This is a genomic window from Streptomyces sp. NBC_00654 (assembly GCF_026341775.1).
Classification (GTDB): Bacteria; Actinomycetota; Actinomycetes; order Streptomycetales; family Streptomycetaceae; genus Streptomyces.
This window is the reverse complement of sequence record NZ_JAPEOB010000002.1, coordinates 1,840,624-1,955,495: the sequence shown is the minus strand read 5'-3', so window position 1 is coordinate 1,955,495 and position 114,872 is coordinate 1,840,624. Positions and strand designations below refer to the sequence as shown.

The following is a 114,872-nucleotide window of genomic DNA, read 5'->3' as shown; positions in this document are numbered from 1 at the left end:
CGAAATCGACCCCCTCGACGACATCGCCGACCTCTGCACCACCCACGGCGCCGAACTCCACATCGACGCCGCATACGGCGGCCCACTCCTCTTCAGCCCCACCCACAAAAACCGCGTCCACGGCCTCGACCGCGCCCAAAGCGTCACCCTCGACCTGCACAAACTCGGCTGGCAACCCGCATCCGCAGGCATCCTCGCCGTCCCCGACCACCACCACCTCACCCCCCTCCAGCACCACGCCCCCTACCTCAACGCCGACGACGACACCGAAGCCGGCCTCCCCGACCTCCTCGGCCGCTCCCTCCGCACCACCCGACGCCCCGACGCCCTCAAGATCGCCGTCACCCTCCAGGCCCTCGGCCGCACCGGACTCGCCGACCTCATCGACCGCACCCTCGCCGCAGCCCACCAACTCGCCGACCTCATCACCAAAACCCCCACCCTCGACCTCTACGACCACCCCACCATCAGCACCGTCCTCTTCCGCCCCACCGACGCCGACGACCTCACCGTCGCCACCATCCGCCGCACCCTCCTCAACCGCGGCCACGCCGTCCTCGGCCGCGCCCACACCGGCGGCCGGCTCTGGCTCAAAGCCACCCTCCTCAACCCCCACACCACCCCCGAAGACCTCCACGCACTCCTCGACCTCGTCAACAACGTCACCACCGACCTCACCCACCCCCACAACCCCACCCCCCACACGGTGACCAACCCCACGACCCCCCGCACAGAAGGCGACACCCCCCGATGACCGACCGGCCCGCCCTCGACCCCGACCAGCCGCACGACCTCGTCGGCGTCGGCATCGGCCCCTTCAACCTCTCCCTCGCCGCCCTCGCCCACGGCATCCCCACCGCCCCCGGAAACCCCCGCCCCCTCGCCGCGACCTTCTACGAACAACGCCGCGCCTTCCACTGGCACCCCGGACTCCTCCTCGACGGCGCCAGCCTCCAAGTCCCCTTCCTCGCCGACCTCGTCACCCTCGCCGACCCCGCAAGCCCCTGGACCTTCCTCAACTACCTACGCACCCGCGACCGGCTCTTCCCCTTCTACTTCGCCGAGCGCTTCCACATCCAACGCGCCGAATACGACGCCTACTGCCGCTGGGTCAGCGAACAACTCCCCGGACTCCACTTCAGCCACCAGGTCGACGCCGTCCGCTGGAACCCCGACCGCACCCTCTTCGAAGTCGACTTCACCCAACTCGACACCGAAGGCGAAGCCGAAGCACTCGGCCGCGCCTACACCCGCCACATCGCCCTCGGCATCGGCACCGAACCCTTCGTCCCCGAACCCCTCAAACCCCTCGCCGAAGCCGAATCCGTCCCCGTCATCCACTCCGCCGAATACCTCCAGCACCGCGAACACCTGCTCAAAGCCGAACACATCACCGTCATCGGCTCAGGACAGTCAGGCGCCGAGATCTTCCTCGACCTCCTCCGCGCCCGCCCCACCGGAGCCGAAAAGATCCACTGGCTCGCCCGCACCGAAGCCTTCGCCCCCATGGAGTACTCCAAACTCGGCCTCGAACACTTCACCCCCGACTACAGCCGCTACTTCCACGCACTCCCCGAATCAGCCCGCGACGAACTCGTCCCCCGCCAATGGCAGCTCCACAAAGGCATCGACGCCGACACCATCGCCGCCATCCACGACGAGCTCTACCGACGCACCCTCCACGGCGGCTGGCCCGACGCCACCCTCACCCCCGGAGTCTCCGTACGCACCGCAGGCCGCGTCGCCACCACCCGCGTCGAACTCCACCTCGAACACACCCAGCAGGCCACCCGCACCCGCCTCACCACCGACGCCGTCATCCTCGCCACCGGCTACCGCGAACGCCCCCTCGACGGCCTCCTCGACAGCCTCGGCCCCTACCTGCGCCGCGACGCCTCCCACCGCCCCCGCATCGACGACCAGTACCGCCTGGTCCTCGACCCCACCGTGACCGGACACGTCTACGTACAGAACGCCGAACGCCACACCCACGGCGTCGGCGCCCCCGACCTCGGACTCGCCGCCTGGCGCAGCGCCACCATCCTCAACAACCTCACCGGCACCGACCCCTACCCCCTCCCACAACGCACCGCCTTCACCACCTTCGGCCTCACCCCCCAGCACAACCCCCGGATCCCCGCCCAGGGCCACGCACTCATCCCCCTCGCCCACGGCAACTGACCACCCGCACACAAAAAGGCGGCCGCCCCCGGCATCAACCGAGGGCGTCCGCCCCACACCCGAACCCACACCCGAACCCGGAACCCGAACCCGGAACCCGAACCCGGAACCCGAACCCGGAACCCGAACCCGGAACGCGGCCGCGGAACCGGACCTAGAACACCGGCACACCGTCCCGCGTCAGCCGCCACCCCACCGACGCGAACGAAGCCGGATCCACCGACCCCTTCGCCTGCACCCAGCCGATGATCGTGTTCCGTATCTCATCCGAATTCGCCCACAGCTGCTTCGCACCCGGCACATGCGGGAAATTACCCCCACCGCTCGCCCGATAATTGTTCACCGCGAACACAAACTGCGCAGCCGGATCGATCGCCTTCCCCTCGAAGGAAAGACCCACAATCCGAGAACCCACCGGCTTCGCGATGTCAACGTCATACGTCACACCCGACACCGCGTCATAATTATAATCCGGCGTGCCGTCCGCATTCGTCAGCTTCGACGTATCCACCGGAGCACCGGCCGCCGTCCGCACATAATACTTCGCCGAGTACTCCAGATAATCCTTCAGCTGCGCACCCGTCAGCAACCGCGCCTCAAGCGTGTTCTCGAACGGATACAACCCCGCCGCATCCCGGATCGTCACATCACCCGCGGGAATCGCCGCCGTCCGCGAGAAACACGACGCCTGCGACAACACCGGCAACGCCGCGTACTCACCACCCGCCAGAGCCGCCCGCACCGTCTCCGCCTGCACCACATTGATCAGATCGATGATCGGCTCGTCCTTCCACGCCGCCTCCGCCGTGGACATCGCCACCACCGACGTACCGATGACCTGATTCACATACGCCACCACCTTCCGGTGCTCGTCCCGCAACAGCGACGTCACCTTCCGGTCCTCCACCACCGTGTTCGAGTTCAGCACCTGCGCCCCGGCCCTCTCGACCGACCAGCGCCCCTTCTCCCACACCAGATCGAAGTCGAACAGCGTCAGCCGCTGCCCCCACTTCGCCGGCTCCGAAAGAACAACCTGCCTACCCGTCTCCTTGTTCGTCACAAAATGCTCAGGAATCTCCAGATGCGCATGCCCCACCAGAATCGCATCGATCCCCGGCACCTGCTCCGCCACCAGACCCGCCGCATTCTCCACATGCGGCAACTGATCCCCGTACGACGACGTACCCGACGAACCCGAATGCGCCGAAACAATCACCACATCCGCACCCATCGACCGAAGCTTCGGCACCCACTTCGCCGCCTGCTCCTCAAGACCCGGGAACACCATCTTCCCGCCCACATTCACCTTGTCCCAGATCGCGATACCAGGATTCGTCAACCCCAGCACCGCCACCCGCACATCACGACCGTGCGGAGTACGCAACCGCTTCATCACATACGGAGCGAACGCCGGCCGCAACGTCCGCGCATCCAACGCATTCGCACCGAGCAGCGGAAAATCACACTGCTCCTCGAACTTCCGCAGCACCGGAATACCGTAATTGAACTCATGATTCCCCAGCGCCGCCGCGTCGTACCCGATCGCGTTCATCGCCTGCGCCATCGGATGCACCGGACCACGCCGCGCCGTGATCGGATCGATCTTCGCGTAGTAGTACGACAACTGGGTGCCCTGAATCGTGTCACCCGCATCGATCAGCAGCGTATTCCGGCGGCCCTTCTCCTTCCGGACCTGATCCACCAACGTCGAGATCTTCGCCAGCCCCAAATCGTTGTGGGCCGGATCGTCGAACTCCTTGTCCGTGAAGTAGTCCCAGTTGAAGACATTGCCATGCAGATCCGTCGTGCCCATCACCGTGAACGAGTACCGCTTCACCGGACGGCCATGACCATGCCCGGAGTGACCCTTCGCCTCCGCGGCCCCGGCAGCCCCCACGACAGCCCCGCCCGCCATCGCCACACCCGCACCGGCAGCAGCCGAACGGCCTAGAAACGTCCTACGGTTCAACGGCATTCTTACTCCTCGTTCAGTCGGGCAACGCGCGTAGATTCTGGCCCAGCAACCACACCCCGCAACACCCCGCGCAGGTTTCGATCTGATGACCACCAACCCCCACACCCCCATGCCACAGTGAACACATGACCGACCACACCACCCCCCGCCCCTACGGCACCCCCCAAACCCCCCACCTCACCGTCCGCGGCGAAGCCCACCTCGAAGCCGACCCCGAGATCGCCCGCATCACCATCACCGTCACCGCCCGCGGCACCGACCGACGCACCGCCCTCGACGACCTCACCCGCCGCAACACCCAAGCCATCGACCTCATCAAGAGCTACGGCGACGCCGTCGAAAAACTCGAAACCGGCACCCTCTCCGTCAGCCCCGAACTCACCCGCCACGGCCGCGGCGAACGCATCCGCGCCTACCACGGACACGTACAACTCACCGCCACACTCACCGACTTCACCGCCCTCGGTGAACTCACCGCCCGCCTCGCCGACCACGAACTCACCCGCGTCGACGGCCCCTGGTGGGACCTGCGCCCTCACTCGCCCGTCCATGCCGCCGCCCGCCGCCAAGCCGTCCACGAAGCCCTCCAACGCGCCCGCGAATACGCCGAAGCCCTCAACACCCGACTCGGCGCCCTCCTCGAACTCACCGACACCGACACCGGACCCGGCCGACGCCCCGCCCGCGCCGGCTTCGCCCACCGCGCCGTCCCCTTCAGCGCCGCCGCATCCACCGAAATGGCCGACGCGGCCACCCCCATCGACCTCGAACCCGTACGCCAGAACATCGACGCACAGGTCGAAGCCTCCTTCACCCTCGACCCGCCCCCGCTCCACTGAAACGCTCATCGGAGCACCCCCGTGCACAATTCAACACTTGTCAATAACCCTTCATCCAAAGGTTGTTGAGGTGTCATACGGCGCCAATTACCTACCCGTAGGTAAGGTCTAGGCTCAAACCATGCGCCGAGCAAAAATCGTTTGTACCCTGGGCCCCGCAACCGACTCGTACGACCAGATCAAGGCACTCGTCGAAGCGGGAATGGACATCGCCCGCTTCAACCTCAGCCACGGCACCTACGCCGAACACGAAGAGCGCTACCACCGTGTACGCAAAGCATCCGAAGAGACCGGCCGCAGCGTAGGCATCCTCGCCGACCTTCAAGGCCCGAAGATCCGCCTCGGACGCTTCCGCGAAGGACCCGTACTCCTTGAACGCGGGGACACCTTCACCATCACCGTCGAACCGCACGAAGGCGACCGCAACACCTGCGGCACCACCTACGACGGCCTCGCCGCCGACGTCACCACCGGCGAACGCATCCTCGTCGACGACGGCCGCGTCACCCTCGAAGTCACCGAAGTCGACGGCCCCCGCGTCCGAACCACCGTCATCGAAGGCGGCATGGTCTCCGACCACAAGGGACTCAACCTCCCCGGCGTCGCCGTCTCCGTCCCCGCACTCTCCGAGAAGGACATCGACGACCTCCGCTGGGCCCTGCGCGTCGGCGCCGACATCATCGCCCTCTCCTTCGTGCGCAGCGGACGCGACATCGACGACGTCCACCGCATCATGGAAGAGGAAGGCCGCCGCCTCCCCGTCATCGCCAAGGTCGAGAAACCCCAGGCCGTCGACAACATCGACGACATCGTCGCCGCCTTCGACGGCATCATGGTCGCCCGGGGCGACCTCGGCGTCGAAATGCCCCTGGAACAGGTCCCGATCGTCCAGAAGCGCGCCATCAAACTCGCCCGGCGCAACGCCAAGCCGGTCATCGTCGCCACACAGATGCTCGACTCGATGATCGACAACTCCCGCCCCACCCGCGCCGAGGCCTCCGACGTCGCCAACGCGATCATCGACGGCACGGACGCGGTGATGCTCTCCGGCGAGACCAGCGTCGGCAAGTTCCCCGTCGAGACCGTCCGCACGATGTCCCGCATCGTCGAAGCGGCCGAGGAGGACATCCTCGCCAAGGGCCTCCCGCCCCTCACCGAACGCAACAAGCCCCGCACCCAGGGCGGCGCCGTCGCCCGCGCGGCAGCCGAGATGGGCGACTTCCTCGGCGCGAAGTTCCTGGTGGCCTTCACCCAGAGCGGCGACACGGTCAAGCGCCTCTCCCGCTACCGCTCGCCCATCCCGCTCCTCGCCTTCACCCCCGACGAGGCCACCCGCGCCCAGCTGAACCTCACCTGGGGCGTCGAGACCTTCCTCGGCCCGCACGTGGACTCCACGGACGCGATGGTGGCCCAGGTCGACGAGGAACTCCTGCGGATCGGCCGCTGCCGGAAGGGCGACGTGGTCGTCATCACGGCCGGCTCCCCGCCCGGCGTCGCGGGATCCACGAACCTGGTCCGCGTGCACCACATCGGCGAGGACGACAGCCCGAAGTAGGGCAGCTCAGTATTTCGGCCCGACGTGAGCATCCATGAGCGCTACGGATGCCCGTCGGGCGACGGAGATGTTGTACGCCTTCCCGCCGCGCGTGCAGTGCTTCCACTCGACGCCGAGCTTGTCGAGAGTGTCGGTGTAGAGCTGCCGGATGTCGTCGGAGACGTTGGTGAACCAGTACCTCGCATACTCGTACCGCTTCTGTTCGCCGCCGACCGTACGGGTCGTCCAGTTCATGTTGCGGCATCCGTCGGAGTGGATCAGACCTCGGATGAAGTCCCATGGGTGCGCGTCCACGATCTCCTGCTGCCAGGGTTCGAGGACGATGAGGCGCTCATGCTTCCGTCCCGGGCCGTGCTGAGGGAACAGACAGGGCAGGTGCTTGGAGTAGACCTTGATGTTGTGGCAACCCGTCTTGCGTACCCGGCAGGTCGCGTTGTCCGGGAACACCCTGCGCATTGCCGCCTCGGCCTCGCTCTGAATGCCGGGCCAGGAATCATCAAGAGTGATCATGAGGTTCGGTACCCGGTGCTGGGCGTACCTGCTTATGTGGCCATCACCCAGGTACAGGGCCAGGAGATACGAATAGGCGGATGCGTCAAGAGGGACACGGTCACACCGGTGGCACTGTGGTTTGTCTCCGCCTGGGCACTCACCTCGCTTGGAGCGATCCATGTGGAGCCAGTACGAGACGGTGCCGCGCGGCACATTGAGCTGCCGAGCCACTTCCGCACCCTTCGCGCCGGACCGGAGCAGGGAGAGCGCCCTCTGACGCACTTCGATGCCGTGGCAGTTCATGCCACTACCCTGCGTGATGAAATGTCGCCGCAGGTAGCAAAAAGCGGATGTTCACGAGAACGTGAACATCCGCTTCTCTGATCCGTGCCGAGTGCGGGATTCGAACCCGCAAGCTCTTTCGAGCAGATGTGTTTGAGACATCCGTGTATACCCTTCCACCAACCCGGCAAGGGTGCTGTCAGGAGTGTACCGGGTGACTTGCAGCTCCTGCCGCTAGGTAGGCTGATTCGAAGCAGCATCTGCCCTGAATCAAGGAGCCCCGTGACCACCCCCGAGTCGCCCCAGCCCGTAGACGCCGCCGACGACGACAAGTCGCACGTCCCGCCGCTGACGACCCGTGTCGTCATCGCCGAGGACGAGGCTCTGATTCGTCTGGACCTCAAGGAGATGCTGGAGGAGGAGGGCTACTCCGTCGTCGGTGAGGCCGGGGACGGCCAGCAGGCCGTGGAGCTGGCCCGGGAGCACAAGCCGGACCTGGTCATCCTTGATGTGAAGATGCCCGTGCTCGACGGGATCTCCGCGGCGGAGAAGATCGCCGAGGAGTCCATCGCGCCGGTCCTGATGCTCACCGCGTTCTCGCAGCGCGACCTCGTGGAGCGGGCCCGGGACGCCGGGGCGATGGCGTATCTGGTGAAGCCGTTCAGCAAGAGCGACGTGGTGCCGGCCATCGAGATGGCGGTGTCGCGGTTCGCGGAGCTGAAGGCGCTGGAGGGCGAGGTCGCGGACCTGGCGCAGCGGCTGGAGACCCGGAAGCTGGTGGACCGGGCGAAGAGCATTCTGCAGACGGATTACGGGTTGTCCGAGCCGGCGGCTTTCCGGTGGATCCAGAAGACGTCGATGGACCGGCGGCTGTCGATGCAGCAGCTGGCGGAGGCGCTGATCGAGGATGCCGAGGAGAAGAAGAAGGCGGCCGAGTAGCGGTTGCCGCGAGGGTTTGTACGCAGGAGGCCCGCACCCCGGATCGATCGGGGTGCGGGCCTCCTGTGTTGTTCGGGGGTGCTGGTGGGTCAGTCCTCGCCGAGGTAGGCCTTGCGGACGGATTCGTCGTGCAGGAGGTCCGGGCCGGTGCCGGAGAGGACGATCTTGCCGACCTCCATGACGTGGCCCTGGTCCGCGAGGGAGAGGGCGGCCTGGGCGTTCTGTTCGACGAGGAGGATCGTGGTGCCCGCGGCCTTGAGTTCGACGATGGTCTCCATGATCTTCTGCATCATGATCGGGGAGAGGCCCATGGAGGGTTCGTCGAGCATGAGCAGTTTGGGCTGGGACATGAGGGCGCGTCCCATGGCGAGCATCTGCTGTTCGCCGCCGGAGAGGGTTCCCGCGGCCTGCTTTCGGCGTTCTCCGAGGATGGGGAAGAGGCTGTAGGCGCGCTGGATGTCCTTCTCGATGCCTGCTTTGTCGTTGCGGAGGTAGGCGCCGAGGAGGAGGTTCTCGGTGATCGTCAGCCGGGGGAAGATGTGGCGTCCCTCGGGGGAGTGGGCGATGCCGAGGGAGACGATCTTGTGGGCGGGGATGTTGGTGAGGGGTTTGCCCTCGAAGAGGATGCTGCCGCCGAGTGGTTTGAGCAGTCCGGAGAGGGTGCGCAGGGTGGTGGTCTTGCCTGCGCCGTTGGTGCCGATGAGGGTGACGACCTGGCCGGCTTCGACGCTGAAGGAGATGCCTTTGACGGCTTCGATCTTGCCGTAGGCGACGCGGAGGTCCTTGACCTCTAGCAGTGCGGTCATCGGGTGTCCTCCTCCTCGGTGCGGGTGGTGTCGGGTGTGGTGTCGGTCTTGGCGGGTGTGGTCGGGGCTGTTCCGTGTGCTGCCGCTTCGGCTTCGGCCGCTTCGACTTCGGCGGCTTCTTCGGCGCCGGGGGCGCCTTCGAAGGGGGTGCCGAGGTAGGCGGCGACGACGCGTTCGTCGCTCTGGACGACGTCGGCGGTGCCTTCGACGAGTTTTTCGCCCTGGACGAGGACGGCGACGCGGTCGCAGAGGTTGAAGATGAACCGCATGTCGTGCTCGATGACGAGGATGGCGATGCCCTGGTCCCGGATGGCGAAGATGAGTTCTTCGGTGACGCGGGTTTCCTGGGGGTTCATGCCGGCGGTGGGCTCGTCCAGGAGGAGGAGGCCGGGGTCGCTGGCGAGGGCGCGGGCGATTTCCAGTTTGCGCTGGTCTCCGTAGGGGAGGTTGCGCGCGAGGTGGTCGGCCTTGTCCTGGAGTCCGATGAACTCCAGGAGTTCCATGGCGCGTTCGCGGCTGGCGTTCTCGGCCTTCTTGTAGCCGGGGAGGCGCAGGAGGGCGGACCAGAGTCCTTCTTTGGTTCTGGTGTGGCGTCCGACGAGCACGTTTTCCAGGACGGTCATGTTGGCGAAGAGCCGGATGTTCTGGAAGGTGCGGGCGATGCCTGCCTGGGTGACGAGGTGGGGCTTGGGGGGCAGGACGGTGCCTTTGTAGCTGACCTTGCCCTCGGTGGGGACGTAGAGGCCGGTGAGGCAGTTGAAGAAGGTGGTCTTGCCGGCGCCGTTGGGGCCGATGAGGCCGACGATCTCGCCGGTGTTGACGGTGAGGTCGACGTCGCGTACGGCGGTGAGGCCGCCGAAGCGCATGGTGACGCCGCTGGCGTCGAGCACGGTGGTGCTGGTTGTGGTGGTGGCTGTGGTGGTCATGGTGGTCACGTCCCCGCCTTCGTGGTGCCGGCGGCTGTGTCGGTGAGTGGTGTGTCGGGTGGCACGTCGAGTTGGCCGGTCTCGTGGAATTCGAGCTGCTTCCTGCGGTCGGCGACGAGGCCCTCGGGGCGGAAGCGCATCAGGAGGATGAGCGCGAGGCCGAAGAGGAGGAGCTGGTAGTCCTGCATGAACTGCAGCTTGGCCGGGATGAGGTAGAGCAGTGCGGCGCCGACGAGGGGTCCGCTGAGGGTTCCCATGCCGCCGAGGATGACGGCGGCGAGGAGGAAGGCGGAGTTGGGCGGTGCGGATCCGGCGAACTGGTACTGCTCGGGCGTCACGGTGTAGGACACGTGTGCCTGGACGGTTCCGGCGAGTCCGGCGAGGGTGGCGCCGAGGGCGAAGGCGAGCAGTTTGAGCCGGAAGGCGTTGATGCCCATGGCGGTGGCCGCGGTTTCGTCCTCGCGGATGGCGACCCAGGCGCGGCCGATGCGGGATTCGCCGGAGCGGCGGAAGACCATGACGACGACGGCGGTGAAGACGAGCATCAGCAGGTAGTAGTTGGCGGACCTGCCGAGGGTGAAGCCGCCGATGTCGTGGCTGATTCCGAAGTCGAACCCGAAGAGGTTGAGGTCGGGGATGCTCGGGATGCCCTGGGAGCCGTTGGTGAGGTCCGGGCCGCTGACGCCGTTGAGGGCGTTGACGGTGAGGCGGAAGATCTCTCCGAAGCCGAGGGTGACGATGGCGAGGTAGTCGCCGCGCAGTCGCAGGGTGGGGGCGCCGATGACGACGCCGAAGACGAGTGAGGCGGCGGCGCCGGTGAGGACGGCGGCCCAGAAGGGGAACTGGACGCCGATGGGGGAGAGCGGCGAGCCGGATACGAGGGCGGCGGCGTAGGCGCCGACGCCGAGGAAGGCGACGTATCCGAGGTCGAGGAGTCCGGCGAGGCCGACGACGACGTTGAGGCCGAGGGCGACGGTCGCGAAGATGAGGATGTTGGCGCCGATGAGGGCGTATTCCTCGTTCTGCTGGGTGAAGGGGAAGCAGAAGGCTGCGACGAGCGCGGCGGCGAGGGTGACGTTGCGGTGTTTTGTGGTGAGTGCGGTGATGCGGGCGATGAGGCCGGCGCGGTTGAGTGCGGTGAAGCCGAAGGCGACGCTGATCATGAAGCCGATGAAGAGTTCGGCGTATTCGGTGTCGATGCCGTACGTGAAGACGTAGAGGGCGGCGCCGAAGGCTCCGGCGATGATCAGGATTTCGGCCCAGGAGGGGAGTTCCTTGGCGCGCGCGGGTGTGGGGGCTCGCAGGCTGTTGCGGAACTGTTCCCAGGGGTTGGGGGTGGTGGTGTGGGTGATGTTCTGGTCGGCGGGGAGGCCGAAGGCGGCGATGACGGCGATGAGTGCGCCGATGCCGCTGACCCAGGCTCCGGGTTCGAGGTTGACGACGCCGCCGAGTTTCGCGGAGATGGCGCCGATGGTGTAGCCGGTGGTGCCGAGGACGCCGAGTGCGGCGAGTCGGACGGGGCTGTTGGCGCCGCCGGGGGTGAGCCAGCGGAGGCCTTTGATGCCGTACCCGGAGAGGGCGAGGAGCAGGGTGAGTGCCGCGCCGATGAGGGTGAGGACCTGGAGGCCGCCGGGGTAGCCGGTGACGGTGAGGTCGCCGGGGAATTCGTCGGTCCAGGTCCAGGCGAGGAAGGTGCCGATGAGGGCGACGGTGGCGCCGAGTGTGGTGAGGGCGCGGGCGGCGTTGGTGGGCAGTGGGAGGAGTGCGCCGGTGTGGGGCGTGGTGGTGGTGGTCATCCGTATCACGCCCGATCCGCGACGCGTTCGCCGAGTAGGCCTTGGGGTCGGACGAGGAGGACGATGATGAGGAGGGCGAAGGCCCATACGTCCTTCCAGGCGCCGCCGCCGAAGAGTTCCATGCCGGGGACCTCGCTCATGTAGCCGGTGGCGAGGGCTTCGGCTACGCCGAGTACGACGCCGCCGAGCATGGCGCCGTAGATGTTTCCGATGCCGCCGAGTACGGCTGCGGTGAAGGCTTTGAGGCCCATGATGAAGCCCATGCGGAAGCCGATCTGGCCGTTCTTGAGTCCGTAGGCGACGGCGGCGACGGCGGCGAACGCGGCACCGATGGCGAAGGCCATGACGATGATGCGGTCGGTGTTGATGCCCATGAGCTTGGCGGTGTCGGGGTCCTGCGAGGTGGCTTGCATGCCGCGGCCGGAGCGGGTCTTGGAGACGAAGAGGCCGAGGGCGAGCATGCAGACGGGGGCGGCGATGAGGACGAAGACGTCGCCGCGTTGGATGTTGGCGCCGAAGATCTCGAATGCTTCGCCCTTGAACTGGGGGAAGGAACGGTCCTTCGTGGCGTCGGGGTACCACATCCAGACTGCCTGCTGGAGGGCGAGGGAGAGTCCGATGGCGGTGATGAGGGGGGCGAGGCGTGGTGCGGTGCGCAGTGGCCGGTAGGCGAATCGTTCGGCGGCCATGCTGATGGCGACCGCGGCGATGATGCCGCCGATGATCATGAGGGGTATCGCAGCTATGAGGGAGAATCCGGACGGAAGCCCGAGGTAGACCGTGAGGGCACCGAAGCCTCCGATCATGAAGATCTCGCCGTGTGCGAAGTTGATGAGCTGGATGATTCCGTAGACCATCGTGTAACCGATCGCGATGAGACCGTACATCGCGCCGAGGATGAGTCCATTGGCCAGCTGTTGCGGCAGTTCGTTCACCGCAGGGCCTCCGTCGAGTGGTTCGGATATGGCACCGCGCGGGAGCGCTCGTAGCGCTCCCGCGCGGTCTGGTTGCTTCGGGGTGACCGGGAGGGGCCTGGCCGGTTAGTTGACTGCCTCGCTGAGCTTGGAGGCCCACTTGTCGCCGGTGACCTGGTAGGCGGTCATCATGGTGTTGGTGGTGTCGCCGTATTCGTCGAAGGAGACGGGGCCGGTGACGCCTTCGAACTTGACCTTGGCCATGGCGGCGAGGACCTTTTCGCGGGCGTCGGCGGGGAGCTTGCCGCCGTTGTCGGCGACGACGATCTTGACGGCTTCGATGATGGACCAGGTGGCGTCGTAGGTGCCGCCGCCGTAGGCCTCGTAGGCGTCCTTGTAGCCGGCCGTCTTGTAGTCCCCGATGAACTTCTTGGCGGAGTCGAGTTCTTCGACGGGCTTGCCGACGGAGGTGGCGATGTCGCCTTCGGCCTTCTTGTTGAGCTTGATGAAGTCGGCGCTGTACATGCCGTCGCCGCCCATGAGGGGGATCTTGACGCTGTCCTTGAGCTGCTGGCTCAGGGGTGCGCCGGCGGGGTATTCGCCGCCGTAGTAGACGGCCTTGGCGCTGGTGCCCTTGACCTTGGTGACGACGGAGTTGAAGTCGCGGTCGTCGGGGTTGACGTGGTCGGTGCCGACGATCTTGCCGCCGAGCTCGGTGAACGTCGTCTTGAAGGAGGCGGCGAGGCCGGCGCCGTAGGGCTTCTGGTCGTCGATGAGGTAGACGTCCTTGATCTTCGCGTTGTTGAAGAGGTACTTGGCCGCGAAGGCGCCCTGGATCTGGTCGGTGGTGGAGGTGCGGAAGTACGAGGCGTAGGGGCGCTTCTTGTCGCCGGTCTTCCAGTTGTTGCCCTGGGTCAGCTCGGTGCCGGTGTTGGCGGGGGAGACCTGGGTGAGCTTGGCGTCGTTGAGGGGCTTCTGCATCGACTGGGAGACGCCGGAGTTCAGCGGGCCGACGACGCCGAGGAGTTCTTTGTTGCCGATGAACTTCTGGGCGTTCTGCTGGCCGACGGAGGGCTGGGCCTGGTCGTCGAGCGGCTGGAGCTCGAAGGTGATGCCGGGGACCGTCTTGTCCTTGTTCGCCGTGTTGACGGCGAGGTCGGCGGAGTTCTTGATGCCGAGGCCGAGGGCGGAGAGATCGCCGGTCAGGGGCGCGTCGACGCCGATGACGACGGTCTGGGTGTCGCCGCTTCCGCTGCTCTTCTTGTCGTCGTCGCGCGACCCGCAGGCGGTGAGCGTCAGTGCTCCGGTGGTGAGCACTGCAGTGAGTATGAGCAAAGAACGGTGTCGCACGAAAGGTCCTTTCCCTGGCGCGGCCTCCTCTGCTTGAGGTGCCGTCCTCGATCGCCGGGCGGTACTGGGTGGTGCGGTGCGTGCAGCAGTTGCGCCCGGCGGCGCGGTGACTGGCGGTGACTCTAGGCGTAGGTGTGGAGGTCCGGGATGGGTCGAGTCAGGATGTGACTCTCTTGTTATGCCCTTGAGGAAGGCTTGAGGTGGCTGTGCTGACATGTGCTGTTTTTTCACTGGACGGCGAAGTGACCGCATCCTGAGAACGCGCAGCTCTGCTAAGGGGCTTGAACCGATCTTGGTGCTGTCGCGTGGTGTGTGGTGCGGAGGGCGCGAGGGGGTCGGCCGCTGCCGTGGGGGGTGGTGGGAGCGGCCTGTTTTCGCCTTGCCCGAATGTTACGGAGTGTGACATCGGGGGGGTGTGTGTCCGCGGGGCGCCATGGCGGTGGGCTGCTGAGTGGCTCATGGAACGGCCTTGAGGGTCAAGGGTGTTGACCGAGTGTGTTGGTCAACGGCCTTGAAAGGGTGGGGATATGGGTCTGCCCGGCCGGAATGCGAGGGTGCGTTCCGGTCGGGCAGTGGTGTGGTGCGGGGGTGGTCCGCGGTGCTGTGGGTCAGCCGGCGGTGGGCTGGGGGGCGTCGCGGAGCAGGCAGGTGAGGCGGGCGGTGCAGACCCGCTTGTCCTGTTCGTCGGTGATGACGATCTCGTAGGTGGCGGTGGTGCGGCCGCGGTGTACGGGGGTGGCGACGCCGGTGACGAGGCCGCTGCGGACGCCGCGGTGGTGGGTGCAGTTCAGGTCGACGCCGACGGCGACCTTGGCGGCGCCGCCGTGGAGCATGGTGCCGACGGAGCCGAGGGTTTCGGCGAGGACGGCGGAGGCGCCGCCGTGCAGGAGGCCGTAGGGCTGGGTGTTGCCCTCGACGGGCATGGTGCCGACGACGCGGTCCGCGGAGGCTTCGGTGATGGACACGCCCATGCGCTCGCCGAGGTGTCCGGCGGAGAACAGTGCGGGGAGGTCGACGCCGAGTGCGGCGTACTCGTCGATGACTTCCTGGGGGAACTTCGGGGTGGTCTGCTCGCCCATGGTTCCGGCTCCGATCGTCTGCGCTGGTTCATTGCTGTGTGCACTGTTCTTACCAGACGGCTGAGCGGACGCTTAGGGGGAGGGTGTTCGTGCTTGTCAGCGGGTGTTCTCGAAGCGGACGACGACGGATTTGCTGGCGGGGGTGTTGCTGGTGTCGGCGGTGGCGTCGAGCGGGACGAGCACGTTGGTCTCGGGGTAGTAGGCGGCGGCGCAGCCGCGTGCGGTGGGGTAGTGGACGATGCGGAAGCCTTCGGCGCGGCGTTCGGTGCCGTCCTTCCCTTCGCTGACGAGGTCGGTGTGGGCGCCGTCGGGGAGGCCGAGGGTGTGTGCGTCGTCGGGGTGGACCATGACGATGCGGCGGCCGCCCTTGATGCCCCGGTAGCGGTCGTCGAGGCCGTAGATCGTGGTGTTGTACTGGTCGTGGGAGCGCAGGGTCTGCAACAGCAGTCTGCCTTCGGGGAGTTCGGGGTATTCGACGGGGGCCGCGGTGAAGTTGGCCCGGCCGGTGGCGGTGGGGAAGCGGCGTTCGTCGCGGGGGGCGTGGGGGAGGGTGAAGCCGCCGGGGTGGGCGATGCGGGTGTTGAAGTCCTCGAAGCCGGGGACGACGCGGGAGATGTGGTCGCGGATGGTGCCGTAGTCGTTCTCGAAGGCTTCCCACCGGGTGCGGGATCCGGGGCCGAGGACGGCGCGGGCGAGGCGGGCGATGATGGCCGGTTCGGAGAGCAGGTGGGGGCCGGCGGGGGTGAGGTTGCCGCGGGAGGCGTGGACCTTGCCCATGGAGTCCTCGACGGTGACGAATTGTCTGCCGCCGGTCTGGGTGTCCTTGTCGGTGCGGCCGAGGGTGGGCAGGATCAGGGCGCGGGTGCCGGTGACGGTGTGCGAGCGGTTGAGTTTGGTGGAGACGTGGACGGTGAGCCGGGCGCGGCGCATGGCGGCTTCGGTGACGGTGGTGTCGGGGGTCGCCGCGACGAAGTTGCCGCCCATGGCGAAGAAGACCTTTGCCCTGCCGTCGCGGAGGGCCTGGATGGATCTGACGACGTCGTAGCCGTGGTGGCGGGGTGAGGTGATCCCGAATTCCTTGTCGAGGGCGTCGAGGAAGGCGGGTGCGGGGCGTTCGAAGATGCCCATGGTGCGGTCGCCCTGGACGTTGGAGTGGCCGCGGACGGGGCAGACTCCGGCGCCGGGGCGGCCGATGTTTCCGCGGAGCAGGAGGAAGTTGACGACTTCGCGGATGGTGGGTACGGAGTGTTTGTGCTGGGTGAGGCCCATGGCCCAGCAGACGATGGTGCGCTTCGAGGCGAGGGTCATGGCGAGGGCCTGCTCGATGGCGGTGCGGTCGAGGCCTGTGGCGGTGAGGGTGTCGTCCCAGTCGGCGGCGCGGGCGGCTTCGGCGAACTCCTCGTATCCGTGGGTGTGTTCGGCGATGAACGCGGTGTCGACGGCGCCTTCGGTCTCCAGGATCATTTTGTTGAGGAGGCGGAAGAGGGCCTGGTCGCCGCCTATCCGGATCTGGAGGAAGAGGTCGTTGAGGGCGACGCCCTTGATCATGCCGGTGGGGGTCTGGGGGTTCTTGAACCGTTCCATGCCGGCTTCCGGCAGCGGATTGACCGAGATGATCTTCGCTCCGGCGGATTTGGCCTTTTCGAGGGCGGAGAGCATCCGGGGGTGGTTGGTCCCGGGGTTCTGTCCGGCGACGATGATCAGGTCGGCCTGGTGGAGGTCTTCGAGGGAGACGCTGCCCTTGCCGACGCCGATGGTCTCCGTGAGTGCGGATCCGGAGGATTCGTGGCACATGTTGGAGCAGTCGGGCAGGTTGTTGGTGCCGAATTCGCGGGCGAGGAGCTGGAGGAGGAACGCGGCCTCGTTGCTGGTGCGGCCGGAGGTGTAGAAGAGGGCTTCGTCGGGGGAGGCGAGTGCCCGGAGTTCTTCGGCGATGACGGCGAAGGCGCGTTCCCAGGTGATGGCCTCGTAGCGGTCGGCGCCTTCGGGCAGGTACATGGGCTGGGTGATGCGGCCCTGCTGGCCGAGCCAGTAGCCGCTGCGGGTGGCGAGGTCGGCGACGGGGTGGGCGGCGAAGAAGCCGGGGGTGACGCGGCGCAGGGTCGCTTCCTCGGCGACGGCCTTCGCCCCGTTCTCGCAGAACTCGGCGGTGTGCCGTTTGTCGCCTTCGGGCCAGGCGCAGCCGGGGCAGTCGAAGCCGTCCTTCTGGTTGACCTTGAGGAGGGTCCGGGCGGTGCGTCGTACGCCCATCTGCTGCTGGGCGGCGCGGAGGGTGTGGGCGATGGCGGGCAGTCCGGCGGCGGAGTGCCGGGCCTCGGTCACGTGCGGGGCGTCCTGGACCGGGTCACCGGTCGGGGGCTTGCTGGCCATGGTGATCCCTTTCGAGCGCGTTGTTCCTCTTCCTCGATCCTGTCATGTACCGGGGAAGGGGCGCGTGGCCGAGGGCCGGGGGGCTTCGGGGAAGTTTCGGTGGGGGTGGGGGTGGGGGTGGGGCCGTGGCCGGTCCGGATTGTCAGTGGACCGTGGCAGGATCGGGGGCGTGGCTGAGACGGCATCGAAGAAGACGGCAGACAACCGACCGCGCCTGCTCCTGATGGACGGGCACTCCCTGGCGTACCGGGCGTTCTTTGCGCTGCCTGCGGAGAATTTCACGACGGGGGCGGGGCAGCCGACGAATGCCGTGTACGGCTTCGCGTCGATGCTGGCGAACACGTTGCGTGATGAGGCGCCCACGCATTTCGCGGTGGCGTTCGACGTGTCGCGCAAGACGTGGCGTTCGCAGGAGTTCCCGGAGTACAAGGCGAATCGTTCGAAGACGCCCGATGAGTTCAAGGGGCAGGTCGAGCTGATCGGTGAGCTGCTGGACGCGATGCGCGCGGACCGGTTCGCGGTGGACGGTTTCGAGGCGGACGATGTCATCGCGACGCTCGCCACGCAGGCCGAGGCGGCCGGTTTCGAGGTGCTGATCGTCACCGGTGACCGTGACTCGTTCCAGCTGATCACGGACAATGTGACGGTGCTGTATCCGACGAAGGGTGTGTCGGAGCTGACGCGGTTCACCCCGGAGAAGGTCGAGGAGAAGTACGGGCTCACTCCGCAGCAGTATCCGGACTTCGCGGCGCTGCGCGGCGATCCGTCGGACAATCTGCCGGGTATTCCGGGTGTGGGTGAGAAGACGGCCGCGAAGTGGATCAATCAGTTCGGTTCGTTCGCGGAGCTGGTGGAGCGGGCCGAGGAGGTCAAGGGGAAGGCCGGGCAGAATTTCCGGGACCATCTGGACGCGGTGCGGCTGAACCGCCGGCTGACCGAGATGGTGCGGGATGTGGAGCTGCCGAAGGCGCCGGCGGATCTGGAGCGTGCTCCGTACGACCGTACGGCGGTCACCGGGGTGCTGGATGTCCTGGAGATCCGTAATCCGAGTCTGCGTGAGCGGCTGCTGGCCGTCGATCCCGGTGCGGCCGAGGACGAGGGTCCGGCGCCGGCGGCGGGTGTCGAGCTGGACGGTGTGGTGCTGGGGCCGGGGGAGGTCGCCCCGTGGCTGGAGGCGCACGGTGGGCAGCCGCTGGGTGTCGCCACCGCCGATACGTGGGCGCTGGGCAGCGGTGCGGTGACCGAGATCGCGCTCGCGGCGGCGGACGGCGCGGCCGCGTGGCTGGATCCGGCGGAGCTCGACGAGGCCGATGAGCGGGCGTTCGCGGCGTGGATCGCTGATCCGGCGCGGCCGAAGGTCATGCACAACGCGAAGAGCGCCATGCGGGTCTTTCCCGAGCACGGCTGGCAGGTCGGGGGTGTCACGATGGACACCGCGCTGGCGGCGTATCTGGTGAAGCCCGGCCGTCGTTCCTTCGCGCTGGACGCGCTGGCGGTGGAGTATCTGGGGCGGGAGCTGGCCCCGGCCGCCGCGGGTGACGGTCAGCTGGCGTTCGGTGCCGACGACCGGGCGGAGGCCGATGCGCTGATGTCGCAGGCGCGGGCCGTTCTGGATCTCGGTGACGCGTTCGGGGTGCGGCTGAAGGAGGTGGGTGCGGCCGAGCTGCTGCATGACATGGAGCTGCCGACGTCGGTGCTGCTGGCCCGGCTGGAGCGGCACGGTATCGCCGCGGACCGGGCGCATCTGGAAGGTATGGAGCAGCAGTTCGCGGCTGCGGTGCAGCAGGCGGTGAAGGAAGCGCACGCGGCGGTGGGGCGCGAGTTCAATCTCGGTTCGCCCAAGCAGCTTCAGGAGGTCCTCTTCGGTGAGCTGGGCCTGCCGAAGACGAAGAAGACGAAGACGGGTTACACCACGGACGCGGACGCGCTGGCGTGGCTGGCGGGTCAGACCGAGCACGAGCTGCCGGTGATCATGCTGCGTCACCGTGAGCAGGCGAAGCTGCGGGTCACCGTCGAGGGTCTGATCAAGACGATCGCGGCGGACGGCCGTATCCACACCACGTTCAATCAGACGGTGGCGGCGACCGGCAGGCTTTCGTCGACCGATCCGAATCTGCAGAACATTCCCGTCCGTACGGACGAGGGGCGGGCGATCCGCCGCGGGTTCGTCGTCGGTGAGGGCTTCGAGACGCTGATGACGGCGGACTACAGCCAGATCGAGCTGCGGGTGATGGCGCATCTGTCGCGGGACGCCGGGCTGATCGAGGCGTTCACGTCGGGGGAGGACCTGCATACGACGGTCGCCTCGCAGGTGTTCGGCGTCGACAAGTCGGCCGTCGATCCGGAGATGCGCCGCAAGATCAAGGCGATGTCGTACGGGCTGGCGTACGGGCTCTCCGCGTTCGGTCTCTCGCAGCAGCTGAACATCGAGGCCGGTGAGGCCCGCGGTCTGATGGACACCTACTTCGAGCGGTTCGGCGGGGTGCGGGACTATCTGCACCGTGTGGTGGAGGAGGCCAGGGCCACGGGTTACACGGAGACGGTCTTCGGCCGCCGCCGTTATCTCCCCGATCTGAACAGTGACAACCGTCAGCGCCGCGAGATGGCCGAGCGCATGGCGCTCAACGCGCCGATCCAGGGGACGGCCGCCGACATCGTGAAGGTCGCGATGCTGCAGGTGGACCGGGCGCTGACCGAGGCGCGGCTGACGTCGCGGATGCTGCTCCAGGTCCATGACGAAATCGTGCTGGAGATCGCGAAGGGGGAGCGCGAGCGGGTCGAGGAGATCCTGCGCCATGAGATGTCCACGGCGGTGGAGCTGCGTGCGCCGCTGGATGTGTCGGTGGGTGTGGGCAGGGACTGGGAGTCCGCCGCGCACTGAGCGGGCGGGTGTCGGCCGGTGGGGGCGGGTCCGTTTCCGGCGGGCCCGCCCCGTTCAGTGGGTGCGCTCCGGGGTGTGCGGGGAGTCCGGGAGCGGTGTCCGAGGGACCTGGCCGGCCGGAGGGCGCCGGGTGCCGCGCTTCCGCAGCCGCATCCACACCCCGTACAGGAGCAGTCCGGCCGCCAGCCCGGCGCCGGCGCCGAAGCACGCGGTCGGGATGATGTCGAGGGGTGTCTCGACATGCCCGAAGTGGGCGTACCAGCGGGCGCACCGGTGGATGATGCCGAGCAGTGCGCAGAGGGCCAGCAGGCCACCGGCGTACCACCGTTCGCGGCGGCCGAGTACGGGGACGGATGCCGGCGCGGGGCCGGGCTCGGTGCGGCGCAGCGCGGTGACGGTGAACCAGGTGAGCACGGTGAGGGCCACGGCCGAACTGCCGTACTGGACGACCTGGAAGACGGGGTGGCCGCCGATGCTCCGGCTGAGTACGGGGACGAGTTCGGTGCCCCATCGGCTGTGATGGGTGAACGCGTCCCATACGACGTGGCTGCCCGCGCCGATCACCGCGGACACGGCGAACCACATCGCGGCCCGCGGTCCGAGGGTTTCGCGGCCCCGGCGCCGCCCGGTGACGAAGGTGTGGACGCGTGCCTGCCGGGCGGAGGGCAGGAGCGCCACCAGGGGTTCGCGCAGCAGCAGCCACACCGCGACCAGGATCGCGGTGATCAGTACGTCCACGGTGAACACGCCCAGGACGCCGTGTGTCACGTCGCCGAACTCCATCGCGCCCGGGATCGCCGTGTCCGCGTAATAGGTGATGTCGGGTGCGAACGAACCGGCGACGAGCGCGGAGGCGAACAGGGGTCCGCGGGCTGTCCCGTCGCGCCGGATTCCCGGGAGCACGGCGGCGGCATGACTGAGCGTGAACGGCATGCGGGAAAGTATGCGCGAAGCTTTCACACGGTCCCCGGCCGTGTCCGCGGCCTCCTGGACCACTTGTCGTCAGCAACGTGAGAAAACAGTAAGAACCGGTCAGTGCCCGGTGTTCGGGCGTCATGAGTTGCCGTAGGGTCGCCTGAGTCCTCGCGCTGGGGAGCGCGAGCAGCCGTCGACGGGGAGGGACCAGGACATATGGCAGCGCAATTCGGCCGACGACTGCGCAGGGGGGCCACGACCACCGCGGTGGCGGCCGCCGCCGTGGCGGCGCTCTCGGCCTCGCAGGCGGCCCCCGCCGCGTCGCCGGCCGGCACCGCGGGCGGCGGTGACCAGAAGACGGCCGGTGCGGAGTCCGGCGACAGCGCGGCCACCGGCAACTCGCCGTACTACACGGACCTGCCGCCCCTGGTCACGCCCGACAAGCCCGGCGCGTCCAGCAATCTGCCGATGACCGGAACCGCGGAATCGGGCATACCGGCTTCGATCCTGGCGGCGTACAAGCAGGCCGAGCAGACCGTCGCGGGCACCGACGCCGCCTGTCGTCTGCCGTGGCAGCTCCTCGCGGCGATCGGCAAGGTGGAGTCCGGTCAGGCCCGTGGCGGCCGGGTCGACGCGAACGGCACGACCCTCTCCCCGATCCTCGGCCCGGCCCTCAACGGGCAGGGGTTCGCGCTGATCAAGGACACGGACGGCGGGGCGTACGACGGCGACGCCACGCACGACCGTGCGGTCGGCCCGATGCAGTTCATCCCGTCGACCTGGGCCACCTGGGGCCAGGACGCCAACGCGGACGGCCGCAAGGACCCCAACAACATCTACGACGCGGCGCTCGCCGCCGGGCGTTACCTCTGCGCCGGGAACCGCGACCTGGCACTCGCCGCCGACCTGGACCGTGCGGTGCTGAGCTACAACCACTCGCGGGAGTACCTGCGTACGGTGCGCTCCTGGTTCGCGTACTACCAGCGCGGCACCCATGAGGTCCCCGACGGCACCGGCGCCCTCCCGGACGGCCCGAGCAGCGGTTCAGGTCCCTCGCCGAGCCCGAGCCCGACGCCGACCCCGCCGGGCTCCGGTGGCACGAGTCCGTCCAAGCCGGGCGGCGGCTCCGGCAGTCCGAAGCCCAAGCCGCCCACCACGCCGCCCACGACCCCGACGCCCAAGCCCACGCCGGACAAGACGCTCGGCAGCCTGGAGAACGCGGGCACCGGTCCTCTGAACGCCATGGCCGGCGAGGTGTTCGCCGAGCGGATCTCGGTGCGCGCCAGGAACGCCCTCGGCGCCCCGTTCGCCAAGGTGCCCGTCACCTTCACCATCACCGGTGACACCGACACCCGCTTCGCGGGCGGCAGGACCACCGTCAAGGTGGCCACCGGGGCCGACGGCACCGCCACCGCGCCGGAGCTGAAGGCGGGGGAGAAGACCGGCGAGTTCAAGGTGACGGTCGCGGCGGGCACCGGCAAGCCGCGTGTCCTCACCTACGCGGCGGGCGTCACCGCCCGGCAGGCCGACAGGATCGTCCGGACCGGCGACAAGGCGCTCGTCGCCGCGCCCGGCGCGGAGTTCGCGGACGCCGTCGAGGTCAGGGCGACGTACAAGGACGCGGTCGCCGACGGGGTCGCGGTCACCGCCATGATGATCACGGACGACGAGAACCCCGTCGAGAACGGCAAGGGCCCGTACTTCAAGGACGTGGACGGCAGGACGGTCCGTACCCTCGCGACCCTCAAGACCGGCGCCGACGGCCTCCTGAAGCTCCCGAAGATCTACGCCGACGACACCGTGGGGACCTACAAGCTGCGGCTCACCACCGAGGGCGGCGCCACGGTCGTCATCGAGCTGACGGTCGAAGCGGCGCCGACGGCCCCGACGGCCCCGCCCGCCACAACGGCCCCGACGGCTCCACCGGCCTGACCCCGGCGGCACACCGGGCGGACGCGTCGAGCGGCCCGCCCGGCACCGCACCGAACAGCCCCTTCACCACAGCCCCTTCACCGGATGCCGGTGAAGGGGCTGTTGTACGTGTTCTCATCTCGTGCCCCGGTTGCTACGGTGCCCCAGCCCTGGCTGACGATCCATCAGATTCCTGAGATCCCGGGAGGCCGACCATGCGTGCCCTCGTCGCCGCAGCCATAGGACTGGCCGCCGCCCTCGCGCTCGTGTTCACCGTCGCCGCGGTCGGTGCGCCGCCCGGGGAGACATCGCCCAAGCCTCTGCTGACCACGGTCCCGGGCCCCAAGAAGTAGCCGGAGCGCGGCAGGGGGAACGGGCCGATCCGCAACGAACCGGAACGAAAGAGCTGAGGGAGGACCCCATCATGCGCCGCCGAGCCAGCCTCGTACTCCTGGCCTTCGCCGTCTTCTTCGCCGCCATGTCACCGCTGCTGCGCTGGTACGCCTTCCCCCGGCTGGCGAAGATCCCGCCGAGCCAGTACCAGGAGACGGTCCTGGAGGCGAAGCCCGCCACCCTTCTCGACTACACCACCCTCAAGGCCAAGAAGGTCGACAAGGTCACCATCGTCCAGACCCTCAAGGGCAACGTCGAGGAGTCCGAGAGGATCGAGCGCAGCGCCGGACGCGATGTCGTCGTCTGGGACGCGCTCTCCTACATCCAGGGCCCCGACGGCAGGACGGTCTCCCAGATCCCCGAGCGCTACATCTTCGACGCCCACACCCAGGCCCCCGTCAACGCCACCGGCGAGATGGTCGACGGCGACCCGGTCCGGCGCACCGGCATCGAGTTCAAGTGGCCCTTCCTCACGGAGAAGCGCGACTACGAGTACTTCGACGCGCAGACCCGTACGTCCTCGCCCATCCACTACAAGGGCACCCGGACGTTCCGCGGCATGGAGGTCTACTACTTCGAGCAGACCATCCCCTGGACCAAGGTCCCCATGCCGCAGAAGATGCCGATCGAGGACATCACCGCCGAGCAGGTCGCCAGTACGGGCATGACCCGCTGGTACTCCACCACACGCATGTTCTGGATCGACCCGGTCACCGGCGCGCCCGTCAACGGGGAGGAGATCCACAAGGAGGAGATGCGCGACGCGAAGAAGATGGGCATGCCCCAGGACACCGTCACCGCGTTCGCGGGACATGTGAAGATGCGCGAGGACTACATCGTCGCCGTCGTCGACCAGGTCAAGTCCCAGCGCCTGCTGATCCTGCTCCTCACCAGCTATCTGCCCTGGGGCTTTCTGACCCTCGCCGCCGGGTTCCTCGCGCTCTCCCTCTGGCTGGAGGCCCGCTCCCGCCGGCGCCCCGGCCGGCCGGCGGCCGCCGGACCCGCGCCCGGCCCGGAACCTACTCCCGCCTGAGCCGCGCCGAGGTGAACCGGGTCGCCTCCACCGTCGTCGGGTCCTCGGGCCACGGGTGCCTGGGGTACCGGCCGCGCAGCTCCGCCCGTACGGCGCGGTAGCCCTCCCGCCAGAACGACGCCAGGTCCGCGGTGACGGCCGCCGGGCGCCCGGCGGGGGAGAGCAGATGCACCAGGACCGGCACCCCGGCCACCCGCGGTGTCTCCCGCAGCCCGAACAGCTCCTGGAGCTTCACCGCCAGTACGGGCTGGTCGCCGCCGTACTCCACCCGGATCCGCGAACCGCTCGGCACCTCGATCCGCTCCGGGGCCAGCTCGTCGAGCCGGGCCGCCTCACCGGACGCCCAGGGCAGCAGCCGCCGCACCGCCTGCCCCGCGTCGATCCGGGCCAGGTCCGCACGGCGCCGGGCCCGCGACAGCTCGGGCTCCAGCCACTCACCGGTACGCGCCAGCAGCGCGTCGTCCGACACATCCGGCCACGGCGTCCCCCGCACCCGGTGCACGAACGCGAGCCGCAGCCGCACCTGCTCACCGTCCCGGGTCCACCGCAGCAGCCCGAGCCCCTCCCGGCGCAGCCCCTCCACCAGGGCCCCGCGCACCAGCTCCGGGTCCGGGTCCCTCAGCGGCCGCACCGCCAGCTCCACGGCCCCCAGCCGGTCCACGGAACGCGCCACCACATCACCGTCCACCCAGCGGACCTCCTCGCCGCGGAACCGCAGATGTCCCGCCGCCAGCCGTGCGGTGTCCTCGTCGACGACGGCGGCCAGCCGCACCCGGGCCGACGCCGTGTGCGCCGGACGGTCGGCGACCGCGACGGCCAGCCACGGGGCGCTGCGCAGCCGGGAACCCTCCCGCAGCTCCGCACCGGTCCCCGACACCATCAGGAACGCCCCCTGCCCCCGGGCCCTCGCCACCCGCTCCGGGAACGCCAGCGCCGCCACCAGCCCCGCGGCGGCATCGTCCGAACCCGACCCCCCGCCCGTGTCCCCGACCGACGACGACAGCCGCCGCACCTCCTGCCGCCAGCGCGCCGCATAGCCGTCGCCGCCCCGCCGCGCTGTGCGCAGCGCCGCCGCCAGATCGTCCCCGTACTCCCTGGGCGGCTCCTCGCTCAGCAGCGCCACCACCTCCGCGGCCCGCCGTCCGCCGACCTCCGCCGCACCGTCCAGCAGCGCCCGCGCCAGCCGGGGGTGCAGGCCCAGCCGGGACAGGCGTACGCCCCGTTCGGTGACCCGGCCCGCCCCGTCGACCGCGCCGATCGCCGTCAGCACCTCCCGGGCCGCGCCCATCGCGCCGGCGGGCGGCGGGTCGAGGAGCGCGAGCCCGGTGGCGTCGGGGTCGCCCCAGCACGCCGCCTGGAGGGCGAACGCGGCGAGGTCGGCGACCTTGATCTCAGGGGCCGGGAACCTGGCCAGCCGCCCGTCCTCCGCCTGCTCCCAGCACCGGTACACCGCGCCCGGCGCCTCCCGCCCGGCCCGGCCCGCCCGCTGCCGGCCCGCCGCCTGCGAGGCCCGTACGGTCGTCAGGGCGCTCAGCCCGCGCGCATGGTCGGTACGCGGTTCCCTGGCCAGCCCCGAGTCGACGACCACCCGCACGCCCGGCACCGTCAGGGACGACTCCGCCACCGAGGTCGCCAGCACCACCCGGCGGCCCTGCGACGACCCGGCCAGCACCGCGTCCTGCACGGCGGCCGGAGCCCGCCCGTGGACCTGGAGCACCTCCGCGTCCACCCCGGCGAGCTGCCCGGCCACCCGGCCGATCTCGCCGACGCCGGGCAGGAAACACAGCACATCCCCCTCCCGCTCGGTGAGCGCCCGGCGCACCACCGAGGTCACATGCGTCAGCAGCGCCGGATCGACCCGCATCCCGTGGGGCGGGCGGACCGGACGCGCGGGCGGCGCCCACACCACTTCCACCGGATGCGACACCCCTTGGGCCGTCACCACCGGGGCATCGCCCAGCAGCCGTGACCAGCCCTCCGCGTCCGTCGTCGCCGATGCCGCCACCAGCCGGAGATCGGGCCGGATCGCCTCCCGTACGTCGAGCAGGAACGCGGCGACGGTGTCGGCGTCCAGATGCCGCTCGTGGCACTCGTCGATGATCACCGCGTCGACCCCGGCCAGCTCCTGGTCCCGCTGGAGCCGCTGGAGCAGCACGCCGGTGGTGACGACCTCCACCGAGGTCGAGGGCCCCACGGCGCGCTCGCCCCGGACGGTGAAGCCGACCCGCCCGCCGGGCCGCTCGCCCAGGAGCCAGGCCATCCGCCGGGCCGCCGCGCGGGCGGCGATCCGGCGCGGCTCGGCGACCACCACCCGGCGCGGGGGGCCGTCACCGGTCAGCCCGGCCAGGACCAGGGGGACGAGGGTCGTCTTGCCGGTGCCGGGCGGTGCGCAGAGCACCGCGACACCCCGCTCGTCGAGCGCCCGCTCCAGGGCGGGCACAGCGGTGCGTACGGGCAACTGGTCCAGCGCTTCGGTACGGATCACGCCCCCAGTCTCGTACGGGCCGCCTCGGGGCCGGGCCTCAGTCCCGTTCGCAGACGAAGACCGCGGTCCCCGGGATCAGGTTCCCGCGCAGCGGTGACCAGCCGCCCCACTCCTGGTTGTTCCAGGAGGGCCATTCCGGTTCCACCAGGTCGACCAGCCGGAAGCCGCCCGCCACCACGTCCCGCACCCGGTCGCCGAGGGTCCGGTGGTGCTCGACGTACACCGCCTCGCCCCGCTCGTCCTGCTCGACGTAGGGGACGCGGTCGAAGTAGGAGGCGGCGACCGAGAGGCCCTCGGGGCCCGGCTCGTCCGGGAACGCCCAGCGGATCGGGTGGGTCACCGAGAAGACCCAGCGCCCGCCGGGCCGCAGCACCCGGTGCACCTCGCGGAACACCCGTACCGGATCGGCGACGAACGGCACCGCCCCGTAGGCGGAGCAGGCGAGGTCGAAGGAGCCGTCCCGGAACGGCAGCCTCCCCGCGTCCGCCTCGACCAGCGGGATGCCCCCGCCGATCCGCAGGGCGTGCTGGAGCTGGCGGTGGGAGAGGTCCAGCGCCACCGGCCGGGCCCCCTGGCCGGCCAGCCAGCGCGCGCACTGGGCCGCGCCGGCGCCGATCTCCAGGATGTCCAGGTCCTTCAGGGACGGGGAGGGGCCCAGCAGGGCGGCCTCGGCCTCGTCGAGCCCCTCGGGGCCCCAGACGAAGCGGTCGTCCCCGAGGAAGGCCCCGTGGTCGTTCTGGTACTCGTCGGCGTTCCGGTCCCACCAGCCGCGACTGGCCCGGCTGCTCTCCGATTCCCCCGCGACGCGGCGGGTGGCCTCGGCTTCGGACTCGTGGATCTCTTGGCTCATCGTGCCCGTCGTTGTAGTTTGCCTTCACTCGCCGCACGCGGCAGGTACGTGGGATACCCGTGGGTAACCAGGGGTGTCCGCGAGTCCGGACGCGCGTGTGCGAAACCTTGTGGTGCGTGACCGGGGCCGACGCGGCCTCGGAGAACACGAGTTGTGCCGGGTATGGGCCGTTGCGCCCCGGGTGTGCGCCTTCGCGCATTGACCGTGTCCGGCTGCCCCCGTATGCTACAAGTTGCGCTGCGAGCCTGCGCGCTTCAGACCTAGCAGGCCGCGCTCGCATCTGCTGTATGTCCCCTCGGTTGTCGAGGCACCGCCGGTCACGGGTCGGGTGCTTTCCAGGCTGTCCGGTCTTCTGCAGAAGCGATACGGGCTTTCGGCGTAGCAGTACCTACGACTCACTGTCCGTACCGGAGCCCTTTCCCACATGACGAGCAGCACCGAGACCACCGCCACCACTCCGCAGGTTGCGGTCAACGACATCGGCGACGCGGACGCGTTCCTCGCGGCGATCGACGAGACGATCAAGTACTTCAACGACGGCGACATCGTTGACGGTGTCATCGTCAAGGTTGACCGGGACGAGGTTCTCCTCGACATCGGTTACAAGACCGAAGGCGTCATCCCGAGCCGCGAGCTCTCGATCAAGCACGACGTCGACCCGAACGAGGTCGTCAAGGTCGGCGACGAGATCGAGGCCCTGGTTCTCCAGAAGGAGGACAAGGAAGGCCGCCTGATCCTCTCGAAGAAGCGCGCTCAGTACGAGCGTGCCTGGGGCACCATCGAGAAGATCAAGGAAGAAGACGGCATCGTCACCGGTACCGTCATCGAGGTCGTCAAGGGTGGTCTCATCCTCGACATCGGCCTCCGCGGCTTCCTCCCGGCGTCGCTCGTCGAGATGCGTCGTGTCCGCGACCTCCAGCCCTACGTGGGCAAGGAGCTCGAGGCGAAGATCATCGAGCTGGACAAGAACCGCAACAACGTGGTCCTGTCCCGCCGTGCCTGGCTCGAGCAGACCCAGTCGGAGGTTCGCCAGACGTTCCTCACGACCCTGCAGAAGGGTCAGGTCCGCTCCGGCGTCGTCTCCTCGATCGTCAACTTCGGTGCCTTCGTGGACCTGGGTGGCGTCGACGGTCTCGTGCACGTCTCCGAGCTCTCCTGGAAGCACATCGACCACCCCTCCGAGGTTGTCGAGGTCGGCCAGGAAGTCACCGTCGAGGTTCTCGACGTCGACATGGACCGCGAGCGCGTCTCCCTGTCGCTCAAGGCGACGCAGGAAGACCCGTGGCAGCAGTTCGCCCGGACGCACCAGATCGGTCAGGTCGTCCCGGGTAAGGTCACCAAGCTCGTTCCCTTCGGTGCGTTCGTGCGCGTCGACGAGGGCATCGAGGGTCTGGTCCACATCTCCGAGCTGGCCGAGCGCCACGTGGAGATCCCGGAGCAGGTCGTCCAGGTCAACGACGAGATCTTCGTCAAGGTCATCGACATCGACCTCGAGCGCCGTCGCATCAGCCTCTCGCTGAAGCAGGCCAACGAGTCCTTCGGTGGCGACCCGGCCTCGGTCGAGTTCGACCCGACCCTGTACGGCATGGCCGCGTCGTACGACGACCAGGGCAACTACATCTACCCCGAGGGCTTCGACCCCGAGACCAACGACTGGCTCGAGGGCTTCGAGGCTCAGCGCGAGGTCTGGGAGACCCAGTACGCCGAGGCGCAGCAGCGCTTCGAGCAGCACCAGGCCCAGGTCATCAAGTCCCGCGAGGCCGACGAGGCCGCTGCGGCCGAGGGCGCAGCTGCCCCGGCCGGCAGCGCTCCGGCTGCCTCCGGTGGCACCGGTGGCGGCGGCTCGTACTCCTCGGAGTCCGCGGACAACTCCGGCGCCCTGGCGTCGGACGAGGCCCTGGCCGCGCTGCGCGAGAAGCTGGCGGGCGGCCAGAGCTGAGGCTCCGACCCCCTTCCGCTCATCGGCCGCGGTAGAGCTGTAGAGCAGTAAGTGAGGCCCGCTCCCTTCGGGGGGCGGGCCTCACTCGTGTGCCGGGGCCGGTGCGGGCGGGCGGGTGCGGTGGTTACGGGGTGACGGCGATGTTCGTCAGACCCTTGCCGCCGGTGACGGTGTTGCTGCTGTGGACGGTGGTCCGGCAGTTCGTGCCGCTGTTGGTGACGTTGATCGCGAGCTGCTTGTCCCCGGTGGCTCCGGACAGGTCGGAGGCGTTGTCGCGGAAGACGGTGCCGCAGCCCCAGCCGCTCTGCTGGGTGTGGGTCTCGTAGCCGTTGTTGGTGGTGCGGGAGCCCCTGTTGCCCTCGACCAGGACGTTGTTGCCCTTCACATCGACCCAGGAGTCGTCGTAGTTGGCGCCGGTCAGCCCCTTGCCGTCGAAGGTGTTGCCGATGATCCTCGCCCCGGTGGTGCCTTCCTTGATGTCGATGCTCTCGCCGCCGACGCCGGGGCCGATGGTGTTGTCGAGGATCTGGGCGTCGTCGCTCCGGTCGGAGAGGTCGCCGGCCGTGCCGACGTACACGCCCTCGCCCATGCCGCGCCCGTCGTGCCCGGTGTCGTAGATCCGGGAGTTCCTGATGACCGCGTTCTTGCTGGACCTACGGAAGTGGACGCCCTCCATGTCGAGGTCGTGGACGGTCACCGAGTCGATGACGACGCCGTTGGCGGTGTCGGTCATGATGCCCTTCTGACCGCCGGTCACGGTGATGCCCCGGACGGTCCAGTAGGAGGCGCCGTTGAGGTGCAGCCCGTAGCCGCCGCCCGCGGTGAGGACCGCCTTCGCGGAGCCGGTGAGGGTGATGCGGGAGCCGGAGGTGCCGGGGGTGGTGGCCTTGAAGTTGCCGGTGTACGTGCCGTCGGCGAGCCGGATCGTGTCGCCGGGGGAGGCGGCGCTCAGGGCCGACTTGAGCTGGGCGGCGGTGCTGACGTCGATGACGGCCGCGGCGCCGGCCGGACCTGTGGCGGCCAGCGTGAGGCCGCCGGAGACGAGCGCGGCGGCCAGCAGGGCGGTGAGCGAAGTGCGGGTGCGCATGGGGTGCCTTCCCGTCGGAGGGGGGATTCGCTTCGGTCTCGCACGTTTCCTGGCGTTCTTGAACGTTTCCTGAGTGTTCTGGAACGTTCCTGGTTGTTCTTGTACGTGAATGTGGGGCGTGTGTATGAACATGCTGCCCAGTGACGGTAGGGACCGGGGGTGGTCGCGTCAAGGTCTGGACCAGATCCGTGTGTCCGGGGGCGGGGCGCGTGGGTCCGCGAAAGGCGGCGCGTGCCGCCGCGGCGCCCCATGCGTCGGTCAACGGGCCGCGGGGCGGGGGCACTTGGAGGCCGGTCGCGCCGCGTGTAGGGCCGTCCCGCGGCTCTCCCGGGTTCCGCCCGAGGTTGGCCCCGGGCCTGCGGGGGATCCTCGTACGGACACCGGGGAATGGCGGGGAAAGGTCTCGCGCGGGGAATGTCCGTGCCCACAGGGGCGTTCTTGCCCAAAGGCTGCGGGACAGCCTTTGGTAATACGAGGAGGAGCGGTAACCGTGCCTGATCCGCAGAGTCTGTACGAATGGGAGCCGAAGGGCCTGGCAGTCGTCGACATGGCGCTGGCGCAGGAGTCGGCCGGCCTGGTCATGCTCTACCACTTCGACGGATACATCGACGCGGGTGAGACCGGCGAGCAGATCGTCGACGGCCTGCTCGAAACGCTGCCCCACCAGGTCGTGGCCAGATTCGACCACGACCGGCTCGTCGACTACCGCGCACGGCGCCCGCTGCTCACCTTCCGGCGTGACCGCTGGGCCGCCTTCGAGGCCCCGACGCTGGATGTCCGGGTGGTCCAGGACGCCACCGGGGCGCCGTTCCTGCTGCTGTCGGGCCCCGAGCCGGATGTGGAGTGGGAGCGGTTCGCCGCCGCCGTCGAGCAGATCGTCGAGCGCCTCGGCGTCCGGCTCGCCGTCAATTTCCACGGCATCCCCATGGGCGTCCCGCACACCCGTCCCGTCGGCATCACCCCGCACGGCAACCGCACCGACCTCATGCCCGGCCACCGCAGCCCGTTCGACGAGGCTCAGGTTCCCGGTTCCGCCGAGTCGCTCGTCGAGTACCGGCTGATGGAGTCCGGTCACGACGTCCTCGGGGTGGCCACGCACGTGCCGCACTACGTCGCGCGCTCCGCGTACCCGGACGCGGCGCTCACCGCGCTGGAGGCGATCACCGCCGCGACCGGTCTCGTCCTGCCGGCCCTCGCGCACTCGCTCCGTACCGAAGCGCACCGCACCCAGACCGAGATCGACCGGCAGATCGGCCAGGGCGACGAGGAACTGGTGTCGCTGGTCGAGGGACTTGAGCACCAGTACGACGCGGTCGCGGGCGCCGAGACGCGGGGCAACCTCGTCGCCGAGCCGGTGGATCTGCCGTCCGCGGACGAGATCGGCCGCGAATTCGAACGGTTCCTCGCCGAACGTGAGGGCGACGCCTGACGGGGCGCGCCGGGGGACGTAGGCTGCGGCCCATGCTGAAAGTGGGCCTGACCGGTGGGATCGGCGCCGGCAAGAGCGAAGTGTCACGGCTGCTCGTCGGATACGGTGCCGTGCTGATCGACGCCGACCGGATCGCGCGTGAGGTCGTCGAGCCCGGAACCCCCGGACTCGCGGCCGTCGTCGACGCCTTCGGTCCCGGCATCCTCAACGCCGACGGCACCCTGGACCGGCCCGCTCTCGGGGCGGTCGTCTTCGCCGACGCGGACCGCCTGGCCACGCTCAACGCGATCGTCCATCCCCTGGTGGGCGCCCGTTCCGCCGAGCTGGAACGGGCGGCGGGCCGGGACGCCGTCGTCATCCACGACGTACCCCTCCTCACCGAGAACGGCCTCGCCCCGCTCTACGACCTGGTCGTTGTCGTGGACGCCGCCCCCGCGACCCAGCTCGACCGGCTCGTACGGCTGCGCGGTATGACGGAGGCCGACGCCCGCGCCCGGATGGCCGCTCAGGCGACCCGCGAGGAGCGCCGGGCCATCGCCGATCTGATCGTCGACAACGACGGACCGCTGGAGGCGCTGGAGCCTCAGGTCCGTGGGGTGTGGGCGGAGCTGACGCGGCGGGCCGCGGCCCGCTGAGGCGGAATACGGCGGCCCGTACGGGTGTTGGGGAACTCGCGAGCGAAGGGAAGGACACGACCGTGCCCGAGAGGAACCCGGAAACCCATGTCATCGACTTCCGGGCGGCGGAGCAGTTGCTCGCTGCCCGGGACCCGCGGGGTGCGGTCAAGCTGCTCGACTCGGTGATAGCCGCGCACCCGGAGAACACGGCCGCGCGGCTGCTGCGGGCCCGCGCCTTCTTCGCCTCCGCCCAACTGCGCCCGGCCGAGCTGGAGTTCGAACTGGTGCTGGAGCGTGAGCCGGACAACGCGTTCGCCCACTTCGCGCTGGCCCGGACCTTCCAGCGGGCCGGCAGGCCCGAACAGGCCACCCGGCACTTCCGGCTCGCCGCCGCGCTCGACCCGAACCCGGAGTATCTGCGGGCGGCACGCTTCGAGGCGCCGGACTGACGCCCGGCCCGTGTCACGTGTGGGGTGTCCCATGTCACGTGCCCCATGTCACGTCTCGCGTGTCCCATGGGCCATGTCCCGTGACACGTACCGCTGTCCTGCCCGTGGCCCGGCCGGCTGTTCAGCCCGGACGGGGGTGCCTGTGGGTACGGGCCGGCCGCGGCGGGTCCGTACCGCGGTCCGGTTCGTACGGTGGGATGTCGCGGCCCGGCTGGAAGTGCGGCCCCTGGTGGAGGCGGTGCACGATCACGCAGAGGTCCAGAACGACGAGCGCCAGCAGCACCGCGCAGGCCGCCGCCCAGCCGGGCCGCCCGGTCAGGGCGAAGGCCACCAGGCCGAAGAGCGCCCAGACCATGCCCCATAGACTCAGCCAGAACCGCATCCGCAGGGCACTGCGGGCGGTCGCGGGTTCACTGCCGGTACGCATACGGATCGCCTCACCTACCAGCATGGACCCGCCGGGCGGCGAACGGAACACGTGCGCCGGGCCCGACGGCGGCAGGGAGCGGATCATGAGCGGCGGGGGACCGGAGAGTCACACGGTCAGACGGGCCCGGGGCCGTCGGCCGCATCACAGGTGACACCCGGATGACACCCGGATGACGCTCTTCACGGCCGAGGGCCTGATCGGGGCACGCGTCAGGGCCTCCGGAAGAGACATCGGCGGCGCGCGCACCGCGTCCGTGCACCGGGCCGCGCACCGCGTCCGTGCACCGGGCCGCGCACCGCGTCCGTGCACCGGGCCGCGCACCGCGTCCGCGCACCGACCCCGTGCGACGGGAACGGGCCCGTACGCCCGGACGTTTGACGGAGTATGAGCGGACGACTGGTACGCGAGGGGTATACGGGGACGGGGCCCGGGGCCATCACTCCGGACGGCTGCGCGGTCGAGCTGTACAGACGGCTGTCCGTCGGCGAGGAGCCGGACGTGATCCAGGCGGCGGTCCCCGCCGGGGCGAGCATTCTGGAACTGGGCTGCGGCGCGGGCCGGGTGACCCGGCCACTGGTGTCGCGCGGCTTCACCGTGACGGCCGTGGACGAGTCGGCGGAGATGCTGGAGCACATCAGCGGTGCCCGTACGGTACAGAGCCCCATCGAGTCGCTGGACCTCGGCGAGGAGAGGTTCGACGTGGTGATGCTGGCGTCGTTCCTGGTCCACGCGCCCGAGCACCGGGTGCGCGACGGAATGCTGCGGGTCTGCCGCGCGCATGTGGCGGACGGAGGGTGCGTCCTCATCCAGCGCGAGGGCGTCGCGCACCGCTCCGACCTGCCGTGGGAGCGGCAGGATGCGGGGGGCTGCACCATTCGGATCGTCTCCGCGGAGCCGGTGGGCGACGGTGTGCGTTCGGTGCACGCGGAGTATGTCTTCGACGACGCCCGGTGGACGCAGACGTTCCTGTCGAGGGAGCTGTCCCGCGAGGAGTTCGAAGGGCGTCTGGCGGCCGCCGGACTCACCGTCGACCGGTATCTCACCGACGACGGAACGTGGGTGCGCGCCCTGCCCGCGTAGCCCGCGGGCAGGGCGGGCGGCCTCCCCGGCCCCGCCGGGTCAGTGCACGAGGCTGTAGCTGCGCCAGGGGCGGCTGTTGTGCGCCTTGGTGTCGGTGAACGTGGTGGGCACATACGTCGTATTGCCACCGGTGCAGTTCCGGGTGCGGTACATGATGATGTCGACCAGGGTCCGGTTCTCGACCTCGTGGACACCGGACGGGGCCAGCCGGTGGCAGCCCTTGACCGAGGGGCTGTTCACCATGATCACGGCGTCCCGCTCGGTGGAGTAGATGACCGGTCCCACGGCGGTGCGGCCGAGACCGGAACAGCCCGTGACGGTGAGGGCGAGAAGCGTTGCTCCGGCCGCGATGCCGAGACGGCTCCGACGGCGGTGACCGGTCGCGGTCACGGGGGTGGTCATGGTCACGGACATGGGCGGGGGTCCTCGTCTTCTCGTCCGGCTCTTCTGTCTCCCGTACGTCACGGGATGTGCCTGTACGTCACCTGTACGTCCCGGCGCTGGTCACCCTGCCCGGTCCGGGCGGGCACGGCATCCGGTGCGCGGCCGACCGGGCGAGCCGCGGCGCGGCGTAGGTTCGCTTGGTGTACTTATCGGGCATATCGTGGTATCAGCGCTTGAATCGGGCGCCTTCGATTTCTGTCAGGGGGCCGTGATGAGCCAGGAGCTAGTGATCGCGGTGGTGGCGGCCATCTGCGCCGCCGCGGTGTACGCCGCGGCGGCGGCCCGGGTCGTCAAGCAGTACGAGCGCGGAGTGGTGCTGCGGCTCGGCAGGCTTCGCAACGACGTGCGAGGGCCGGGCTTCACCATGGTCCTGCCCGGGGTGGACCGGCTCCGCAAGGTGAACATGCAGATCGTCACCATGCCCGTGCCCGCCCAGGACGGCATCACCCGGGACAATGTGACGGTCCGGGTGGACGCCGTCATCTACTTCAAGGTGGTCGACGCGGCGAGCGCGGTCGTCCAGGTGGAGGACTACCGCTTCGCGGTCTCGCAGATGGCCCAGACCTCGCTCCGGTCGATCATCGGGAAGAGCGACCTGGACGATCTGCTGTCCAACAGGGAGAAGCTGAACCAGGGCCTGGAGCTGATGATCGACAGCCCGGCCGTCGGCTGGGGTGTGCAGATCGACCGGGTGGAGATCAAGGACGTGTCCCTGCCGGAGACGATGAAGCGCTCCATGGCACGTCAGGCGGAGGCCGACAGGGAGCGGCGCGCCAGGGTGATCAACGCCGACGCGGAGCTGCAGGCGTCGAAGAAGCTGGCCCAGGCGGCCGAGCAGATGTCCAGCCAGCCGTCGGCCCTGCAGCTGCGACTGCTCCAGACCGTGGTCGCGGTCGCGGCAGAGAAGAACTCCACCCTTGTCCTGCCGTTCCCGGTCGAGCTGCTCCGCTTCCTGGAGCGGGCGCAGCAGCCGCAGCAGCCCCAACTGGCACAGCAACAGCAGCAGCAACAGCAACAACGTCCGCCGCAGGTTCCGCAGCGGACCGATGCTTCCCGAGCCGAGGCGTCGCCCGCAGGGTCCTCCAGGACGGGGTCCCCCACGGGCTCGACGGCTTCCACGCCTTCCACGCCTTCCACGGCCTCCAAGGCCTCCAGGACCGATGCCGGGCCGTTCGCCCATCACTGACATCGCTGACATCACTGAGGGACCGACCCCTCGCCGTCGACTGCTCTGAGCTGCGGTAACGGTCGAGGGAACAGCGGCCGGAGCGATCGTTGTCAGACCCCCCGCCTAGACTCGCGGAGTCAGAGGAACACACACGAGCCGGGGCGGGAGGGGGTGGCCGGACATGGCCGTACAGGACACGCACGACGCGCGGAACGCGCAGCTCGGCCGCCTGCTGCGCTGCCCGGCGGTGTTCCTGCCCGGCGCGCTGCCCAGAGACGGCCGGGTGGCCTTCTGGGACCCGGAGGAGCGCGGGGACGCCGCGGAGGCCGGGAGTCCGTTCTCGTACGTCACCGCTGCCGCACCGGCCGGGGCGGCAGCGCCCGCCGCCGGGCAGGGGGGAGTCACCGAGCTCACCGTCGTCCGGCGGGACGGCAGGGGCGGCGGCCGGGAGGTCCGGACGCGCACCGTCCCGGCCGTGCTGCTGCCCGTCGAGGACGCCCTGCCCCTGCTCGTCCGCGCCCGTCATGGTGCATCCGTCCACCCCGCCACGCGCTGCTGGGGTGCGGCCGCGCTGCACGCGCTGAATCTGGTGGCACGGGGCAGGCTGCTGCCCGGACTGACGCCGGGGAACCACGACGCCTGGCGGGCGGGCCCGCGTGACGCGGAGGACATCGCGCAGCTGCGGGCCGTCGCCGCCGCGATGCCGCCGGAGGGGCACGCGGTGCCGGTCCAGGACCTCCCACCGCTCCGGCTCCCCGACCCCGAGTTCCTGATCGGCGCCTTCCTCGACGCGGTCGCCGACACCCTGCCCCGTACGCCGGCCGCGGCGTACGCGATGGGGGCGCCGTTCGCCGCCCGCGAGGCCCAGCATCTGCCCGGTGCCGCCGCCTGGGCCGTCGAGGTGGCCTCCGGCCTGGACGCGGGTGTGCGGGTCTCGCTGCGGCTCGACCTCTCCGCGTACGAGCTCTTCGACACCGCCGACACCTACGTCCTCACCGCCGCCACGGACGGTTCCGGCGACGCCGACGCCGACGCCGACGCCGACGCCGGCGGCCCCGAAGGTCCCGACGGTGCGGGCGGTCTGCGCGGTCCGGGCGGTCTGCGCGGTCCGGGGGATCCCGCCACCCGTCACGCCGCGGCGGCCGTCGTCCAGGTGCACAGCCTCGCCGACCCGACGTATGTCATCGACGCCGCCGCCCTGTGGCACGGCGGCGGGGGAGAGCCCTTCGGGCCGCGCGCCCAGGTCGACGCGGTGCTCGCGCTGCGCCGTGCCGCCCGCGTCTGGGCTCCGCTGGAGCGGCTGCTCGGCCAGCCCGTTCCCGACGTGCTCGCCCTCACCGAGGACGAGCTGTACGAGCTGCTGAGCGACGCCGGGGCCCGCCTCGCGGCGGCCGGGGTCAGGGTCCACTGGCCGCGTGAGCTGGCCCGCTCGCTCACCGCGTCCGCCGTCGTGCGCCCCGCGCCCGGCTCGGCCACCGACGGCACCTCGTTCTTCGACGCGCAGCAGCTCTTCGCTTTCAACTGGCAGCTGTCGCTGGGCGACGAGCAGCTGACCGAGGCCGAGATGGACACCCTGGCCGAGGCGCACCGCCCGGTGGTGCGGCTGCGGGACCAGTGGGTGGTCGTCGACCCCGCGCTCGTACGCAAGGCGCGCAAGCGGGAGCTGGGGCTGCTCGATCCGGTGGACGCCCTGGCGGTCGCCCTCACCGGGAGTGCCGAGGTCGACGGGGAGCAGGTGGACGCGGTGCCGGCCGGTGCGCTGGCCGCTCTCCGGGCCCGTATCCTCACCGACGACGCCACCGTTCCGGCGCCCCCCGGTCTGGACGCGACCCTGCGCGACTACCAACTGCGGGGCCTGGCCTGGCTGGACCGGATGACCTCGCTGGGTCTGGGCGGCTGCCTCGCCGACGACATGGGCCTCGGCAAGACGATCACGGTGATCGCCCTGCATCTGCACCGGGCCCGCCCCGCGCCGACGCTGGTGATCTGTCCCGCCTCCCTCCTGGGCAACTGGCACCGGGAGATCAACCGCTTCGCGCCCGGCGTTCCGGTGCGCCGCTTCCACGGCACCGACCGCACCCTGAGCGACCCGGACGGCGGCTTCGTCCTCACGACGTACGGCACGATGCGCTCCAGCGCGGCCCAGCTCGCCGCGCAGTCCTGGGGCCTGGTCGTCGCCGACGAGGCGCAGCACGTGAAGAACCCGCACTCCTCCACGGCCAAGGCCCTGCGCACGATCCCGGCACCGGCGCGCGTCGCCCTCACCGGCACCCCCGTGGAGAACAACCTCTCCGAGCTCTGGGCGCTGCTCGACTGGACGACCCCCGGACTGCTCGGCCCGCTCAAGGCGTTCCGGTCGCGGCACGCCCGGATCGTGGAGAACACCGGTACGGCCGCGGGGCTGGGCAACGACGAAGCGGTCGAGCGGCTGGCCCGGCTGGTCCGTCCCTTCCTGCTGCGCCGCAAGAAGTCCGATCCCGGTATCGCCCCCGAGCTGCCGCCGAAGACCGAGACCGACCACCCCGTCTCCCTCACCCGGGAGCAGGTCACTCTCTACGAGGCGGCGGTGCGCGAGACGATGGCGCAGATCGAGGCGGCGGAAGGCATCGCCCGCCGGGGTCTGGTGATGAAGCTGCTGGCCTCGCTGAAGCAGGTCTGCAACCACCCCGCCCAGTATCTGAAGGAGGAGCCGACCCGGCTCACCGGCCGTTCCGGCAAGCTCGCGCTGCTGGACGAACTCCTCGACACGATCCTGTCCGAGGGCGGTTCCGTCCTGATCTTCACCCAGTACGTGACGATGGCCAAGCTCCTCTCCGCCCACCTCGCCTCCCGTGCCATCCCCTCCCAGCTCCTGCACGGAGGTACGCCGGTGCCCGAGCGGGAACGGATGGTGGACCGCTTCCAGGCGGCCGAGGTCCCGGTCTTCCTGCTCTCGCTCAAGGCGGCCGGCACCGGACTGAACCTCACCCGCGCCGCCCATGTCATCCACTACGACCGCTGGTGGAATCCGGCGGTCGAGGAGCAGGCCACCGACCGGGCGTACCGGATCGGCCAGACCCAGCCCGTGCAGGTCCACCGGCTGATCGCGGAGGGGACGGTGGAGGACCGGATCGGCGAGCTGCTGGAGTCGAAGAGGGCGTTGGCCGACGCGGTCCTCGGCACCGGCGAGAGTGCGCTGACCGAGCTCAGCGACCGCGATCTGGCCGATCTCGTCTCGCTCCGGAGGCCGTCATGAGCCCCCGCTCCGCACCTCGCCCCGCATCCCGCACCACACCCCGCGCGGCGCCCCGGTCCCGGCCGGGCCCCGACGATCTGCGGCGCACCTTCGAGGCGGTACCGGCCCGCACGTCCGAGGAGGGCGAGCCCTTCGCGGACAGCTGGTGGGGGCGTGCCTGGGTGGCCGCCCTGGAGTCCCTGTCGATGGACGAGGCACGGCTCGCCCGCGGACGTACGTACGCCGACGCCGGGCATGTCGCCGCGATCACCGTCACCCCCGGCCGGGTCGTCGCCTATGTCCACGGCAGCCGCCCCCGCCCGTACCGGGCCGAACTGCGTCTGCGCACCTTCACGGACACCGGCTGGGACGCCCTGCTCGACGCGGTCGCCGCCCACCCCGGGCATCTGTCCGCACTCCTGGCCAAGGAGATGCCGCACTCCCTGGCCGACACGGCCCAGGAGGCCGACACCCGGCTGCTGCCCGCCGCGGGCGATCTCGATCCGAGCTGCTCGTGCCCGGATCACGGCCGGCCCTGCAAGCACGTCGCGGCACTCTGCTTCCAGACGGCCAGGCTGCTCGACAGCGATCCGTTCGTCCTTCTGCTGATGCGCGGCAGGGGCGAGCGGGAGCTCCTCGACGAGCTGGGCCGGCGCAACGCGGAGCACTCCGCACGGGAGCGCCCCGCCGCCCCCGCCGCGCCCTCGGTCGCCGCCGGGGACGCGCTGGCCGAGCGGTTCCTGCCGCCGCTCCCGGCGCCCCTGCCGGTCCCCCCGCACCCCGGGCAGCCGCCGTCCTACCCGGATCTGCCGGGCGCTCGCGATCCGCTGGGCCTCGACCACCTCGCCACGGACGCGGCGGCCCGCGCCCACCGGCTGCTCACCACCGGCGAGGACCCGCTCGCGGGCCTCACCCCGTGGCAGGACGCGGTCCGGCTGGCCGCGTCCCGCCCCACCGCCGGGCTCACCGCCACCACCCGGGCCCTCTACCGGGAGCTGGCCTACGCCACCGGCCGGACCACCACCGACCTGGCCCGTGCCGTCGCCGCCTGGCGGCAGGGCGATGCCGAGGGCCTCGCGGTCCTGGAGGCCTCCTGGGACCCTCCGGCGGGCCCGTTCGACCGGGCCCGCCCGGCCCTGGCCGCCGCTGACTTCCCCCGATTCCAGCCCTGGCGCAACCACCTCACCCACCCGGGCGGCGCCCTTCAGCTCCGCTTCGGCCACGACGGCCGCTGGTACGGCTACGAGTCCGACCCCGGCGCCGACGACTGGTGGCCCCGTGCCACCCCGGACCCCGATCCGGTGAGCGCGCTGGAAGCCCTGCTGGGCGGCTGACGGCCCGTGAACGCGTCCTCAAAAGTGCCGGTGTGCTGCATGGGCGGCAACCACAGGGCCAGGAGGCCGGCTACGCCGCCGGGCCCGCTCCCGTCCCGGCCCCCGCTCCCGTCCCGGCCCCCGCTCCCGTCCCTGTTCCCGCCGCCGTGGCCCGTTCCGGACCCGGACCCGGCCCCGGGGAGACGCGGCGACCGGCGCCCAGGGAGACACCACGGCCGGCGAAGAAGCGCCCGAAGTGCGCCAGCGACAGCCGCGCGGACCGCGTCCCGGCGTGTGTCCCGGACGGATTGTGGAAGTGGACGCCGTCCCCGTCCGGTGTACGGGAGGTCAGCAGCACCAGATGCCCGCCCCGCCCGGGGGCCGGCCGGTCGGGGTGCCGGATTCCGTAGTGCACCGATGCCATCACCGTCCGGCCCTCGTCCAGCAGGCCGGGGATCTCCTGGAGGGCGAGATGGCGGTGCACGGTGGCGTCGAGCCCATGGACCTCGTGCACGTACCGGGCGAACGGGGCGTAGATCAGGCCCTTGATCACCCCGTCCGCGTCCTCGGTGTACGCCCCGTACTCCAGCCCGCCGTCGCGCAGGGCGAACAGCGGGGGAACGGCGGCACCCGGGCCGGGAACACCGGGCGGGCCGGGTGCTCCGGGTGCGCCCAGGGCCATGCGCAGACAGGTCATTCCGCACAGATGGCCCGCCCAGCGCGCGTACTCGGCGGGCGACGCCGCGCCGGATTCCGCCCAGCCCGGATCCTCGGCCGGATCGAGCCCGCCCTCGACGATCGGCCCCACCAGCTCCGGAGTGGCGAACTGGGTGTGGACGGGAACCCGGCAGAAGGAACAGGTCACTGGCGGTATCCGTTCAGAAATCGGCCGATGCGGCTGATCGCCGCGTCCAGATCGTCAGCGTACGGGAGGGTCAGAATCCGGAAGTGGTCAGGACGCGGCCAGTTGAACCCCGTGCCCTGGACCACCTGGATCTTCTCGCGCAGCAGCAGATCGAGGACGAACCTCTCGTCGTCGACGATCGGGTGCACCTTCGGGTCGATGCGCGGGAAGGCGTACAGCGCGCCCTTCGGCTTCACACAGGACACGCCGGGGATCTCGTTGAGCTTCTCCCAGGCCCGGTTGCGCTGTTCGTACAGCCTGCCGCCCGGCGCCACCAGTTCGCGGATGGACTGTCGGCCGCCGAGCGCCGCCTGGATGGCGTACTGAGAGGGCGCGTTGGGGCACAGGCGCATGGAGGCGAGCATGGTCAGGCCCTCCAGATAGCTGCGGGCGTGCTGCTTGGGCCCGGACACCACCATCCAGCCCGAGCGGAAGCCCGCGACGCGGTAGGTCTTCGACAGCCCGCTGAAGGTGAGGCAGACCAGGTCGGGGGCGAGGGCCGCCACGCTGTGGTGCTCGGCGTCGTCGTAGAGGATCTGGTCGTAGATCTCGTCGGCGAGCACCAGCAGCCCGTGCCTGCGGGCCAGTTCGAGGATCCCGTCGAGGATCTCGCGCGGGTACACGGCGCCGGTCGGATTGTTCGGGTTGATGATCACGACGGCCTTGGTGCGGTCGGTGATCTTCGACGCCAGGTCGGCGAGGTCCGGGTTCCAGTCCGCCGACTCGTCGCAGACGTAGTGCACGGCCTTGCCGCCCGCGAGCGTCACCACGGCCGTCCAGAGCGGATAGTCGGGCGACGGGATCAGCACCTCGTCGCCGTCCTCCAGCAGCCCCTGCACGGCCATGGAGATGAGCTCGGAGACCCCGTTGCCGAGGAAGATGTCGTCCACGCCGACATCCGGCAGCCCCATGCCCTGGTAGCGCTGCGCGACAGCGCGCCGCGCGGAGAGGATGCCGCGCGAATCGGTGTAACCGTGCGCCCGCGGGAGCATCCGGATCATGTCCTGGACGATCTCCTCCGGCGCCTCGAAGCCGAAGAGCGCCGGATTGCCCGTGTTGAGGCGGAGCACGCTGTGGCCCGCCTCCTCAAGGGCGTTGGCCTGCTCGATGACCGGGCCCCGGATCTCGTAACAGACCTCGTTGAGCTTGCTGGACTGCCGGAACTCCATGCGGTGCCTCCCCGACCTGATTGCGATACTTGGTTTTACCAAGCTTGGACTTGGAAAGTCCAACAACATGTCTAGACTGCGTCGCATGCCACGTCAGCAGCAGCCAGCAGCACGCCCTGTCCGCCGCCGCAGTTACGACCAGTTCTGCGCCGCCGCCCGCGCCCTCGACTCCGTCGGCGACCGGTGGACCCTGCTGATCGTCCGTGAACTGCTGGCGGGCCCGCGCCGCTACACCGATCTGCACGCCGACCTGCCCGGTGTCAGCACCGATGTGCTGGCCTCCCGTCTCAAGGACATGGAACAGAGCGGCCTGGCCGTGCGGCGCCGGCTCCCGCCACCGGCGGCGGCGTCCGTGTACGAGCTCACCGAGCGCGGCCACGGCCTGCTGCCCGTCCTGGCCGCGCTCGCCGAGTGGGGCGCGCCGGCACTGACCGAGCGGCGCCCCACCGACGCGGTACGGGCGCACTGGTACGCCCTGCCGCTGCTGCGCGCCCTGGACGGCCTGACGCACAGCGGAGTCGTCGAAGTCCACCTGGACGAAGGCGAGTTCCACGTCCGTGCGGGGGCGGGGGCAGGGGCAGGGGCGGGAGCGGGTGGGGCGGGCGGGGATGTGTACGGATACGGCCCCGCCGACCGTCCCGACGCCCGGATCAGGCTCGCCGCCGAGCTGTGTCCGGCGCTCGGCAGGGGAGAGGTGACGTTCAACGAGGCGGTCAAGGACGGACGGATCGAAGTGACGGGCGAGGGGCCGCTCGCCGCCGAACTGCGCGGGGAATGAGGTCATGGACGGGGGATGATGGACGTGTGCGACTCGAAGCGATCACCTGGGACGGGCTGGCCGAGGCCCTGGCGGCGCACGCGGACTCCCTGACGCCGTCGGACGGCGGTGCCCGGCTCCGGGCGGGCATCGACGGAGCCCCGGCGTCCGGTACCGGAGAGCTGGCGGAACGTGTGGCCCAGAAGCTGCGGGTGCGCGGCCGTGCCGTGCTCGTCGTGGCCACCGAGGGATTCCTGCGTCCGGCGAGTCTCCGGTACGAGTACGGGAAGGAGGACCCCGACTCGTACACCGACAGCTGGTTCGACACGGGTGCCCTGTGGCGCGAGGTGTTCGGGCCGCTGGAGCCGGGCGGCAGCGGGCGGGTGCTCCCGGACCTGTGGGACCCGGTGACGGACCGGGCCACCAGGAGCCCGTACCGCGCCCTGCCCGAGGGCGGAGTGGTGCTCGTGCACGGACCGCTGCTGCTGGGGCGCTGGTTCCCATTCGACCTGAGCGTCCATCTGGGGCTCTCACCGGGGGCGTTGCGGCGACGCACCGCGGAGTCCGGCCGGTGGACCCTGCCCGCGTTCGCCCGGTACGAGGACGAGGTCACGCCCGCCGAACGCGCCGACGTGGTCGTACGGGCCGACGACCCGCGGCATCCCGCCTGGTCGGGGCTGGGGGACGCGGGGCGGGGCGCGGGACGGGGCACGTAGCGGGAGGGCGGCGCGTGACGGTGGGCCGGTGCGGCGGGGGGCCAGGGTGCGGTGGTGGGCAGGCCGGGGCATTACGGGGGTGGTGGTCTGCCGCCGACCGTGGCGACCGCTTCCGCTCCCGCCCGGCAGCCCGCGGCCGCGGCCGCGGCGGCGTCCGCCCCGGCGAGCCGCGCCGCGAGGAAGCCACCGGTGAACGCGTCGCCCGCGCCCGTCGAGTCGACCGGGCCGTCGACCGGGGGTGCGGCGACACGGGCGGTCACCGCACCCCCGGCGGCCAGCAGGGCGCCCCGCTCGCCGAGCGTGACGACGACCTCCGGGAACTGCCGGCTCAACTTGGCCGCGGCGTCGGCCGGTTCGGGCAGACCGGTCAGCCGCTCGGCCTCGTCCGCGTTGGGCAGCAGCAGATCCGCCCCTTCGGCGAACTCCAGGAACCGGCCGGCGCCCAGCTCGGCCAGAAAGCCCGCGGAGGCGGGGTCCACACTGACCGGGATGCCGCGCCGCCGGGCCGACCGCAGGGCGAGAAGGGCCGTCGCGCGACTGGTGGCGGCGAACAGGAGATAGCCGGAGATGTGCAGATGGGCGACGCCGTCGAGCATCGAGGGCGAGAAGTCGTCGGGGGCGAGGCGCAGCACGGCGCCGCTGTCGGTGAGGAAGGTGCGTTCGGCGGACCGGTCCACCAGCGCGATGACTGTCGCGGTCGGCACCTCCGTGTCCAGGGCCAGCAGCGGACGGACACCCGCGCGTTCCAGCGCCTCACGGTGCCAGGCCGCGGAACCGGCCCCCGCGCGGGCCAGCAGGGTCACGTCCCGGCAGCCCGAACGCGCCGCCCAGCAGGCGACATTGGCGCCCGCGCCGCCCGGCAGCGTATCGATCCGGGCCGCTGTGTCCGTGCCGTGGACGAGCCCCGATCCATGCCGGGCCACGATGTCCGTGACCACCTCCCCGACGACGAGCAGCCCGCCGGACGGGGGAAGGCCGCCCCCTTCCGTCACCGGAGGGCCGCCGCCGCGATCCGCGCCGCGAGCCGCACATTTCCGCGTACCGCGGCCAGGTTGGCCTCCAGCGACGCGCCGTCGGTCCGCCGCATCAGCTGGTCCAGCAGGAACGGGGTGACGGCCTGTCCGACGATGCCGCGCTCCCGGCAGGCGTCCAGCGCCTCCGCGAGCACCCGGTCGTGCACCGCGGGGTCCAACTGGTCCTCCTCCGGTACGGGGTTGGCGACGATCAGCGCGGATTCCGGGCCGCCGAGGGTCTCACGCGCCCGCATCACCTCCGCCACCTCCCCGGGGGTACGCACCGTCCAGTCGACCGGCTCGCCCGAGCTGCTCAGATAGAAGCCGGGGAAGTGCCCGGTGCCGTAGCCGAGCACTCCGACCCCGAGCGTCTCCAGGCGCTGGAGGGTCGCCGGGACGTCGAGGATCGACTTCACTCCCGCGCACACCACCGTGATGCCGGTGCGTGCGAGCAGCCGCAGATCCGCGGACTCGTCCTGGCTGTGGGTCCAGTCGCGATGCACTCCGCCCAGGCCCCCGGTGGCGAAGACGCGCAGCCCCGCGCGGGCGGCGAGGAAGGCCGTCGCGGACACGGTCGTCGCCCCGCTCGCGCCCGCCGCCGACGCGGGCGCGAGGTCCCGGTGGCCCAGCTTCCGTATCGCCGGATCACCGGCGACGCGCTCCAGCCCGGCTTTGTCCAGGCCCACTTGTGCTCTGCCGTCCAGTACGGCGACGGTCGCCGGGACGGCCCCCTCGGTGCGCACCAGCTCCTCCAGCTCGATCGCGACCTGAAGGTTGCGGGGGCGCGGCAGACCGTGCGCGATGATCGTCGACTCCAGTGCGACGACGGGGCGGCGGGCGGCGAGGGCCGCGCGTACCTCGTCGGACAGGGCCGGTGCGTAGCGCCCGGTGTCGTGCGCGGGGCCGGGGGTGTGCTCCGGCGGCCGGTGGGTCGTCTGCTCCGACGGGTTCTGTGGCATGCCCCATCCCTGTCGCGGGCGGGGCGCCCGCAAACCAGGGAGTGCCGCCCTGTCACCGGTCCTGGCCGTTTCCCGCCGCTCCTGGTGGCCTTCCCCGCCGGTCCCTGGTGGCCGGGCCTCGGGGAGCGGCGGCTAGGGTGACCGGCCATGACGACACTTGATCAAGCTCCCGCCTCCTTCTCCGTGCACATCCCGGACGCCGAACTGGAACCGGAACCTCTCGATCCCGCGCAGATCGTTTCGGGCGACCCGGTGGTGACGGGCAAGGTGCTGTGGGAGTCCCCGGACGGCAAGCAGGTGCGGGGCATCTGGCAGATCACGCCCGGAGTGGTCACCGACACCGAGGCCGACGAGCTGTTCGTGGTCGTCAGCGGGCGGGCGACGGTCGTGGTCGAGGGCGGCGCGACGCTGGAGGTGGGGCCGGGGGACGCCTGCGTGCTGCGGGAGGGCGACCGTACGACGTGGACGGTGCACGAGACGCTGCGCAAGGCCTACCACATCAGCCTCTGAGGCACCGGTTCCGGCCGGCGGCCGGGCCCTCTGCCGGGGCCGCGGCCTGTTCACCGTTCAGGTCCGGGGTCCGGTCCGCGGCCTGTTCACCGTTCAGGTCCGGGGTCCGGTCCGGGGTCCGTTCGTCATTCGGGTCGTCCGGGGTCCGGCCGCTGTCCGGTCGCAGGCTCCGGCGCAGGGCGAGCGCGGCCATCGGCAGCAGCAGACAGGCGCCGATCGCGTTCAGCGGGCCGTAGCCCCACTGGGAGACGATCACCCCGGCCACCGCGCCGCCGACGCCCGCCGCCGTGTTCATGGTCAGGTCCGACAGACCCTGCACGGCGGCGCGGGCGGCCGGCGGCACCGAGTCGGTGAGCAGGGCCGAACCGGCGATCAGGCCGGCCGACCAGCCGAGCCCGAGCACGAACAGTCCTGCGGCGGTCTGACCGTCGCGGTGCCCCGCGGTGCCCGCCAGCAGCGCGGCACAGGCGAGCAGCCCGACCGCCAGACCGATGACGGCGAGCCGGCCGAGCCGGTCGGACAGCCAGCCCATCACCGGTGAGAACGCGTACATGCCCGCGATATGGCCGCTGATGACCAGCCCGATCAGCTGGAGGTCCGCACCGTGCCGGCCCAGATGGACCGGGGTCATGACCATGATCGAAACCATGACCGTGTGCGAGACGGCCACGGTCACCAGCGCGAGCCGGGCCATCGGGGCGGCCCGGACGGCGGCGACGGCGGCGCGCAGCGAACGTTTTCCGGCGGTGGGGCCGTCGTCCGGGGCCAGCGCGCGGGCCGTGAGCAGCGGGTCGGGGCGCAGCAGTACCGCGACCACGAGACCCGCGAGCAGGAAGATGCCGGCCGCGATGAGGAACGGGCCCGCGGTCTCGGGCACGGGTGTACCGCGGAAGAGCCGGCCCGCCGGTGCGGTGATGTTGGGGCCGAGCACGGAGCCGATCGTCGTGGCCCAGATGACGGTGGAGATCGCCCGGCCCCGCCGGTCCGGGCCCGCGAGATCTGCCGCGGCGAACCGGGCCTGGAGATTGGCCGAGGAGCCGGCGCCGAACGCGGCCATGCCGAGCAGCAGCAGCGGAAAGCTGTTCACGACGGTGGCGAGCACCACCAGGCCGGCACCGAGCGCGCCGATCAGATAGGCGAGCACCAGGCCGGGGCGGCGGCCCCGTGCGGTCATCAGCGCGGCCAGTGGCAGGGACAGCAGGGCCGTACCCGCCACCGAGGCGGTCGAGGCGAGACCGGACAGCGCTTCGGAGCCACCCACCTCCGTGGCCAGGACGGGGGCCAGGGCGATGGCGATGGGCACACCGAGGCCGCCGAGTATCTGGCTGGCGATGAGCACGGCGGATGTCCTGCGCTGCAGGGCGGGCAGGTCGGCAGCGGTGACCGCGGGTATGGAGCGGGGTGTCGTCACCGGCGAAGTGTGCCATCACTCGTACGTGGGTACGAAGGCGGTTTCGGTGTCCCGCTGGTCACACGGCGGCGGGACACGGCGGCTGCGGGCCGGAACGGCGATTGCCGCCCCGAGCAGTGACTGCCTGCTAGAACAGCGGCTGCGGAAGAACCCCCTCCAGGGCGAGCAGCTGCCGCTTGGTCTCCAGCCCGCCGCCGAAGCCGCCGAGCCCGCCGTCGCTCTCCACGACCCGGTGGCACGGCACCACCACCGGGAGCGGATTGGACCCCATGGCCGCCCCCACGGCCTGTGCCGCCCCCGGCTGCCCCACCCGCGCGGCCAGGTCGCCGTACCCGACGACCGTCCCGTACGGCACACCGGACGCCAGCTCCCGGAGCACCTCGCGGTGGAAGCCGGAGGTCAGCGACCAGTCCAGCTCCAGCGTGAATTCCCGCAGCCCGCCCGCGAAGTAGGCCGCGAGCTGGCGTATCGGCCCGGCCAGCCGCGCGGAGCCGGGAACCTCCACCGGCTCCGCGCCGAGCCGCGTGCGCAGCTGACCGAGCGCCCGCTCGCGGACGGCGGGGCCGGCGTGGAAGATCACGCTCACCAGCCCGGTGCCGGTGGCGGCGAGCAACAGCGGTCCGATGCCGCTCGGTACGACGGACCACTCCACGGCCGGCTCGTTGCTGTTCATGCCGACCACGGTACGGCCGGCCACTGACAACGCGGCCTCCGCGGCCCCACGACGGCCCTCGGCACCGGTTCCCGCCGGTCCCCGTCCGTCCGGCGTCAGCGCCCGGCGCCGGCGTGTGGCGTCAGCGCGTGGCGTCACGCACCACGTCGGGGAAGTTCGTGATGATGCCGTCGACCCCGAACTCATGCACCTTGGCCGCGTTCGCCGCGTCGTTGACCGTCCAGGTGTTCACCTGGAGCCGCTTGCCGTGCGCGCCCTTCAGCTTGTGCACGGCCGCCACGTAGTCCGCGCTGACCGTGGAGTACGAGGGGTTGATCTGGTCGGTGAACGCCGCGTACGACGGCAGATCGGCCACCGCCGGGGTGCCCAGGAAGCCGGTGGTGATGTCGGGGCGGAGCGTGTGCACCTTCTTCACGCTGTCGCCGCCGAAACTCTGGATGATCAGCTTGTGCTTCACATGGCGGCGATCGAGCCAGCCCTCCTTGCGCAGCACCCGGAGAGTGGCCTGCTCGATGCCGGGGTAGGTCTCCGGGCTCTTGATCTCCAGCAGCAGCTTCTGGTGGTTGCGCTCGACCCGGTGCAGATACTGCTTGAGCGTCGGTACCCGGGCACCCGCGAACCGCACGCCGAACCAGCTGCCCGCGTCCAGTCTCGCGATCTCGGCGGCGGTGAAGTCCTTGACCGCCCAGGGGGCGCGGTCGGGGTAGACCTCCTCGGCGTTCGTCGTCCGCTTCAGGTTGGTGTCGTGGATGACGACCAGTTCACCGTCCTTGGTGAGCTGCACATCGTTCTCCACCCAGTCGATGCCCAGGTCGTCCGCGGCGTCCACGGCGGCCAGGGTGTTCTCCGGCGCGTACGCCGAGGCCCCCCGGTGGGCGAAGACGACCGGGCTGTCGTGACGGCCATGACCGTCGTGACGGTCGGCGGCCTGCGTCTGGGACGCGGGCAGCAGCAGAGCGCCGGCGCCGAGCAGGGCGGCGACGGCGGTGGAGGCGGTTGCGGTACGTACGGACACGTGTACTCCTCGCTCGGAGATGCGGACACGCAGAGAGTCGCAGCCGATCACCAACGGAGAACAGGGCGCCGATGGCCACGACGTGAACGGAATCCTCGGTACCGGGTCACCGGCGGATTTCCATGTCGATAAAATGCCGCTCTTATGTTTGTCTGCCGGGCCTCGCCCCTTAGGGTCACCCCCGAACCCGGGCTTCCGTGAAGGGCGTACCAGCATGCAGGGCACAGTGGACGGTTTCAGCTACGGCCTCGTCACCCCGGTCGCGGCATTTCTCATGGCCTGCCTCGGCGCCGCGCTGGGACTGCGCTGCACCACCCGGTCCCTGAGAACGGAACAGTCCTTCAAAGCCGGCTGGCTGGCCCTGGGGGCCACCTCCATCGGCTCCGGTATCTGGACCATGCATTTCGTCGCGATGATGGGGTTCACCGTCGAAGGGGCGCCGATCACGTACGACAAGGCCATCACCTTCGCGAGCCTGGCCGTCGCGATCGTGATGGTCGGTATCGGCATTTTCATTGTCGGCTACCGCGGCGCGACCCGCATGGCACTGATCACCGGCGGCACCATCACCGGCCTCGGGGTGGCCTCCATGCACTACCTCGGCATGGCGGGAATGCGGCTCCAGGGACAGTTCGCGTACGACACGCTCACCGTGTCCCTGTCCGTCGTCATCGCCGTGGTGGCCGCGACCGCCGCGCTCTGGGCGGCCGTCTCCGTCCACGGCTTCGCGGCCAGCCTCGGCGCGAGCCTGGTCATGGGGGTAGCGGTGAGCGGAATGCATTACACCGGAATGGCCGCGCTCGACGTTCACCTGCATGCCGACGCCGCCACCGGCGCCGTCGCCGGAGACACCCCCGCCACACTGATCGTCCCGATGCTGATCGGCCCGGCCGTCTTCCTGCTGCTGGCCGCGGTGATCGTGATGTTCGACCCCCTGGTGGTCATGGGAGAGCCCGCCGGGGAGGTCCGACGGAACGGCGGGGGCGCCCGGGGCGGCGGCCGGCCCGGGTCCATGGCCGCCCAGCCGCGCCGCGCGACCCATGAAACCCCTGGCCGCAGGGATACCAGGCCGCCGCGGTACCGCTGATCCGGCCCCGTTGTCAGTGGGGGGTCGTACGGTGGTTGCATGCGGCCCGTTTCGAAGATCGAACGTTCGGTGGCGCCTTTCGAGGTCGTCAGCTCCTACCAGCCCAGTGGCGACCAGCCGGCGGCCATCGCCGAGCTGGAGCGGCGCATCCGCGCCGATGAGAAGGACGTGGTCCTGCTCGGCGCCACCGGCACCGGCAAGTCGGCGACCACCGCGTGGATGATCGAGAAGCTGCAGCGCCCCACCCTGGTGATGGCGCCGAACAAGACGCTCGCCGCCCAGCTCGCCAACGAATTCCGCGAGCTCCTGCCCAACAACGCCGTCGAGTACTTCGTCTCGTACTACGACTACTACCAGCCCGAGGCGTACGTACCGCAGTCGGACACCTACATCGAGAAGGACTCCTCGATCAACGAGGAGGTCGAGCGGCTGCGCCACTCCGCGACGAATTCGCTGCTCACCCGGCGTGACGTCGTCGTGGTCGCCTCCGTCTCCTGCATCTACGGCCTCGGCACGCCCCAGGAGTACGTGGACCGGATGGTCCAGCTCACGGTCGGCGAGGAGATCGACCGCGACCGGCTGCTGCGCCGCTTCGTCGAGATGCAGTACAGCCGCAACGACCTGGCGTTCACCCGTGGCACCTTCCGGGTGCGCGGCGACACCATCGAGATCTTCCCGGTCTACGAGGAGCTCGCCGTCCGCATCGAGATGTTCGGCGACGAGATCGAGGCGCTCTCCACCCTCCATCCGCTCACCGGAGAGGTGATCAGCGAGGACCGGTCCCTCCACGTCTTCCCCGCCAGCCACTATGTCGCGGGTCCCGAGCGGATGGAGAAGGCGGTCAGCGGTATCGAGCAGGAGCTGGAGCAGCGCCTGGCCGAGCTGGAGAAGCAGGGCAAGATGCTGGAGGCCCAGCGGCTGCGCATGCGCACGACGTACGACATCGAGATGCTCCGCCAGATCGGCACCTGCTCCGGCGTCGAGAACTACTCGATGCACTTCGACGACCGCGCCCCGGGCACCGCCCCCAACACCCTCCTCGACTACTTCCCCGAGGACTTCCTGCTCGTCCTCGACGAGTCGCACGTCACGGTGCCGCAGATCGGCGCGATGTACGAGGGCGACGCCTCCCGCAAGCGGACCCTCGTCGACCACGGGTTCAGGCTGCCGTCCGCCATGGACAACCGCCCGCTGAAGTGGGAGGAGTTCCTGAAGCGGACCGACCAGACCGTCTACCTCTCCGCCACCCCCGGCAAGTACGAACTCTCGCGCGGCGACGGTTTCGTGGAGCAGATCATCCGCCCCACCGGTCTCGTCGACCCCGAGGTCGTGGTCAAGCCCACCGAGGGCCAGATCGACGACCTGGTGCACGAGATCCGCAAGCGCACCGAGCGCGACGAGCGGGTCCTGGTCACCACCCTCACCAAGAAGATGTCCGAGGACCTCACCGACTACTTCCTGGAGCTCGGCATCCAGGTCCGCTATCTGCACAGCGACGTCGACACACTGCGCCGTATCGAGCTGCTGCGCGAGCTGCGCGCCGGTGAGTACGACGTCCTGGTCGGCATCAACCTCCTGCGCGAGGGCCTCGACCTGCCCGAGGTCTCGCTGGTGGCCATCCTCGACGCGGACAAGCAGGGCTTCCTGCGCTCGGGCACCTCGCTCATCCAGACCATCGGACGTGCGGCCCGTAACGTCTCCGGCCAGGTCCATATGTACGCCGACAAGATCACCCCGGCCATGGCGCAGGCCATCGACGAGACCAACCGCCGGCGCGAGAAGCAGATCGCGTACAACACCGAGCGCGGCATCGACCCGCAGCCCCTGCGCAAGAAGATCAACGACATCGTCGCGACCATCGCGCGCGAGGAGGTCGACACCGAGCAGCTCCTCGGCACCGGCTACCGGCAGACGAAGGGCGCCAAGGCCCCGGTTCCGGCGCTGGGCGGCAAGGGGGCCAAGGGTGGCGCGGCACGGGGCGGGGCCGCGGCGAACGGCGCGGTGGTCAGCGACCGCCCCGCGACCGAGCTGGCCGGGATCATCGAGGAGATGACCGACCGGATGCGGGCGGCCGCCGCCGACCTGCAGTTCGAGGTGGCCGCCCGGCTGCGTGACGAGGTCGGCGAGCTGAAGAAGGAGCTGCGGCAGATGAAGGAAGCGGGCCTCGCCTGACCACGCCGGTCCGGTGTGTTGCAGGACCGACACAAAAACCGCCCAAACCTGCTGCGGGCCTGGGCGGACTGCGTAGGGTGCGGGGAAACCGCACACGGACGGATGCGGGGCAATGCGGAGAGGGGACAGCGCGTGACGGTCAATATGACCAAGGGTCAGGCCATCAGCCTGCAGAAGAGCGACGGGGGGACCCTGACCGCGGTACGGATGGGGCTCGGCTGGCAGGCGGCTCCGCGCCGCGGACTGTTCGGCTCGCGCACCCGCGAGATCGACCTGGATGCCTCGGCGGTGCTGTTCGCCGACAAGCAGCCTGTCGACGTCGTGTTCTTCCGCCACCTCGTCAGTGATGACGGCTCGGTGAAGCACACCGGCGACAACCTGGTCGGCGGCGCCGGTTCGGGCGGCGACGACGAGGCGATTCTCGTCGACCTCGCGCGCATCCCGGTCCACATCGACCAGATCGTCTTCACGGTGAACTCCTTCACCGGACAGACGTTCCAGGAGGTGCAGAACGCCTTCTGCCGCATCGTCGACGAGACCAACGGCCAGGAGCTCGCCCGGTACACGCTCGACGGCGGCGGACAGTACACCGCGCAGATCATGGCGAAGGTGCACCGCGCGGGGAGCGGGTGGCAGATGACCGCCCTCGGCAACCCGGCCAACGGCCGCACGTTCCAGGACCTGATGCCCTCGATCCTGCCGCACCTGTAGGTGCCGGTCACGGCACCGGACACGGCGGAACGCGGCAGAGTCCGGTCCACAGCGGTACGAGTACTACGAGCAGTACGAGCAGTAAGAGCAGCTCCCGGAGGCCCCGCCGCCGGGAGCTGCATCACATCGCACGGCACCGCAGCACCGCGAGACCCGTTCGAACCACACACCGAGCAGCACCGCACCACAAGCCGATCGTCGAGGGGACAGGGCAGGAATGACGGCCGAACTGGTCCGGGGGCAGAACCACACCTTGCCCCAGACCCGTCTGGAGATCCGGGTATCGGCGGGTTCCCCCGTCGTGGCCGGAGCCACCCTCGGCGACGAACAGGGCACGGTGCGCGGCATCGAGTGGATCGCGCACCCCGGATCGCCCCGGCTCCCCGGTCTTGAGGTGTCCCAGCAGGCCGCCGCGGGCCACCGGCTCGCGGTGGACCTTGACGCCCTGCCCGACGCGGTCCACCGTGTCACCGTGCTGCTCGCCCTCCCCGTGGGCGCCGGCGGTCCGGTGAGGTTCGGTGCGGTCGCCGCGCCCTTCGTCGCCGTCACCGGGCTGGACGGCACCGAGATCGCCACCTTCACGCTCACCGGCCTGGACTCCGAGACCGCCGTCAGCGCCCTGGAGCTCTACCGCCGGCAGGGAGCCTGGAAGGTCCGCGCCGTCGGCCAGGGATACGCCGCCGGACTCGCGGAGATGCTCGCGGACCAGGGGGTGGCGGAGGCCGCGGAGCTGGCCGGTTCCATCCAGGAAGCCGTCGCCCGGGGCATGGCCCGCTCCGTGGCGCCGCCACCGCCCCGTACCCCGGACGGAGACCGGGCCCGCCACGCAACGGGACCCTCGGCCTCCCCGGCGCCCCGGCCCGCCGCCGAGCCCTCGTCGGGCGCCCCCCGGCCCGCCGCCGAGCCCTCCCCTGCGGTCCGGCCCGCCGCCGAGCCGTCGGCCGACCCCGCCGCGGCCGGCGTGCCCGCGTCCGGTGCCACGGGGGCAGCCGCGGCGGGCGGCCCCATCAGCTACGCGCACCCGCGTCGCCGGAGCACCGCACCGCCGCCCCCGCCCGCGGCACCCCAGGCCCCGCCCGGACAGGCCGCGCCTCCCGTCGCCGGTGACGCGACCGGCTGGTCGATGGACGAGCGCCTCTACAACCAGATCTGGGGCATGTTCGAGGATCTGGCCCGTGCCACCGCCGCCTACCGCAGCGCCGTGGACTTCGCCGACTCCCGCATGGAGCAGGAGCTCGACCGCACCCTGTCCGACCCGCGCAACCGGATCGGCGGCGCGGGCGACCGGGCCCGCGAGGCGGCCCTCGCCAAGCGCGACGAGCTGACCGGCCGGGCGCGCGAGGCCCTGGACCGCGACCTCGCGCAGCTCGTCGCCGAGGCCGCCGTCGTCGAACCCGCGCTTCCCGCCGCCTACGCGGGCTGGGGCAATCCCGTCTGGCACGGCTACCGCGTCCCGATGGAGATTCCGATGGCCCTGCGCATCGGTGACCTCCATCTGCCCGAGCGCACCGACCTGCGCATCCCGCTCCTCGTACGGCTGCCCCTGGAGCGCGGCATCTGGGTCGACAGCGGCCGCACGTCCTCCGGGGCCGCCGCGCTGGCGGACACCGACAGCCTGCGCCGCCTCGCCATGGAGAGCGCGGTCGGCCATGCCGCCCGGATGCTCGCCGTCTACCCCGCCGGGGAGTTCTCGGTGCATGTCATCGACCCGGCGGGCTCGGCGTCCGGGGCACTCGCGCCCCTGGTCGGCGCGGGAGTCCTCGCCGGGCCGCCGGCCGCCGGACCCGGGGGAGTGGCCTCGGTCCTCGCCCATCTCACCCGGCGCGTGGACCTGGTGCAGATGGCGGTCCGGGCCGGTGCCGCCGACTCGCTCCCGCCCGACCTGGACACCGGCGAGCACCTCCTGATCGTCAACGACTTCCCGCACGGTTTCGACGACCGGGCCGTCACCCAGCTGCGCTACCTCGCCGACGAGGGCCCCGCGGTCGGAGTGCACCTGCTGATGGTCGCGGACCGGGAGGACGCCGGCGCGTACGGCCCGGTGCTCGACCCGCTGTGGCGCTCCCTGCTGCGGATCACCCCGGTGGCCGACGACCACCTCGCCGACCCCTGGGTCGGCCATGCCTGGACGTACGAGCCGCTGAGCCTGCCGCCGGGCAGCCGCGTCCTGGAACAGGTGCTCGCCGCCGTGGCCGCCGCCCGTCGCACGGGCGGCCGCTGAGCCTCCCCGCCCCGGCAACCGCCTGCGGTCAGGGTGCGCGACAGTGCCCTGACCTGCCGTTTTGGCGGTTTCTTTACTCTTCCCTTTACCTTTTCTTGGTAGTGCCTGTACTGTTTCTTGGACGGAGGGGAGTACTCCCATACGCGACGTTCCCGTCAGTACGGACTGTGACCGGTCCCGGGGCGTCGGCCCAGGCGCGCACCCCGTGCGCCCAGGTGGAAGAGACCTCCGGCAGCGACGACGCTGATCAGTAGCCGTAGCGAACTGCCGGAGGCGCAGTGGACGTTTCATGGACCCTTTGGGTGCTGACCATTCTTGGTCTGTGCGCCTTGATCGCCGTCGACTTCTTCATCGGGCGCAAGCCCCATGACGTGTCGACAAAAGAAGCCGGAATCTGGACCATCATCTGGATCGCGCTGGCCGCCCTCTTCGGGTTCGGTCTGCTGCTCTTCGGCGAGAGCCAGGCATCCGGCGAGTTCTTCGCCGGGTTCATCACCGAGAAGTCGCTCAGTGTCGACAATCTCTTCGTCTTCGTCCTGATCATGGCGAAGTTCTCGGTGCCCTCCCACCTCCAGCAGCGTGTGCTGCTCGTCGGTGTGCTGATCGCGCTGGTGCTGCGGACCATCTTCATCGCCGCGGGCGCCGCGGTGATCGCCAACTTCTCGTGGATCTTCTACATCTTCGGCGCGTTCCTGATCTACACCGCCTGGAAGCTCATCCAGGAGGCGCGGGCCGACGAGGACGAAGAGGACTTCGAGGAAAACCGACTCCTCAAGTCGATCGAGCACCGCTTCGGTGTCGCCGACAAGTACCACGGCACCAAGCTCTTCATCCGGAGCAACGGCAAGCGCGTGCTGACCCCGCTGATGGTCGTCATGCTCGCCATCGGCACCACCGATGTGCTGTTCGCCGTGGACTCCATCCCGGCGATCTTCGGTCTGACCCAGGACCCGTACATCGTCTTCACCGCCAACGCCTTCGCCCTGATGGGGCTGCGTCAGCTGTACTTCCTCATCGGCGGCCTGATGAAGAAGCTGGTCCACCTCAGCTACGGCCTGTCGGTGATCCTCGGCTTCATCGGCGTGAAGCTGCTGCTGCACGCGCTGCACGAGTCCGGGGTGCACGTTCCCGAGGTCACCATCCCGTTCTCGCTGGCCTTCATCTGCGCCGTGCTGGTGGTCACCACGATCACCAGCCTCATGGCCAACAAGAAGCAGGCTGCGGCCGAGGCCGAGGCCGAGGCTGAGGCGGCGGCGAAGAAGGACGATCAGGCCGACGAGGAGAGCAAGAGCATCTCCGGCTGACCCCGAGGGGCAGTGGCGTCAGCCGCGGGGCGACGCCGAGGAATCCGGTACCGGCCGGGGTGAGCGGAGATGTCCGCCCGCCCCGGCCGGTTTCCGTTCGGCGGGGCGGGACAGGGCGGCGGTGGGCGGGGCCGAGCCGGCCGGGGACGAGGCCAACGGCCATCCGCGCGGGCCCGCTGCCCGCTACCAGCCGCGTGCGCGCCACTCGGGCAGCCGCGGCCGCTCGTCGCCGAGCGTGGTGTCGTGCCCGTGCCCCGGGTAGACCCAGGTCTCGTCGGGCAGCCGGTCGAACAGCTTCGTCTCCACGCCATGGAGCAGGCTCGCGAAGGCCGCCGGGTCCTTGCGGGTGTTACCGACCCCGCCGGGGAAGTCCTAGGTTCCTCTGAACACCAGGATGCTCCCCGCGCCGTACCCTCGTCTTCCTTTACGCGCGGATCTCTGGGGACCCGCGCGTACCGTCGACGGGGCGTCAACCGGCAGCTGAGCGACCTGCGGCCGTTCTCCGAGGAGAACGGCTGGGAGGTCGGCGGCGAGTACGTCGAGAACGATGTGAGCGCGCACTCGGGTGAGGAACGCCCCCGCGTACGACCGGCTGATGGCCGATGCCATCGAGGCAGCCGTCCGGGTGTTCAGGTCTTGCCGCTGAGGTTTCGGACAGAAGAGGTTCAGTCAGCCAGCGAGCCGGCGAAGATCTGCCACGCCAGGAGTGACTTCGCCACGAGGCTGAGGACCAGGTAGGCCTTTTCGCCATATGCGTAGTGGGACCACCGGCCGACTCCGCGGTACTGGAGCCACTGGTTGAGACCGAAGCTGAAGAAGAGGGCGGCCTGGACGAGAACGATTCCGTACACGAAGCCGGGGACGGTCTCGGCCGCGACGGTGTTATACGCGATCGAGACCCACGGCGTGACGCCGACCAGCGTCCCGAACCAGAACGGCAGCATCCTTGTCCTCGCCCGCCCCGGAGGGTTCATCACCTCCTCGACCCAGCCGAAGAGAATCATCCCGACGTTGGCGCCGACGACGGCGATGACGGCATTGAGGCTGGTAATGCCCGCGTAGAAGCCGATGAGGAGCACCATCAGGGTTGCGCTCAGCGCGTACTCCAGCCACCGGAAGCGGTTGATGCCGCGTCTGAGGTCGCGTTCGTAGGTGTCGCGGCACACTGTCGCCGTCAGCAGGTGATCTGCCGCCGCGAGGGCGAGGAAGACGGCGACGGCCCAGCCGATCGGCACGTCGAACAACGCTTCCGGGGCGGGCGCTGCCGTTCCCGGTGGCCCCTCGGGGACGGAGGAGGTCACGGTGATCGAGAAGCTTCCGGCGAGCAGGACGATGGCCACGGCCTGGATCAGGTGCAGCAGCGTGAGCCCCAGGTTCCACCTGCGGAGCCCGGTGAGACGCTCGGTGGTGACACCGGTGGCCACCGATGTGCCGTCCTCTCGCTCCACAGGTCCTCCCCAGTGGCTGGTGCCGTGGTACGTCAGCATGGTCGTACCGGTCGGCCGGGAATCACGGCAGTCACGCCACGGCCCCGCCGAAAAGTCGCCCGAGTGGCGCCCGGGAATCCGCCGAAACCGCTGGCCTCCGGGACGCCCCCCGAGATCTCTCCCGGGACGGTGTGGCTGGGGTTGCGAACGACCACAGCAGCTCGCTGTGCTGGGGTACCGCCCGCCGAACAGTCCTCCCAGGGCGCTGATCTGGAGGCTTCCGGCGCCCGGCGTCTGTTCTTGGACGGTGACCAGAGCGCAGGCCGGCGACGGGCTCCGATGTCGAGTGCGGGTGCCGGGGACGACGCCTTTGTGCCGCACCGTGTCCGGCTGCCGGCATGACGGTTGGGTGCGCGAGCCGCGTAGGACTGCGCGCAGTCACCGGCCCGGCTGAACCGGGCAGGGCGGCTGTGCCCTGGTCCGGCCCGCGGGGGGCCAGGGTGCAGGGCGTTTGCGATGTTCAACGACGTGGGGTGAGGGGTCCGGACGGATCGGCGGTGCGGGATGTGGCCCGGGACGCGTCGTGGACTCTGGCGAAGTACTGGCCGGGTGGGTGGAGGGGCACGGAAGTGATCACGGTTGTGGCACCGATGCGGGCGGCGAACCGCGCCAGGGCGCGGGCGGGTAGGCGGTGAAAGAGGTTGGTGCGGGCGGGGAACGGGACGCTGGCATTGCGGTAGTGACCGGCTGCGGCGAGGGACTCGGTGTGGGGTGCGAGAACGGCTTCCGCCTGGTGGGTCAGGCGCCGGTGGCGGGCGATATGGAGTAGGGCGTTGACGCTGAAGCCGCGGGAGCGGAAGGCGACCGCGGCGGTGACCTTGCGGCCGGTGCGGGCGGCGAGCCGGCCCGCGTGGGCGGCTACGTCCGCATCGGCGCGGGCGCCGGTCAGGATGCCCAGGACGCCACCGCCTTCCGGGCCGCCGACGACGGTGTAGGCGTGGACGGGGGAGGTGCGGGGCGGGGCGGGTGTGCTGCGGCGGTGGGGGCTGAGGGTGGTCATGACGGCCGTCCTTCCGGATGGTGCGGGCTGGAGGAGGAGGTCGAGGCGTGGGCGCCGGTGGCCGGGTGCGGCTACGTGTGGTCCGTCTGTGATGCGGTTTCGCCGCTGTCGCTGTCCTCGCCGCGGGTGGCGATAAGGGACCAGGCGATGGAGACGGTGATGACGCCGAGGGTGAGGGGGCACGGTCGCCCTGCGTCATCCCAGCGAGGCGGACCACCCCGTCGGCGACCTCCTGGCTACCTTCCTGCACCGCGAGGACACCCCCGTCGCCGATTCCGAACGCACCGCCTTGTAACCGGCGCTCGCCGGGCAGGCGGCACCAGGGTGTGCAGCAGCCGGTCCCGGTCGCCCTCTCCCCGTGGGGTGGCCGGGACCGATTCCTTTTGCCCGAGACTCAGCGGGGCGGGCAGGACGCGGCCAGCGGCGTCCACGGCACCGGTGGGCCGCGTGCACGAACGGGCCGCCACGGATGGCGGCGGCCTCCATCGCCGTGCACGCATCCAGCCTCGCCGGCCCGCTGCGCGATACCACCAGCAGCGAGCAGCCGTTAAGGACCGCCGTGTCCAGCAGTGCCTTCGCCGCATGCAGTCGCCCGCCGCCGCGCACAGCGGGACGGTGGTAGACGGCCGACCGATGGGCGATCCCCGCGCGGGCCAGCCGCGGCAGGGCCCGCCCGACCGCCGCACCGACCGCCTTCAAGTCCGGGTGGACGGTCTTGGTCCTGGGCGGCGGTGGAGGCAGCACCACGATCAGCAGCAGCGGTGCACCGCGCGAGGCGGCGAGTCGGACGGCCGCGTCCACCACGGCGGTGGGCGGTCGTCATTGGACGGTTACCAACCCCGCGCGCGCCACTCCGTGAGGTGGGGCCGCTCAGTGCCGAGGGTGGTGTCGTTACCGTGGCCGGGGTAGACCCAGGACTCGTCGGGCAGGGCGCCGAACAGCTTGGTCTCCAGGCCGCCCATCAGGGAGTCGAACTCATCCGGATGTGTTGTCCGGCCAGGGCCGCCGGGGAAGAGGCAGTCCCCGGTGAACAGGTGCGGGGCCCCGTGAGGGTCGTCGTAGACCAGCGCGATGGAGCCCGGCGTATGCCCGGTCAGATGGCGGGCGGTCAGCGTGACCCGGCCGACGCGGATCGTGTCGTTGTCCTCGACGAGCACATCGGTCGGGACCGGGATGCCCTCGGCGTCGTACCGGCCGGCGTACGTCCGTGCTCCGGTGGCCGCCACCACCTCGGCCAGGGCCTGCCAGTGGTCGCCGTGCTGATGGGTGGTGACGACGGACGCGATGCCGTCGTCACCGATCAGCCCGAGCAGGGTCCCGGCCTCGGCGGCCGCGTCGATCAGGAGCTGCTCGCCGGTGGCCCGGCAGCGCAGCAGATAGGCGTTGTTGTTCATCTGGCCGACGGCGACCTTGGAGATCATCAGATCCGTCAGCTCGTGCACATCCGCGGGTCCGCCGACCCTCACCGCTCCGCTGTACGTCATACGGCTCAGCCTATAGCGGCGGCAGTGCGGGCAGCGGGCCCGCCGTCACGGTCAGCGCGGAGCCGTCGCGGCGCCCGGAGAGCCAGCCGAGCAGTTCGGCGGCCGGGCCCCGGACGGCCGCCGGGGCGCCCCCGGCCCCGCCGCCCGTCGACCACTCGCGGCCGTCCTCGTCGGTCAGGGCGGTGGCCACGACATCGGGGTGCCCGGCGAAGCGGTCGGCGAGGAAGGCGATCTCCCGGGTCACGAACTCGTCCGACAGGTCCTCCAGCTCGTAGCCGGCACCCAGGTCGACGTGGTGCAGCTCCAGCTCGATCCGGCGCCGGAAGGGGACCCGGGACGCGGAGTCCGTCACACCGTTGCGCAGGGTGACGGTGCGGGACCAGTCGCCCGGTTCCGCGGCCGCCGCGAGCAAGCGGGCACCGCTGTCCCGGAGGTCGGCCAGCTGCTCGGCGAGGGGGCGCGGGCCGTCGCGCTCGATGTCCCGGTCGCGGGTTTCGCTGCTCGCGTACATCGGGAGACCCCGGAGAACATTTGCCAGTGCGTCGGCGTTACGTGACAGGTGGGCCAGTACATGGCCCCGGCTCCAGCCGGGCAGCCGTGACGGCTCGGCGACAGCGGCGTCGTCCCACGTGCCCGCTGCGCTGAGCAGTCGTTCGGTCGCCTCGCGTACAGCTCCCAGGTCGTGCGCATGATCGTTCATACGGTCGAGCCTAGCTCTGCCACTCATTCGGGTGAAGGAGTTCGAGGGCGACCGTAAATCGAATGTGCGTGCTATACGCTCGGAGTCGAAAGCCTCCTCCATCGCTGTGGCGCCCCCCATACCCTGGGAGAGGGGCTCAGTTCCCCCGCTTCCCCAAGAAAGGTGCGGACCGGCGTGGCCGACCGTCTCATCGTCCGTGGCGCGCGCGAGCACAACCTCAAGAACGTCTCGCTCGATCTCCCCCGCGACTCCCTCATCGTCTTCACCGGGCTCTCCGGGTCGGGCAAGTCGTCCCTCGCGTTCGACACGATCTTCGCCGAGGGCCAGCGGCGCTACGTGGAGTCCCTCTCCTCGTACGCCCGGCAGTTCCTCGGGCAGATGGACAAGCCGGACGTCGATTTCATCGAGGGACTCTCGCCCGCCGTCTCCATCGACCAGAAGTCGACCTCGCGCAACCCGCGCTCGACGGTCGGCACCATCACCGAGGTGTACGACTACCTCCGGCTGCTCTTCGCCCGGATCGGCAAGCCGCACTGCCCGGAGTGCGGCCGGCCCATCTCCCGCCAGTCGCCGCAGGCCATCGTCGACAAGGTGCTCGGCCTGCCCGAGGGCAGCCGGTTCCAGGTCCTCTCACCGCTGGTGCGCGAGCGCAAGGGCGAGTTCGTCGACCTCTTCGCCGATCTGCAGACCAAGGGCTACAGCAGGGCCAGGGTCGACGGCGAGACCATTCAGCTCTCCGAGCCCCCCACGCTCAAGAAGCAGGAGAAGCACACCATCGAGGTGGTCGTCGACCGCCTCACCGTGAAGGACAGCGCCAAGCGCCGGCTGACCGACTCGGTCGAGACCGCGCTCGGGCTCTCCGGCGGCATGGTCGTGCTCGACTTCGTCGACCTCCCCGAGGACGACCCCGAGCGCGAGCGGATGTACTCCGAGCACCTCTACTGCCCGTACGACGACCTCTCCTTCGAGGAGCTGGAGCCCCGCTCCTTCTCCTTCAACTCGCCCTTCGGTGCCTGCCCCGACTGCACGGGCATCGGTACGCGCATGGAGGTCGACCCGGAGCTGATCGTCCCGGACGAGGAAAAGTCCCTCGACGAGGGGGCGATCCACCCCTGGTCGCACGGCCACACCAAGGAGTACTTCGGCCGGCTGATCGGCGCGCTCTCCGAAGCCCTCGGATTCCGTACGGACATCCCCTGGGCCGGGCTGCCGCAGCGCGCGAAGAAGGCCCTGCTCTTCGGCCACAAGATCCAGACCGAGGTGCGGTACCGCAACCGGTACGGCCGCGAGCGCGCCTATACGACCCCCGCCTTCGAGGGCGCGGTGCAGTTCGTGAAGCGGCGCCACTCCGAGGCCGAGAGCGACTCCAGCCGTGAGCGCTTCGAGGGCTACATGCGCGAGGTGCCCTGCCCGACCTGTGAGGGCACGCGGCTGAAGCCGATCGTGCTCGCGGTGACGGTGATGGAGAAGTCCATCGCCGAGGTCTCCGCGATGTCGATCAGCGAGTGCGCCGAGTTCCTGGGCCGGATGAAGCTCAACGCCCGCGACAAGAAGATCGCCGAGCGGGTGCTCAAGGAGGTCAACGAGCGGCTGAGGTTCCTCGTCGACGTCGGCCTCGACTACCTCTCGCTGAACCGGGCGGCGGGCACGCTGTCCGGCGGTGAGGCCCAGCGCATCCGGCTCGCGACACAGATCGGCTCCGGGCTGGTCGGCGTGCTGTACGTCCTGGACGAGCCGTCCATCGGGCTCCACCAGCGGGACAACCACCGCCTGATCGAGACCCTCGTCCGGCTCCGCGACATGGGCAACACCCTCATCGTCGTCGAGCACGACGAGGACACCATCAAGGTCGCCGACTGGGTCGTCGACATCGGCCCCGGCGCCGGTGAGCACGGCGGCAAGGTGGTCCACTCCGGCTCGCTCAAGGAGCTGCTGGCCAACAAGCAGTCGATCACCGGCCAGTATCTGTCCGGCAAGCGGGCGATCCCGATGCCCGACATCCGGCGCCCGGTCGACCCGGGCCGCCGCCTCACGGTGCACGGCGCCCGGGAGAACAACCTCCAGGACATCGACGTCTCCTTCCCGCTCGGAGTCCTCACGGCCGTCACGGGTGTCTCGGGGTCCGGAAAGTCGACCCTGGTCAACGACATCCTCTACACGCACCTGGCCCGTGAGCTCAACGGAGCCAAGTCGGTCCCCGGCCGGCACACCCGGGTCGACGGCGACGACCTCGTCGACAAGGTGGTGCACGTCGACCAGTCGCCCATCGGCCGTACGCCCCGGTCCAACCCGGCCACGTACACCGGAGTCTTCGACCATGTCCGCAGGCTGTTCGCCGAGACGATGGAGGCGAAGGTGCGCGGCTATCTGCCGGGCCGCTTCTCCTTCAACGTCAAGGGCGGCCGCTGCGAGAACTGCTCCGGCGACGGCACCATCAAGATCGAGATGAACTTCCTGCCCGATGTGTACGTCCCGTGCGAGGTCTGCCACGGAGCGCGCTACAACCGGGAGACCCTGGAGGTCCACTACAAGGGCAAGTCCATCGCCGAGGTGCTGGACATGCCGATCGAGGAGGGCCTGGAGTTCTTCGAGGCCGTCCCGACGATCGCCCGCCATCTGCGTACGCTCAACGAGGTGGGCCTCGGATACGTCCGGCTCGGACAGTCCGCGCCGACGCTCTCCGGCGGCGAGGCGCAGCGGGTGAAGCTGGCGAGCGAGCTCCAGAAGCGCTCCACCGGCCGCACGGTCTACGTCCTGGACGAGCCGACCACCGGTCTGCACTTCGAGGACATCAGCAAGCTGATCAAGGTGCTGTCCGGTCTGGTCGACAAGGGCAACACGGTGATCGTCATCGAGCACAACCTCGATGTCATCAAGACCGCGGACTGGGTCATCGACATGGGCCCCGAAGGGGGCAACGGCGGAGGTCTGGTCATCGCCGAGGGCACTCCGGAGAAGGTCGCCTCGGTTCCCGCCAGCCACACCGGGAAGTTCCTCCAGGGCATCCTGGACGCGGACCGGATCAGTGAGGCCGCGCTGCCCGCGGCCCGCAAGCCGGTGCGGAAGGCGGCCGCCGCCACCGCCGCCACCGCGGCCAGGAAGACGGCTGCGGGGAAGACGGCCAAGGCAGTGCCCGCCAAGGCCGCCAAGAGCACGGCCGCCAAGAGCACGGCGGCGAAGAAGACGGCCCGCGCCCGCAAGGCGTGACCGTCGCGCCGTGAGCCGGTGGCGGTGGTGGCCCAGGACCGGGACCACCACCGCCACCGGCCCGGCGCGCCGTCCGGCCGGTTGCCGGGCCCGCTGTCCGGTCATGTCCGGCCCGGCCGCAGAGCCTCCGGTCTCCGCCGGTATCGTCGTTTCTGTCACCGGGAACCGTGGCGCCGCTGCCACCGGTCATGTCCGGCGACCGCCCGTACCCCTTCTGAACACCGACCCGTGGAGACCGCATGCCCGGCCAGCCCGCCGCCCGCCGTACCGTGCTGAAGGGTGCCGCTCTCGCCGGTGCCGCCGGGCTGGGAGTGGCCGCCTGCTCGACCGACTCCAAGCTCGGCCACGCCGAGACGCCCACGCCGACCGCACCCGTGGACCTCGGTGCCGCGGACGCGGTCCCCGTCGGTGGCGCCAAGCTCTACCGTGAGCAGCGCGTCGTCGTGAGCTGCCCGGCGAAGGGCCAGTACAAGGCGTTCAGCGCCCAGTGCACCCACGGTGGCTGTGTCCTGGACAAGGTCGAGGGCATCGAGGGCCACTGCCCCTGCCACGGCAGCCGCTTCGACATGACCACCGGTAAGGCGCTCCACGGCCCGGCCACGGTGCCGCTGCCCTCCGTCCCGGTCACGGCCGAGGGCGGCAAGCTCGTCGTGGGCCCCGAAGCCTGACAGGCCTGCCGGGGCCGGGCCCGGCCCGTCCGTTTCCGGACCCCGTTCAGTCCCGTCCGCTCCCGGCCCCGTTCACTCCCAGTCCCAGTCGATGCCGACAAGACCGGGCCGTACCCCCTGCTCCACCAGATGCACGGTCCGGTGCCGCCCGGTGAGCGTCAGGTCGGTCCGGGCGCCGCGCGCCGCCCCCGCCGACGCCTGGACGAAGCGCCGGCACCGGACCGGCAGCGCGGCCTCGTCGAAGCGGATCTGGAGCACGTACTGCCCGCCGCCGAAGGTGAAGCCGCGCACGTATTCGCCGCTGGGCCCTCCCGTACCGTCGTCGAAGCCGTAGCCGAAGAGGTACGTCTCACCGGCCCGCAGCCGGGTGTCGAAGAGCAGCTCCGCCACCAGCACACCGGACTCCCGGTCCCAGCGGACCCGGCCGGTCCGGCAGTTCTCCCGGGCCCGCACCGTGATCCTGGACGGTTCACAGCCCGGATCGCCGCGGTGGACGGCCAGATAGCGGTCGACGCCGTCGCGATGTGCCCGTACGACATGCTGCGAGTCGCGGCCCGCCAGCTCCCGCCCGGCCCCTATCCGTACCCGCTCCTGGTGCCCCACCGTGTGCAGCCCGCCGTCGACCGGTGACTCCATCGCTGCCAGCAGTCGCTCCACCGCGCCCGACGCCTCCAGCAGCGAGCGGTACGAGCGCGCCGCGGGACGCTCGCCGTCCGCGGGCGAGTCCCCCGTCTCCAGCAGCCGCAGCAGCGAGTTGCCCGGCAGCGAGAGAACGTCCTCCAGAGCCTGCACGGCACGCAGCGACTCGGCGCGCCGGGGGCGGCGCGCGCCCTGCTGCCAGTAGCTGAGGCTCGTCACCCCGACCTTGATCCCCCGGTGCGCGAGGTGGTGCTGGACCCGCTGGAGCGGCAGCCCGCGCACGGACAGGGCGGTGCGCAGCGCCAGATGGAAGGGGCCGGTGTGCAGCACCTGGGCGAGTTCGGTCTCGGTGTGCCGCATGCCGGGCCTCCGGTGAACGTTCACGACGGGGAGCGGGTGCACCGCCCGTACGGGAGCGGGGGAGCAGGTGACCGGGGCGGCACTGTTCACACATCCGCCGCGCCGTTCACACCGCGATGTCACCCCGCATTGAAGCGTGTTGACCCGTTCCGGACAACGGTCGATGCTCCTCAACAGCGTCCGGACGCGCTCCTCCGATCCCACCCCCCCCCGCCATGGGAGGAACGCCATGCGCAACCGAAGAATCAGGCCGGGAAGGTTCCCGTTCACGGTACTCCTGGCCGCCGTGCTCCTCGCCGTACCCGCGGTGACCGCCACCGCCGCGCAGAACCCGGCCGTCACGCCGGAGGGCAGCGCCGTCGCCGCCACCCAGCGGCTGAACATCACGATGCAGGCCCAGCAGAAGACCAACTGGTGCTGGGCGGCCGCGGGCAACACCATCGCCACCTGGTTCGGGCGCACCTACTCCCAGAACCAGTTCTGCAACGCCGCCTTCGGCCGGAACCAGGGCTACGAGTGCCCCAACTCGCAGGCCACGCTGGGTGATGTCCAGAACGGCCTGTCCTGGACCGGGGTCAACCCCGGGTCGTACGTCACGGGCTGGCTCCGCTACCCGACCGTGCAGGGCGAGATATCCGCCGGCCGTCCCGTCGAGACGCGCATCCAGTGGTCCTCCGGCGGCGGGCACATGCATGTCCTGTACGGCTACGACGATGCCAACAGCTGGGTCTACTGGGGCGATCCCTGGCCCTCCAGCAACCGCTACAACTGGGCCTCCCACGCCTGGTACGTGAACAACAACGAGTTCTCCTGGACCCACTCGCTGTACCGGATCGGGGCGTGACGGCATGACTTCCACGACCCGGCGCATCGTCACGGCCACCGCGCTCACCGGCGCCGCGCTGTTCGCCGCCGCCTCTCCCCAGGCCGCGGCGGACAGCGCACCCGCCGCCCGCCCGGCCACCACCACCCCGGCGCCCGTCCTCGCCGTCAGCGCCCCGGCCCTGGCCGCCGCCCACGAGGCGGCGACCTCGGCCTCGACGCTGGACACCCTGTCCCGGTTCTTCGCCAGGGAGGGAGCGGTCACCCGGGCCGCGGCCGCACCGCGGGTCGGGCCCACGGTCGTCCCCGTCCGCACGCTCTCCGCGGACTTCGTCGCCGGGAAACCGGGGGCGGCCCTCAGCACGCTCGACTACCTCGCCTCCACCGCGGTCTCCTCGGACGGGCAGAAGGCCTCCCTGTGGACCGTCCCGAAGGCCGGCCGGAGCGGGGACTGGCAGGTGGTGAACATCGCCACCGGCGACGACGAGGCGCGGTACGCCGCGGCGGGCGAGCGCAAGCTCCCCGGCGGCACGGTGTTCCGTGAGCCGCAGATCGACGCCTGGTACGTCCACAAGGGGGCGAAGGTGCTCCCGCTGGACGAGGACGCGGCCGGGGCGGTCGGCGCGGAGGGCACCACACTGTCCGCCTACCGCGGCCGGGTGCGGGAGGCGTACGGGGACAAGCTCCCCGGCTCCGGCTACGCCCGTTCCGGGAAGGCGGGAGGCTACGGCCCCGAAGCGGCGACGGGCTCCGGCCCCGGTCCGGTGGCCGGTCCGGTGGCCGGTCCGGCCGAGGGGCCCGGCTCCGCGCCCGCCCTGGCCGCCACCGCGGAGGGCACGCCGGACGGCGGTCCGGGCACCGCCCTGACCGCCACCTCGGCCACCGCCGGAGCCGGGGCCCTGCTGGTCCTGGCCCTGTGCGGCATCACCGCGGCCCGCCGCCACCGCCGTACCCGGGAGACCCCCGTCACCGGCGCCTGACCGGCACCCGCCGGGCCCGTGCTCCGGGGTGCGCGCACCGCACCCGTACCCCGGAGCACGGCACCACCCGCGACGAGGGCCCACTGTCACACTCCGCAAGTAGGGTGTGAGACATGGCAGACCCCTCCAGCTACCGCCCCAAGCCGGGACAGATCCCCGACTCCCCGGGGGTCTACAAGTTCCGCGACGAGCACCGCCGGGTGATCTACGTCGGGAAGGCGAAGAACCTGCGCCAGCGCCTGGCCAACTACTTCCAGGACCTGGCCGGACTCCACCCGCGTACGCGCACGATGGTCACGACCGCCGCGTCCGTCGAATGGACGGTGGTCTCCACCGAGGTCGAGGCGCTCCAGCTGGAGTACTCCTGGATCAAGGAGTACGACCCCCGGTTCAACGTCAAGTACCGCGACGACAAGAGCTATCCGTATCTCGCGGTCACGCTCGACGAGGAGTTCCCGCGGGTCCAGGTCATGCGCGGGGCCAAGAAGAAGGGCGTGCGCTACTTCGGTCCGTACGGGCACGCGTGGGCCATCCGCGAGACCGTCGACCTGATGCTCCGCGTCTTCCCCGTCCGTACGTGCTCCGCGGGCGTGTTCAAGAACGCCGCCAGGACCGGCCGCCCCTGCCTCCTCGGGTACATCGGCAAGTGCTCGGCCCCCTGCGTCGGCCGCGTCACCCCCGAGGAACACCGCGAACTGGCCGAGGACTTCTGCGACTTCATGGCCGGCCGGACGGGGACGTACATCCGCCGGCTGGAGAAGGACATGATGCTGGCGGCGGAGGACATGGAGTACGAGCGGGCCGCACGGCTCCGCGACGACGCCGAGGCCCTGAAGCGGGCCATGGAGAAGAGCGCCGTCGTCCTCGCCGACGCCACCGACGCCGACCTGATCGCCGTCGCCGAGGACGAGCTGGAAGCCGCCGTCCAGATCTTCCACGTCCGCGGCGGCCGGGTGCGCGGTCAGCGCGGCTGGGTCACCGACAAGGTCGAGGCCGTCGACACCGCGGGCCTGGTCGAGCACGCTCTCCAGCAGCTGTACGGCGAGGAGACGGGCGACTCCGTCCCCAAGGAGGTCCTGGTCCCGGCCCTCCCCGAGGACCCCGAAGCGGTCTCCCAGTGGCTCGCCGGGCGCCGGGGTTCGCAGGTCAGCCTGCGTATCCCGCAGCGCGGCGACAAGAAGGACCTCATGGTCACCGTCCAGCGCAACGCCCAGCAGGCGCTCGGACTGCACAAGACCAAGCGCGCCTCCGACCTGACGACCCGCTCCCGCGCCCTGGAGGAGATCGCCGAGGCACTCGGCCTCGACACGGCCCCGCTGCGCATCGAGTGCTACGACATCTCCCATCTCCAGGGCGACGACGTGGTCGCGTCGATGGTGGTCTTCGAGGACGGGCTCGCCCGCAAGAGCGAGTACCGGCGCTTCCAGATCAAGGGCTTCGAGGGCCAGGACGACGTCCGCTCGATGCACGAGGTGATCGGGCGCCGGTTCAAGCGCTATCTCCAGGAGAAGGAGCGCACGGGGGAGTGGGAGGAGCCGCAGGAGTCCGGCCCGGCACCCACCGGACCCGTCCCCGCGCCGGAGCCCGCCGGGGACGCCGGTCCCGGCGGCAGCGAGCCCCGTGAGGACCAGCCCGACCAGTCCGACCAGCCCGACCAGTCCCGTGAGGACGAGCCCCGTGAGGACGACGGCCGCCCCAAGCGGTTCGCGTATCCGCCGCAGCTCGTCGTCGTCGACGGCGGACAGCCCCAGGTGGCCGCCGCCAAGCGTGCCCTGGACGAGCTGGGGATCGACGACATCGCCGTCTGCGGGCTGGCCAAGCGCCTCGAAGAGGTCTGGCTGCCCGATGACGACGACCCCGTGGTCCTGCCCCGTTCCAGCGAGGGCCTCTACCTCCTCCAGCGCGTCCGCGACGAGGCGCACCGCTTCGCCATCACCTACCAGCGGGCCAAGCGGGCCAAGCGCATCCGCAGCAGCCCCCTGGATGCTGTCGCCGGTCTCGGAGAGACCCGGAAACAGGCGCTGATCAAGCATTTCGGCTCCGTGAAGAAGCTGCGGCAGGCGACAATCGACGAGATCTGCCAGGTCCCGGGGATAGGCCGCAGGACGGCGGAATCGGTGGCCGCCGCCCTCGCCTCGACCGCCCCGGCCGCACCTGCCGTGAACACGGCCACAGGAGAGATCATTGAAGACGACGACGGGGGTACGTCATGACTGAGCACACGGACGAGACAGGGAACAGAACCACGGCCGGGGGCGAGCACGCCCCCGGACACGAACGCCGGCACGAACATGAACACCAGCACGAACGCACAGACCGAGCAGACGGAGCAGCAGACGTGAGTACGGGCACCACGAACGAGACGGGCGAGGCCGCCGCGTCGGCCATTCCCGAACTGGTGATCATCTCCGGGATGTCGGGCGCCGGGCGGAGCACCGCCGCCAAGTGTCTGGAGGACCTCGGCTGGTTCGTCGTCGACAATCTGCCACCCGCGCTGATCCCCACCATGGTGGAGCTCGGCGCCCGCTCGCAGGGCAATGTGGCCCGGATCGCCGTCGTGGTCGATGTGCGCGGCCGGCGCTTCTTCGACAATCTGCGGGAGTCCCTCGCGGACCTGGAGGCCAAGCACGTCACCAGGCGGATCGTTTTCCTGGAGTCCTCCGACGACGCCCTGGTGCGCCGCTTCGAGTCGGTCCGCCGCCCGCACCCCCTCCAGGGCGACGGCCGGATCGTCGACGGCATCGCGGCCGAGCGCGATCTGCTGCGCGAGCTGCGCGGCGACGCCGACCTGGTGATCGACACCTCCAGCCTCAACGTGCACGAACTCCGGGCCAAGATGGACGCCCAGTTCGCGGGCGACGAGGAGCCGGAGCTGCGGGCCACGGTGATGTCCTTCGGCTTCAAGTACGGCCTGCCGGTCGACGCCGACCTGGTCGTGGACTGCCGCTTCCTGCCCAACCCGCACTGGGTCCCGGAGCTGCGCCCGTTCACCGGCCTCAACGAGGAGGTGTCCGCGTACGTCTTCGACCAGCCGGGCGCCAAGGAGTTCCTCAACCAGTACACGGAGCTGCTCCAGCTGATCGCGGCCGGTTACCGCCGCGAGGGCAAGCGGTACGTGACCATCGCCGTCGGGTGCACGGGCGGCAAGCACCGCTCCGTCGCGATGTCGGAGAAGCTCGCGGCCCGACTGGCCACGGAAGGCATCGAGACGGTCCTCGTCCACCGGGACATGGGGCGCGAGTGACCGGTCGCAATCTGCGTCTGCGGCGGCTCAGCAGAGCCACGTCGGCGCTCTCCGGCCGCAAGCGCGGCGCCCAGCCCAAGGTCGTCGCGCTCGGCGGCGGCATGGGCCTGTCGGCGTCCCTCGCGGCGCTGCGCCGGATCACCGGCGATCTCACGGCCGTGGTCACCGTCGCGGACGACGGCGGCTCCAGCGGCCGGCTGCGCGAGGAGCTGGGCGTCCTGCCGCCCGGCGACCTGCGCAAGGCCCTCGCCGCGCTCTGCGGCGACGACGACTGGGGACAGACCTGGGCCCGGGTCATCCAGCACCGCTTCGAGTCCAAGGGCGATCTGCACGAGCACGCGGTCGGCAACCTGCTGATCGTCGCCCTGTGGGAACAGCTCGGCGACCATGTGCAGGCGCTCGACCTGGTCGGCAAGCTGCTCGGCGCGCACGGCCGGGTGCTGCCGATGTCGGCCGTGCCGCTGGAGCTCCAGGCGCTGGTACGGGGACACGACGCGGACCGCCCCGAGGAGATCGTCACGGTGCGCGGCCAGGCCACGGTGGCGCTCACCCCGGGCGAGGTCCAGTCCGTGCACGTCGTCCCGGCGGACCCGCCGGCCGTCCCCGAGGCGGTCGAGGCCGTCCTCGACGCGGACTGGGTGGTCCTCGGCCCCGGCTCCTGGTTCTCCTCGGTGATCCCGCATCTGCTGGTGCCCGATCTGCTCGACGCACTGGTCGGCACGAAGGCCCGGAAGGTCCTCTCGCTGAACCTCGCGCCGCAACCCGGTGAAACAGATGGCTTCTCCCCGCAGCGTCATTTGGAGGTTTTGGGACGACACGCACCTAAACTCGCCTTGGACGTGGTGCTGGCCGACGAGGCCGCCGTGCCCGACCGTGAGTCCCTCGCCGATGCCGCAAAACGGCTCGGTGCCGCGGTCGAGCTGGCGCCTGTGGCCTCACCCGACGGCGTTCCGATTCATGATCCGGAGCTGTTGGCCGCCGCGTACGACCGTATTTTTCGGATGCATGGAAGGATCGGCCCATGGCGATGACGCCAGCGGTGAAGGACGAAATCTCTCGGCTTCCCGTCACCCGGACCTGCTGCAGGAAGGCAGAAGTCTCGGCGATTCTTCGTTTCGCGGGCGGGCTGCACTTGGTGAGCGGCCGGATTGTGATCGAGGCGGAGCTGGACACCGCGATGGCGGCGCGCCGGCTCAAGCGGGACATCCTCGAAATCTTCGGGCACAGCTCGGAACTGATCGTGATGGCCCCCGGCGGGCTGCGGCGCGGCTCGCGCTACGTCGTGCGCGTGGTGGCGGGCGGTGACCAGCTGGCCCGCCAGACCGGTCTGGTGGACGGCCGCGGCCGGCCCATCCGCGGGCTTCCCCCGCAGGTGGTCTCGGGAGCCACTTGTGACGCGGAGGCGGCCTGGCGCGGAGCCTTCCTGGCGCACGGCTCGCTCACCGAGCCGGGCCGTTCCTCCTCGCTGGAGGTGACCTGCCCGGGGCCGGAGGCGGCGCTCGCGCTGGTCGGCGCGGCCCGCAGGCTCTCCATCGCCGCTAAGGCCCGCGAGGTGCGCGGGGTGGACCGCGTCGTCGTCCGGGACGGCGACGCGATCGGGGCCCTGCTGACCCGGCTCGGCGCCCATGAGTCGGTGCTGGCCTGGGAGGAGCGCCGGATGCGGCGCGAGGTCCGGGCCACGGCGAACCGGCTGGCCAACTTCGATGACGCCAACCTCCGCCGCTCGGCCCGCGCCGCGGTGGCCGCCGGGGCCCGGGTGGGGCGCGCGCTGGAGATCCTGGGCGAGGAGGTGCCCGAGCACCTCGCGGCGGCCGGACGCCTGCGCATGGAGCACAAGCAGGCCTCCCTGGAGGAGCTGGGCGCGCTCGCCGACCCGCCGCTGACCAAGGACGCGGTCGCGGGCCGGATCCGCCGCCTGCTGGCCATGGCCGACAAGCGGGCCCAGGACCTGGGCATCCCGGGTACGGAGTCCACCCTGAGCGAGGAGCTCGCCGACGGCCTCGTCGGCTGACCGGTTCCCCTTCCCCGCGGGCCCGCGCGGGCGGCCGGATTCCCGCCCCCGGCGGGTCCGCGCGGCCGGCCGGTCCCGGGTCGAGATCAAGCCGTCGCGGACCGCGCGAAAAGGCGCGGAGAGGCATTGACAAGCCGGGGGTCACGACTCTCGGCTCCGGTCGTCGCAGGCCGGGACCAAGGTCCCGGCCTGCGACGGGACCAAGGGCTCCCGGGCCCGTGCTCCTGCCCGGAGTACGGGCCCGAGCGCTCGTCCGGCCCTTCTCGATGTCACTCCGGCGGCCTCGGAGAGGTAGGGTCGGAGGCGGTCGGGGACATCCCTATACAACTCGCCGGCGTCGAAACCCGGCGTACCTAACGAGGAGATCGGTTCGTGACGATCCGCGTAGGCATCAACGGCTTTGGCCGCATCGGACGTAACTACTTCCGCGCGCTGCTGGAGCAGGGTGCGGACATCGAGATCGTGGCTGTCAACGACCTGGGTGACACTGCGACCACGGCCCACCTGCTGAAGTACGACACCATTCTGGGTCGTCTCAAGGCAGAGGTGAGCCACACCGCCGACACCATCACCGTCGACGGTCACACCATCAAGGTGCTCTCCGAGCGCAACCCGGCCGACATCCCCTGGGGTCAGCTGGGCGTCGACATCGTGATCGAGTCGACCGGTATCTTCACCAAGAAGGCCGACGCCGAGAAGCACATCGCGGGCGGCGCCAAGAAGGTCCTCATCTCGGCTCCGGCCAAGGACGAGGACATCACCATCGTGATGGGCGTCAACCAGGAGAAGTACGACGCGGCCAACCACCACGTCATCTCCAACGCCTCCTGCACCACCAACTGTGTGGCGCCGATGGCGAAGGTTCTCGACGAGAACTTCGGCATCGTCAAGGGTCTGATGACGACGGTCCACGCGTACACGAACGACCAGCGCATCCTGGACTTCCCGCACTCGGACCTGCGTCGCGCCCGCGCCGCCGCCGAGAACATCATTCCGACCACGACGGGTGCCGCCAAGGCCACCGCCCTGGTCCTCCCGCAGCTCAAGGGCAAGCTCGACGGCATCGCGATGCGCGTCCCGGTCCCGACCGGTTCGGCCACCGACCTGGTCGTCGAGCTCCAGCGCGAGGTCACCAAGGACGAGGTCAACGCCGCGTTCAAGAAGGCGTCCGACGACGGCGACCTCAAGGGCTTCCTGGCCTACACCGAGGACCCGATCGTCTCGTCCGACATCGTCAGCGACCCGGCGTCGTGCACCTTCGACTCCTCCCTGACGATGGTTCAGGAGGGCAAGACGGTGAAGATCCTCGGCTGGTACGACAACGAGTGGGGTTACTCCAACCGCCTCGTCGACCTGACCGTCTTCGTCGGCGGCCAGCTCTGATCCTCGGATCGGCAGGCATCTCGATGTGAGCTCGGGGGTGTCCGACCACGATCCACCGGGCACCCCCCCCCAGGGGCTCGAACGGCGCAACGTGGCGCGGTTCGAGCCTCCTTGCATGCTCATCCGCCCTTGCAAGGAGTAACGGAACAGATGAAGACGATCGACGAACTTCTCGCCGAAGGGGTCGCGGGCAAGCGGGTATTCGTCCGCGCCGACCTCAATGTGCCGCTGGACGGCACCACCATCACCGACGACGGCCGGATCCGCGCCGTCGTCCCGACGGTCACCAAGCTCGCCGACGCGGGTGCGCGGGTCATCGTCGCCTCGCACCTCGGCCGCCCCAAGGGCGCCCCGGACCCGGCCTTCTCGCTGGCGCCCGCCGCCGCCCGCCTCGGTGAACTCCTCGGCACGGAGGTCGCCTTCGCGGCCGACACCGTCGGAGAGTCCGCCCGCGCCACGGTCGCGGCCCTCACCGACGGCAAGGTCGCCGTCATCGAGAACCTCCGCTTCAACGCCGGTGAGACGTCGAAGGACGACGCCGAGCGCGGGGCGTTCGCCGACCGGCTCGCCGAGCTCGCCGATGTGTACGTGGGCGACGGCTTCGGTGCCGTCCACCGCAAGCACGCCTCGGTCTTCGACCTCCCGGCCCGGCTGCCGCACTGCGCGGGCTACCTCATCGCCACCGAGGTCGGGGTGCTGAAGAAGCTCACCTCCGACGTCAAGCGGCCGTACGCGGTCGTCCTCGGCGGTGCCAAGGTCTCCGACAAGCTCGGGGTCATCGACCACCTGCTGGAGAAGGCCGACCGCATCCTGATCGGCGGCGGCATGGCGTACACCTTCCTCAAGGCCCAGGGCCACGAGATCGGCACCTCGCTGCTCCAGGAGGACCAGGTCCCCGCGGTCCAGGGCTACCTCAAGCGCGCCGAGGAGCTCGGTGTGGAGTTCGTGCTCCCCGTCGACGTCCTGGTCGCCGGTGAGTTCCCGGACCTGAGGACCAAGGCTCCGGCCCACCCGAGCACGGTCGCCGCCGACGCCATGCCGGCTGGCCGGATGGGTCTGGACCTCGGTCCCGAGACCCGCAAGCTGTACGCATCGAAGCTCGCCGACGCGGCCACCGTCTTCTGGAACGGTCCGATGGGCGTCTTCGAGCACCCCGACTACGCCGAGGGCACGCGCGCACTCGCGCAGGCCCTCATCGACTCCCCGGCCTTCAGCGTCGTCGGTGGTGGCGACTCCGCCGCCGCCGTCCGCATCCTGGGCTTCGACGAGAACGCATTCGGCCATATTTCGACCGGTGGCGGCGCCAGCCTCGAATACCTCGAGGGCAAGACGCTTCCCGGCCTCGCCGCACTGGAGGACTGACCCTTAATGAGCACCCGCACCCCGCTGATGGCGGGCAACTGGAAGATGAACCTCAACCACCTCGAGGCCATCGCCCACGTCCAGAAGCTCGCCTTCGCCCTGACCGACAAGGACTACGACGCCGTAGAGGTCGCCGTCCTGCCGCCCTTCACCGACCTGCGATCCGTGCAGACCCTGGTGGACGGCGACAAGCTGAAGATCAAGTACGGCGCCCAGGACATCTCGGCGCACGACTCCGGCGCGTACACCGGTGAGATCTCCGGCCCCATGCTCGCCAAGCTGAGGTGCACGTACGTGGCCGTCGGCCACAGCGAGCGCCGCCAGTACCACGGCGAGAACGACGAGGTCTGCAACGCCAAGGTGAAGGCCGCGTACAAGCACGGTCTGACCCCGATCCTGTGCGTCGGCGAGGGCCTGGACATCCGCAAGGCCGGTGACCAGGTCTCCTACACGCTCGCGCAGCTCGACGGCGCCCTCAAGGACGTGCCGGCCGAGCAGGCCGATTCCATCGTGATCGCCTACGAGCCGGTCTGGGCCATCGGGACCGGCGAGGTCGCCACCCCCGAGGACGCCCAGGAGGTGTGCGGAGCGATCCGCCGCCGGCTGGCCGAGCTGTACTCGCAGGAGCTGGCCGACGCCGTCCGTATCCAGTACGGCGGCTCGGTGAAGTCCGGCAATGTCGCGGCCATCATGGCCCAGCCCGACGTGGACGGCGCCCTGATCGGCGGCGCCGCGCTGGACGCCGACGAGTTCGTCAAGATCGTCCGCTTCCGCGACCAGTGAGTATGCGCTAGCGCGGATCCGTCGTACCCTTGCGGGGGCCGAAGGGGGTATCACCCTCCGGCCCCCGTTGTCCGTAGATGCAGTCCTAGAAATTCCGGAAAGTAGGGACCAGCCGTGATTTTGGGGTTCGAGATCGCCCTGATCGTCTTCAGCCTGCTGCTGATGCTGCTGGTGCTGATGCACAAGGGAAAGGGCGGCGGCCTCTCCGACATGTTCGGTGGCGGTATGCAGTCCTCCGTCGGTGGCTCCTCGGTCGCCGAGCGCAACCTCGACCGCATCACCGTCGTGGTCGGTCTGGGCTGGTTCGCCTGCATTGTGGTCCTTGGTCTGCTGATCAAGCTGGACAACTGACCCGTCGTCCGCGAATCCCGGTGAGGGTGTAACTCCTTCCACTGGACGCGCGTTGGGCCTTACGTAGACTGGGGCATCCTCGAGCACCATCACGCAGGGAGTTACGACCGTGGCAAGTGGCAACGCGATCCGGGGAAGCCGGGTCGGAGCGGGGCCGATGGGGGAGGCCGAGCGGGGCGAGTCCGCACCGCGCCTCCGCATCTCCTTCTGGTGCTCGAACGGGCACGAGACGCAGCCGAGCTTCGCCCATGACGCGCAGGTACCGGAGACCTGGGACTGCCCGCGCTGCGGCTTCCCGGCCGGCCAGGACCGGGACAGCCCGCCGGACCCGCCGCGCACCGAGCCGTACAAGACGCATCTGGCGTACGTACGGGAGCGGCGCAGCGACGCGGACGGCGAGGCCATTCTCGCCGAGGCCCTTGCCAAACTGCGCGGCGAAATCTAGCGCCCTCCAGGCAAGCGGGAAATCGTTCACCGGCCGGACACCCCAGGGTGTCCGGCCGGTCTGCAATTCCCCCGCCGCCGCCCGCATTTCCTGTGCCGCAGCCCGCCCTCGCGCCCCGGCGACGCCCGATCAATTAGGTTGGAGGGGCAGCGGGGATGCGCAAGTACGAGAAGAAGTGGGCTGATATCCGCGATGAACGCACAAAGCCGAACCAGGCTCAATCAGACGCCCGAGTGGACGGCTCTCGGCAAGCACCGTGAGGAGCTCGGCGGGACCCATCTGCGGCAGCTGTTCGCGGACGGTCCGGACCGCGGCAGCGCCTACACCCTGCGGGTCGGCGACCTGTACCTCGACTACTCCAAGCACCTGGTCACCGACGAGACGCTCCGCCTGCTGCGCGAACTCGCCACCGCCACCGGGGTCGCGGAGCTGCGCGACGCGATGTTCCGCGGCGAGAAGATCAACACCACCGAGGACCGGGCGGTCCTGCACACCGCGCTCCGCGCCCCGCGCGACGCGGTGATCGAGGTCGACGGCGAGAACGTGGTGCCCGCCGTGCACGCCGTCCTCGACAGGATGGCCGCCTTCTCCGAGCGGATCAGGTCGGGGCAGTGGGCCGGTCACACCGGCCGGCCCATCAAGAACATCGTCAACATCGGCATCGGCGGCTCCGACCTCGGCCCCGCCATGGCCTATGAGGTGCTGCGCTCCTTCACGGACCGCTCGCTCACCGTCCGCTTCGTCTCCAACGTGGACGGAGCCGACCTCCACGAGGCGGTACGCGACCTCGACGCGGCCGAGACGCTGTTCGTCGTCGCCTCCAAGACGTTCACCACGATCGAGACCATCACCAACGCCACCTCCGCCCGCGACTGGCTGCTCACCGAGCTGAGGGCCGGTCAGGACGCCGTCGCCAAGCACTTCGTGGCGCTGTCGACCAACGCGGCGAAGGTCGCGGACTTCGGCATCGACACGGCCAACATGTTCGAGTTCTGGGACTGGGTCGGCGGCCGCTACTCCTACGACTCCGCCATCGGCCTCTCGCTGATGGTCGCCATCGGACCGGACCGGTTCCGCGAGATGCTCGACGGCTTCCACCTCGTCGACGAGCACTTCCGCACCGCCCCCGCCGAGGAGAACGCCCCGCTGCTGCTCGGCCTGCTGGGAGTCTGGTACGGCGCCTTCTTCGACGCCCAGTCGCACGCGGTGCTGCCCTACAGCCACTATCTGTCCAAGTTCACCGCGTATCTGCAGCAGCTGGACATGGAGTCCAACGGCAAGTCCGTGGACCGGGACGGCAATCCGGTGGACTGGCAGACCGGCCCGGTGGTCTGGGGCACCCCCGGCACCAACGGCCAGCACGCGTATTACCAGCTGATCCACCAGGGTACGAAGATGATCCCGGCGGACTTCATCGGCTTCGCCGCCCCGGTGCACGACCTGCTGCCCGGACTGATCGCCCAGCACGACCTGCTGATGGCCAACTTCTTCGCCCAGACCCAGGCCCTCGCCTTCGGCAGGACGCCCGATGAGGTCCGCGCCGAAGGGGTGCCCGAGGAACTGGTCCCGCACAAGACGTTCCGGGGCAACCACCCCACGACCACGATCCTCGCCGACAGGCTGACCCCCTCGGTCCTCGGCCAGCTGATCGCGCTCTACGAGCACAAGGTCTTCGTCCAGGGCGCCGTCTGGAACATCGACTCCTTCGACCAGTGGGGCGTCGAGCTCGGCAAGGTACTCGCCAAGAAGATCGAACCGGTCCTGACCGAGGGCACCGGCGGCGAGCGGCTGGACAGCTCCACCGCGACGCTGGCCGCCGCCTACCGCACGCTGCGGGGGCGCTGAGCCGATGCCGCAGGGGGAGGGGAAGATACGGCTCCGGCCGCCGGCCAACACGCTGGACGGACGGGCCGTCGGCTGGTGGCGCGCCCAGTGGGTGCTGCTGACCGCCCTGCCGGTCGTGGTGCTCGGGGTGCTGGGCCTGCTCATCGAACCGGCCCGGTTCTGGCTGCTGCTGCCCGCCGGAGTGCTGGCCGTCACCGGAGCGGCCTGCGCCGCCCTCCTCCCCCTGTGGTGGTTCCGGACCCACCGCTGGGAGGTCACCGAGGACGCGGTGTACGTCCGCACCGGCGTCCTCCGGCAGGAATGGCGGATCGCGCCGATGTCCCGGATCCAGACCGTGGACACCGTGCGCGGCCCGCTGGAACAGCTCTACCGGCTCGCCACGGTCACCGTCACCACCGCGTCCGCCAAGGGCGCGGTGAAGATCGAGGGCCTGGACCACGAGGTGGCGGCCGAGCTGGCCGAACGGCTGACCCGGATCACCCGCGACACCCCGGGCGACGCCACATGAGCGCTGCCGACGACTGGCGCCGTCTCGCCCCGCGCACGGTCCTGGTCACCGCGCTCGTCACGGCGGGCGTCGCGGCCGGCGCGGCCGTACCGACCACCCTCGGGCTGGCCGGCCGGCTCGGGACCGGCCCGGCGGTGCTCTGGGTGCTGGCCGGAGCCGCCCTGCTGATCGGCTGCGCGGCGGCCGGCGACCACATCCGCTGGCGCCGCACCCGCTACCGCGTCGGCCCCGAGCGCGTCGACCTGCACACCGGGCTGCTGCTCGTCAAGAAGCGATCCCTGGCCCGTGAGCGCATCCGCAGCGTCGATCTGACCGCCCACCTGATGCTGCGCCTCCTGGGCCTCGTCACGGTCAGGATCGGCACCGGGGAGCACACCGGCGGCGAATCCACCCTGGAGCTCGACCCGGTGACCCGCGCCGAGGGCGAACGGCTGCGCCGGCTGCTGCTGGAACGCACCGCCACCGGCCCCGGGGGCAGCCACCGCGAGGGCGACCTGGTCACCCTCGACCCGCGCTGGATCCGCTACGCCCCGGCCTCCTTCGTCGCCCCGATGCTGGGCGGTGCCGCGGCGGGGGCCGTGATGCAGGTCAGCGAATGGGCCGGGGCGCAGCGGCAGGTCATCGCCTGGATCGGTGATCTCTTCCGGGAGACCGCGCTGCTCTGGATGATCGTGATCCTGGTCCTGGCGGCCCTCGTCGCGGGCTTCCTCGGCGCGCTCGGACTCTGGGTCGAGATGTGGTGGAACTACCGTCTGGAGCGCGAACCCGGCGGCACCCTGCGGGTCCGGCGCGGGCTGCTGACCACCCGTTCCATCTCGGTCGAGGAGGCCAGACTGCGCGGCGTGGACCTCGTCGAGCCGCTCGGTGTCCGGCTGCTCGGCGCCGCCCGGCTGGACGCGATCACCACGGGGATGGCCAAGGACGAGGACTCGGACAAGGCCGACCACAACACCCTGCTCCCGCCCGCGCCCCGGCGGCTGGCCGACAGCGTCGCCGCCGAGGTGCTGCGGGAGCCGGTCGCCCCGACCGGTGTCCCGCTCACCGGCCACCCCCGCGCGGCCCGCCGCCGCAGGCTCGGCTGGGCGCTCTGGGCGGCCCTGGCCCCCGCCGCGGTCCTGGCCGTGCTCGGGGCACTGCTGACACCCGTCCTGCTCTGGATCGCGCTCGCCTGGGCCGTGGTGTTTCCGCCCGTCGCGGTCCTGCTCGCGCTGGACGCGTACCGTGCGCTGGGACACGCCGTCGGCGGCCGGTACCTGGTGACCCGCTCCGGCACCCTCCGCCGCTCCACCGCGGCGCTGGAGCGCACCGGGGTGATCGGCTGGACGGTCAGGCAGACGTACTTCCAGCGGCGGGCCGGGCTGCTGAGCATCACCGCCACCACGGCCGCCGGAGCGGGCGCCTACACGGCGCACGACGCCGACGCCCACGAGGGCCTCGGCTTCGCCGCCGAGGCCGTCCCCGGCCTGCTGGAACCCTTCCTGGAGCGTGTCGGGACAAAGGCCCGGTCCGCTCGATGAGCGAACCGGGCCTCCGTGGTGTCCTGCCGACGACCGCTCAGGGAGAGGCCGGCGGATACAGCGCACGCGGCAGCTGCGAGGCCGCCGAGGCGTCCAGCAGCCACAGCGTCCTGGAGCGGCCGTACGCCCCCGCCGCCGGGGCCTGGATCTCCCCGGCACCGGACAGCGCGATGGCCGCGGCCTCCGCCTTGTCCTCGCCCGCCGCCAGCAGCCACACCTCGCGCGCCGCCCGGATCGCGGGCAGCGTGAGGGAGACCCTGGTCGGCGGCGGCTTCGGGGCGCCGTGCACACCGACGACGGTGCGCTCGGTCTCCCGTACCGCGGGCAGCTCCGGGAAGAGCGAGGCGACATGGGTGTCCGGGCCCACGCCCAGCATCAGCACGTCGAACGCCGGTACGGGGCCGTGGTCCTCCGGCCCCGCCGCCGCGGCGAGTTCGGCGGCGTAGCCGGCGGCGGCCGCGTCCGCGTCATTGCCGTACACGCCGTCCGAGGCAGGCATCGCGTGCACCCGGGCGGGGTCCAGCGGCACCGAGTCCAGCAGGGCCTCGCGGGCCTGCGTGACATTGCGCTCCGGATCGCCCTCGGGCAGGAAGCGCTCGTCGCCCCACCAGAGGTCCAGCCGTGCCCAGTCGACGGCGTCCCGGGCGGGCGCCGCGGCGAGTGCGGCCAGCAGGCCGTTGCCGTTGCGTCCTCCGGTCAGCACCACCGAGGCGTGACCGCGTGCGGCCTGGGAGTCCACGATCCTCGTGATCAGCCGGGCCGCCGCGGCCTGCGCCATCAGTTCCTTGTCGCGGTGCACGACCAGTTGGGGGACCGTCACTTGGACGCCGCCTTCTTGGCCGGGGCCTTCTTCGCGGCCGGGGCCTTCGCCCCGTCGTCGGCGGACGGCTGCTCCGCCGCCCGAACGGTCTTCACCGTCGGCGCGGGGGACGGACCGCCGAGGCGCTCCACACCGAACTTCACCGCGGACTCGTAGGTGTTGTCCGGGTCCAGACGGCGCAGCTCTTCCGCGAGCAGCTCGGCGGTCTCCCGCCGCTTGAGCGCGACGGCGCGGTCCGGCTGGCCCTCCATGGAGAGCGTGGCCAGTGAGCCGTCGGCCCGGTCGAGAACGATGACACCGTTCTTCGTCTCCAGCCGGACCGCGGTCAGACCGGGACCGCCGGAGAGCGTGCGCTCCACCGGGACCCCCAGCCGGCCCGCGAGCCACATGGCGAGCAGTTCGCAGCTCGGGTTGTCGCTCTCGCCCTCGACGGTCGCGGCACTGACCGCGGCGGGCTGCTGGTCCAGCGCTGCGGCCAGCATCGAACGCCACGGGGTGATGCGGGTCCAGGCCAGATCGGTGTCGCCCGGGTTGTACGTCGCCGCGCGTACCGCCAGCTCGTCGAGCGGGCGTTCGGCGGAGTAGGCGTCCGTGATCCGGCGCTGCGCGAGGGCCCCCAGCGGGTCCTTCGCCGGTTCGGCGGGCGCGTCCTCGGGCCACCACACCACGACCGGGGCGTCCGGCAGCAGCAGCGGCAGGACCACCGACTGGGCGTGGTTGGCCAGTTCGCCGTGCAGTCGCAGCACGACGGTCTCGCCGGTGCCGGCATCGGAGCCGACCCGGACCTCGGCGTCGAGCCGGGCGTCGCGGCGGCTGCGGGGCGAGCGGCTGATCCGCTTGATCACCGCGATGATCCGCGAGGGGTGTTCGCGCGAGGCGTCGCCCGCCGACTTGAGCGCGTCGTACGCGTTCTCCTCGTCGGTGACGATGACCAGCGTGAGCACCATGCCGATGGCCGGGGTGCCGATGGCCCGGCGGGCCGACACCAGGGCCTGGTTGATCTTGCTGGACGTGGTTTCCGTGAGATCGATCTTCATGGCCGGCGCCAGCTCCGTCCGTCGCGTGCGAGCATCTCGTCGGCCTCGGCCGGACCCCAGGTACCGGCCGCGTACTGCGCGGGCTTGCCGTGCTTGTCCCAGTACTCCTCGATCGGGTCGAGGATGTTCCAGGAGAGCTCGACCTCCTGGTGACGGGGGAAGAGGTTGGCGTCGCCGAGCAGCACATCGAGGATGAGCCGCTCGTACGCCTCCGGGCTGGACTCCGTGAAGGACTCGCCGTAGGCGAAGTCCATCGTGACGTCCCGGACCTCCATCGAGGTGCCCGGCACCTTGGAGCCGAAGCGCACGGTCACACCCTCGTCCGGCTGGACCCGGATGACCAGGGCGTTGCCGCCCAGTTCCTCGGTGGCGCCGGACTCGAAGGGCAGATACGGGGCCCGCTTGAAGACGACCGCGATCTCGGTGACCCGGCGGCCGAGCCGCTTTCCGGTACGCAGGTAGAACGGCACCCCCGCCCAGCGGCGGTTGTTGATCGTCAGCTTGATCGCGGCGAAGGTGTCGGTCGTCGACTTGGGGTCGATGCCGTCCTCCTCCAGATAGCCGGGGACCTCCTCGCCGCCCTGCCACGCGTGCGCGTACTGGCCGCGCACGGTGTGCTTGCCCAGGTCCTCCGGCAGTTCCACCGCCGTGAGCACCTTGAGCTTCTCGGCGACCAGCGCCTTGGGGTGGAAGGAGCCGGGCTCCTCCATCGCCGTCAGCGCCAGCAGCTGGAGCAGGTGGTTCTGGATGACGTCACGGGCCGCGCCGATGCCGTCGTAGTAGCCGGCCCGGCCGCCGATGCCGATGTCCTCGGCCATCGTGATCTGGACGTGGTCGACGTAGGACCGGTTCCAGATCGGCTCGAACATCGTGTTGGCGAAACGCAGCGCCAGGATGTTCTGGACCGTCTCCTTGCCCAGGTAGTGGTCGATCCGGAAGACCTCGTTGGGCGGGAACACGTCGTGCACGAGCTGGTTGAGCTCCTGCGCGCTGGTGAGGTCGTGCCCGAACGGCTTCTCGATGACGGCACGCCGCCACGAGCCTTCCTTCTGGTCGGCGAGTCCGTGCTTCTTGAGCTGCTGGACGACCTTGGGGAAGAACTTCGGCGGAACGGACAGATAGAAGGCGAAGTTGCCTCCCGTGCCCTGTGCCTGGTCGAGCTCCTGGATGGTGGCCTTCAGGGTCTCGAAGGCCTCGTCGTCGTCGAAGTTGCCCTGGACGAAGCGCATCCCCTGGATGAGCTGCTGCCAGACCTCTTCGCGGAACGGGGTACGCGCGTGCTGCTTGACGGCGTCGTGGACCTCTTGGGCGAAGTCCTCGTCCTGCCATTCGCGGCGGGCGAAGCCGATGAGCGAGAAGCCCGGCGGCAGCAGGCCGCGGTTGGCCAGATCGTAGACAGCGGGCATCAGCTTTTTACGGGACAAATCGCCCGTTACACCAAAGATGACCAGGCCCGACGGCCCCGCGATGCGCGGGAGCCGTCGGTCCTGGGCGTCACGAAGCGGGTTGGCTCCGGGAACACCAGACAAGGTGGTCAGCCCTCCGAAGGGGCGAGGCGCTTGAGCTCCGCCTCGGTGGAAGTGAGCAGGTCGTTCCAGGACACCGCGAACTTCTCGACGCCCTCGTCCTCCAGGACCCGTACGACGTCGTCGTAGGAGATCCCGAGCTTCTCGACGGCGTCGAGCTCGGCGCGCGCCTGCTCGTAGGTACCGGCGATGGTGTCGCCGATGATCTGTCCGTGGTCCGCCGTGGCGTTCAGCGTGGCCTCGGGCATGGTGTTCACCGTGCCGGGGGCGACCAGATCGTCGACGTACAGCGTGTCCTTGTACGCGGGGTCCTTGACCCCGGTGGAGGCCCACAGCGGACGCTGCTTGTTGGCCTGCGCCCGGTCGAGCGCGGCCCAGCGGTCGGAGGCGAAGACCTCCTCGTACGCCTGGTAGGCGAGCCGTGCGTTGGCGAGCGCCGCCTTGCCCTTGAGGGCCTTGGCCTCGTCGGTGCCCAGCGCGTCGAGCCGCTTGTCGATCTCGCTGTCCACCCGGGACACGAAGAACGAGGCGACCGAGTGGATCTTGGAGAGGTCCAGGCCCGCGGCCTTCGCCTGCTCCAGGCCCGCCAGGTAGGCGTCCATGACCTCGCGGTAGCGCTCCAGCGAGAAGATCAGCGTCACATTGACACTGATGCCCTTGCCGATGACCTCGGTGATCGCCGGCAGACCGGCCTTCGTCGCCGGGATCTTGATGAGCGTGTTCGGCCGGTCCACCAGCCAGGCCAGCTGCTTGGCCTCGGCGACGGTCGGCGCGGTGTGGTGGGCCAGCCGCGGGTCCACCTCGATGGAGACCCGGCCGTCCTGGCCGTCGGTCGTGTCGAAGACCGGACGCAGGATGTCGGCGGCGTCACGGACGTCCGCCGTCGTGATCATGCGGATGGCCTCGTCGACGGTCACCTTGCGGGTGGCGAGGTCGGTGAGCTGCCGCTCGTAACCGTCGCCCGAGGAGATCGCCTTCTGGAAGATCGACGGGTTGGTGGTGACACCCACGACGTGGCTCTGGTCGATCAGCTCGGCGAGATTGCCGGAGGTGATCCGCTTGCGCGACAGGTCGTCGAGCCAGATCGCCACGCCCTCGTCGGAGAGGCGCTTGAGTGCGTCTGTCATGAGAATTGCATCTCCTACTAGTCGTATATACCGGCGTCAGCGCGCGGCGGCGGCGAGAGATTCCCGCGCGGCGGCGGCCACGTGCTCGGCGGTGAAGCCGAACTCCCGGAACAGCACCTTCGCGTCGGCCGAGGCACCGAAGTGCTCCAGCGACACGATCCGCCCGGCGTCACCGACGTACCGGTACCAGGTCAGGCCGATGCCCGCCTCGACGGCGACCCGGGCCTTCACGGACGGCGGCAGGACGCTGTCCCGGTACGCCTGGTCCTGCTCCTCGAACCACTCGACCGACGGCATCGAGACGACCCGGGTCGGCACCCCGGCCGCCTGGAGCTGCTCGCGCGCCTCCACGGCGAGCTGCACCTCGGAGCCGGTGCCGATCAGCAGGACCTGCGGCTCGCCGCCCTCGGCGTCGAAGAGCACGTAGCCGCCCTTGGCCGCGTCCTCGTTCGCCTCGTACGTCGGCACACCCTGGCGGGTCAGCGCCAGACCGTGCGGAGCGCCCTTGCCGAACACCTTGGTGTAGCGGCGCAGGATCTCGCGCCAGGCGATCGTGGTCTCGTTGGCGTCGGCCGGGCGCACGATGTTCAGACCCGGGATGGCGCGCAGCGCGGCCAGGTGCTCCACCGGCTGGTGGGTCGGGCCGTCCTCGCCCAGACCGACCGAGTCGTGCGTCCACACGTACGTCACCGGCAGGTGCATCAGCGCGGACAGCCGCACCGCGTTGCGCATGTAGTCGGAGAACACCAGGAAGGTGCCGCCGTAGATACGGGTGTTGCCGTGCAGCGCGATGCCGTTCATGGCGGCGGCCATGGCGTGCTCACGGATACCGAAGTGGATCGTGCGGCCGTACGGGTCCGCGCCCGGCAGCGGGTTGCCCGCCGGGAGGAACGAGGAGGTCTTGTCGATCGTGGTGTTGTTCGAGCCCGCGAGGTCGGCGGAGCCGCCCCACAGCTCGGGGATGACACCGCCGAGCGCCTGGAGCACCTTGCCGGAGGCGGCGCGGGTGGCGACGCTCTTGCCCGCCTCGAAGAGGGGAAGCCTCTCCTCCCAGCCCGTGGGCAGCTCGCCCGCGGCGATCCGGTCGAACTCGGCGGCGCGCTCCGGGTTGGCGGTGCGCCACGCGGCGAAGGACTTCTCCCAGGTGGCCTTGGCCTCACGGCCGCGGTCCAGCGCCTCTCGGGTGTGCCCGATGACCTCGTCGGAGACCTCGAAGGACTTCTCCGGGTCGAAGCCGAGGACCCGCTTGGTGGCCGCGACCTCGTCGTCGCCGAGCGCCGAGCCGTGCGCGGCCTCGGTGTTCTGGGCGTGCGGGGCCGGCCAGGCGATGATCGACCGGGCCGCGATGAACGACGGGCGCCCGGTCTCGGCCTTGGCGGCCAGCAGCGCCTCGTACAGACCCTTGGGGTCGAGATCGCCGCTGGGCAGCTGCTCGACACGCTGGACGTGCCAGCCGTACGCCTCGTAACGCTTGAGGGTGTCCTCGGAGACCGCGGTCTCCGTGTCGCCCTCGATGGAGATGTGGTTGTCGTCCCACAGCAGGGTCAGATTGCCCAGCTTCTGGTGACCCGCCAGCGAGGAGGCCTCGGCGGAGATGCCCTCCTGGAGGCAGCCGTCACCGGCGATGACCCAGATGTTGTGGTCGAACGGGGAGGTGCCGGGGGCCGCGTCAGGGTCGAACAGGCCGCGCTCGTACCGTGCCGCCATGGCCATGCCCACCGCGTTGGCGACGCCCTGGCCCAGCGGCCCGGTGGTCGTCTCGACGCCCGTGGTGTGCCCGTACTCCGGGTGGCCGGGGGTCTTGGAGCCCCAGGTGCGGAAGGCCTTCAGGTCATCGAGCTCCAGGCCGTAGCCGGCCAGGTAGAGCTGGATGTAGAGGGTCAGGCTGGAGTGGCCCGCCGAGAGGACGAACCGGTCACGGCCGGTCCAGTCCGCGTCCGCCGGGTCGTGCCGCATCACCTTCTGGAAGAGGGTGTACGCGGCGGGAGCCAGGCTCATGGCCGTACCCGGGTGGCCGTTTCCGACCTTCTGTACGGCGTCCGCGGCGAGGACGCGGACAGTGTCCACGGCCCGCTGGTCCAATTCGGTCCACTGGAGGTCTGTGGTGGTCGGCTTGGTGCTCACCCTGAGTCAGGGCTCCTCTCCACTGTTGTAAACCGGTGGCTGTTACCGCACCGGGCATTGTCGAGCCTACCCCCGTCACAACGCTCGATTTCCGAGCTGTTTCCAGGGTGCGTGCGACCCGCGCGGTTCGCCCGTCGGCGGAATGCGGCCGTTCATTGCCGCGCCACCTCAACACGACCCCACCCCCGCGAAGATCGGTGTATCCCCAACGTCTACAGTGGTCTGGTTCGCGCAAGTCTTTACCGGGCCTTCACTCCCGGAGCTTGCTGGGATTTCTCTGTCAGGGGTGTGCGTGACGGCCGTCGAGTCCCGACCCGCAGGGGTCGCCTTGACTCCGAGCCCAGGGGGCCATCGCCCGTTCGGGGCCCGCATCAAGGCATTCGTGGCGCTTACCAAGCCGCGGATCATCGAGCTGTTGCTCATCACCACTGTTCCGGTGATGTTCCTCGCCGCTCAGGGTGTGCCCGACCTGTGGCTCGTACTCACTACCACCATCGGCGGATATCTCTCCGCCGGCGGTGCCAACGCGCTGAACATGTACATCGACCGCGACATCGACGCGTTGATGGACCGTACGTCGCAGCGCCCGCTGGTCACCGGCATGGTGAGCCCGCGCGAGTGCCTGGCCTTCGGAATCGCCCTCGCGGTGATTTCCACCGCCTGGTTCGCGTTCTTCGTCAACTGGCTCTCGGCCTGGCTCGCGCTCGGCGCGCTCCTCTTCTACGTCGTCGTCTACACGATGCTGCTGAAGCGCCGTACCTCGCAGAACATCGTCTGGGGCGGAATCGCCGGATGCCTGCCGGTCCTCATCGGCTGGTCCTCGGTGACCAACTCGATGTCCTGGGCCGCCGTCATCCTCTTCGCGGTCATGTTCTTCTGGACGCCGCCGCACTACTGGCCGCTGTCCATGAAGGTCAAGGACGACTACGCCCGGGTCGGCGTCCCGATGCTCCCGGTCGTGGCCACCAATCAGGTGGTCGCCCGCCAGATCGTCATCTACAGCTGGGTGATGGTCGGGGTCTCGCTGCTGCTGACCCCGCTGGGCTACACGGGCTGGTTCTACACGGTGGTGGCGGTGCTCTCCGGCGCCTTCTGGCTCTGGGAGGCGCACGGTCTGCAGAGCCGCGCCAAGGCCGGGGTGACCGGCGCCAAGCTCAAGGAGATGCGGCTGTTCCACTGGTCCATCACCTATGTCTCGCTCCTCTTCGTCGCTGTCGCGGTGGACCCCTTCCTCCGCTGACGGTCACCCGCCTCACGGGCGGGGTACGTGGCCCAGGCCACGTACCCCGCCCGTCGCCGTTTGATCTACCCGTCGGTAGCATCCTGTGCATGGCAGAGACGGCAGCAGACACGGAAGAGACCCGGCGGGCGGACAGCAGGCGGGCGGCCCGCGCGGAGCGCAGGGCGGCGAGGCTCGCCAGGCAGATCGGCGCCTTCGCCAAGGAGCACGGCGGTGCCGAGGGGCAGCTCGCCTACATCGGGGAGTCCGGCGCCCGCATCGTCCTCGTCGGCGAGGACGGCGGCTGGGGCGACCTGGTCGCACCGTCGTACGCCGTCGCCGAGGACGCGGCGCGGAAGTCCGGCATCACGATGCACGAGTCCTTCGACGGCGATCTCGCGGCCAAGGTCCGCACCGGCCCGTACGAGTGGTCGAGGATGGCGGGCATCCAGGTCGGCGGCCCGTCCAACGACTGCTGAGCCGTCCGCCCGGCGGAACCCGGCGGGCGGCCCGCCCGGAGTTCACCCGTCGGGCCGTACGCACATGTGGGTCCCGGGCGCGTCCCGGACCCCGGACGCGTGATCGCCGCCCCCGGCAGCCGGGGGCGGCGATTCGCTGTCGGGAGGTCCGTCGCCCCCCGGCGGTTCAGCTCGCGGGTGCGGGCGTGGCCTTCTGCTGCTCGGCGGCGGACGGGCCCGGGACCGGGGCGCCCGCCGCGGCCGGCCGCTCACGCATGCTCAGCGCCAGCCGCAGCACGGCGATCCACATCAGGGACGAGCCGAACATATGGAGGCCGACCAGGACCTCGGGCACGTCGCTGAAGTACTGCACATAGCCGATCCCGCCCTGTGCCACCAGCACGATCAGCAGGTCCCGGGCGCGTGCCCGGGTGTCGGCGGGGGCGTCCGCCATCCGCAGGGCCAGCCACATGCCGATGGCCAGCGCGCAGACGACCCAGGCGGCGATGGCGTGCACATGGGCCGCCGCGTTCCAGTCCCACGGCATGCGCGGGACGTCGCTGCTGTCGCCGGCGTGCTTGCCGGAGCCGGTCACCGTCGTACCGAGCGCGATCAGGACCGCCGAGGTGCCGACGATGGCCCAGGACAGATTGCGTACAGGACGCGGTGCGCGGGGACTGCGCGGGCCGTCGCCCTCGCCGACCCGGACCCAGGTGATGACCGCGACGGTGAGCAGGCAGTTGGCCAGCAGGAAGTGACCGGCCACGGACCACGGGTTGAGGCCGGCCCAGACCGTGATCCCGCCGATGACGGCGTTCCCCATCACGAGCCAGAACTGGGACCAGGCCAGCCGCGTCAGCGCGCGGCGCCGGGGCTTGGCGGAACGCACCGAGATGATCGCCCAGCCGACCGCGGCCGACAGGACGTAGGTGAGCATGCGGTTGCCGAATTCGATGGCGCCGTGCAGGCCCTGCTCGGGCGTGGCGAAGAGGCTCTCGTCGGTGCACTTGGGCCAGGTGTCGCAGCCCAGACCGGAGCCGGTCAGCCGGACGGCGCCGCCGGTGATGATGATGAACACGGTCATCACGACCGCGGAGAGCGCGGCGCGCCGGACCACCTTGGTGGACGGCGTCCAGCGCTTGGCGATGTAGGAGAGGGGGGTTTCCACGCGCACCATCGTAGGCCGGGGCTTGTGCATGATTTCACGAGGGGTGGGGTGGTTCCCGGACGACTCCGGACATCACCGGAATGTCAGCAGCTGCTCACTCCCGGCGGCAGCCGCGTGCTCACTCCCAGCGGAAGAACCGTGCCGCCGCGCCCAGCCCCAGCACCGCCCAGACCGCCAGGATCCCGAGATCGCCCCAGGGCATGGACGCGCCGTGCTGGAGCACGTCCCGCAGTCCGTCCGAGAGCGCCGAGATCGGCAGCAGCCCCAGCACCGACTGCACCCCGTCCGGGAACTTGTCCAGCGGCACGATGACCCCGCCGCCGACCAGCAGCAGCAGAAAGACCAGGTTGGCGGCCGCGAGTGTCGCCTCCGCCTTCAGCGTCCCGGCCATCAGCAGCCCGAGCCCGGAGAAGGCCGCGGTGCCCAGCACCAGGAGCGGCAGGACGGCGACGGGGCCGCCGTGCGGCGACCAGCCCAGCGCGAAGGCGATGACGGTCAGCAGCACGATCTGGAGCACCTCGGTGACCAGGACGGACAGCGTCTTGGCGGTCATCAGCGCCCAGCGCGGCAGCGGGGAGGCGCCGAGCCGCTTGAGCACCCCGTAGCGGCGCTCGAAGCCGGTGGCGATGGCCTGGCCGGTGAAGGCCGTGGACATCACCGCGAGCGCGAGGACGCCGGGCGCCAGGAAGTCGACCGGCTCGCCCGAGCCGGTGTCGATGATGTCGACGGCGCTGAACAGCACCAGCAGCAGCGTCGGGATGATCACCGTCAGCAGCAGCTGCTCGCCGTTGCGCAGCAGCATCCGCGTCTCCAGCGCGGTCTGCGCGGCGATCATGCGGGACAGCGGGGCGGCGCCGGGGCGGGGGGAGTACGTACCGGCGCTCATGCGCGCAGCTCCTTGCCGGTCAGTTCGAGGAAGACGTCCTCCAGGGTGTGCCGCTCCACGGAGATGCCGTCCGGCATGACCCCGTGCTGGGCGCACCAGGAGGTGACGGTGGCCAGGAGCTGCGGATCGATCCGTCCCGTGATGCGGTACGTCCCCGGGAGCGGCTCGGCGGCCCCGCTGTCGTCGGGCAGAGCCTTGAGCAGCGAGGCGAGGTCCAGGTCGGGCCGTCCCGTGAAGCGCAGGGTGTTCTCGGCGCCGCCGCGGCACAGCTGTTCCGGGCTGCCCCGGGCGATGACCCGGCCCGCGTCGATGATCGCGACCTCGTCGGCGAGCTCCTCCGCCTCGTCCATGAAGTGGGTGGTCAGCACGGTCGACACGCCGTCGGCGCGCAGTTCCTTCACGAGGTCCCAGGTGGAGCGGCGGGCCTGCGGGTCCAGGCCCGCGGTCGGCTCGTCCAGGAAGAGCAGTTCGGGGCGTCCGACGACCGCCATGGCGAGCGAGAGCCGCTGCTGCTGTCCGCCGGAGAGCCGCCGGTACGCCGTCCGGCCGCAGCCGCCGAGGCCGAGGCGGTCGATCAGGGCGTCGACGTCCAGGGGGTGGGCGTGCAGCCGGGCCATGTGGCGGAGCATCTCCTCGGCCCGCGCACCCGAGTAGACCCCGCCGGACTGGAGCATCACCCCGATCCTCGGACGGAGCTTCTCCGCCTCGGTGACCGGGTCGAGGCCGAGCACCCGGACGGTTCCCGCGTCGGGGCGGCGGTATCCCTCGCAGGTCTCGACGGTGGTGGTCTTCCCGGCGCCGTTCGGGCCGAGGACCGCGGTCACCGCGCCGGCCGGAACGGTCAGGTCGAGGCCGTCGAGGGCGGTCTTGGCGCCGTACCGCTTCACCAGGCCCTCGACCCGTACGACAGGCTCGCTCTTCATGGCGGGTAAGTCTAGGCAGGGCGGGGAGGGCGTTCGTCCCCGGGGAGGCCCGCGGGGCCGGGTCCGGACCGGTCCGCGAGGCCAGATTAGGTGACCCTAAGTGACGAATCGCACCGTTGATCGTTCCGGACCGTGGTTGTCAGGGCCGGATGAATTACGCAACAATGGCGTTGTGAAATACGTTGGCGAGGCTCCGCAGGAGGAACTCGCGACCGGCGAGCGCTCGACGCGCAACCGGGTCGCGCGCTCCATCCTGGACCACGGCCCTTCCACCGCAGCCGATCTGGCGAAGCGGGTCGGCCTGACCCAGGCCGCTGTCCGCCGCCACCTCGACGCACTCGTCGCCGACGATGTCGTCGAGCCCCGCGAACAGCGGGTCTACGGGGCGCGGACCCGCGGCCGCCCCGCCAAGGTGTTCGCCCTGACCGCCTGCGGCCGGGACGCCTTCGACCAGTCCTACGACAAGCTCGCCGCGGACGCGCTGCGCTGGATCGCCGAGACCTCGGGCGACGGGGCGGTGCTCGCCTTCGCCCGCGCCCGGATGGCCGCCCAGGCCGAGGGATACCGCGAGGCGGTCGAGGCCGCGGCTCCCGAGGACCGCGCCGAGGCATTGGCCAAGGCCCTGTCCGCAGACGGGTACGCTGCCATGGCGCGAAGTGCGCCGGCCCCCCAGCAGGGCGAGCAGCTGTGCCAGCACCACTGCCCGGTCGCGCATGTCGCCGAACAGTTCCCACAGCTGTGCGAGGCGGAGACGGAATTCTTCTCCAGCCTCCTCGGGACCCATGTGCAGCGTCTGGCCACCCTCGCCCACGGCGACGGCGTGTGTACGACCTTCGTGCCGCGCAGCGGTCACGCAGCACCACCACAGACCACCCCATCAGCATCTGCAAGCACGGCCGGGAGGAACCCCGCATGACGCTCCCCACGGAGACTGCCCACCCTGAGCTCGAGGGTCTGGGCACGTACGAATTCGGCTGGGCCGACTCCGACGCGGCAGGAGCGGCGGCGAAGCGCGGCCTCTCCGAGGCTGTCGTCCGCGACATCTCGGACAAGAAGAGCGAGCCCGAATGGATGCTGAAGCTGCGGCTCAAGGGCCTGAAGCTGTTCGGCAAGAAGCCCATGCCGAACTGGGGCTCCGACCTGTCGGGCATCGACTTCGACAACATCAAGTACTTCGTCCGGTCCACCGAGAAGCAGGCGGAGTCCTGGGAGGACCTGCCCGAGGACATCAAGAACACGTACGACAAGCTCGGCATCCCCGAGGCGGAGAAGCAGCGCCTGGTCGCCGGTGTCGCCGCGCAGTACGAGTCCGAGGTCGTCTACCACCAGATCCGTGAGGACCTGGAGGAGCAGGGCGTCATCTTCCTCGACACCGACACCGCGCTGAAGGAGCACCCGGAGCTCTTCAAGGAGTACTTCGGCACCGTCATCCCGGTCGGCGACAACAAGTTCGCCTCGCTGAACACGGCCGTGTGGTCCGGCGGATCGTTCATCTACGTTCCCAAGGGTGTCCACGTCGACATCCCGCTCCAGGCCTACTTCCGTATCAACACGGAGAACATGGGCCAGTTCGAGCGGACGCTGATCATCGTCGACGAGGACGCCTACGTCCACTACGTCGAGGGCTGCACCGCGCCGATCTACTCCTCGGACTCGCTGCACAGCGCCGTGGTCGAGATCATCGTGAAGAAGGGCGGCCGCTGCCGCTACACGACCATCCAGAACTGGTCGAACAACGTCTACAACCTCGTCACCAAGCGCGCCGTGGCGTACGAGGGCGCGACCATGGAGTGGGTCGACGGCAACATCGGCTCCAAGGTCACCATGAAGTACCCGGCGGTCTACCTGATGGGCGAGCACGCCAAGGGCGAGACGCTCTCCATCGCCTTCGCGGGCGAGGGCCAGCACCAGGACGCCGGTGCCAAGATGGTCCACATGGCCCCGAACACCTCCTCCAACATCGTCTCCAAGTCGGTGGCGCGAGGCGGCGGCCGTACCTCCTACCGCGGTCTGATCGAGATCGGCGAGGGCGCGCCGGGCGCGAAGTCCAACGTGCTCTGTGACGCGCTGCTGGTCGACACGATCTCGCGCTCCGACACCTACCCCTACGTCGATGTCCGCGAGGACGACGTGTCGATGGGCCACGAGGCGACCGTCTCCAAGGTCTCCGAGGACCAGCTCTTCTACCTCATGAGCCGCGGACTCACCGAGTTCGAGGCCATGGCGATGATCGTGCGCGGCTTCGTCGAGCCGATCGCGAAGGAGCTGCCCATGGAGTACGCCCTGGAGCTCAACCGGCTGATCGAGCTGCAGATGGAGGGTTCGGTCGGCTAGTACGGCCGTGCGCCGTACCACCGGACGAATCCCGAGTTCCTGACTGAGAAAGCGAGCACTACGACAGCCATGGCTGAGGCTCAGAACATTCCGGTGGGCTCCACCACCGCCGGGTCCATCGCGGTGGCCGCCGAGTCGACCGTCGCCACGCGCATGAGCGCGCCCCCGTCCTTCGACGTCGCGGACTTCCCGGTCCCGCACGGCCGCGAGGAGGAATGGCGCTTCACGCCGCTGGAGCGGCTGCGCGGGCTGCACGACGGCACGGCCGTCGCCACCGGCGGCGGCGTCAAGGTCGTCGTCGAGGCGCCCGAGGGCGTCACCGTCGAGACCGTCGGCCGCGACGACGCGCGGCTCGGCAGGGCCGGTACGCCGGTGGACCGGGTCGCCGCCCAGGCGTACTCCGCCTTCGAGAAGGCCTCGGTCGTCACGGTCGCCAAGGAGGCCGTGCTCACCGAGCCGGTCCGGATCGCCGTGCACGGCGAGGGCGGTGTGGCCTACGGCCACCAGGTCATCGAGCTGGGCGCCTTCGCCGAAGCCGTCGTCGTCATCGACCACACCGGTGACGCGGTGCTCGCCGCCAACGTCGACTACGTCCTCGGTGACGGCGCGAAGCTGACCGTCGTCTCCGTCCAGGACTGGGACGACACGGCCGTCCACGTCGGCCAGCACAACGCGCTGGTCGGCCGGGACGCCTCCTTCAAGTCGATCGTCGTCACCTTCGGCGGGGACCTGGTGCGCCTGCACCCGCGGGTCGCCTACGCGGGCACCGGCGGCGAGGCCGAGCTCTTCGGTCTGTACTTCACCGACAAGGGCCAGCACCAGGAGCACCGCCTCCTGGTCGACCACAACACCCCGCACTGCAAGTCCAACGCGGTGTACAAGGGCGCCCTCCAGGGCGAGGGCGCACACGCCGTATGGATCGGTGACGTCCTCATCCAGGCCAGGGCCGAGGGCACCGACACCTACGAGATGAACCGGAACCTCGTCCTCACGGACGGCGCCCGGGTCGACTCCGTACCCAACCTGGAGATCGAGACCGGCGAGATCGTCGGCGCCGGCCACGCCTCGGCGACCGGCCGCTTCGACGACGAGCAGCTCTTCTACCTCCAGTCGCGCGGTATCCCGGCCGAGGAGGCCCGCCGTCTCGTCGTGCGCGGCTTCTTCGCCGAGCTGGTCCAGCAGATCGGCCTGCCGGACGTCGAAGCGCGTCTCCTCGACAAGATCGAGACCGAGCTGAAGGCGTCCGTCTGATGGCCTTCGTCAAAGCCTGTGCGCTGAGTGAGCTGGAGGACGACACCCCCAAGCGGGTGGAGCTCGACGGCACACCCGTCTCCGTTGTCCGCACCGAGGGCGAGGTGTTCGCGATCAACGACATCTGCTCGCACGCGAACGTCTCGCTGTCGGAGGGCGAGGTGGAGGACTGCATGATCGAGTGCTGGCTGCACGGATCGAGCTTCGACCTCCGTACCGGCAAGCCGTCCGGCCTTCCCGCGACGCGCCCCGTCCCCGTATACCCCGTAAAGATCGAAGGGGACGATGTGCTCGTCTCCGTCACCCAGGAGTCCTGAGTCACCCATGGCAACGCTTGAAATCCGCGACCTGCACGTCACCGTCGAGGCCGACAACGCCACGAAGGAGATCCTCAAGGGCGTCGACCTGACCGTGAAGCAGAGCGAGACCCACGCCATCATGGGCCCCAACGGGTCCGGCAAGTCCACCCTCGCGTACTCGCTGGCGGGTCACCCCAAGTACACGATCACACAGGGCACGGTCACCCTCGACGGCGAGGACGTCCTGGAGATGTCCGTCGACGAGCGCGCCCGCGCCGGCCTGTTCCTCGCCATGCAGTACCCGGTCGAGATCCCCGGTGTCTCGGTCTCCAACTTCCTGCGCACCTCCGCCACCGCCGTCCGCGGTGAGGCGCCCAAGCTGCGTACGTGGGTGAAGGAGGTCAAGGAGACGATGGCCGGCCTCCAGATGGACCCGTCCTTCGCCGAGCGCAACGTCAACGAGGGCTTCTCCGGCGGTGAGAAGAAGCGCCACGAGATCCTTCAGCTGGAGCTCCTCAAGCCGAAGATCGCGATCCTCGACGAGACGGACTCCGGTCTGGACGTCGACGCGCTGAAGACCGTCTCCGAAGGAGTCAACCGGGTCCGTGAGGGCGGCGAGGTCGGCACCCTGCTGATCACGCACTACACACGGATCCTCCGCTACATCAAGCCCGACTTCGTGCACGTCTTCGCCAACGGCCGTATCGCCGAGTCCGGCGGCGCCGAGCTCGCCGACAAGCTGGAGAACGAGGGCTACGAGGCATATGTGAAGGGTGGCGCTTCCGCGTGACTGACGCCCGACAGGGGCTCTCCGGCCTCCTCGACACCGAGGCGATCCGCAAGGACTTCCCCCTCCTGGACCGCACGGTCCACGACGGCAAGAAGATCGTGTACCTGGACAGCGCGGCGACCTCGCAGAAGCCGCGTCAGGTTCTCGACGCGCTCAACGAGTACTACGAGCGGCACAACGCCAACGTCCACCGCGGTGTGTACACCATCGCGGAGGAGGCCACCGCGCTGTACGAGGGCGCTCGCGACAAGGTCGCGGCCTTCATCAACGCGCCCAGCCGCAACGAGGTGATCTTCACGAAGAACGCCTCCGAGTCGCTCAACCTCGTGGCCAACATGCTGGGCTGGGCGGACGAGCCCTATCGGGTCGACCGCGACACCGAGATCGTCACCACCGAGATGGAGCACCACTCCAACATCGTGCCGTGGCAGCTGCTCTCGCAGCGCACCGGCGCGAAGCTGAAGTGGTTCGGCATCACGGACGACGGCCGTCTCGACCTGTCCAACATCGACGAGATCATCACGGAGAAGACGAAGATCGTCTCCTTCACCCTGGTCTCGAACATCATGGGCACGATCAACCCGGTCGAGAAGATCATCCGCCGTGCCCAGCAGGTCGGCGCGCTGGTCTGCATCGACGCCTCGCAGGCGGCCCCGCACATGGTGCTCGACGTGCAGGCGCTGCAGGCCGACTTCGTGGCCTTCACCGGCCACAAGATGGTCGGCCCGACCGGCATCGGCGTGCTGTGGGGACGGCAGGAACTCCTGGAGGACCTGCCCCCGTTCCTCGGCGGCGGCGAGATGATCGAGACCGTGTCGATGCACTCGTCGACGTATGCCCCCGCGCCGCACAAGTTCGAGGCGGGTACGCCCCCGATCGCCCAGGCCGTCGGCCTCGGCGCGGCCGTGGACTACCTCTCGGCGATCGGCATGGAGAAGATCTACCGCCACGAGCACGCGATCACCGAGTACGCGGTGAAGCGGCTCCTGGAGGTCCCGGACCTCCGGATCATCGGTCCGGCGACGGCCGAGGACCGCGGCGCCACGATCTCCTTCACGCTCGGCGACATCCACCCGCACGACGTGGGCCAGGTCCTCGACGAGGAGGGCATCGCCGTCCGCGTCGGCCACCACTGCGCACGGCCGGTCTGCCTGCGGTACGGAATTCCTGCGACGACGCGAGCGTCGTTCTATCTGTACTCCACGCCCGCCGAGGTCGACGCCCTGGTGGACGGTCTGGAGCACGTCCGGAACTTCTTCGGCTGAGGGCTGACTGGTGAAGCTTGATTCGATGTACCAGGAAGTGATCCTGGACCACTACAAGCACCCCCATGGGCGTGGCCTGCGGGACGGCGACGCCGAGGTGCATCACGTCAACCCGACGTGCGGTGACGAGATCACGCTCCGGGTGAAGTACGACGGCGAGACCGTCGCCGACGTGAGCTACGAGGGCCAGGGCTGCTCCATCAGCCAGGCCAGCGCCTCCGTGCTGAACGAGCTGCTGGTCGGCAAGGAGCTCGCCCAGGCGCAGCGGATCCAGGACGCGTTCCTGGAGCTGATGCAGTCCAAGGGTCAGCTGGAGCCGGACGAGGAGATGGAGGAGGTGCTGGAGGACGCGGTCGCGTTCGCCGGTGTCTCCAAGTACCCGGCCCGGGTCAAGTGCGCGCTGCTGAGCTGGATGGCGTGGAAGGACGCGACGGCGAAGGCGCTGTCCGAAGGGAAGACGGCATGAGCGACAACGAGACTCTCACCACCAAGCCGGCCTCCGAGGAGGAGGTCCGCGAGGCGCTGTACGACGTGGTCGACCCCGAGCTGGGCATCGACGTCGTCAACCTGGGGCTGATCTACGGCATCCACGTGGACGACGCCAATATCGCCACTCTCGACATGACCCTGACGTCGGCGGCCTGTCCGCTGACCGATGTCATCGAGGACCAGGCGAAGTCCGCGACGGACGGCATCGTCAGCGAACTGCGGATCAACTGGGTCTGGATGCCGCCGTGGGGCCCGGACAAGATCACGGACGACGGGCGCGAGCAGCTGCGCGCGCTCGGCTTCAACGTCTGAGACGTCCCCGGGACGTCCCACGTCCGGTGACCCGTCGAGTCGCGCGTCGCCCCGTCGCGTCGCGCCGTTGTACGACAGTGAACGGCCGTGCCCGCCAGTCTGCCTGGCGGGCACGGCCGTTCACGCGTGTCACCGACGGCGTCGGTCACCGCCGGGTCCGGATGTCATGGGGTGGCCGGGGGCGGTCCGTACTGCTCGGGCAGCACGACGGCCGCCTCGGCCAGGACCGGGCCCAGGTTCTCCGTGCGGATGCGCCGGTCCACGTAGAGCAGGCCGACGACCAGCGGCGGGAAGATGGTGGAGAACAGCTGGCTGATCATCTGGCTGACGAGCATGAGCACGATCAGACCGCTCATGGAGGCCACGATCGCACCGGCACTCGCGCCGGGGGCCAGCTCGTCGGTGTCGATCAGCCCCGGGAACGAGCCCATGATCGAGAACGGCATCTGGAGCAGCGAACCGGCCATCGACGCCATGACGTACCCGAGCACCGAGATCCCCAGGATGCGCCACCAGTCGCCGCGCACCAGCTGGGACGAGCGGCGCAGGGCCGCGAGCGGGCCCTGGTCCTCGAAGACCACGATCGACGGGGCCAGCGAGAACTTCACATAGAGCCAGATCGCCAGCGGCCCGAGGAACAGCATGCCGGGAATGCCGATCCACAGCATCGGCAGGACGCCGTCCTCGTCGCCCACGAAATAGATGATCATGCCGATGAAGGCGGTCATGGCGAGCAGGGTCGGTACGAGGGCGATCACCGCCGTGAGGAACACGGTGCCGATCATGGCCCAGACCCGGGCCCAGGCACGCTTCCAGACCGCCCCGAAGGTGGCCGGGCGGCCCAGCACGGCCTGCTGGAGTATCGCCGGGACGGCGGCCTGCATCAGGGCGCCGGCCAGGACGTACACGACGATGCCGATGATGATCAGCACGCCGAAGGCGACCGCCAGCGGGATCCAGTCCTCCGAGGACGGGGCCTGTGAGGACGAGCTTCCCCAGTAGTCGTCGGCCGTGACCGCGTCCCAGTGGACCGCGACGGCGGAGATCGCGACGAGGACCGCCACCACCAGCACCAGCGTCGCCCCGGCGAAGGCGGTCACACCCATGCCGAACAGGGGCTTCCAGTAGCGCCCCATGGTGGAGAACGCGCCGCTGAGTATGTCCGAGACCCTCAGCGGCGCGAGGGGTATGACCCCCGGCTTCGGCGGTGCCGCCCAGGTGCCGCCGCCCCAGCCTCCGCCGCCCCAGCCCCCCATACCGGGCGGCCCTCCGTAAGGACCCCCTCCGGGCGGCCCTCCGTAGGGACCCCCGCCCTGCGGGCCCCCGCCGTAGGGTGCGCCCCCGCTGGGGCCCCCGCCCCACCCTGCATCCTGCGTCACTGCGTCTCCGTCGTGTCGTCGGCCGTGTCGTGGCCGTGTCATGGCTGTGCCTGGTCGTGCTGTCGTGCCGTGTCGTCGGTCGGGACACCGTAGCGTCCTGGGCGGACAGCTGATGTGTACGGGCGTACGCAACGATGCGTACACTCGTACACATGGGATACGGACTGCTGGCGGCCGCCATAGCCGCCGAGGTGACCGCGACGACGGCCATGAAATACAGCGAGGGCTTCACCCGGCTCTGGCCCTCCCTGGTCACCCTCGTGGGGTACGTCCTCGCCTTCGCCCTGCTCGCGCAGACCCTGAAGACACTCTCCGTGGGCACGGCCTACGCGATCTGGGCCGGGGTGGGCACCGCCGCCGTCGCCGTGATCGGCGTGATCTTCATGGGGGAGTCCGGGAACCTGCTCAAGGTGGCGGGCATCGCCCTGATCATCGCCGGGGTCGTGGTCCTCAACATGGGCGGAGCCCACTGATGGCCCGGCGCTACGACCCCGATCGGCGCGAGCACATCATCGACGCGGCTCTCCGCGTGGTCGAGGCCAAGGGCATCGCGGGGCTCAGCCACCGCTCCGTGGCCGCCGAGGCCGATGTTCCGCTCGGCTCGACGACGTACCACTTCGGCTCGCTCGACGAGCTGCTGATCGCCGCCCTGCGCCGCTGCAACGAGAACTTCGGCCAGGCCCTGCGGGAGAGCAGTGTCCTGGCCGGGGTCTCCGGCCGGGGCGGCGGTGCCGAGCTGGCCGAGGAGCTGAGCAGGCTGCTGGGCGAGTGGTTCGAGGGCGGACGCGGGGCGACGGAGCTGGAGTACGAGCTGTATCTCGCCGCCCTGCGCCGCCCCGCGCTGCGCCCGGTCGCCGCCGAGTGGACCGACGGGGCGGTCGAGCTGCTGACCGGGCGGACCGATCCGGCCACCGCGCGGGCGCTTGTCGCGCTGATGGACGGGATCTGCCTCCAGGTGCTGCTCACCGGGGGCTCCTACGACGCGGGCTACACCCGGGAGATGCTGGCGAGAGTCGCCGACGCGCCCCCGCGCCCCGTCGCGGACGCGCCCCCGCATCCCTGACCGTCCGGGTTCGGCCCGCCGGACCCGTTGCCCGGCCCGCGTGCCGGTCCCGCCGTCCGCCCGGCCGTCCGTCCGCTCAGGCGGACGCGCCCAGGCGGCGCACCGTGTCCAGTGCCGTGCGGACGCTCGCCTCGATGTCCGTGATCGGGTAGAGCACCTCGTGGACCGTCCGGTCCCGGTCCACCACCAGCGTCAGCCGCTTGAGCCGGCTCACACCCGCCACACGGAACGTCGGCAGCCGCAGGGCCGCCGTCAGGGACAGCTCCGCGTCCGAGAGCAGCGGGAAACGCAGCCCCTCGGCGTCGGCGAACGCGCGCTGCTCGTCCGGGCGCTGGGCGGACACCCCGTGCACGGTCGCGCCGGCCGCCGTGAACTCCGCCAACTGGTCCCGGTACGTGCACGATTCGAGGGTGCAGCCGCGCGCCCCCGGGATCCGGCCCCACCCCGGAGGGTAGGCGTCCGCGCGGGCGTACGCGCCGGGGAAGCAGTACAGGACCGTGTACGGGGTGGCGGCGACCGGGTCGCGCGGGGCCCCGTCGTGGTCGAGCAGGCGCAGCTCCGGCAGGCGGGTGCCCACCAGGGCGTGCACCCGGGCCGCCTCCTTCGAGGACTCCGCGGTCGTCGCCATCGTCTCTCCGTCCCCCAGGACCCAGGAATCGCCCCAGTCCTGGAGTGCGATCAGTACGGGCAGCAGGGCACGGCCGCGCGGGGTGAGCCGGTACTCGTACCGCGCGGGGCGGTCCTGGTACGGCTCCCGGGACAGCACATCCGCCTCGACGAGCAGGCGCAGCCGCTCGGTGAGCACCTTGCGCGAGACGCCCAGCTCCTGCTGCAGCGCGTCGAAGCGGTGCACACCGCGCGCGGTGTCCCGCACGATCAGCAGGGTCCACCAGTCGCCGACGACGTCCAGTGCCTGGGCGATCGAGCAGTCGGCGTCCGCCAGGCTGGTGCGCTGCGGCATGGCTCGCCTCTTCTTCCGTTCGTGGCTTCCCTGGGCTGTCGTGCACGGTCAGTTGTACGCGGTTGACCCGCCGAAAGCATGCTGCCATAGTCCGTTCCCAAGGGGAACTCTATCGGGGGCGGGTCGGATGGGCATGCTGCGCGAAGTGCCGAGAACGGTACGGCTGCTGGCGCTGGGCGCATTTCTCAACGGTGTCGTCAGCTTCACCTTCGTCTACCTCTTCGTCTATCTGACGGGGCCGCGCGGTCTGTCCGTCGCCCAGGCCGGAGTGATCAGCGGCATCGGCGGCATCGGGCTGGTCGCCGGGAACTTCACCGGGGGCTGGTTCGGCGACCGCTTCGGCCACCGCCGGATGCTGCTGGCCGGCGCCTGCGCGAGCGGCGCCGCACTCGTCGCCCTGCCCGTCCTCCCGGTCGCCGCCCTCTACGCGGTGCTGCCGCTCGCCCAGTACGCCTCGGGCGTCGTGCGGGCGGCCAACGCCGCACTCGTCGCGGTCTCCGTGCCCGAAGGCGGCCGGCGCCAGAGCTTCGCGCTCACGCGCTTCGCGGCGAACGGGGGCTTCGCCGTCGGACCGCCGCTCGGCGCGCTGATCGCCGCCCGCTTCTCGTACGACTGGCTCTTCCTGGCCGACGGGCTGGGCACCCTGCTCTTCGCCGCGTACGTGGCCAGGATCCTGCCCGCCCGCGGCCTCGCGCGCACCGGGCCCGCCCGTGACCCGCACGCCCCGGGGCTCTGGCGCGAACTGCGGGCCAGGCCCGCGGTGCTGGTGCTGCTCGCCGCGATCGTCTGTGTCGACCTCGTCTACCGGCAGCAGTACTCCACCCTGCCCGTCTTCCTCGCCGACCACGGTCACGGCACCCAGTTCTACGGCTGGCTGATCGCGGTCAACGGCGGCGTCATCCTGTGCCTCGAACTGCCCGCGGCGCACGCCCTGCGCAACCGCTCGCCGCTCGGCATCGTGGGGGTGGGCCTGCTGCTGGTGGGGCTCGGCTACGCCCTGCTGATACCGGGCGCCGGAGTGCTGTTCGCCGTCGCCATGATGGTGTCGCTGACGCTGGGGGAGATCCTCTACAAGACGCCCGCCACGGCGTATGTGGCCGACCAGGCACCCGGCCACGCCCAGGGCCGTTTCCAGAGCCTGTACGCGGGGGCCTCGATCAGCGGTCAGGTGCTGGCGCCGCCGCTGGGCGGAGCCCTGTACGCGAGTGCTCCCGCGCTGCTGTGGCCGCTCTGCGCGGTGCTCGCGGGCGGTGCCGGGGTGGCGGTGCTGGCGGCGAGGCGGCTGCGGGAACCCGGACGGCCGCCGCGTGCGGAGGGGCCCGGCCCGGGTGCGGGGACCGGTGGTCCGGTGGGGCACGGCGGTCCGGTGGGGCGCGGTGGTCCGGTGGGGCGCGGTGGTCCGGTGGGGCATGGTGGTCCGGTGGGGCACGGCGGGGACGCGGGTGTCGGCGGGGACGCGGCCCCCGGCGGGGACGTGGGCGCCGGCTCCCCGGCCCGGCGCGGCCCGGACGCCGGGACCGGTTCGCCGGAGCGGGCCCCGGCCGGTTAGGTTTCTGTCCATGACCGACACGACTTCCCAGGGTTCTGCCCGCACCACCGGCGCCGTCGCCGCCGGCCTCGCCACCATCGCCGGTGACGGCACCGTCCTCGACACCTGGTTCCCCGCCCCCGCGCTCGCCGCGGAGCCCGGCCCGGCCGGTACGCAGCGCCTCAGCCCGGAAGAGGCCGTGAACCGGCTCGGCGAGGGTGCGGCCAAGGCCCTCGGCGTGGACGCCCGGCGCGGTGTCGAGGTCGTCGCCGTCGCCACGGTCATCTCCTCGCTCGACGACAAGCCGCTCGACGCGCACGACGCGTACCTGCGTCTGCACCTGCTCTCGCACCGTCTCGTCCAGCCGCACGGCCAGAACCTCGACGGTGTCTTCGGGCTGCTCGCCAACGTCGCCTGGACCTCGCTCGGCCCGGTCGCCGTCGACGACCTGGAGAAGGTGCGGCTGAACGCCCGCGCCGAGGGCCTGCACCTCCAGGTCACCTCGGTCGACAAGTTCCCGCGGATGACGGACTACGTGGCGCCCAAGGGCGTCCGCATCGCCGACGCCGACCGGGTCCGCCTCGGGGCGCACCTCGCGTCCGGCACGACCGTCATGCACGAGGGCTTCGTCAACTTCAACGCGGGCACGCTCGGCACCTCGATGGTCGAGGGCCGGATCTCCGCGGGCGTCGTCATCGGCGACGGCTCCGACATCGGAGGCGGCGCCTCCACTATGGGCACCCTCTCCGGCGGCGGCAAGGAGCGCATCGTGATCGGCGAGCGCTGCCTGATCGGCGCCGAGGCGGGCATCGGTATCGCCCTCGGCGACGAGTGCGTGGTCGAGGCGGGCCTGTACGTCACGGCCGGGACGCGCGTCACGCTGCCGGACGGCCAGATCGTCAAGGCCCGTGAGCTCTCCGGTGCCTCGAACATCCTCTTCCGCCGCAACTCGGTCACCGGGACCGTCGAGGCCCGCCCGAACAACTCGGTGTGGGACGGGCTCAACGACATCCTGCACGCGCACAACTGAGGACACGCGCACAACTAGCGCGTAGCGGCGAGGAGTTCCTCGTACGCCTCCCGCAGCCCGTCGGCCGCCCCGCGCCCGGCGGGCTGCAGCGGTTCGCGGACCGGCCCCGCCGCGAGCAGCGCCTTGACCGTGACCGTTCCGGGCAGACCGGAGGCCATCATCAGTTCGGTGAGGCGGACCGTGAGTGCGTTCAGCCGGGCCGCCTCACCGGTGCGGCCCGCGTCGAACGCGTCCAGGGGCGCCCGCATCTGACGGGGCGCCACATTGGCGACCGTACTGACAAAGCCCGCGCCGCCCAGCGCGTACAGCGGAAGGTTCAGCTCCTCGCAACCCGAGTAGTACGCCAGGGAGGTCCGCGACATCACCTTCGTCGAGCCGAGGAGGTCGTACGCGCAGTCCTTCACCGCCACGACGCGTGGGTGCTCCGCGAGCCGCAGCAGGGTATCCGTCCCGATACGGGTGCCCGTGCGGCCCGGGATGTCGTACAGCATCAGCGGGATGCCGGACGTCTCCGCGACGCGCAGGAAGTGCGCCTCGACGGCGGCCTGCGGCGGGCGGCTGTAGTACGGGGTGACCACCAGCAGGCCGTCCGCGCCCGCGTCCTCGGCCTCCCGGGCCAGCCGCAGGGTGTGCCGGGTGTCCGCGCTGCCGACGCCCGAGAGCAGTGCCACCCCGTCGCCGACCGCCTCCCGGACCGCCCGCAGCAGAGCGGTCTTCTCCCCGTCGGTCGTGGTGGGGGACTCCCCGGTGGTCCCGCTGAGCACCAGACCGTCGCAGCCGTCCGCGACCAGCGCGGCGGCATGCGCGCGGGCCGCCTCCAGATCCAGCTCACCGGCGGCGGTGAACGGCGTGATCATGGCGCAGAGCGCGCGTCCGAAAGGGCGTGGCGTGGTCGCTGTCATGTCCGAAGTGTCGGCCCCGGCGGCCGTGGAGGTCCACTTAGATCTGCTTGGCGTGCGGGGCAAGCGGTGCTGAACAGTCCCTGTCCGCTCCCGGCCGTCTGACATGATCGAACGGACGGACGAGTGTGGACCGGGGCGAGGGGCGGGCGCATGGGGAAGCCGGTACGAAGAGCGGTCGTGGCGGTCTGGACGGCGGTGGCGGGGGCGGCCCTGACCGGCTGTGCCGGGTTCCTCGTCCCGGCCGGTGAGGGTGAGCCGGAACCGACACCGAGCGCCACGCGCACGGTCCCGTACGGTGTGCACGCCGACACGCTGCCGCCGACGCCCGCCGCACCGCAGAGCCCGCCGGTGACCGGCGGACCCGGTGGGGGCGTCGTCACCGGTCCCCCCGCCACCGCGCCCGCCGCTTCCGGTGACTGTCCCGCCTCCGGTGTCGTCGTGGACATGGGGCAGGTCGACACCGCGATGATGCACCGGGCCGTCGTGCTCACGCTCACCAACTGCGGCGACAAGCCCTACCGCGTCCACGGCTACCCCTCGGTCCAGGCGCTCGGCGAGGACGGCGAACGGCTGCCGGTCAAGGTCAACCCGGGCGGCTCCTACTTCGGTCAGGACCCGGGGCCCGTGGAGGTCATGCTGAAGCCCGGAGCCGCCGTGAAGTCGATCCTCGCCTGGGTCTCCACCAAGGAGGGCGGCGACCTCATCGAGGGCGACGCGCTGGAGATCGCCGCCGCCACGGACACCGGGGCCCGCGTCTTCCCGCTGGAGGGCCACGACATCCGCCTGATGGACGAGCTGAACATGACCGCCTGGCGCACCCGGCTGAGCACCTGAGCCGTTCAGTGGCGGAGCAGGGGCGCGGCCGAGTGGCTCACCGGGACGACATGGGTGACCCAGGCGTCCTCGGCGGTGTCCCCGGTGAGCTGATGCAGGAGGAAGGACGTCGGTTCGGGCAGATACCCCGGCACGCCCCCGCCCATGGCCAGACCGCTCTGCAGATACGTGCTCGGCGCGACGGCCACCGTGCTGCCCGCGAACGCCGCCGTGACCGGGCGGTGGACATGGCCCGCCAGGACCCGTACGACCTGCGGGTGCGCGGCGACCACCTCGGCCAGGGCCGCGCCGTCCGCCAGGCGCATCCCGTCCAGGAACGGGATGCCGACCGGGACCGGAGGATGGTGCAGACAGACGACCGCGGGTAGCTGGGGGCGGTGCGCGAGCGCCGTGTCGAGCCAGGCCAGCTGGTCCGGCCCGAGGCGGCCACCGGCCGAACCGGGCACCGTCGAGTCCAGGACCAGGACCGTGAGCGCCGGATGCTCCACCACGTAGTACGGCAGCTGCCCGCCGCCCAGGAAGGGGGTCCCGCCGAACGTCCCGGCCAGCTCGGCCGGGGCGTCGTGGTTGCCCGCCACCAGGTGCAGCGGCAGCGGGAACCCGTCGATGACCTGGCGCAGGACCGCGTACTCCCCGGGTCCGCCGTGTTCGGTCAGATCGCCGGTGACCACCACGCAGTCGGGGAGGGGCTCCAGGGCCAGCACCCGGCGCAGGGCGGTGCTCAGCCCGGCGGCGGGTGCGCCGGCCGGGGCGCCGGAGGTGAGGTGGGGATCGCTGAGATGGGCCACGGAGACAGTCATCCCGGTCCGCTACCCCGCCGTGCGGCGGGGTAGGCGGCCGGGCCGTGTCTGTTGACCTCAAGCGCGCTTGAGGGGCGACGGTGGTGACCGGAAGGGCGCGCCACCGGGGCGCGGCCGGAGGGGAGCACCACCATGACCGCGCAGTTCAACTCCCGGCCCGATCTGAGGCGTGGTGATGCCGGCGTCGTCAAGGCCAGTACCTGGGACGTCGGTACGCCCGAGCGGCAGCGGCTGACCGTCGAGGCGGTCCGTGAGGCGTGGGGCAGCCGCGACTGGCCGCACCCGGGGCTGCTCTCGTACAGCGTGTACACCGGGGAGGACGGCAGAACGCTCCTGCACTACTCGCAGTGGTCCGGCGAGCAGGCCTACCAGGACTTCTTCCGGGAAGGCCGCGATGAGCGCAACGCCGCCGTCGACGCCGCCGTGCCCGGCATCGAACGCCTCGGGCTGCACACGTACGAGCTGTACCGCTCCACGCCCCCGGACCCGGGCGACAGCCGCGAGCCCGGGTGCGTGGTGATCGTCGAGGTGGAGTTCGCCGGTCCCGGCCCGGCCCGGCAGCGGGACTGGGTGGACACGGTGTTCGAGGCGCTGGGCACCGAACCCATGCCCGCTCCGGGCGGTATCTCCGGGCACTTCCATGTGAGCACGGACGGCACACGCGTCCTCAACTACGCCGAGTGGGAGAGCGCGCGGGCGCACCGGGACGCGCTCTCCGCACCCGGCGACGGTATCGGTTCGAGGACACCGCAGTGGGAGAGGGTGCAGTCCTACCCCGGGGTCACCGGCGGCGGTGTGCACCGCTACACGCCCGCGCTCTCCCTCGGCGCGGGCGGATAGCGGTGCGGTGCACCGCGAGGCGTGACACCCCGAGGCGTGACACCCGGGGGCGTGCCCCCAGGGGCGTGGCGCTCAGGGGCGGAAGCGCAGCACCTGCGGGTCGTGGTCGCTGTTCTGGTCGGCGAACTCCGCGTTGATGTGCACGCTGTCGTAGTCGAAGCCGCGGATCGACGGGCTGGTCAGGATCTGGTCCAGGACCTGGGTGTTGCCCTGGTAGACGTAGGAGTAACGCTCCGGCCGCGGCAGGGACTTCACCGCCGGGTACAGCGCGCCCCCGGCCGTCAGCGCCTTCGTCGTACCGGAGAACTCGAAGTCGTTGATGTCACCCACGACCAGTACGTCGGCCCGCTTGTCCGCGCTCAGCAGCTTCTTCACGAAGGTGTTGACCGACTGCGCCTGGGCCAGCCGCTGGACCTCGGAGGAGCGCGTCGGCGGCTGGTGGTGCGAGAGGATCGACTCGTCCCCGCCCTTCGACGAGAAGTGGTTGGCGACGACGAACACCGGACGGCCGCGGAAGGCGAACTCGCCGACGAGCGGCTTGCGGCTGTCCGTCCACGCGGCGGCCGACGGGTCCACCCGGCCGGGGGAGTGGGTCAGGGCCGCCCGGCCCCGCTCCCGGACGACCTCGGTCGCGGTGGTCGCGTCGCCGCCCGCGCGGTCGGTGAACGACACCCGCTCCGGGTTGAACAGGAACACCTGACGGATGTTGCCGCCCGGCTCGCCGCCGTCCTTCTTGTCCTCGGGGGCGATGGAGCGCCAGTCGTACGCCGGTCCGCCCGCCGCCGTGACCGCCTCGGTGAACCTGCGCACGGTCAGTTCGGCCGAGACCGTGCCGTCGTCCTTCGGGCCGTTGTCGTCCTGGATCTCCTCCAGCGCCAGGATGTCCGGCGAGGCGAGGTTGTTCACGACGGCCGCCGCCAGCGCGTCGAACTTCTCCTGCGGGTCGCCCGGGTCGAGGTTCTCGACGTTGTACGTCGCCACCGCCAGCTCCCCGTCGCGCTGGGCGCGCGTCCGCTCCTGGCGCAGCCCGCGGTCCATGACCGTGCCGAGGGTGCGCGCGGTGAGCGTGTAACCGCCGTACTGGCTGAAGTCCAGCGGTCCCTCGGTCGGGCCCGCCAGCACATCACCGACGTCCGCCCTGGGGAACGGCTGCTCGGCGAGCGGCACCAGGGACTGGATCTGGAGCCGCCCGCTGTTCTGCGAGGAGTACGAGCCGTAGACCGTGCCGCCCCGCCGGTTCGCGTTCTCGTGCGGCTTGACCGTCACCCACAGCTCCGCGTGGGAGTCGGTGGCGCCGACCACGCGCGAGGAGCCGACACGGACGTTCATGCCCTCCAGCGACTCGTAGAAGTCCAGGGCGTACCGGCCCGGGGAGAGCCGGAGCCCGTTCACCGAGCCGCCGGCCGCCGGGTCGCCCGCCGGGGCGTAGCGGGCGGGGACCGAGTGCGCCGAGACGGTGACCGGGGCGGGCAGCGCGTTGCCGGACGAGACCACGGAGACGGTGGGCCTGGTGATCTGGGTGAGCGACTGGTTGCCGGACGCGGCGCCGCCGGGGACGTACTCGGCGACCGTGCCCGAGACGGTGACCGCGTCGCCGACCGCGACGGCGGGTGCCGAACCGGTGTAGACGAAGACACCCTCGCTGGTGGCCCGGTCGGCGTCGGCGTCCGGGTCCTGGAACCAGAAGCCCTTCGAGCCGTAGCCGCGCACACCGGTGACGATGCCCGGAACACCGGTGACCTGCGCACCGGCCAGCGGGGATATCCGGGTGGTGCCCTGGATGTCGTGGATACGGACCTGGCCGTCGGGGGCCGCGACGGCCGAGGACGCGCCGGTGAGCAGACCTGCGGCCAGGGCGGCGGTGACGACGGCGGAGACGGCGGTGGTGCGGGAGGATGCGGCTGGCATCACGGACTCCGGGGGGTTCGAGGGTGCGGACGGACGTGTACCGGGCTCGGCGGTACAACGTCTACGCGCGTCAATCTCTTGGGTCCGTACCGGAGTTGTCAAGGTTCTCCGTGGGACGGCGGCGGTACGCCGCCTGAACCGGGTGGCATGGGACGAAATGCGTCTACGCTTGGTCGGCCCAAGCCGCGTACGCACCCGGTACGCCCGAGCACGCCCGAGGAGAACCCCCGATGTCCGCAGAGCGCCCCACCCTGCCGCCGGTGCGGCTGCATTCCGAGGCCGAGCTGGCACGGGCCGCCCTGGCCGCTCCGCTGCTCGCCCGCGCCGTCCGGCTCGCCCGCTGGGCCGGACCCGCCACCCGTGTCGGCGCGGGCGGCGAGCTGGCCGAGGCGCAGCTTCCGGCAGCGGCCGAACACCTCGGCCTCACCCCGGACGAGGACGGTGCCGCGTACGCCAGTGAGGCGTGGCGCCTCGCCGTCGACACCGGGCTCCTGGACGTCACCGACCCCGAGGAACCGGCGCGGGACGCCGGGGACCCGGAGACGGGCGGGGAGAGCGCCGAGGACACCGCCGAGGCCGAAGGGACCGTCACCGAGGGCGAGAACCTGGCCCTGCTCACCGGAGGCTCCCCGCAGGACGTCCTGGCGATCTGGCTCGACGGCCTGGAAGCGGTGCACGCCGACGCCACCGCACCGGTCTTCGACGACTTCGCCGACCTCGTCAACGAGGACGGCTCGATCGACTTCGACGCCCTGGACTGGGACCCGGAGGCGGAGGCGGAGTTCCTCGACGGGGTCCTCGGCAATCTGTACCTCCTCACCCTCGCGGACAACGGCGCGGGCGACGGGCCCGTACCGCTGCCGGCCCTCGCCGCGTCGATGATCGTGCCCGACGACATGGGCGAGCCGACCGACGACATCCTGGAGCAGGTGTCGGAGGCGATGATGCGGCTGGACGACCAGTTCCGGCTGCTGGAGCCCATCGGGATCGTCGAGTACACGCCGGTCGACGAGGCGTTGCTGGTCGAGGAGGGCGAGCAGGGCGACCAGTCGGCCGCGCTCGCCGACGAGGACGACGTCACCCGGTACGGCATGGTCAAGCTCACCCCCCTCGGCCTCTACGGCATCCGGAACCGGATGCTGGAGGCCGGGGTGGACGCGCCCGCCATCGGCGACCTCGCCGGCAAGGGCGCCGACGCGCTCCTCGACGGCATCGCCCACTACCCGGAGGCGGCGGCCCGGTCCGAGGTCGAGCTCTGGCTCGGCGACCGGGGCGCCGACGGCGCGGTGGCGGCCGCCGCCGAGCTGCTGGCGGCGGCGCGCGGCACGGACGAGGGGGCGCCGCTGCGCCGGCTGCACTGCCAGCAGGCGCTCTCGCTGGCGGGTCCCGAGGCGGAGCCCGCGGTGCGCGCGGTGCTCGGCCACCCGGAGCTGGGCGGTCTGGCCCGGGTCTGGCTCGCGGAGCGGGGAGCGGCCGACGTCCCCGCGCCGCCGGAGTCGATGATCTTCTGGCTGGCCATCGACACCATCGCCGCGCAACTGGACGCGGACGGCGATCTGGAGGAGCTCCAGGGCCTTGTCGAGGGTCTCGCCGGGCAGCACAGCGGCTTCTTCGACGGCGCCTGGCGGGTGGACCACCCGGCGACGGCGGATGTCCTGGAGGCCATGGGGCGGCTGCACAGCGACAAGAAGACGGCGAAGGACGCCCGCAAGGCCGCGTTCAAGGCCCGCTCGCGCACGGGCGGCTGAGAGCGCGGGACGGTCCCGGCGGGCGGGCCCGGAATCGGCGCCCGCCCACCGGGACCGTGGGAAGCTCCCCCGCGGAGGCCTGCGCACGGCAAGGGTGTCGCTCGAAGTCGCCCGCTGTTCAGCCGGCGTTCGCACACGGCGGGGAAAGTGGGCGCGCCAGCCACCCGCCAGCCGCACCAGGAGCCCTCGATGGCCATCACGCGCAGGGAATTCACCAAGCAGTCCGCCCTCACCGGCGCGGGTATCGCCCTGACGGGTGCTGTCGGCACCCTGGCGACCGCCCCCGGCGCCCTCGCCGCAGAGGACACGCGGCACGGCCACGACGGCCACGGGCACGACCACGACGGTCACGGCCACGGCAGGGAGCCCGGCTACGGCCCCCTGATCCCCGACCCCGAGGGCATACTCGCGCTGCCGGCCGGATTCTCGTACCGCATCGTCACCCACAGCGGTGTCACCAAGCTGGAGTCGGGCGAGTACACCCCCTCCAACCACGACGGCACGGCCGCCTTCGAGGGCCCGCGCGGAGTCACCCTCCTCGTCAACAACCACGAGCTGAGCGGCACCCGCGCCAAGTGGAAGTACCCGGTCCCGCTCACCGAGGGCCTCGTCTACGACCCGGTCGCGGCCGGTGGCTGCACCGTCGTGGAGACCCGCCGCGACGGCCGCACCGCCGAGTGGGTCGGCATCGCCGGTACGTCCACCAACTGCGCGGGCGGCAGCACCTCCTGGGGCACCTGGCTGACCTGCGAGGAGACCGAGGACAAGGCGGGCAAGAACGGTCTGCTCAAGGACCACGGCTATGTCTTCGAGGTCGACCCCTACGACAGGCGCGCCAACCGTGACCCGCGCCCGGTCAAGGCCTTCGGCCGGTACGCGCACGAGGCCGTCGTCATCGACCCCAGGCGCGGCCACGCCTACCTCACCGAGGACGCCTCCGGCCCCAACGGACTGCTCTACCGCTGGGTCCCGCCGCACGGGTTCAAGCACGGCCGGGGCAAGCTGCGCACGCTCGCCGACGACGCGGGTGTCCTCCAGGCCACCAAGTGCTTCGACGGGAGCGGGCGCTTCGTCGACGACCTGTCCCGCGCCACGAGGATCGGCACGGTGTACGGGGTCGACTGGGTCGACGTGCCCGACCGTGACGCGAGGACCGTCTCCGTGCGCAAGCAGTTCACCGACGGCCAGGTCACCCGCGCCCGGAAGCTCGAAGGCATGTGGTGGGGCGACGGCGGCGCCTACTTCGTCTCCTCGTACGCCCGCGACGAGAGCCCCGTCCGGCACGACGGCC

General features: G+C 70.7%; 99 protein-coding genes, 1 tRNA gene and 2 pseudogenes (2 of these 102 only partly in view). 60 read left to right on the top strand and 42 right to left on the bottom strand.

From position 1 onward, the window contains the following. Together OHA98_RS28950 and OHA98_RS28945 are read left to right on the top strand one after the other, a co-directional pair. Positions 1–754, top strand: the 3' portion of a protein-coding gene (locus OHA98_RS28950) for an aminotransferase class V-fold PLP-dependent enzyme (protein ID WP_266929773.1). 698 nt of this gene lie to the left of the window's left edge; 754 of the gene's 1,452 nt are visible here — the last part of the coding sequence; the start codon falls outside the window, past its left edge; the stop codon is at positions 752–754. Then, positions 751–2,181 carry a lysine N(6)-hydroxylase/L-ornithine N(5)-oxygenase family protein gene (locus OHA98_RS28945; protein ID WP_266929772.1) on the top strand — a complete coding sequence of 477 codons (1,431 nt, stop codon included), beginning with the start codon at positions 751–753 and terminating at the stop codon, positions 2,179–2,181. Before OHA98_RS28950 ends, OHA98_RS28945 begins: the two co-directional genes overlap by 4 nt. A gap of 154 nt (positions 2,182–2,335) precedes the next feature. Here OHA98_RS28945 and OHA98_RS28940 read toward each other — a convergent pair whose 3' ends face one another. Next, entirely contained in the window at positions 2,336–4,156 is a 1,821-nt protein-coding gene (locus OHA98_RS28940) for a bifunctional UDP-sugar hydrolase/5'-nucleotidase (RefSeq protein WP_266929771.1), read from the bottom strand. Positions 4,157–4,281: 125 nt separating this feature from the next. Here OHA98_RS28940 and OHA98_RS28935 point away from each other — a divergent pair, with 125 nt between their 5' ends. Further along, a complete protein-coding gene (locus tag OHA98_RS28935) occupies positions 4,282–4,995 on the top strand; it encodes an SIMPL domain-containing protein (RefSeq protein WP_266929770.1) in 714 nt (237 codons plus the stop codon). Positions 4,996–5,116: 121 nt separating this feature from the next. Next, positions 5,117–6,550, top strand: coding sequence for a pyruvate kinase (gene pyk, locus OHA98_RS28930; RefSeq protein WP_266929769.1), 1,434 nt, complete (start codon positions 5,117–5,119; stop codon positions 6,548–6,550). Positions 6,551–6,556: 6 nt separating this feature from the next. Here pyk and OHA98_RS28925 read toward each other — a convergent pair whose 3' ends face one another. Both OHA98_RS28925 and OHA98_RS28920 read right to left on the bottom strand, forming a co-directional pair. Continuing rightward, complete coding sequence (locus OHA98_RS28925; protein WP_266929768.1) at positions 6,557–7,345, bottom strand: helix-turn-helix domain-containing protein; 789 nt, start codon at positions 7,343–7,345, stop codon at positions 6,557–6,559. An 85-nt stretch (positions 7,346–7,430) separates the two neighbouring features. Then, a tRNA-Leu gene (locus OHA98_RS28920) sits at positions 7,431–7,513 on the bottom strand. Positions 7,514–7,606: 93 nt separating this feature from the next. Here OHA98_RS28920 and OHA98_RS28915 point away from each other — a divergent pair. Further along, positions 7,607–8,263 (top strand): ANTAR domain-containing response regulator, encoded by a 657-nt coding sequence (locus OHA98_RS28915; RefSeq protein ID WP_266929766.1) that lies wholly within the window; start codon positions 7,607–7,609, stop codon positions 8,261–8,263. An 89-nt stretch (positions 8,264–8,352) separates the two neighbouring features. On the opposite strand, the gene OHA98_RS28910 is transcribed toward OHA98_RS28915, so the two are convergent. From OHA98_RS28910 to OHA98_RS28880, 7 genes are all read right to left on the bottom strand, one after another. Next, positions 8,353–9,069, bottom strand: coding sequence for an ABC transporter ATP-binding protein (locus OHA98_RS28910; protein ID WP_266929765.1), 717 nt, complete (start codon positions 9,067–9,069; stop codon positions 8,353–8,355). Further along, positions 9,066–9,995, bottom strand: coding sequence for an ABC transporter ATP-binding protein (locus OHA98_RS28905; protein ID WP_266930968.1), 930 nt, complete (start codon positions 9,993–9,995; stop codon positions 9,066–9,068). The genes OHA98_RS28910 and OHA98_RS28905 overlap by 4 nt, the downstream gene beginning before the upstream one ends. Positions 9,996–10,000: 5 nt before the next feature. Next, positions 10,001–11,791 carry a branched-chain amino acid ABC transporter permease gene (locus tag OHA98_RS28900; protein WP_266929764.1) on the bottom strand — a complete coding sequence of 597 codons (1,791 nt, stop codon included), beginning with the start codon at positions 11,789–11,791 and terminating at the stop codon, positions 10,001–10,003. 5 nt (positions 11,792–11,796) lie between these two features. Further along, positions 11,797–12,726: a branched-chain amino acid ABC transporter permease gene (locus OHA98_RS28895; protein WP_266929763.1), complete on the bottom strand. Its 930-nt coding sequence runs from the start codon at positions 12,724–12,726 to the stop codon at positions 11,797–11,799. 105 nt (positions 12,727–12,831) lie between these two features. Beyond that, positions 12,832–14,040 (bottom strand): branched-chain amino acid ABC transporter substrate-binding protein, encoded by a 1,209-nt coding sequence (locus OHA98_RS28890; RefSeq protein ID WP_266930966.1) that lies wholly within the window; start codon positions 14,038–14,040, stop codon positions 12,832–12,834. A gap of 623 nt (positions 14,041–14,663) precedes the next feature. Beyond that, positions 14,664–15,134, bottom strand: coding sequence for a PaaI family thioesterase (locus OHA98_RS28885; RefSeq protein ID WP_266929762.1), 471 nt, complete (start codon positions 15,132–15,134; stop codon positions 14,664–14,666). Between the two features lie 96 nt (positions 15,135–15,230). Next, positions 15,231–17,504 carry an FdhF/YdeP family oxidoreductase gene (locus tag OHA98_RS28880; protein WP_266929761.1) on the bottom strand — a complete coding sequence of 758 codons (2,274 nt, stop codon included), beginning with the start codon at positions 17,502–17,504 and terminating at the stop codon, positions 15,231–15,233. Between the two features lie 169 nt (positions 17,505–17,673). Here OHA98_RS28880 and polA point away from each other — a divergent pair, with 169 nt between their 5' ends. Continuing rightward, on the top strand, positions 17,674–20,385 hold the full coding sequence (gene polA, locus OHA98_RS28875; protein ID WP_266929760.1) for a DNA polymerase I: 2,712 nt from the start codon (positions 17,674–17,676) through the stop codon (positions 20,383–20,385). Positions 20,386–20,439: 54 nt separating this feature from the next. On the opposite strand, the gene OHA98_RS28870 is transcribed toward polA, so the two are convergent. Next, positions 20,440–21,318, bottom strand: a complete 879-nt coding sequence (locus tag OHA98_RS28870) for a DUF4184 family protein (RefSeq protein ID WP_266929758.1) — start codon at positions 21,316–21,318, stop codon at positions 20,440–20,442. A 198-nt stretch (positions 21,319–21,516) separates the two neighbouring features. On the opposite strand from OHA98_RS28870, the gene OHA98_RS28865 reads away from it, so the two are divergent. The 3 genes from OHA98_RS28865 to OHA98_RS28855 all read left to right on the top strand — a co-directional run bounded on the left by OHA98_RS28865 (position 21,517) and on the right by OHA98_RS28855 (position 24,637). Then, positions 21,517–23,232, top strand: coding sequence for a lytic transglycosylase domain-containing protein (locus tag OHA98_RS28865; RefSeq protein WP_266929757.1), 1,716 nt, complete (start codon positions 21,517–21,519; stop codon positions 23,230–23,232). A gap of 194 nt (positions 23,233–23,426) precedes the next feature. After that, positions 23,427–23,564 (top strand): SPW_0924 family protein, encoded by a 138-nt coding sequence (locus OHA98_RS28860; protein ID WP_266929756.1) that lies wholly within the window; start codon positions 23,427–23,429, stop codon positions 23,562–23,564. A 71-nt stretch (positions 23,565–23,635) separates the two neighbouring features. Next, positions 23,636–24,637, top strand: a complete 1,002-nt coding sequence (locus OHA98_RS28855) for a DUF3068 domain-containing protein (protein WP_266929755.1) — start codon at positions 23,636–23,638, stop codon at positions 24,635–24,637. Here OHA98_RS28855 and hrpB read toward each other — a convergent pair. Together hrpB and OHA98_RS28845 are read right to left on the bottom strand one after the other, a co-directional pair. Beyond that, a complete protein-coding gene (gene hrpB, locus OHA98_RS28850) occupies positions 24,624–27,122 on the bottom strand; it encodes an ATP-dependent helicase HrpB (protein WP_266929753.1) in 2,499 nt (832 codons plus the stop codon). The two genes, OHA98_RS28855 and hrpB, sit on opposite strands and share 14 nt — an antisense overlap. A gap of 37 nt (positions 27,123–27,159) precedes the next feature. Next, positions 27,160–27,972: a class I SAM-dependent methyltransferase gene (locus OHA98_RS28845; protein WP_266929752.1), complete on the bottom strand. Its 813-nt coding sequence runs from the start codon at positions 27,970–27,972 to the stop codon at positions 27,160–27,162. 424 nt (positions 27,973–28,396) lie between these two features. Between OHA98_RS28845 and rpsA the strand changes: the two genes are divergently transcribed. Continuing rightward, positions 28,397–29,911 carry a 30S ribosomal protein S1 gene (gene rpsA / locus OHA98_RS28840; RefSeq protein WP_266929749.1) on the top strand — a complete coding sequence of 505 codons (1,515 nt, stop codon included), beginning with the start codon at positions 28,397–28,399 and terminating at the stop codon, positions 29,909–29,911. 124 nt (positions 29,912–30,035) lie between these two features. On the opposite strand, the gene OHA98_RS28835 is transcribed toward rpsA, so the two are convergent. After that, complete coding sequence (locus tag OHA98_RS28835; RefSeq protein WP_266929748.1) at positions 30,036–30,998, bottom strand: right-handed parallel beta-helix repeat-containing protein; 963 nt, start codon at positions 30,996–30,998, stop codon at positions 30,036–30,038. A gap of 490 nt (positions 30,999–31,488) precedes the next feature. Here OHA98_RS28835 and OHA98_RS28830 point away from each other — a divergent pair, with 490 nt between their 5' ends. The 3 genes from OHA98_RS28830 to OHA98_RS28820 all read left to right on the top strand — a co-directional run bounded on the left by OHA98_RS28830 (position 31,489) and on the right by OHA98_RS28820 (position 33,493). Beyond that, positions 31,489–32,427: a PAC2 family protein gene (locus tag OHA98_RS28830; protein WP_266929746.1), complete on the top strand. Its 939-nt coding sequence runs from the start codon at positions 31,489–31,491 to the stop codon at positions 32,425–32,427. A gap of 32 nt (positions 32,428–32,459) precedes the next feature. Then, entirely contained in the window at positions 32,460–33,062 is a 603-nt protein-coding gene (coaE, locus tag OHA98_RS28825) for a dephospho-CoA kinase (protein WP_266929745.1), read from the top strand. Between the two features lie 62 nt (positions 33,063–33,124). Next, complete coding sequence (locus tag OHA98_RS28820) at positions 33,125–33,493, top strand: tetratricopeptide repeat protein (protein WP_266929744.1); 369 nt, start codon at positions 33,125–33,127, stop codon at positions 33,491–33,493. Positions 33,494–33,614: 121 nt separating this feature from the next. Here OHA98_RS28820 and OHA98_RS28815 read toward each other — a convergent pair whose 3' ends face one another. Further along, entirely contained in the window at positions 33,615–33,944 is a 330-nt protein-coding gene (locus OHA98_RS28815; RefSeq protein ID WP_266929743.1) for a DUF6343 family protein, read from the bottom strand. A gap of 363 nt (positions 33,945–34,307) precedes the next feature. Here OHA98_RS28815 and OHA98_RS28810 point away from each other — a divergent pair, with 363 nt between their 5' ends. Then, positions 34,308–35,003: a bifunctional 2-polyprenyl-6-hydroxyphenol methylase/3-demethylubiquinol 3-O-methyltransferase UbiG gene (locus OHA98_RS28810; RefSeq protein ID WP_266929742.1), complete on the top strand. Its 696-nt coding sequence runs from the start codon at positions 34,308–34,310 to the stop codon at positions 35,001–35,003. A gap of 39 nt (positions 35,004–35,042) precedes the next feature. Here OHA98_RS28810 and OHA98_RS28805 read toward each other — a convergent pair whose 3' ends face one another. After that, complete coding sequence (locus OHA98_RS28805) at positions 35,043–35,417, bottom strand: hypothetical protein (protein WP_266929741.1); 375 nt, start codon at positions 35,415–35,417, stop codon at positions 35,043–35,045. A gap of 241 nt (positions 35,418–35,658) precedes the next feature. Between OHA98_RS28805 and OHA98_RS28800 the strand changes: the two genes are divergently transcribed. The 3 genes from OHA98_RS28800 (at position 35,659) to OHA98_RS28790 (ending at position 41,163) form a co-directional block, all read left to right on the top strand. After that, positions 35,659–36,633: a slipin family protein gene (locus tag OHA98_RS28800; protein ID WP_266929740.1), complete on the top strand. Its 975-nt coding sequence runs from the start codon at positions 35,659–35,661 to the stop codon at positions 36,631–36,633. Positions 36,634–36,796: 163 nt separating this feature from the next. Further along, entirely contained in the window at positions 36,797–39,850 is a 3,054-nt protein-coding gene (locus OHA98_RS28795) for a DEAD/DEAH box helicase (RefSeq protein ID WP_266929739.1), read from the top strand. Beyond that, entirely contained in the window at positions 39,847–41,163 is a 1,317-nt protein-coding gene (locus OHA98_RS28790; protein ID WP_266929737.1) for an SWIM zinc finger family protein, read from the top strand. The genes OHA98_RS28795 and OHA98_RS28790 overlap by 4 nt, the downstream gene beginning before the upstream one ends. A 70-nt stretch (positions 41,164–41,233) precedes the next feature. Here the strand turns inward: OHA98_RS28790 and OHA98_RS28785 are convergent, their stop codons facing one another. Beyond that, positions 41,234–42,007, bottom strand: coding sequence for a peptidase (locus OHA98_RS28785; protein ID WP_266929736.1), 774 nt, complete (start codon positions 42,005–42,007; stop codon positions 41,234–41,236). Continuing rightward, positions 42,004–43,215 carry a pyridoxal phosphate-dependent aminotransferase gene (locus OHA98_RS28780; protein ID WP_266929735.1) on the bottom strand — a complete coding sequence of 404 codons (1,212 nt, stop codon included), beginning with the start codon at positions 43,213–43,215 and terminating at the stop codon, positions 42,004–42,006. The genes OHA98_RS28785 and OHA98_RS28780 overlap by 4 nt, the downstream gene beginning before the upstream one ends. Before the next feature lie 85 nt (positions 43,216–43,300). On the opposite strand from OHA98_RS28780, the gene OHA98_RS28775 reads away from it, so the two are divergent. Both OHA98_RS28775 and OHA98_RS28770 read left to right on the top strand, forming a co-directional pair. Next, positions 43,301–43,993, top strand: coding sequence for a helix-turn-helix domain-containing protein (locus OHA98_RS28775; RefSeq protein ID WP_266929734.1), 693 nt, complete (start codon positions 43,301–43,303; stop codon positions 43,991–43,993). A gap of 26 nt (positions 43,994–44,019) precedes the next feature. Further along, positions 44,020–44,688, top strand: a complete 669-nt coding sequence (locus tag OHA98_RS28770) for a uridine kinase (protein ID WP_266929733.1) — start codon at positions 44,020–44,022, stop codon at positions 44,686–44,688. 71 nt (positions 44,689–44,759) lie between these two features. On the opposite strand, the gene OHA98_RS28765 is transcribed toward OHA98_RS28770, so the two are convergent. Together OHA98_RS28765 and OHA98_RS28760 are read right to left on the bottom strand one after the other, a co-directional pair. After that, positions 44,760–45,680 carry a carbohydrate kinase family protein gene (locus OHA98_RS28765; protein ID WP_266929731.1) on the bottom strand — a complete coding sequence of 307 codons (921 nt, stop codon included), beginning with the start codon at positions 45,678–45,680 and terminating at the stop codon, positions 44,760–44,762. Beyond that, positions 45,677–46,660, bottom strand: a complete 984-nt coding sequence (locus tag OHA98_RS28760) for a pseudouridine-5'-phosphate glycosidase (protein ID WP_266929730.1) — start codon at positions 46,658–46,660, stop codon at positions 45,677–45,679. Before OHA98_RS28760 ends, OHA98_RS28765 begins: the two co-directional genes overlap by 4 nt. 147 nt (positions 46,661–46,807) lie before the next feature. On the opposite strand from OHA98_RS28760, the gene OHA98_RS28755 reads away from it, so the two are divergent. Next, a complete protein-coding gene (locus OHA98_RS28755) occupies positions 46,808–47,170 on the top strand; it encodes a cupin domain-containing protein (protein ID WP_266929728.1) in 363 nt (120 codons plus the stop codon). On the opposite strand, the gene OHA98_RS28750 is transcribed toward OHA98_RS28755, so the two are convergent. From OHA98_RS28750 to OHA98_RS28740, 3 genes are all read right to left on the bottom strand, one after another. Continuing rightward, entirely contained in the window at positions 47,160–48,581 is a 1,422-nt protein-coding gene (locus OHA98_RS28750; RefSeq protein WP_266929726.1) for an MFS transporter, read from the bottom strand. The two genes, OHA98_RS28755 and OHA98_RS28750, sit on opposite strands and share 11 nt — an antisense overlap. Positions 48,582–48,708: 127 nt before the next feature. Beyond that, positions 48,709–49,254, bottom strand: a complete 546-nt coding sequence (locus OHA98_RS28745; protein WP_266929725.1) for a methylated-DNA--[protein]-cysteine S-methyltransferase — start codon at positions 49,252–49,254, stop codon at positions 48,709–48,711. A gap of 121 nt (positions 49,255–49,375) precedes the next feature. Continuing rightward, complete coding sequence (locus OHA98_RS28740; RefSeq protein WP_266929724.1) at positions 49,376–50,269, bottom strand: glycerophosphodiester phosphodiesterase family protein; 894 nt, start codon at positions 50,267–50,269, stop codon at positions 49,376–49,378. Positions 50,270–50,483: 214 nt separating this feature from the next. Between OHA98_RS28740 and OHA98_RS28735 the strand changes: the two genes are divergently transcribed. The 5 genes from OHA98_RS28735 (at position 50,484) to OHA98_RS28715 (ending at position 57,764) form a co-directional block, all read left to right on the top strand. Then, positions 50,484–51,356, top strand: coding sequence for an MHYT domain-containing protein (locus OHA98_RS28735; RefSeq protein ID WP_266929723.1), 873 nt, complete (start codon positions 50,484–50,486; stop codon positions 51,354–51,356). A gap of 39 nt (positions 51,357–51,395) precedes the next feature. After that, the gene (uvrB, locus tag OHA98_RS28730) at positions 51,396–53,528 is read left to right on the top strand and encodes an excinuclease ABC subunit UvrB (RefSeq protein WP_266929721.1); all 2,133 of its coding nucleotides are present in this window, start codon (positions 51,396–51,398) and stop codon (positions 53,526–53,528) included. A 132-nt stretch (positions 53,529–53,660) separates the two neighbouring features. After that, entirely contained in the window at positions 53,661–54,239 is a 579-nt protein-coding gene (locus tag OHA98_RS28725; RefSeq protein ID WP_266929720.1) for a TerD family protein, read from the top strand. Positions 54,240–54,456: 217 nt separating this feature from the next. Then, entirely contained in the window at positions 54,457–56,460 is a 2,004-nt protein-coding gene (locus OHA98_RS28720) for a TerD family protein (RefSeq protein ID WP_266929719.1), read from the top strand. 278 nt (positions 56,461–56,738) lie between these two features. Further along, a complete protein-coding gene (locus OHA98_RS28715) occupies positions 56,739–57,764 on the top strand; it encodes a TerC family protein (protein WP_266929717.1) in 1,026 nt (341 codons plus the stop codon). Positions 57,765–57,947: 183 nt separating this feature from the next. Here OHA98_RS28715 and OHA98_RS28710 read toward each other — a convergent pair. The 3 genes and pseudogenes from OHA98_RS28710 to OHA98_RS28700 form a co-directional block, all read right to left on the bottom strand. Next, positions 57,948–58,133: pseudogene (locus tag OHA98_RS28710) on the bottom strand (MBL fold metallo-hydrolase); the annotation flags it as partial. A 296-nt stretch (positions 58,134–58,429) separates the two neighbouring features. Beyond that, positions 58,430–59,212: a heliorhodopsin HeR gene (gene heR, locus OHA98_RS28705; RefSeq protein WP_266929715.1), complete on the bottom strand. Its 783-nt coding sequence runs from the start codon at positions 59,210–59,212 to the stop codon at positions 58,430–58,432. A gap of 499 nt (positions 59,213–59,711) precedes the next feature. Further along, entirely contained in the window at positions 59,712–60,251 is a 540-nt protein-coding gene (locus tag OHA98_RS28700) for a hypothetical protein (RefSeq protein WP_266929713.1), read from the bottom strand. 181 nt (positions 60,252–60,432) lie between these two features. On the opposite strand from OHA98_RS28700, the pseudogene OHA98_RS28695 reads away from it, so the two are divergent. Continuing rightward, positions 60,433–60,546 (top strand): annotated as a pseudogene (locus OHA98_RS28695) (transcriptional regulator); the annotation flags it as partial. Positions 60,547–61,081: 535 nt separating this feature from the next. Here the strand turns inward: OHA98_RS28695 and OHA98_RS28690 are convergent. Continuing rightward, a complete protein-coding gene (locus tag OHA98_RS28690; protein ID WP_266929712.1) occupies positions 61,082–61,735 on the bottom strand; it encodes an MBL fold metallo-hydrolase in 654 nt (217 codons plus the stop codon). 10 nt (positions 61,736–61,745) lie between these two features. Continuing rightward, entirely contained in the window at positions 61,746–62,435 is a 690-nt protein-coding gene (locus tag OHA98_RS28685) for a maleylpyruvate isomerase family mycothiol-dependent enzyme (protein WP_266929711.1), read from the bottom strand. 174 nt (positions 62,436–62,609) lie between these two features. On the opposite strand from OHA98_RS28685, the gene uvrA reads away from it, so the two are divergent. Both uvrA and OHA98_RS28675 read left to right on the top strand, forming a co-directional pair. Further along, complete coding sequence (gene uvrA, locus OHA98_RS28680; protein ID WP_266929710.1) at positions 62,610–65,642, top strand: excinuclease ABC subunit UvrA; 3,033 nt, start codon at positions 62,610–62,612, stop codon at positions 65,640–65,642. 239 nt (positions 65,643–65,881) lie between these two features. Beyond that, positions 65,882–66,310 (top strand): Rieske (2Fe-2S) protein, encoded by a 429-nt coding sequence (locus OHA98_RS28675; RefSeq protein ID WP_266929708.1) that lies wholly within the window; start codon positions 65,882–65,884, stop codon positions 66,308–66,310. Positions 66,311–66,382: 72 nt separating this feature from the next. On the opposite strand, the gene OHA98_RS28670 is transcribed toward OHA98_RS28675, so the two are convergent. After that, complete coding sequence (locus OHA98_RS28670) at positions 66,383–67,309, bottom strand: hypothetical protein (RefSeq protein ID WP_266929707.1); 927 nt, start codon at positions 67,307–67,309, stop codon at positions 66,383–66,385. 229 nt (positions 67,310–67,538) lie between these two features. Between OHA98_RS28670 and OHA98_RS28665 the strand changes: the two genes are divergently transcribed. From OHA98_RS28665 to OHA98_RS28600, 14 genes are all read left to right on the top strand, one after another. Beyond that, complete coding sequence (locus tag OHA98_RS28665; protein ID WP_266929705.1) at positions 67,539–68,153, top strand: papain-like cysteine protease family protein; 615 nt, start codon at positions 67,539–67,541, stop codon at positions 68,151–68,153. 4 nt (positions 68,154–68,157) lie between these two features. Then, a complete protein-coding gene (locus OHA98_RS28660) occupies positions 68,158–69,111 on the top strand; it encodes a hypothetical protein (protein WP_266929703.1) in 954 nt (317 codons plus the stop codon). A gap of 113 nt (positions 69,112–69,224) precedes the next feature. Next, positions 69,225–71,324, top strand: a complete 2,100-nt coding sequence (gene uvrC, locus OHA98_RS28655) for an excinuclease ABC subunit UvrC (RefSeq protein ID WP_266929701.1) — start codon at positions 69,225–69,227, stop codon at positions 71,322–71,324. Continuing rightward, on the top strand, positions 71,321–72,355 hold the full coding sequence (rapZ, locus tag OHA98_RS28650) for an RNase adapter RapZ (protein WP_266929700.1): 1,035 nt from the start codon (positions 71,321–71,323) through the stop codon (positions 72,353–72,355). The genes uvrC and rapZ overlap by 4 nt, the downstream gene beginning before the upstream one ends. Continuing rightward, entirely contained in the window at positions 72,352–73,386 is a 1,035-nt protein-coding gene (yvcK, locus tag OHA98_RS28645) for a uridine diphosphate-N-acetylglucosamine-binding protein YvcK (RefSeq protein WP_266929698.1), read from the top strand. The genes rapZ and yvcK overlap by 4 nt, the downstream gene beginning before the upstream one ends. Further along, a complete protein-coding gene (gene whiA / locus OHA98_RS28640; protein WP_030919772.1) occupies positions 73,377–74,366 on the top strand; it encodes a DNA-binding protein WhiA in 990 nt (329 codons plus the stop codon). Before yvcK ends, whiA begins: the two co-directional genes overlap by 10 nt. Before the next feature lie 372 nt (positions 74,367–74,738). Further along, positions 74,739–75,749, top strand: a complete 1,011-nt coding sequence (gene gap / locus OHA98_RS28635) for a type I glyceraldehyde-3-phosphate dehydrogenase (protein WP_266929696.1) — start codon at positions 74,739–74,741, stop codon at positions 75,747–75,749. Positions 75,750–75,899: 150 nt separating this feature from the next. Next, complete coding sequence (gene pgk, locus OHA98_RS28630; RefSeq protein ID WP_266929695.1) at positions 75,900–77,111, top strand: phosphoglycerate kinase; 1,212 nt, start codon at positions 75,900–75,902, stop codon at positions 77,109–77,111. Positions 77,112–77,117: 6 nt separating this feature from the next. Next, on the top strand, positions 77,118–77,894 hold the full coding sequence (gene tpiA / locus OHA98_RS28625) for a triose-phosphate isomerase (protein WP_266929693.1): 777 nt from the start codon (positions 77,118–77,120) through the stop codon (positions 77,892–77,894). 114 nt (positions 77,895–78,008) lie between these two features. Next, the gene (gene secG, locus OHA98_RS28620; protein WP_018104607.1) at positions 78,009–78,245 is read left to right on the top strand and encodes a preprotein translocase subunit SecG; all 237 of its coding nucleotides are present in this window, start codon (positions 78,009–78,011) and stop codon (positions 78,243–78,245) included. Positions 78,246–78,354: 109 nt separating this feature from the next. Continuing rightward, complete coding sequence (locus OHA98_RS28615; RefSeq protein ID WP_136207022.1) at positions 78,355–78,690, top strand: RNA polymerase-binding protein RbpA; 336 nt, start codon at positions 78,355–78,357, stop codon at positions 78,688–78,690. 192 nt (positions 78,691–78,882) lie between these two features. Continuing rightward, complete coding sequence (gene pgi, locus OHA98_RS28610) at positions 78,883–80,535, top strand: glucose-6-phosphate isomerase (protein WP_266929691.1); 1,653 nt, start codon at positions 78,883–78,885, stop codon at positions 80,533–80,535. 4 nt (positions 80,536–80,539) lie between these two features. Continuing rightward, positions 80,540–81,043: a PH domain-containing protein gene (locus OHA98_RS28605; RefSeq protein ID WP_266929690.1), complete on the top strand. Its 504-nt coding sequence runs from the start codon at positions 80,540–80,542 to the stop codon at positions 81,041–81,043. Next, positions 81,040–82,560: a PH domain-containing protein gene (locus OHA98_RS28600; protein WP_266929688.1), complete on the top strand. Its 1,521-nt coding sequence runs from the start codon at positions 81,040–81,042 to the stop codon at positions 82,558–82,560. Before OHA98_RS28605 ends, OHA98_RS28600 begins: the two co-directional genes overlap by 4 nt. Positions 82,561–82,597: 37 nt before the next feature. On the opposite strand, the gene pgl is transcribed toward OHA98_RS28600, so the two are convergent. Genes pgl through tkt form a run of 5 tightly spaced genes read right to left on the bottom strand, consistent with a single transcriptional unit; the run spans position 82,598 to position 89,194 of the window. Beyond that, positions 82,598–83,380, bottom strand: a complete 783-nt coding sequence (pgl, locus tag OHA98_RS28595) for a 6-phosphogluconolactonase (protein WP_266929686.1) — start codon at positions 83,378–83,380, stop codon at positions 82,598–82,600. Further along, positions 83,377–84,417 carry a glucose-6-phosphate dehydrogenase assembly protein OpcA gene (gene opcA / locus OHA98_RS28590; protein ID WP_266929684.1) on the bottom strand — a complete coding sequence of 347 codons (1,041 nt, stop codon included), beginning with the start codon at positions 84,415–84,417 and terminating at the stop codon, positions 83,377–83,379. Before opcA ends, pgl begins: the two co-directional genes overlap by 4 nt. After that, positions 84,414–85,946 carry a glucose-6-phosphate dehydrogenase gene (gene zwf, locus OHA98_RS28585; protein ID WP_266929683.1) on the bottom strand — a complete coding sequence of 511 codons (1,533 nt, stop codon included), beginning with the start codon at positions 85,944–85,946 and terminating at the stop codon, positions 84,414–84,416. Before zwf ends, opcA begins: the two co-directional genes overlap by 4 nt. Before the next feature lie 5 nt (positions 85,947–85,951). Then, positions 85,952–87,070 (bottom strand): transaldolase, encoded by a 1,119-nt coding sequence (gene tal, locus OHA98_RS28580; protein ID WP_266929681.1) that lies wholly within the window; start codon positions 87,068–87,070, stop codon positions 85,952–85,954. A 36-nt stretch (positions 87,071–87,106) separates the two neighbouring features. Further along, entirely contained in the window at positions 87,107–89,194 is a 2,088-nt protein-coding gene (gene tkt / locus OHA98_RS28575) for a transketolase (protein ID WP_266929679.1), read from the bottom strand. A 286-nt stretch (positions 89,195–89,480) separates the two neighbouring features. Between tkt and OHA98_RS28570 the strand changes: the two genes are divergently transcribed. Then, positions 89,481–90,434: a heme o synthase gene (locus OHA98_RS28570; RefSeq protein WP_266929678.1), complete on the top strand. Its 954-nt coding sequence runs from the start codon at positions 89,481–89,483 to the stop codon at positions 90,432–90,434. An 89-nt stretch (positions 90,435–90,523) separates the two neighbouring features. Continuing rightward, positions 90,524–90,892 (top strand): hypothetical protein, encoded by a 369-nt coding sequence (locus tag OHA98_RS28565; protein ID WP_266929676.1) that lies wholly within the window; start codon positions 90,524–90,526, stop codon positions 90,890–90,892. 166 nt (positions 90,893–91,058) lie between these two features. On the opposite strand, the gene OHA98_RS28560 is transcribed toward OHA98_RS28565, so the two are convergent. The 3 genes from OHA98_RS28560 to OHA98_RS28550 form a co-directional block, all read right to left on the bottom strand. Next, on the bottom strand, positions 91,059–92,048 hold the full coding sequence (locus OHA98_RS28560) for a heme A synthase (RefSeq protein WP_266929674.1): 990 nt from the start codon (positions 92,046–92,048) through the stop codon (positions 91,059–91,061). A gap of 109 nt (positions 92,049–92,157) precedes the next feature. After that, entirely contained in the window at positions 92,158–92,925 is a 768-nt protein-coding gene (locus OHA98_RS28555; protein ID WP_266929672.1) for an ABC transporter permease, read from the bottom strand. Next, positions 92,922–93,848, bottom strand: coding sequence for an ABC transporter ATP-binding protein (locus tag OHA98_RS28550; protein WP_266929670.1), 927 nt, complete (start codon positions 93,846–93,848; stop codon positions 92,922–92,924). Before OHA98_RS28550 ends, OHA98_RS28555 begins: the two co-directional genes overlap by 4 nt. 172 nt (positions 93,849–94,020) lie before the next feature. On the opposite strand from OHA98_RS28550, the gene OHA98_RS28545 reads away from it, so the two are divergent. From OHA98_RS28545 to OHA98_RS28510, 8 genes are all read left to right on the top strand, one after another. Continuing rightward, a complete protein-coding gene (locus tag OHA98_RS28545; RefSeq protein WP_266929668.1) occupies positions 94,021–94,764 on the top strand; it encodes a metalloregulator ArsR/SmtB family transcription factor in 744 nt (247 codons plus the stop codon). Continuing rightward, on the top strand, positions 94,761–96,182 hold the full coding sequence (sufB, locus tag OHA98_RS28540; RefSeq protein ID WP_266929667.1) for a Fe-S cluster assembly protein SufB: 1,422 nt from the start codon (positions 94,761–94,763) through the stop codon (positions 96,180–96,182). Before OHA98_RS28545 ends, sufB begins: the two co-directional genes overlap by 4 nt. 69 nt (positions 96,183–96,251) lie before the next feature. Next, positions 96,252–97,433 (top strand): Fe-S cluster assembly protein SufD, encoded by a 1,182-nt coding sequence (gene sufD, locus OHA98_RS28535; RefSeq protein WP_266929665.1) that lies wholly within the window; start codon positions 96,252–96,254, stop codon positions 97,431–97,433. Then, positions 97,433–97,750, top strand: a complete 318-nt coding sequence (locus OHA98_RS28530; RefSeq protein WP_073720274.1) for a bifunctional 3-phenylpropionate/cinnamic acid dioxygenase ferredoxin subunit — start codon at positions 97,433–97,435, stop codon at positions 97,748–97,750. The genes sufD and OHA98_RS28530 overlap by 1 nt, the downstream gene beginning before the upstream one ends. Positions 97,751–97,757: 7 nt before the next feature. Next, entirely contained in the window at positions 97,758–98,522 is a 765-nt protein-coding gene (sufC, locus tag OHA98_RS28525; RefSeq protein WP_266929664.1) for a Fe-S cluster assembly ATPase SufC, read from the top strand. After that, positions 98,519–99,787, top strand: a complete 1,269-nt coding sequence (locus OHA98_RS28520) for a cysteine desulfurase (protein WP_266929662.1) — start codon at positions 98,519–98,521, stop codon at positions 99,785–99,787. Before sufC ends, OHA98_RS28520 begins: the two co-directional genes overlap by 4 nt. Positions 99,788–99,797: 10 nt before the next feature. Beyond that, positions 99,798–100,253, top strand: coding sequence for a Fe-S cluster assembly sulfur transfer protein SufU (sufU, locus tag OHA98_RS28515; RefSeq protein WP_323179648.1), 456 nt, complete (start codon positions 99,798–99,800; stop codon positions 100,251–100,253). After that, the gene (locus OHA98_RS28510; protein WP_073720270.1) at positions 100,250–100,588 is read left to right on the top strand and encodes a metal-sulfur cluster assembly factor; all 339 of its coding nucleotides are present in this window, start codon (positions 100,250–100,252) and stop codon (positions 100,586–100,588) included. The genes sufU and OHA98_RS28510 overlap by 4 nt, the downstream gene beginning before the upstream one ends. A 164-nt stretch (positions 100,589–100,752) precedes the next feature. Here the strand turns inward: OHA98_RS28510 and OHA98_RS28505 are convergent, their stop codons facing one another. Continuing rightward, the gene (locus OHA98_RS28505) at positions 100,753–101,748 is read right to left on the bottom strand and encodes a hypothetical protein (RefSeq protein ID WP_266930963.1); all 996 of its coding nucleotides are present in this window, start codon (positions 101,746–101,748) and stop codon (positions 100,753–100,755) included. Positions 101,749–102,119: 371 nt separating this feature from the next. Here OHA98_RS28505 and OHA98_RS28500 point away from each other — a divergent pair, with 371 nt between their 5' ends. Both OHA98_RS28500 and OHA98_RS28495 read left to right on the top strand, forming a co-directional pair. After that, on the top strand, positions 102,120–102,440 hold the full coding sequence (locus OHA98_RS28500) for a multidrug efflux SMR transporter (RefSeq protein ID WP_266929661.1): 321 nt from the start codon (positions 102,120–102,122) through the stop codon (positions 102,438–102,440). Next, positions 102,440–103,030, top strand: a complete 591-nt coding sequence (locus OHA98_RS28495; protein ID WP_266929659.1) for a TetR/AcrR family transcriptional regulator — start codon at positions 102,440–102,442, stop codon at positions 103,028–103,030. Before OHA98_RS28500 ends, OHA98_RS28495 begins: the two co-directional genes overlap by 1 nt. Before the next feature lie 76 nt (positions 103,031–103,106). On the opposite strand, the gene OHA98_RS28490 is transcribed toward OHA98_RS28495, so the two are convergent. Next, positions 103,107–103,991: a winged helix-turn-helix transcriptional regulator gene (locus OHA98_RS28490; protein ID WP_266929657.1), complete on the bottom strand. Its 885-nt coding sequence runs from the start codon at positions 103,989–103,991 to the stop codon at positions 103,107–103,109. A gap of 127 nt (positions 103,992–104,118) precedes the next feature. Here OHA98_RS28490 and OHA98_RS28485 point away from each other — a divergent pair, with 127 nt between their 5' ends. After that, a complete protein-coding gene (locus OHA98_RS28485) occupies positions 104,119–105,540 on the top strand; it encodes an MFS transporter (protein ID WP_266929656.1) in 1,422 nt (473 codons plus the stop codon). Positions 105,541–105,550: 10 nt separating this feature from the next. After that, positions 105,551–106,549, top strand: a complete 999-nt coding sequence (dapD, locus tag OHA98_RS28480) for a 2,3,4,5-tetrahydropyridine-2,6-dicarboxylate N-succinyltransferase (protein ID WP_266929655.1) — start codon at positions 105,551–105,553, stop codon at positions 106,547–106,549. Between the two features lie 14 nt (positions 106,550–106,563). Here dapD and dapA read toward each other — a convergent pair whose 3' ends face one another. Then, the gene (dapA, locus tag OHA98_RS28475) at positions 106,564–107,451 is read right to left on the bottom strand and encodes a 4-hydroxy-tetrahydrodipicolinate synthase (RefSeq protein WP_266929653.1); all 888 of its coding nucleotides are present in this window, start codon (positions 107,449–107,451) and stop codon (positions 106,564–106,566) included. Positions 107,452–107,601: 150 nt separating this feature from the next. On the opposite strand from dapA, the gene OHA98_RS28470 reads away from it, so the two are divergent. Further along, positions 107,602–108,285 carry a DUF4232 domain-containing protein gene (locus OHA98_RS28470; RefSeq protein ID WP_266929651.1) on the top strand — a complete coding sequence of 228 codons (684 nt, stop codon included), beginning with the start codon at positions 107,602–107,604 and terminating at the stop codon, positions 108,283–108,285. 5 nt (positions 108,286–108,290) lie between these two features. On the opposite strand, the gene OHA98_RS28465 is transcribed toward OHA98_RS28470, so the two are convergent. Continuing rightward, positions 108,291–109,085, bottom strand: a complete 795-nt coding sequence (locus OHA98_RS28465; protein ID WP_266929650.1) for a phosphodiesterase — start codon at positions 109,083–109,085, stop codon at positions 108,291–108,293. 132 nt (positions 109,086–109,217) lie between these two features. Between OHA98_RS28465 and OHA98_RS28460 the strand changes: the two genes are divergently transcribed. After that, complete coding sequence (locus OHA98_RS28460; RefSeq protein WP_266929649.1) at positions 109,218–109,925, top strand: antibiotic biosynthesis monooxygenase; 708 nt, start codon at positions 109,218–109,220, stop codon at positions 109,923–109,925. 72 nt (positions 109,926–109,997) lie between these two features. On the opposite strand, the gene OHA98_RS28455 is transcribed toward OHA98_RS28460, so the two are convergent. Further along, positions 109,998–111,833, bottom strand: coding sequence for an endonuclease/exonuclease/phosphatase family protein (locus tag OHA98_RS28455; RefSeq protein ID WP_266929647.1), 1,836 nt, complete (start codon positions 111,831–111,833; stop codon positions 109,998–110,000). Positions 111,834–112,063: 230 nt separating this feature from the next. On the opposite strand from OHA98_RS28455, the gene OHA98_RS28450 reads away from it, so the two are divergent. After that, a complete protein-coding gene (locus OHA98_RS28450) occupies positions 112,064–113,581 on the top strand; it encodes a hypothetical protein (RefSeq protein WP_266929646.1) in 1,518 nt (505 codons plus the stop codon). A 189-nt stretch (positions 113,582–113,770) separates the two neighbouring features. Next, a protein-coding gene (locus tag OHA98_RS28445) for an alkaline phosphatase PhoX (protein ID WP_266929644.1) crosses the window boundary here: on the top strand, positions 113,771–114,872 show its 5' portion. It continues 368 nt past the right edge of the window; only the first 1,102 of its 1,470 coding nucleotides appear in the window; its start codon is at positions 113,771–113,773; its stop codon lies beyond the right edge, outside the window.

Bases quoted from the DNA above. Each gene is read 5' to 3' on its own strand.
- OHA98_RS28945 (WP_266929772.1), top strand. From the start codon at position 751: ATGACCGACCGGCCCGCCCTCGACCCCGACCAGCCGCACGACCTCGTC.
- OHA98_RS28940 (WP_266929771.1), bottom strand. From the start codon at position 4,156: ATGCCGTTGAACCGTAGGACGTTTCTAGGCCGTTCGGCTGCTGCCGGT.
- OHA98_RS28935 (WP_266929770.1), top strand. From the start codon at position 4,282: ATGACCGACCACACCACCCCCCGCCCCTACGGCACCCCCCAAACCCCC.
- pyk (WP_266929769.1), top strand. From the start codon at position 5,117: ATGCGCCGAGCAAAAATCGTTTGTACCCTGGGCCCCGCAACCGACTCG.
- OHA98_RS28925 (WP_266929768.1), bottom strand. From the start codon at position 7,345: ATGAACTGCCACGGCATCGAAGTGCGTCAGAGGGCGCTCTCCCTGCTC.
- OHA98_RS28910 (WP_266929765.1), bottom strand. From the start codon at position 9,069: ATGACCGCACTGCTAGAGGTCAAGGACCTCCGCGTCGCCTACGGCAAG.
- OHA98_RS28905 (WP_266930968.1), bottom strand. From the start codon at position 9,995: ATGACCACCACAGCCACCACCACAACCAGCACCACCGTGCTCGACGCC.
- OHA98_RS28900 (WP_266929764.1), bottom strand. From the start codon at position 11,791: ATGACCACCACCACCACGCCCCACACCGGCGCACTCCTCCCACTGCCC.
- OHA98_RS28885 (WP_266929762.1), bottom strand. From the start codon at position 15,134: ATGGGCGAGCAGACCACCCCGAAGTTCCCCCAGGAAGTCATCGACGAG.
- OHA98_RS28880 (WP_266929761.1), bottom strand. From the start codon at position 17,504: ATGGCCAGCAAGCCCCCGACCGGTGACCCGGTCCAGGACGCCCCGCAC.
- OHA98_RS28870 (WP_266929758.1), bottom strand. From the start codon at position 21,318: ATGCCGTTCACGCTCAGTCATGCCGCCGCCGTGCTCCCGGGAATCCGG.
- OHA98_RS28865 (WP_266929757.1), top strand. From the start codon at position 21,517: ATGGCAGCGCAATTCGGCCGACGACTGCGCAGGGGGGCCACGACCACC.
- OHA98_RS28860 (WP_266929756.1), top strand. From the start codon at position 23,427: ATGCGTGCCCTCGTCGCCGCAGCCATAGGACTGGCCGCCGCCCTCGCG.
- OHA98_RS28855 (WP_266929755.1), top strand. From the start codon at position 23,636: ATGCGCCGCCGAGCCAGCCTCGTACTCCTGGCCTTCGCCGTCTTCTTC.
- OHA98_RS28845 (WP_266929752.1), bottom strand. From the start codon at position 27,972: ATGAGCCAAGAGATCCACGAGTCCGAAGCCGAGGCCACCCGCCGCGTC.
- rpsA (WP_266929749.1), top strand. From the start codon at position 28,397: ATGACGAGCAGCACCGAGACCACCGCCACCACTCCGCAGGTTGCGGTC.
- OHA98_RS28835 (WP_266929748.1), bottom strand. From the start codon at position 30,998: ATGCGCACCCGCACTTCGCTCACCGCCCTGCTGGCCGCCGCGCTCGTC.
- coaE (WP_266929745.1), top strand. From the start codon at position 32,460: ATGCTGAAAGTGGGCCTGACCGGTGGGATCGGCGCCGGCAAGAGCGAA.
- OHA98_RS28815 (WP_266929743.1), bottom strand. From the start codon at position 33,944: ATGCTGGTAGGTGAGGCGATCCGTATGCGTACCGGCAGTGAACCCGCG.
- OHA98_RS28810 (WP_266929742.1), top strand. From the start codon at position 34,308: ATGAGCGGACGACTGGTACGCGAGGGGTATACGGGGACGGGGCCCGGG.
- OHA98_RS28805 (WP_266929741.1), bottom strand. From the start codon at position 35,417: ATGTCCGTGACCATGACCACCCCCGTGACCGCGACCGGTCACCGCCGT.
- OHA98_RS28800 (WP_266929740.1), top strand. From the start codon at position 35,659: ATGAGCCAGGAGCTAGTGATCGCGGTGGTGGCGGCCATCTGCGCCGCC.
- OHA98_RS28795 (WP_266929739.1), top strand. From the start codon at position 36,797: ATGGCCGTACAGGACACGCACGACGCGCGGAACGCGCAGCTCGGCCGC.
- OHA98_RS28790 (WP_266929737.1), top strand. From the start codon at position 39,847: ATGAGCCCCCGCTCCGCACCTCGCCCCGCATCCCGCACCACACCCCGC.
- OHA98_RS28780 (WP_266929735.1), bottom strand. From the start codon at position 43,215: ATGGAGTTCCGGCAGTCCAGCAAGCTCAACGAGGTCTGTTACGAGATC.
- OHA98_RS28775 (WP_266929734.1), top strand. From the start codon at position 43,301: ATGCCACGTCAGCAGCAGCCAGCAGCACGCCCTGTCCGCCGCCGCAGT.
- OHA98_RS28760 (WP_266929730.1), bottom strand. From the start codon at position 46,660: ATGCCACAGAACCCGTCGGAGCAGACGACCCACCGGCCGCCGGAGCAC.
- OHA98_RS28755 (WP_266929728.1), top strand. From the start codon at position 46,808: ATGACGACACTTGATCAAGCTCCCGCCTCCTTCTCCGTGCACATCCCG.
- OHA98_RS28745 (WP_266929725.1), bottom strand. From the start codon at position 49,254: ATGAACAGCAACGAGCCGGCCGTGGAGTGGTCCGTCGTACCGAGCGGC.
- OHA98_RS28735 (WP_266929723.1), top strand. From the start codon at position 50,484: ATGCAGGGCACAGTGGACGGTTTCAGCTACGGCCTCGTCACCCCGGTC.
- uvrB (WP_266929721.1), top strand. From the start codon at position 51,396: ATGCGGCCCGTTTCGAAGATCGAACGTTCGGTGGCGCCTTTCGAGGTC.
- OHA98_RS28720 (WP_266929719.1), top strand. From the start codon at position 54,457: ATGACGGCCGAACTGGTCCGGGGGCAGAACCACACCTTGCCCCAGACC.
- OHA98_RS28700 (WP_266929713.1), bottom strand. From the start codon at position 60,251: ATGACCACCCTCAGCCCCCACCGCCGCAGCACACCCGCCCCGCCCCGC.
- OHA98_RS28690 (WP_266929712.1), bottom strand. From the start codon at position 61,735: ATGACGTACAGCGGAGCGGTGAGGGTCGGCGGACCCGCGGATGTGCAC.
- OHA98_RS28685 (WP_266929711.1), bottom strand. From the start codon at position 62,435: ATGAACGATCATGCGCACGACCTGGGAGCTGTACGCGAGGCGACCGAA.
- OHA98_RS28675 (WP_266929708.1), top strand. From the start codon at position 65,882: ATGCCCGGCCAGCCCGCCGCCCGCCGTACCGTGCTGAAGGGTGCCGCT.
- OHA98_RS28670 (WP_266929707.1), bottom strand. From the start codon at position 67,309: ATGCGGCACACCGAGACCGAACTCGCCCAGGTGCTGCACACCGGCCCC.
- OHA98_RS28665 (WP_266929705.1), top strand. From the start codon at position 67,539: ATGCGCAACCGAAGAATCAGGCCGGGAAGGTTCCCGTTCACGGTACTC.
- OHA98_RS28660 (WP_266929703.1), top strand. From the start codon at position 68,158: ATGACTTCCACGACCCGGCGCATCGTCACGGCCACCGCGCTCACCGGC.
- uvrC (WP_266929701.1), top strand. From the start codon at position 69,225: ATGGCAGACCCCTCCAGCTACCGCCCCAAGCCGGGACAGATCCCCGAC.
- rapZ (WP_266929700.1), top strand. From the start codon at position 71,321: ATGACTGAGCACACGGACGAGACAGGGAACAGAACCACGGCCGGGGGC.
- whiA (WP_030919772.1), top strand. From the start codon at position 73,377: ATGGCGATGACGCCAGCGGTGAAGGACGAAATCTCTCGGCTTCCCGTC.
- pgk (WP_266929695.1), top strand. From the start codon at position 75,900: ATGAAGACGATCGACGAACTTCTCGCCGAAGGGGTCGCGGGCAAGCGG.
- tpiA (WP_266929693.1), top strand. From the start codon at position 77,118: ATGAGCACCCGCACCCCGCTGATGGCGGGCAACTGGAAGATGAACCTC.
- pgi (WP_266929691.1), top strand. From the start codon at position 78,883: ATGAACGCACAAAGCCGAACCAGGCTCAATCAGACGCCCGAGTGGACG.
- OHA98_RS28605 (WP_266929690.1), top strand. From the start codon at position 80,540: ATGCCGCAGGGGGAGGGGAAGATACGGCTCCGGCCGCCGGCCAACACG.
- OHA98_RS28600 (WP_266929688.1), top strand. From the start codon at position 81,040: ATGAGCGCTGCCGACGACTGGCGCCGTCTCGCCCCGCGCACGGTCCTG.
- opcA (WP_266929684.1), bottom strand. From the start codon at position 84,417: ATGAAGATCGATCTCACGGAAACCACGTCCAGCAAGATCAACCAGGCC.
- tal (WP_266929681.1), bottom strand. From the start codon at position 87,070: ATGACAGACGCACTCAAGCGCCTCTCCGACGAGGGCGTGGCGATCTGG.
- OHA98_RS28565 (WP_266929676.1), top strand. From the start codon at position 90,524: ATGGCAGAGACGGCAGCAGACACGGAAGAGACCCGGCGGGCGGACAGC.
- OHA98_RS28560 (WP_266929674.1), bottom strand. From the start codon at position 92,048: ATGGTGCGCGTGGAAACCCCCCTCTCCTACATCGCCAAGCGCTGGACG.
- OHA98_RS28555 (WP_266929672.1), bottom strand. From the start codon at position 92,925: ATGAGCGCCGGTACGTACTCCCCCCGCCCCGGCGCCGCCCCGCTGTCC.
- OHA98_RS28550 (WP_266929670.1), bottom strand. From the start codon at position 93,848: ATGAAGAGCGAGCCTGTCGTACGGGTCGAGGGCCTGGTGAAGCGGTAC.
- sufB (WP_266929667.1), top strand. From the start codon at position 94,761: ATGACGCTCCCCACGGAGACTGCCCACCCTGAGCTCGAGGGTCTGGGC.
- sufD (WP_266929665.1), top strand. From the start codon at position 96,252: ATGGCTGAGGCTCAGAACATTCCGGTGGGCTCCACCACCGCCGGGTCC.
- OHA98_RS28530 (WP_073720274.1), top strand. From the start codon at position 97,433: ATGGCCTTCGTCAAAGCCTGTGCGCTGAGTGAGCTGGAGGACGACACC.
- sufC (WP_266929664.1), top strand. From the start codon at position 97,758: ATGGCAACGCTTGAAATCCGCGACCTGCACGTCACCGTCGAGGCCGAC.
- OHA98_RS28510 (WP_073720270.1), top strand. From the start codon at position 100,250: ATGAGCGACAACGAGACTCTCACCACCAAGCCGGCCTCCGAGGAGGAG.
- OHA98_RS28500 (WP_266929661.1), top strand. From the start codon at position 102,120: ATGGGATACGGACTGCTGGCGGCCGCCATAGCCGCCGAGGTGACCGCG.
- OHA98_RS28495 (WP_266929659.1), top strand. From the start codon at position 102,440: ATGGCCCGGCGCTACGACCCCGATCGGCGCGAGCACATCATCGACGCG.
- OHA98_RS28490 (WP_266929657.1), bottom strand. From the start codon at position 103,991: ATGCCGCAGCGCACCAGCCTGGCGGACGCCGACTGCTCGATCGCCCAG.
- OHA98_RS28485 (WP_266929656.1), top strand. From the start codon at position 104,119: ATGGGCATGCTGCGCGAAGTGCCGAGAACGGTACGGCTGCTGGCGCTG.
- dapD (WP_266929655.1), top strand. From the start codon at position 105,551: ATGACCGACACGACTTCCCAGGGTTCTGCCCGCACCACCGGCGCCGTC.
- dapA (WP_266929653.1), bottom strand. From the start codon at position 107,451: ATGACAGCGACCACGCCACGCCCTTTCGGACGCGCGCTCTGCGCCATG.
- OHA98_RS28470 (WP_266929651.1), top strand. From the start codon at position 107,602: ATGGGGAAGCCGGTACGAAGAGCGGTCGTGGCGGTCTGGACGGCGGTG.
- OHA98_RS28465 (WP_266929650.1), bottom strand. From the start codon at position 109,085: ATGACTGTCTCCGTGGCCCATCTCAGCGATCCCCACCTCACCTCCGGC.
- OHA98_RS28460 (WP_266929649.1), top strand. From the start codon at position 109,218: ATGACCGCGCAGTTCAACTCCCGGCCCGATCTGAGGCGTGGTGATGCC.
- OHA98_RS28455 (WP_266929647.1), bottom strand. From the start codon at position 111,833: ATGCCAGCCGCATCCTCCCGCACCACCGCCGTCTCCGCCGTCGTCACC.
- OHA98_RS28450 (WP_266929646.1), top strand. From the start codon at position 112,064: ATGTCCGCAGAGCGCCCCACCCTGCCGCCGGTGCGGCTGCATTCCGAG.